Origin of the sequence: Acidimangrovimonas pyrenivorans, from assembly GCF_042643245.1 — a bacterium.
Lineage (GTDB): Bacteria > Pseudomonadota > Alphaproteobacteria > Rhodobacterales > Rhodobacteraceae > Acidimangrovimonas > Acidimangrovimonas pyrenivorans.
Genome location: NZ_JBHRSK010000003.1, coordinates 1 through 110,912 on the forward strand (window position 1 = coordinate 1; position 110,912 = coordinate 110,912).

A 110,912-nucleotide genomic window follows, 5' to 3' on the forward strand; every position below is an offset into this window, starting at 1 on the left:
TCCGGTCACGGCTGGATGAAAGACCCGTGGCAGGTCAGACGCATTCGCATTTCAGCGATATCGGCGGGCCGGTCGACGTGATCGCCTTGCTCGGGATCGCGGCGCTGGGCGCGGTGGCGCGGCAATTCTGGTCTATGCGGCCCAATCCCTGGCGCGCAAGAAGGCCTCGTGACCCTTCGCCGGCTCCGGCATCGTGGACGGAGCCGCATCTGCCCGGGCGCTCGTCGCAACATGTGGCAACGTTCCGGCACGAAAACGGTGATCAATGGCCTGCATTTGGAGCGAAGCCATGAACCGCGGGCCATCCGCGGCACCGGGCCGGATCGGTTTCTGTCGCCCGCGCCGGCTGTCACGCCCCGCGTTCACGATGCGGCCGTCGAAGGCCGGCCGGCAACAGGTGTTGACAAGGCCGCCCTGTGCGTTTTGAAGTTTTCAATGGTGGGCTAACGTATTTACCAAATGGGGCAGAAAGCCGAGCCCCCAGTGAAATTCCGGGCAATGAGACTGACTTCGACCGGCGCCATCTCCGTTGTTGTGACTCTTGGTGCAATCGCGCTTCTGTTGATGGCCATCGCCTTTGGCTATGACGAGAATCCCGGGGCGAAAAGCTCCGGCGAGCAGATTTTCAACCGCGAGGCCAGGAAAGCCGCAATACCGACAGATGTCGCCGCGATCGCATGCGAGCATATCGACGATCTGCCGGAGGATTACCTGGGGGGCTGGGTGATCGGCTATTGGTCCGGCATAATTCTGCACGGCGCCGATGAGGCGCTTCGCAAACAGCGGCCGCATCTGTCGAGAACAACGCCGAGGATGGCGAGCTCGCGCGTCAAGTTCTTCTGCCTGGCATCGCCGAGAGCTTCCATTGGAGAGGCATCGTACGAGGCGCTGATGTCAGAGATTCGGCGACGCTAGGTGCAACCTCGCCGCGATTTCTGGACAAGGCGGCCTGAAACGCAAACGGTCCGGCCTCTCCGGTCGGCCTCTCGGCGCAGCGGAGATGGCCCGGCCCCGTGCGGGCCGGGTTGATTGCCGACCGCGCGATGCGATCGGCAAACCAACTGCTGAATCCCGTCCGGCGAAATGCTCAATCGGCGGGGAAAAACATCGGCAGCTTGGCATCGAGCGTCCGGCAGGATCTTTTCAGAACCGACTGGATTGAAGTCGCCTTGCGATGCCGGTGCCGGTAGCGATACATGAATTGGGCGTACCGGGCGACAAGCGGCGTCAGCACGCCGGCGTCAATGACGATGCGATCCGTCCAGATGGAGCCATTCTCGCACGGACGGACTTCGACCGAGTGGCGCCACGATTTGATCTTCTCGTTGGACTCGCTGCTCTGTAGCCGGCGCCCTTCGCGGTCGATGTTCTGGATCTTGATCTCGTAGCCATCGCACCTGAAAAGGCCCAACACCTTGATATCGGTCTTGTAGGTCCTGCCGGCGACCATCGGCAGCGCGGGCAGCCCCTTGTAAGTGGAAATGCCGCGGGTCATCTCGACCAGATCCGCAAAGCTGCTCGCGCGTTCGAACATCGTGTCGGCGTCATCGGCGTAATGAGCTGTGACCAATAGATCAGCTGTCATGCGTGTCCTCCCATACCTGGCTCGCACTGGGTGCGAAAAAAACGAACGGCCGCGCGATCCGGGGCCGTCGATGCCCGGCCTGTTTCGCGCGCCGCCGAACGGGCTAATGCGTCATGTGGGCAGGAACGTGGCCGTTTATGGCCTTTCGCTGGGCCAGGTGTTCGGCGATGGGCAAACCGGAGCGGACGCCCCGTTGCCGGTCTGGCGGCACCCGGCCCGGGGCCGGCCACGCGCCCTTCGCCCACGCCTCCTTGCCGGGGGCTTTCGGGGCGCACCAAGCCGATCCGGGCGCGCAGGCGCGCATTTCCCGGGCGAAGGGGCCCGGCCGGTCATTTCCCGCCTTCCTCAGTGTAGATGATTGGTGCGCACTGCCCCCCAGTATGGCATACAAGGAAGGGCAGAGCGGCCTGTCGAAATACTCTATCTGGTATCATGCGCCAATTCATCGAGGCGTGAGCAGGTCGGGAATACGCGCTCGGCGCGTCAAGCATGACGTCGAGACTGACAAGGGGCGAATTGGTGGAAGAGCAGGCAATTGCGATAGAGCGCACATTGGAAGAACCCAACCGGCCGAAACTGGTTGCGGCGGAACTGGCGACGGGCGATATCGGGCTGATCGACTTTGCCCGCAAGGCGGGAAAGAACATATTCTCGGTCATTCCCGACGCGACGCGAACCCAGACCTATCTTCGCGGGCCGGCCAATATTCACTATGTCTGCGATCCGGACATGGTCACGGAGCTGCTGGCCGGTGTCGGCCGCCGCTTCCCGAAATCGCAATTCACGCGCAATGTCATCGGCCCTGTCGTCGGCAATGGGATGATTTTGGCGGAAGGTGAAAAGTGGCGTGAACAGCGGCACCGCTATGCGCCGCTCTTTGCCGCCCGTCATCTTCCGATCCTGACGAGCCATTTCGCCGGAACGGGTGACGAGCTGGCGGAATTCTTTGCCAAGGCGAATGGCGAGGTGGATGTCGCGGATGCGGCCCAGGAGGCGACGCTGACGAATATCTCGCGCGTCATGTTCTCGGGCAACGAAGCGGTGGCCAAGCGAGACGTGCGCGAAGGGATGCGCATGTTCGCCGCCTATATCAGCTATATGTCGCTGTTCGACCTGATGGGGCTGCCGAAATGGGTGCCGCGGCTGAAATGGCTGCGCAGCAAGGCGGCGATCAGATATGCGCGGACGCTGACCCGCAGCGTCATCGAGACCCGCCAGGCGCAGCGGCACGAAGAGGCGGAGGATTTTCTCGACCTGCTGATCGAGGCGCTGGAAACCGATCGCGAGGAACTCGACACCACCATCGACAACCTGCTGACCTTCGTCGCCGCCGGCTACGAGACCTCGGCCAACACGATTGCCTGGGGGCTCTACCTGCTCGCGGCGCACCCGGAGGTGCAGGAGGAGATCCGCAGGGAGGTTCTGTCGGTCCGGCCGTCCGGTCCGATCACCTTCGAATCCCTGCCCGAGATGCCCAAGCTGCGCGCCCATGTCCGGGAAACGCTGCGGATGTATCCCGCCGGGGCCCTGTTCGCGCGCGATGCGACGGAAGACACCGAGATCGACGGCGTCACCTTCAAGAAGGGCGATGTCATCATGTTCCCGGTCTACTCGCTGCACCGCAACGAGGTGCTGTGGGACAAGCCGGAGGAATATCGCCTGGAAAGGTTCCTCGAGAACAAGAAATACCCGCGCGGCCAATATATCCCCTTCGGCGACGGCCCGCGCATCTGCATCGGGGCGCAATATGCCGAGACCGAGATCATGGTGCTGCTGGCCTCGGTTCTCAGGCGTGTGCGGTTCGGCATGACCGACCATCCTGTCCTGGCCCCCAACCTGACCTTCACCATGCGTCCCGGCGGCCCGATCATTCTCAGCTCGCAGCCGATCTAGGCCGGGTCGGCAAGAGGGGGCAGGCGGCAGCCGCCGACCATGGCCCGGGCAGGTCTCCGCGATGGCGACCTGCCTGGCAGGCGTTCCGGTTCCGGACGGTGAACGGGCGTTCATGAACGCGTTGGGCCGGCTGTTCGGGGCCGCGCGGAATGGGCGGAAGCCCGCGTCTTCACGCGATGGCTTATTGACCTTCCGAGCCCAATCTGCGACGCGGCCCTCCCGCTTCCATGTGAGGGCATCATGCAGGACAAACAGCTGGACCGGGCCGAGTTCGACCTCCTGGCCGTCATCAGGCAAATCCATGCCACGCAGGGACCCGTCGAGCGGAGTGCGCTTTCGGTCACCGCGCGGGGCCAGGGGGTCGAGGTGGCGCGGCCGCTGGTGCGGCTGAAGCAGCTTGGGCTGGTCGAGGAGTTCGAGCGCCGGCCGTCCTTCTTCAAACGTCTGTTCGGTGCCCGGCCCATGGTGATGCTGCGTCCGACGGTGGCGGCAGAGGCGGTGGAGGGACCCGCCGGCGCACCCCCGGCGGAGGTCGCCGCCGCGCCTGAAGCAGCGCCGGAGCCCGCAGAGGCGCCCGCCACCGAGGCCCCCGTGCCGCCGGCCGCGGTGCCGGAAACCGTGCAAGAAGCCGTCCCGCAAGCGCCGGCGCCTGCGGCCGGGCTGGCAGCGGCCGCCCCGCTGGACGCCGCGCCCGAGAAGGTCACCCCCGCCGCTCCCGCTCCCGCTCCTGTCGCCGACGCCGCCGCACCGGCCGAGGCCCCGGCCGACGACGATGTCGCGCCGCGCGCAGCGCCGCCCCGTCCGGTCGCCGCCCGCCGCCGTCCCGCGCCGCGGCGCGTGTCGAACGCGGATTACACCGAGGATCTCGGCGGCGTGCCGATGGACGACGCCGGCCCGACGCTGAGCGCCGGGGTCGATCCCGAGATCCTCGACGGGCTGCGCGAAATGCTCGGCGTGCTCGGGATGGAGCTGACCCTGGCCGGCGAAGCCCTGATCGGCGACCGCATGGCCAAGGGCGTCGCGGCGGGCGAGGCGCTTTCGCAGGTGGTCCTGTTCGCCTTCGCCCATGCCGTGCGCGCCAGCGCCGCCTCCGACGACGGCGCGGCCGAGATGCCGAAGCTGTCCGAATACGCGGTCGAGGTCATGCGCGAGCTGGAGAAGCTGCGCGATGCCGGCGCGATCGAGGACGCGCGCTTCGAGGCGGACATGCGCCAGCTCTGGGCGATGGTGCAGGACGATCCGGCACAGGCCGAGACGCTGCTGGCCGACCCGGTCGGCGGCGCCGCGCCGCCGGCGCTGCTGCCCGAGGACCAGCGCCCGATCATTGTCGACTGATCCTCGCTCCGGGGCAGCTTGCGGGCTGTGGCGGGCCGGCCCCGAAATCCGCCGTTCCGGCGGGCGAGGCCCCCGGATACCCCTTTAATGTCAGGCGCGATTGCGTTAAGTGGCGGCGTCTTTGCCAACAAGACATAGATAGGAGGTCCTGATGGGCTATAAGGTCGTCGTCGTCGGCGCCACGGGGAACGTGGGCCGCGAAATGCTGAACATCCTGGCCGAGCGCCAGTTCCCGGTCGATGAAATCGCGGCGCTGGCATCGCGCAAGTCGCTGGGCACCGAGGTCAGCTTTGGCGAGACTACCCTGAAGACCAAGGACCTCGACACGTTCGACTTCGCCGGCTGGGACATCGCGCTCTTCGCCATCGGCTCGGGCCCGACCAAGACCTATGCGCCGAAGGCCGCGGCGGCGGGCTGCGTGGTGATCGACAACTCGTCGCTCTACCGCTACGAGCCGGATATCCCGCTGGTCGTGCCGGAAGTGAACCCCGAGGCCGTCGACGGCTATGCCAAGCGCAACATCATCGCCAACCCGAACTGCTCGACCGCGCAGATGGTGGTGGCGCTCAAGCCGCTGCATGACCGGGCCAGGATCAAGCGGGTGGTGGTCAGCACCTACCAGTCGGTCTCGGGCGCCGGCAAGGAGGGCATGGACGAACTCTGGGATCAGACCAAGGGCATGTATGTGCCGGGCCAGGAAAAGGCGCCGGAGAAGTTCACCAAGCAGATCGCCTTCAACGTCATTCCCCATATCGACGTCTTCATGGAAGACGGCTCGACCAAGGAGGAATGGAAGATGGTCGCCGAGACCAAGAAGATCGTCGATCCGAAGATCAAGCTGACCGCGACCTGCGTCCGCGTGCCGGTCTTCGTCGGCCATTCGGAAGCGATCAACATCGAGTTCGAGGAGTTCCTCGACGAGGACGAGGCGCGCGACATCCTGCGCGAGGCGCCGGGCGTGATGGTCGTCGACAAGCGCGAGGATGGCGGCTACGTCACGCCGGTCGAATGCGTCGGCGATTTCGCCACCTTCATCAGCCGGGTGCGGCAGGATTCGACGATCGACAACGGTCTGAACCTGTGGTGCGTCAGCGACAACCTGCGCAAGGGCGCGGCGCTGAACGCGGTGCAGATCGCCGAAACGCTGGGCAAGCGCTGCCTGAATAAGGGCTGAGCTTAACCCCGGTTCAACATTCTGGAGGCCAGGATCCGGCGATGTGCAGGATCCTGGCCTCTTTTTCTGTCGATGACGCGGCCCCGATCGAGCCGGTCGAAGCCCCGTCTCAGACCCGGACGAAATCCCCTTTCGCCGGGTCGTAGCACTCCAGGTCGCCCTCGCCGATGTCGTTCCACAGCCCGTGCAGCGTCATCACCTCGCCCTCGACCGCTTCGCGCACGAAGGGGAAGGTCATCAGGTTTTCCAGGCTGACCAGCACCGCCTGGCGCTCCATCGCCCGCGTGCGTTCGGCCGGATCGGCGATCTCGGCGGTGCGCTCGTAGCCCGGACGCAGCAGGTCCATCCAGCGACCGACATAGCTCGCCTGTTCCTCGAGCTCGGGCGCATGGCCCGAGCACATGTCGTAGCAGCCTTTCACGCCGCCGCAGTTCGAATGCCCCATCACCACGATATGCGCCACCTTGAGCACGTTGACGGCGTATTCCAGCGCCGCCGAGGTGCCGTGCAGGTCGCCATCGGGTTTGTGCGGCGGCACCAGGTTGGCGATGTTGCGGTGGATGAAGAACTCGCCCTGGTCGGCGCCGAAGATCGAGGTGACATGGACCCGGCTGTCGCAGCAGGAAATCACCATGGCGCGGGGGTGCTGGCCCTCTTTGGCCAGGCGGCGGTACCAGGCCTTGTTCTCGTGATAGGCGGTAGCCTTCCAGCCGTGGTAACGCTGCACCAGATAGGTGGGAAGCGGCCTGGCGTGGCGCATGTCACGTCTCCTTACCTGTTCTGGGCGTTCTCTCTAGGGCGCATTCGGCCAATGATCGAGGGCTTTGTTGGTCCGCATCAACCTTTTCTTCACCTGTTGCCGTCACTACTGGCCGGGATCACCCCGAGGGAACAGGACGGATGAGCTGCCAACCCGCCCAATTGCGACCCTGCGCGGGCCCCTGGCTGGACCCCGAGCGACTGCTCGCACTGCGGGAGGAGCTGGGGCCGGAGGCGCTGGAACAGTTGCTGCAGGTCACCCTGCGCGACCTGGCGCGGCTGATGGAGGGCTTGCGGGCGCATTACGCCGGAACCGCGCCGCGCGCCTTCGCCGCCGATCTGGCGGCCCTGCAGCGGCTGGCCGGCCATGTCGGGATGGCCGGTCTCGCCCAGGCCGCCGCCGCGGTGTTGCTCTGCCTCGACCGGCGCGACGCCACCGCGCTCGCCGCAACCTGGGCCCGGCTGCGGCGCATCGGCGAACGGGTCCTGGCCGCCGAATCCGACCTGCGCAGCCTGTCGGTCTGATCCCGCGCCCCCGGTCCCTTCCCATGCCCTGCGCCCCTGCTGCGCTTCGTTCCCGAACGGGCCGGGAAACCGGTTTTCCCGCCCGTCATTGCGTTCTAGGCTGGCCGGCGACGCAATCCCTCACGACGCGAGCCTGCCATGCCCTCGATTCCCGCCTTCGCCGATCCCGACAGCCCCGCCCTGCCGCTCCACCTCGTCGCCCGCGACGGGCTCGCGGCCTGGCTCAAGGACCAGCCGCCGGCGGTGGCGGAGTGGCTCAGGGCCACCGGCTTCGAGGCCAAACCGGGCGAGCTGCGGCTGCTGCCGGGCGAGGGTGGCCTTGCCGGCGCGGTGTTCGGGGCCGCGGATGCGAAAAGCCGGGCGCGCGACCGTTTCCTGATCGCCAAGGCGGCGGCGGGTCTGCCGGCGGGCAATTGGCAGATCGCCGGCGATCTCGATCCGGCGGCGCGGGACGAGGCGGCGCTGGGCTGGCTGCTCGCCGGCTACCGTTTCGACCGCTACAAGGCGGGCGAGCCGCAGGCGGCGCGGCTCAAGGCTCCGGCGGGTGTCGACACCGCCCGGATCGCCGCCATCGCCGCCGGCGAGGCCCTGACCCGCGACCTGATCAACACCCCGGCCTCCGATCTCGGCCCCGAGGAGCTCGAAGCCGCCGCCGTCGTCCTTGCCGCCGAGTTCGGCGCCGACCTCCGCGCGATCCGCGGCGACGAACTGCTGGCCGAGAACCTGCCGATGATCCACGCCGTCGGCCGCGCCTCGGCCCGCGCCCCGCGGCTGATCGAGCTGCGCTGGGGCGGCACCGGCCCGCAGCTGACGCTGGTCGGCAAGGGGGTATGCTTCGATACCGGCGGACTCGACATCAAACCGGCTTCGGGCATGCTGTTGATGAAGAAGGATATGGGCGGCGCGGCCACCGTGCTGGGGCTGGCCCGGATGATCATGGCGCAGGAGCTCAAGCTGCGGCTGCGCGTGCTGGTCCCGGCGGTCGAGAACGCGATCTCGGGCGAGGCGATGCGGCCCAAGGACATCCTGACCAGCCGCAAGGGCCTGACCGTCGAGGTCAACAACACCGATGCCGAGGGACGGCTGGTGCTGGCCGACGCGCTGGCGCTGGCGGATGAGGAAAAGCCCGACCTGGTGGTCTCGATGGCCACCCTGACCGGCGCCGCCCGGGTCGCCGTCGGCCCCGACCTGGCGCCGTTCTACACCGATGACGACGACATCGCCGTCGCGCTGGCCGGGGCGGCGGCAACGGTGCGCGACCCGGTCTGGCGGATGCCGTTCTGGGACCCTTACGAGAGCATAATCGAACCGGGCATCGCCGATCTCGACAACGCGCCCGCGGGCGGTTTCGCCGGCTCGATCACCGCGGCGCTGTTCCTGCGCCGCTTCGTCGAGGCGTCGCGCTACATCCATTTCGACATCTACGGCCACCAGCCGGCCGCCGCCCCGGCCCGGCCCAAGGGCGGCGTGGGCCAGGGCGCCCGGGCGCTGTTCGAGGCGTTGCCGCAGCTGCTGGGGCTGTAGCATGGACCGCCGCCTCACCCCCGCCAACGGCCGCGTCGCCCACGAGTCGCTGCGCGGCCAGGTCGAGGCCGAACGCTACGTCCGCGGCCACTGGCAGCGGGTGACCGTCCCGGTCGCCGACATCCTGTCGCGCCCGCACGGCCCGCGCGACCGCCAGCTGCTGTTCGGCGAGCGGGTGCTGGTGCTGGACGCGGTCGATGGCCATGCTTACCTGCGGGCCGAGCGCGACGGCTATGTCGGCTATGTCGCCACCGGCGCGCTGGGCCCGGACGGCCATGCCAGCCACTGGCTCCACGCCCCCGCCAGCCATCTCTACCCCGCGCCCGACATCAAGCAGCGCGAGCTGGCGCCGCTGTCGCTGGGATCGCGGCTGACCATCGTCGCCGAACACGGCAAGTTCGCCGAGACCGACAGCGGCGGCTTCGTCTATGCCCCCCACATCAGCCCGCTGAGCGCCCGCGCCACCGACCCGGTGCGGGTGGCCGAGAGTTTCCTCGGCACGCCCTATCTCTGGGGCGGAGACACGCGGCAGGGGATCGACTGCTCCGGCCTCGTCCAGGCCGCCTTCCTCGCCTGCGGCATTCCCTGTCCCGCCGACAGCGACCTGCAGGAGGAGGATTTCGGCCGCCCCCTCGATGCCGGCGAAGAGCTGCGCCGGGGCGACCTGCTGTTCTGGAAGGGCCATGTTGCGCTGGTCGCCGGCCCCGACCGCATCCTCCACGCCAACGGCCATGACATGGCGGTGGCCTTCGAGGGGCTGCAGGCCGCCATCGACCGGATCGCGGCCCAGGGCGAAGGCCCGGTGACGGCGCGCAAGCGGGTGTTGGCGGCGGCGCCCTGATCCCGGCGCCGCGCCGGTGGCCGGTACGGGACGCTCCGCGGGGGATATTTTGATGAAGATGAAATGGGAGGGGCCTCTCTGCCCATTTCTTCTTTGCGGAAATACTCCGGGGGTCCGGGGGCTGGCCCCCGGCCTTGCCGCCTCAGTCGATCGGCCGGATCAGCTTGCGCTCAAGCACCCGCAGGACGGTCTTCAGCTCGTGCCCGCGGCGCAGGATTTGGCCGTCCATGCCGACCACCGAATACATGCCCTGGCGGTTGCGCAGCCTGGGACGCTTTTCGATGCGGTAGAGCGGGTGTTCGGCGGTGCGGCGGAAGATCGAGAAGACGGCGGCCTCGCGCAGGCAGGAGATGCCGTAGTCGCGCCATTCGCCCGCTGCGACCATCCGACCGTAGAGCCCGAGGATCAGACCGAGTTCGCGGCGGTCGAAACTGACCTGCTCGACGGGTCGTTGCGCGTTCGGGAAGGGGGTCGGGGGCTGCACCGTCATGGCCCCCAGATTGCGCCCGCCGGGCGCGCAAATCAAGCGCGGGCCGGGTTTCCGGCCCGAATTGCGCCGCAGAATCTCCCCATCGCGCCGCAAAATCACCTTCGAACCGTCGCGGCGGGATCGCGTTGCCGCCCGGATTGGCCGCCATTCTGGCCTCGTAGCGGGAGACGCTATTCCGGTGCCGAGGTGTTACATAGCCCCCAAGCACGCCGCGGCACCGGAGCCTCCCGCGGAACGAGGACGCCCCTGTCGTATCGGCAGGGGCTTTCCTTGTTCCGGGTCCATGGACGGGAACTATTGACCGTCCGGTCGGTTTTGTGCAGCATCGCCGAATCAGTCGGGAGGAGCCGCATGACACCGGAGGAACGGGCGCGCCGCAGCGCCGATGCGATGTGGGCCGATGATGCCGCCTCGAAATGGCTTGGCATGACGCTGGACGAGGTCGGTCCGGGCCGGGCGGTCACCTCGATGGTGGTGGCGAAACATCACCTGAACGGCCACGGCATCTGCCATGGCGGCTTCATCTTCACCCTTGCCGACAGCGCCTTCGCCTTCGCCTGCAACAGCTACAACCAGCTGGTGGTGGCGCAGCACAACTCGATCAGCTACCTGTCGCCGGGTCAGCCCGGCGAAACGCTGGTGGCGACGGCGGTCGAGGTCAGCCGCAGCGGGCGCTCGGGCATCTATGACGTCACGGTCACCGGGGCCGACGGGCGCCAGGTGGCGCTGTTCCGTGGTGCCTCGCGCCAGGTCAAGGGACAGCATTTCGAGGAGGCGGAGAGCGCATGAGACAGGCCTTTCTTTGCGAAGCCCTGCGGACCCCGATCGGCCGCTACGGCGGTGCGCTGGCGGCGGTGCGGCCCGACGACATGCTGGCCCATGTGGTCCGCGAGGTGATGGAGAAGGCTCCGGGCCTGCCGGGCGAGGCGATCGACGATTTCTATGCCGGCTGCGCCAACCAGGCCGGCGAGGACAACCGCAACGTCGCCCGGATGGCGGTGCTGCTGGCCGGGCTGCCCGACACGGTGCCGGCGGCGACGGTCAACCGGCTCTGCGGCTCGGGGCTGGACTCGGTCGGTCTGGCCGCGCGCGCGGTGCGCACGGGCGAGGCCGAGGTGGTGCTGGCCGGCGGGGTCGAGAGCATGAGCCGGGCGCCGCTGGTGATGCCCAAGGCCGACGCCGCCTTCTCGCGCAAGGCCGAGATCTACGACACGACCATCGGCTGGCGCTTCGTCAACAAGCTGATCAAGGCGCAATACGGCATCGACTCGATGCCCGAGACGGCCGAGAACGTGGCCGAGGAGTTCAACGTCGGCCGCGCCGACCAGGACGCCTTCGCCCTGCGCTCGCAAGAGCGCGCGGCGGCGGCCATCGCCTCGGGCCGGATGGCGGAAGAGATCGCGCCGGTGACGATCCCGCAGCGCAAGGGCGACCCGCGCGTCGTCGACACCGACGAGCATCCGCGCCAGACCACGTTGGAGAAACTGGCCGCGCTGCACACCCCGTTCCGCGACAACGGCTGCGTCACGGCGGGCAATGCCAGCGGCGTCAATGACGGCGCGGCGGCGCTGATCGTCGCCTCGGAAGCGGCGGTCGAAAGATACGGCCTGACCCCCAAGGCGCGGATCACCGGCATGGCGACGGCGGGGGTGCCGCCGCGGATCATGGGCATCGGCCCGGCCCCGGCGAGCGAGAAACTTCTTGACCGCATGGGCCTCGGTATCGGTGATATTGATATCGTCGAGCTGAACGAGGCTTTCGCGGCGCAGGGCCTGGCGGTGATGCGCCGGCTCGGTCTGCCGGACGACGCCGAGCATGTGAACCCGAATGGCGGCGCCATCGCGCTGGGCCATCCGCTGGGCATGTCGGGTGCGCGGCTGGCGTTGACGGCGGCGATCGAGATGGGGCATCGCGATGCCGGCCGGGCGCTCTGCACCATGTGCATCGGCGTCGGCCAGGGCATCGCGCTGATGCTCGAGAAGGCCTGAAACCGGTCTGAGGGGAGGAGGGGGCCATGAAGGATCTGACACCGCGGCGCGAGGATCTCGATCCGATCGAGATCGCCTCGCGCGATGAGATCGCGGCGTTGCAGCTGGAGCGGATGAAGTGGTCGCTCCGCCATGCCTATGACAACGTGCCGTTCTACAAGCAGAAGTTCGACGCCGCCGGGGTCCATCCCGACGACCTCAAGCAACTTTCGGACCTCTCCAGATTCCCCTTCACCGTCAAGCAGGACCTGCGCGACCACTACCCCTACGGCATGTTCGCCGTGCCGCGGCAGAAGGTGGCGCGGCTGCACGCCTCCTCGGGCACCACGGGCCAGCCGACGGTGGTCGGCTATACCCTGAAGGACATCGACACCTGGGCGACCATGGTCGCCCGCTCGCTCCGCGCCAGCGGCACCCGGCCGGGCGACGTCGTCCATGTCGCCTATGGCTACGGGCTGTTCACCGGCGGGCTGGGCGCCCATTATGGGGCCGAGAAGCTGGGCGCGACGGTGGTGCCGGTCTCGGGCGGGATGACCCCGCGCCAGGTCCAGCTGATCGAGGATTTCGGGGCCACGACGATCATGGTGACGCCCTCCTACATGCTGTCGATCCTCGACGAATACCGCGCCCAGGGCCGCGACCCGCGCGACAGCGTGCTGCAGGTCGGCGTCTTCGGCGCCGAGCCCTGGACCAACGCGATGCGGTCGGAAATCGAACAGGCGTTCGATATGCATGCGGTCGATATCTACGGCCTGTCTGAGGTGATGGGCCCGGGCGTCGCCAACGAATGCGTCGAGACCAAGGACGGGCTGCATATCTGGGAGGATCATTTCTACCCCGAGATCATCGACCCGGTGACGGGCGAGGTGCTGCCCGACGGCTCGGACGGCGAGCTGGTCTTCACCTCGCTGACCAAGGAGGCGCTGCCGATCATCCGCTACCGCACCCGCGACCTGACCCGGCTGCTGCCGGGCACGGCCCGGTCGATGCGGCGGATGGAGAAGATCACCGGCCGCACCGACGACATGATTATCCTGCGCGGCGTCAACATCTTCCCGACCCAGATCGAGGAACAGCTGATGGCGGTGCCGGAACTGGCGCCGCATTTCCAGCTCGAGCTGACGCGCGAGGGCCGGATGGACGCGATGACGGTCCATGTCGAGGCGGTCGAGGGCTATTCCGACCCCGCCGCCCGCACCCACGCCGCCGCGACGCTGCAGCACCGGGTCAAGCAGCGCGTCGGGGTGACGGTGGCGGTCAAGATCACCGATCCCGGCGGCGTGGCGCGCAGCCAGGGCAAGGCCGTGCGCATCGTCGACAACCGGCCGAAGGCTTAGACATGGCGAGAGGAGTTGCCCGCGACCATGACGAGAAGCGCGCCGCGATCCGCAAGGGGGCGGCGGCCTATTTCGCCGCGCATGGCTTCGACCGCGCCTCGATGTCCGGCGCGGCCAAGGCCTGCGGCGTATCGAAGGCGCTGATCTACCATTACCACGACAGCAAGGAGGCGCTGCTCTTCGACATTCTCGAGGCGCATCTCTCGACCCTGGTCGCCGAGGTCGAGGACGCGGCGGCGGCCCATGTCGGCGACGCGCCCGAGGCGCGGTTGCGGGCGCTGATCCGGGCGATCCTGCTGGCCTATCGCGACGCCGATGCCGAGCACAAGCTGCAGCTCGACGCGCTGGGCACCCTGCCGGCCGAGCGCCAGGCGCCGCTGATCGCGCTGCAGCGCCGGCTGGTGACGGTGATGTCCGGGGCGCTGGCGGCGATGCGCCCGGAACTGGACGGATCGGAGAGGCTGTGGCCCGTCACCATGACGGTGTTCGGCATGGTCAACTGGTTCTACACCTGGCACCGGCCGGGCCGCGGCATCAGCCGCGAGGATTATGCCGACCTGGTCACCGACATGGTGCTGGGCGGGATCGGGGCGGTGACCGTCTGAGCGGCGCGAGTGGCCTGAGGTGAAGGTCCCATGGTCCGCCTGCGTCTTCTGGCAGGTGCATCCCTGATCAAGCGCCCCGCCCGGCGTTCACGCCGGGCACGTGTCCGCCCGCCCCATGGCAGGCGCGTTCCGCGCCATTAGCTCGATGCGCGACCTCAGATACAGGGCTCGAAGCAGGCCAGGCTGTTCATGGCAGTGGTGAAGATGATCTCGCGGTTTCCCTGAACCGGCGATGCTGCGGCGTATCCGCCCGCCTTACCCGCAATTCACCGCCCGGATGATCCGCTGGTTATCGAAGACGAAGTTCAGCCGCTCCGGATCGGGCGCCTCGCGTAGCGGCGAGCCCTGTTGGTAGATCCGCACCATCGGCGGCAGGGTCATCACCTGCAGGTTGGCCTCGTGCTTGCCGATCATGTCCTGGAACTGGCCGGCGCCGCAGCTGGCCGGGCTCGCCGGCACCGCCTCGGCCCCGGTTTCGTTGCGGGCCACGGTGGCGCCGCCACAGCCGGCCAGCGCAACCATCCCGAGGATCAGCAAACGGTGCATTCCGCACTCCCTTTCGGACTTCGGCGCCAGTTTCGGCCCGGTGTCGCGATCATGCAAGCCCCGGTCGGTGTGGAGTTGAAAATACCGGCGGTTTCGCACAGGGTGACCGCGACTTCTTTTGCTTGGAGAGATCGCATGCGCACCCGTGCCGCCGTGGCCGTTGAGGCCGGAAAACCGCTGGAAATCATGGAGGTGAACCTCGACGGCCCGAAACCGGGCGAGGTGATGGTCGAGATCAAGGCCACCGGCATCTGCCATACCGACGAATTCACCCTCTCGGGCGCCGACCCGGAAGGGCTGTTCCCGGCGATCCTCGGCCATGAGGGCGCCGGCGTGGTGGTCGAGGTCGGCGCCGGTGTGACCAGCGTCAAGCCGGGCGACCACGTGATCCCGCTCTACACGCCCGAGTGCCGCGAGTGCCCGAGCTGCCTGAGCCAGAAGACCAACCTCTGCACCGCGATCCGCTCGACCCAGGGCCAGGGCCTGATGCCTGACGGCACCAGCCGCTTCACCACGCTCGATGGCGATCCGATCCTGCATTACATGGGCTGTTCGACCTTCTCGAACTACACCGTGCTGCCCGAGATCGCCGTCGCCAAGGTGCGCGAGGACGCGCCCTTCGACAAGATCTGCTATATCGGCTGCGGCGTCACCACCGGCATCGGCGCCGTCATCAACACGGCGAAAGTCGAGATCGGCGCCAAGGCGGTGGTCTTCGGTCTCGGCGGCATCGGCCTGAACGTGATCCAGGGCCTGCGTCTGGCCGGCGCCGACATGATCATCGGCGTCGACCTCAACAACGGCAAGAAGGCAATGGCCGAGCATTTCGGCATGACCCATTTCGTCAACCCGACCGAGATCGGCGAAGACCTGGTGCCCTACCTTGTCAACCTGACGAAAACCCCGTTCGACCAGATCGGCGGCGCCGATTACAGCTTCGACTGCACCGGCAACGTCAAGGTGATGCGCGATGCGCTGGAATGCACCCATCGCGGCTGGGGCCAGTCGATCATCATCGGCGTCGCACCCTCGGGGGCCGAGATCCAGACGCGGCCGTTCCAGCTGGTGACCGGAAGGGTCTGGAAGGGCACGGCCTTCGGCGGCGCCCGCGGCCGGACCGATGTGCCGCAGATCGTCGACTGGTACATGGACGGCAAGATCGAGATCGACCCGATGATCACCCACACGCTGAAGCTGGACGAGATCAACAAGGGCTTCGACCTGATGCATGCCGGCGAGTCGATCCGCTCGGTCGTCGTCTATTGAGGCGGCTTGCCTTCGTTGCGGCGCTGATCGCCGGTCCAGCCCTCGCTGGGCCGGCCGCCGTTCTGGAAATGCAGGCCGGGGGCGCGCGGATGGCGCTCGCCCCCGCCGAGATGCAGGTGGTGCTGCGCACCGAGGGCCGGGCGCCCGAGGTCTTCATCAAGATGGCCGCGGCGCCGACCAGGGAGTTCGCCGCCTTCACCGCCGCCCATGTCGGCGACGTGGTCCATGTCACGGTCTGCGGCAAGGAGATCACCGCACCGGTGCTGCGCGGCAAGATCCCCGGCGGCACGATCCGGCTGGCCATGCCCGACATGAACTTGGCCAACACCATCGCCGACCAGCTCAAGGGCACAGCGCCCTGCCCGGCGACCAAGTAGGCCGGCCCGCGATCCCGCAGAAGTGATTCAGGACGGGCGCTGCGAGTTGAACCTCCCCGGTTCTTGGCGGAAGATGCCCGGCATGAAGACTTGCCGAGGATCGCGCGCATGATCACCCTCCGCCCCGCCACTCTCACAGAAGACGCCGATACGGTCTGGGCCATGCTCGAACCGGTCTTCCGCGCCGGCGATACCTATTGCATCGACCGGGACATCTCGCGCGAGGCGGCGCTGGGCTACTGGTTCGGGGCGCCGCATTCGGTCTTCGTCGCCGAGGAGGACGGCGAGGCGCTGGGCACCTATTACCTGACGCCGAACCAGAAGGGGGGCGGGGCCCATGTCGCCAATTGCGGCTTCGTCACCGCGCCCGCGGCCCGTGGCCGCGGCGTCGCCCGCAAAATGCTGGAACACGGGTTGAAAACCGCCCGGTCGCGCGGCTTCCGGGCGATGCAGTTCAACTTCGTCGTCGCCACCAATCACCGCGCCGTCTCGATCTGGAAATCCTACGGCTTCGAGGTCGCCGGCCGGCTGCGCGGGGCTTTCCATCATCCCGAGCAGGGTTATGTCGACGCGCTGGTGATGTATAAGACGCTCTAGACAAGCTAAAGGAGCCCCATGGCCGAAGATCGCGCCCCCCGCCTTTGCGTCCTGATCGACGCCGACAACGTCCCGGCCCAATATGCCGAGGCGATCTTCGAGGAGATCGCCAGCCTTGGCGAGGCCTCGGTGCGCCGTATCTACGGCGACTGGTCGGCGACCCGGCTGAACAAATGGGCCGAGAAGGTCGCCGCGCTGGGCCTTGTCGCCGATCAGCAATTCGCCAATACCAAGGGCAAGAACGCCTCCGACATCGGGCTGGTGATCGCGGCGATGGACTTCCTGCATTCGGGGCTGTTCGACGGCTTCGTGCTGGTGTCGTCGGACAGCGATTTCACCCGGCTGGCGGCGCGGATCCGCGAACAGGGCCTGACCGTCTACGGCATCGGCGAGAAGAAGACGCCCGAGGCCTTCCGCATGGCCTGCAAGCGGTTCATCTATGTCGAGAACCTCGGCGGCGAGGAACCGGCGCCGGCCGGGGCGGCGGAAAGCGCCGGCAAGACGCGGGCGGGTGGGGCGCCGAAGAAGGAGCCGATCCGCAACGCGATTCCGCTGATCGTGGCGGCGATGCGGGCGATCGGCGGCGACGAGGAATGGTATTCGCTGGGCGAGATCGGCCAGTTCATCAGCCAGGCCAACCCGGATTTCGACACCCGCAGCTATGGCAGCGCCAAGCTCTCCGACCTGATCCGCAAGACCGAGCGGTTCGAGTTGCGCAAGACCACCGGCAACCACTGGGAAGTGCGCGACGTGACCTGAGACGTCACGCCTTGGTCTGGCCCTTCTTCACCCCGTAGCGCGCCATGAACATCTCGACGGCGCCGCGGACGATACGGTCGAGCGTTTCGCCGCTGCGGCAGCCGGGCAGGCGGAAGACCCGCCGGGTCTGGATGTCGGCCTTGCAGAGCTCGGCGAACTGGTCGGCGGCGAGGTCGATATCGTCGATCTCCAGGTCGCCGCGCGCCACCGCCTCGCGCAGGTAATCGGCCAGCCGCCGGCGCACCAGGCCGGGACCCGAGCGGTAGAATTCCTGGCCGATCTCGGGGAAGCGGTCGCTTTCGGCGACGCAGATGCGGAACACGCCCTGGCCGAAATCCGAGACGACGAAATCGGCGATCCGCCGCCCCGCCGCGAACAGCACCCGGTCGGGCGGGGCCGAGCCGTCGTCGAACTCGACCGCCTCGTCGGCCTGGCGCTGGCATTCGGCCTTGGCGACCTCGAGGAACAACAGCCGCTTGTCGGGGAAGTAGTTGTAGAGCGTCGCCTTCGAGACGCCGGCCTCGCGGGCGATCTCGTCGACATTGGCGCCCTCGTAGCCGTCGCGCAGGAAGACCTGCCGCGCGCCTTCGAGAACCTGGGCGAACTTGCGCCCCCGTTTGACTTTTTCCGCCGTCGCGGCCATTGCGTCCTCCCCTGCTGACCCAGCATAGACTGGACGGTTCAGTTCGGGCAAGCAGAGGACGTCACCTGACGACAATGAGGCGCCGTGGCGCGGCGCGGCGTCTTGCATCTGGCGGAGGGGCTGGTAGTTTGGAACCATTCTAAACAAGGAGCCCCCGCGATGATCCCCGGTGTCAGTAGCCGCCGCCGATTTTCCGACCTCAGCGAGCAGGAGATCCTGGCGCTGGCGATCTCGTCCGAAGAGGACGACGCGCAGATCTACCGCATGTATGCCGAGCGGCTGCGCAAGGATTACGCCGTCTCGGCCAAGGTCTTCGACGGCATGGCCAAGGAAGAGGACGAGCATCGCCGCCGGCTGATCGAGCTGCACCGCGAACGCTTCGGCGAGGTGATCCCGCTGCTGCGGCGCGAGCATGTCGCCGGCTTCTACGCCCGCCGGCCGGTCTGGCTGGTGGAAAACCTCGGGCTCGACACGATCCGCGACGAGGCGGCCGAAATGGAGCGCCAGGCCGAGGCCTTCTACAAGCGCGCCGCCGCCCAGACCCAGGACGCCGCGACGCGCAAGCTGCTCGGCGACCTGGCCGCGGCCGAGGCGGGGCATACCGCCCATGCCGAGGAACTGGGCGAGAGACATCTCGACGAGAACGCGCGCGAGGAGGAAGACCGCGCCGCCCATCGCCAGTTCATCCTGACCTGGGTCCAGCCGGGTCTGGCCGGGCTGATGGACGGCTCGGTCTCGACCCTGGCGCCGATCTTCGCCACCGCCTTCGCCACCCACAACACCTGGACGACCTTCCTCGTCGGCCTCGCCGCCTCGGTCGGCGCCGGCATCTCGATGGGCTTCACCGAGGCGGCGCATGACGACGGCGTCATCTCGGGCCGCGGCTCGCCGATCAAGCGCGGCATCGCCTCGGGCGTGATGACCATGGTCGGCGGCCTCGGCCACGCGCTGCCCTACCTGATCCCCGAATTCTGGACCGCGACCTTCATCGCCATGGCGGTGGTGTTCATCGAGCTCTGGGCCATCGCCTGGATCCAGAACAAGTTCATGGAGACGCCGTTTTTCCGCGCGGCCTTGCAAGTCGTGGTCGGCGGTGCTCTGGTCTTCGCCGCGGGGGCGCTGATCGGCGGCGGTTGATCCCCCGGAAGAGGGAGGATCGATGTATTCGAAGGATGACGTGGAATACCGGCCGCTGTCGCTGCCGGATCGGGTGCAGATGCCGCCCGCGGAGTCGCTGGCGGCGGTGCGGGCCTTCCGCGACTACATGAAGAAGCGCCACTCGGTGCGCCAGTTCAGTGACGCGCCGGTGGCGGAAGAGGTGATCGCCGCCTGTATCGAGGCGGCGGGCACCGCGCCTTCCGGCGCCAATCACCAGCCCTGGCATTTCGTCGCGATCTCGGACCCGGCGATCAAGGCGCGGATCCGGGCCGCCGCCGAGGAGGAGGAGCGCGCCTTCTATTCCGGCGGGGCGGGCGACGAGTGGCTCAAGGCGCTCGAACCGATCGGCACCGGTGCCGACAAGCCGCATCTCGACGTCGCGCCCTGGCTGATCGTCGTCTTCGCCCAACGCTGGGGGGTGACGCAGGAAGGCGAGCGCTACAAGAATTACTACGTGCCCGAAAGCGTCGGCATCGCCACGGGGATGCTGATCGCCGCCATTCACCATGCCGGGCTGGTCTGTCTCGAACACACCCCGAATCCGATGAAATTCCTGCCCGAGCTCTGCGGCCGCCCTGCCGAGGAGAAGGCGGTGATGATCCTTCCGGTGGGCTATCCCGCCGCGGATGCGACGGTGCCGGCGGTGGCCAAGATCAAGAAGCCGCTGGCCGAGATTCTGACGGTGATGAAGGCGCGGGACGCCTGAGTTCTCGGCGTTGCGAAAATATCCGGCCGGCGGGTCTTGCATCTTCCGGCCGGACCTGAACTTTCTTGCCTTCGGCGAGGATACTTCCGTGAAGATGAAAGGGCAGGCGCGCCGACATGATCGACATTCTTCTGCGCACGCTGCCGTTCTTCGCCCTCATCGGCCTGGGCTACTGGGCCGGGCGGACGCGGTTCTTCAGCGAAGAGGCAACGGCCTACCTGACCAAGTTCGTCTTCTACTTCGCGCTGTCGGCGATGCTGTTCCGCTTCGCCTCGAACCTGTCGCTGTCCGAGATCTACAGCACGCCCTTCGCGCTCGCCTACCTGTCGGGCTGTGTCACGGTCTACCTGCTGGCCACCGCGGTCGCGTTCGCGCGCAAGCTGTCGATGGCCGAGGCGGCGGTCGAGGCGCAATGCGCGGTGATCGGCAATACCGGCTTCCTTGGCGTGCCGATGCTGACGGCGCTTCTGGGCAAGGCGGCGGCGGGGCCGGTGCTGATGGTGCTGTCGGTTGACCTGATCGTGTTTTCCAGCCTGATCACCTTGCTGATCACCGCGGCGCGGACCGGGCGGGTGACCTTCGGCATCCTCAAGGTGCTGGGCATCGGGCTGCTGAAGAACCCGATGATCGTGTCGATGGGCGCCGGGCTGATCTGGTCGGCGACGCGGCTGCCGGTGCCGGGGCCGGTGAATGACTTCATGGGGCTCTTGGGCGGCGCGGCGACGCCCGGGGCGCTGTTCGCCATCGGCGCCTCGCTGGCCTCGAAATCGGCCGAGCGGATCGAGGTGGCGGGCTGGCTGTCCTTCTGTAAGCTGGTGATGCATCCCGGCGCGGTGGCCATCGCCGCGCTGCTGATCTTCCCGGTCGAGCCCTTCGCCGCCAGCGTGATGATCGCCGCGGCCTCGCTTCCGGTCGCCGGCAACGTCTATATTCTGGCCCAGCATTACGGCGTGGCGCCGCAGCGCGTCTCGGCCTCGATCCTGATCTCGACGGTGGTCAGCATCCTGACCGTGCCGGCGGTGATCGCCTGGGTGACGGGACAATAGGAGAGCAAGATGAAGACGATTTCGGAAAACCGGGCCTTCGGCGGCGTGCAGGGGGTCTATTCCCACGCCTCGGAGGCCTGCGGCTGCGACATGACCTTCGGGCTGTTCCTGCCCCGGGAGGCCGAGGACGGGCCGGTGCCGCTGCTGTGGTACCTGTCGGGTCTGACCTGCACCCATGAGAACGCGATGACCAAGGCCGGCGCCCAGGCCTGGGCGGCCGAACATGGCATCGCGCTGGTCTTCCCCGACACCTCGCCGCGGGGCGAGGGCGTGGCGGACGATCCCGCCTACGATCTCGGCCAGGGCGCCGGCTTCTACGTCAACGCGACGCAGGCGCCGTGGGCGTCGCATTTCCGGATGTGGGACTATGTCGCCGAGGAGCTGCCGCGAGTGCTGTTCCACGGTTTCGAGCTGGACGAGGAGCGGCAGGCGATCACCGGCCATTCGATGGGCGGCCACGGCGCGCTGACGCTGGCGATGAGCTATCCGGGCCGCTACCGCTCGGTCTCGGCCTTCGCGCCGATCGCCCATCCGACCGCCTCGGACTGGGGCCGCAAGCAGCTCTCGGCCTATCTCGGCGAGGACGAGGCCGCCTGGGCGGCGCATGACGCGACGCTGCTGGTCAAGGAGCGCGGCTTCGACGGGCCGATGCTGATCGACCAGGGCAGCTCGGACCAGTTCATCGACCTGCTGCAGCCCGAGGCGCTGATCTCGGCCATCGCGACCCGGCGCCAGCCGGCGCAGTTACGGATGCAGAAGGGCTATGACCACAGCTATTTCTTCGTCGCGAGCTTCATGGAAGAGCATGTGGCCTTCCATGCCGACGCGCTCTACGGCTGAAGCGCGGCAATGACCACCCTCTACGTCGATGCCGATGCCTGTCCGGTGAAGGCCGAGGCCGAGCGGGTGGCGACGCGGCACAGGCTGGCGCTGAAGATGGTTTCGAATGGCGGGCTGCGGCCCTCGGCCAATCCGCTGGTCGAGATGGTCTTCGTCCCCGACGGCCCGGACGAGGCCGACAAGTGGATCGCCGAACGTGTCGGCAAGGGCGACGTGGTGATCACCGGCGACATCCCGCTGGCGGCGAAATGCATCGAGGCCGGGGCACGGGCGCTGAAGCATAACGGCGAGGTCTTCACCCCGGCCAATATCGGCACGATCCTGGCGACCCGCGACCTGATGGCCGACCTGCGCGCCGCCGACCCGTTCCGGCAGGGGGGCGGGCGGCCGTTTTCCAAGGCCGACCGCAGCCGCTTGCTCGACGCGCTGGAGCGCGAGGTGCGGGCGGCGTTGAAAGAGCAGTAGAAAGGGTTCCCCATGTCCAGACCCGAGGCGGTGATCTTCGACATCGGCAACGTGCTGATCGAATGGCAGCCCGAACGCTATTACGACCGTGTCGTGGGCGAGGACCGCCGCCGGGCGATGTTCGAGACGGTTGACCTGTACGCGATGAACGGCCGGATCGACTGCGGCGCCGATTTCCGCGACACGGTCTACGAGACCGCCATGGCCGTTCCCGAATTCGCCGCCGAGATCCGGATGTGGCACGACAACTGGCTCGAGCTCGCCCAGCCGGTGATCGAGCGTTCGGTGGCGCTGCTGCGGGCGCTGCGGGCGCGCGGCATGCCGGTCTTCGCCCTGACCAATTTCGGCATCGGCACTTTCGACCTCGCCGAGGCGCACCACGATTTCCTGGGCGAGTTCGATCGGCGCTACATCTCGGGTCACATGGGTGTGATCAAGCCGGCGCCGGAAATCTATGTCATGGTCGAGCAAGATTGCGGCATCGCGCCGGATCGGCTCTTGTTCACCGACGACAGGGCCGAGAATATCGAGGCAGCGGCCGCGCGCGGCTGGCGCACACATCTGTTCGAGGGCCCCGAGGGCTGGGCGGCGCGCCTGGTGGACGAGGGCCTGCTCGACGAGAAGGAAGGACCATTGCCATGACCATCGAGATCATCGGGCCGGAAGCCGAGAAGCGGCTGAGCTGGGACGGGCTGACCGAGGCGCTGCTGGCGGGGCACAAGCTGCCGCCGGCGCAGGTCGAGGACACGCTGCTGACCCGGGGGGGCGACAAGCTCTTGTCGCGCGCGGCCTGGATCGACGGCATGGGGCTGGCGGTGAAGTCGGCGACGATCTTTCCCGCCAATGCCGGGCTCGGCCTGCCCTCGGTCAACGGTTCGGTCAGCCTGTTCAGCGACACCTCGGGCGAGCTCGAGGCGCTGGTCGATTTCCACCTCGTGACCAAGTGGAAGACGGCCGGCGACAGCCTGCTGGCGGCCAAGCTGCTGGCCCGGCCCGACAGCCGTTTCTTCCTCATCGTCGGCGCCGGCGCCGTCGCCCGCTCGATGATCGAGGCCTATCGCTCGGCCTTCCCAGCGGCGCAGTTCCTGCTCTGGAACCGGACCTTCTCGAAAGCGGCCGAGATGGCCGCCGAGATCCCCGGCGTCAGCTCGGTGCGCGATCTCGAAGGGGCGGTGCGCTCGGCCGACGTGATCTGCACGGCGACGATGTCGACCGCGCCGATCATCCATGGCTCGTGGATCAAGAAGGGCACCCATCTCGACCTGATCGGCGCCTACACGCCCGAGATGCGCGAGGTCGACGACAAGACGCTGCAGCGCGCCCGCATCTTCGTCGATTCGCGGGCGACGACCATGGGCCATATCGGCGAGCTGAAGATCCCGATCGAGGAAGGCGTGATCGACCGCACCGAGGTGCTGGCCGATTTCTACGACATCGAGCGCGGCAAGTTCGCCCGCCGCGATGCCGACGAGATCACCCTGAGCAAGAACGGCGGCGGCGCCCATCTCGACCTGATGACCGCGCGATATATCCTCGAGGCTGCCCGCAGGAAATGATCTGGACCGCCCTCGGCCTTGCCCTGCTGCTGATCCTCGCCGCGCCCTGGCTGGCCGAACGGCTGCGGCCCGAGATCGACGCGCGCGGGCGGCGGCTGGCCGAGGGCGATTTCGCCGAGCTCAGCGACGGGCTGACCTACTACCGCTGGCACGGCCCGGCGCGCGGCCCCGTCGTCGTCTGCGTCCACGGGCTGACGACGCCGAGCTATGTCTGGCTGCCGATCGCCAGGGCGCTGGCCCATCTCGGCTTCCGGGTGCTGACCTACGATCTTTACGGCCGCGGCCTCTCCGACCGGCCCGGCGGGGTTCAGGACAGCGCCTTCTTCCTGCGCCAGCTGCGCGAGCTGCTGGACGATCAGGAGGTGACGGGCGGCATCACCCTGATGGGCTATTCGATGGGCGGGGCGATCGCCACCGCCTTTGCCGCCGAATATCCCGAGACCGTCGACCGCCTGGTGCTGCTCGCCCCGGCCGGGCTGGGCCACCGCCTCGGCCGGTTCCTGGAGTTCTGCGAACGGGTGCCGGTGCTGGGCGACGGGCTGATCCGGCTTTTCGGCGCCGGGGTCCATCGCCGCGTCGTGGGGCCCGCCGGGCCGGTGAGTTCGGCGGTGCCCGACATCGTCCAGCGCATGCGCGGCGAGATGGGCTATCGCGGCACCCTGCCCGCCGTGCTGTCGAGCCAGCGCCACATGCTGACCGAGGACTTGGAGGCGGTGCACCGGCAACTGGGCCGGACGAAGCTGCCGGTGCTGGCGATCTGGGGCGAGGAAGACCCGATCATCCCGCTGGCGGCGCTGGGCCGGATGGCGCAGCTCAACCGCAGCGCGCGGCAGGTGACGGTGCCGGGGGCGGGCCACGGGTTGCCCTATACCCACCCGCGCGAGGTGATGGCGGCGATCTCGGACGTGTTGCGGGAGGGGTGAGCCTGCGGGCGGAGAGCGCCGGGGGTTTCACACCCCCGGACCCCCGTGGAGTATTTTCGCAAAGAAGAAGATGCAGGAGGCGCAGTTCTCAGGCCGGCACGCGCAGCTCCATCGGGGTTTCACGCACCGGCAGGTGGACCAGCGCGCTGAAGGCGCCGATGCCGACGCCGACCCACCAGACGCCGGTATAGCTGCCGTAGAGGTCGTACATCGCGCCGCCGAGCCAGACGCCGAAGAAGCTGCCGATCTGGTGCGACAGGAAGACGAAGCCGTACAGCGTGCCCATGTAGCGCAGCCCGTAGATATGGGCGACGAGGCCCGAGGTCAGCGGCACCGTCGCCAGCCACAGCGCGCCCATGCTTAGCGAGAACAGGAGTACCGTGGCCGGCGTGATCGGGGTCAGGATGAAGGCGGCCGAGATCAGCGTGCGCAGCAGGTAGATGCCGGCCAGCAGGTACTTGCGCGAGAACCGGGCGCCGAGCCAGCCGGCGGTGACGGTGCCGACGATATTGGCGAGGCCAATGACCGCGATCGAGACGGCGCCGAGGGCCGAGGTCGTCTCGATCCCGAGCGAGGCCAGCATGCCGTTGGGGGCGACGGCGCCACACATCTCGGTCACCAGGGCCGGGAAATGGGCGGTGATGAAGGCGAGCTGGTAGCCGCAGGAGAAGAAGCCGAGGAAGATGAGGGTGTAGGTCGGGTCGCGGAAGGCGCGGGTCAGCACGGTGCCGAGGCTTTCCTCGAGCTCGGCCTTGGTCGCCGTCACCGGCGCCCGCATCATCGGCAGCGCGAACAGGGCGGCGAGGATCACCGCGGCGAAGATCAGGAACACGGTCTGCCAGGGGAAGTAGCCCAGCAGCACCTCGGCCGTCGGCGCGCCGAAGACCTGGCCGGCCGAGCCGGCGGCGGTGGCGATGCCGAGCGCCAGGCTGCGATGCTCGGGCGCGGCGGCGCGGCCGACGATGGCGAGGATGACGCCGAAGCCGGTGCCGGCGATGCCGAAGCCGACCAGCACCTCGAGGATCTGGTGTTCGCCCGGGGTGACGGCGAAGGAGGACAGGATCAGCCCGGCGGCATAGGTGAGCGCGCCGAGCACGATGGCGCGGCGGTCGCCGAACTTCTCGGCGAAGGCGCCGAACAGCGGCTGGCCGATGCCCCAGGCGAGGTTCTGGATCGCGATCGCCATCGAGAATTCCGACCGCGCCCAGCCGTATTCCTGCGCGATCGGGATCTGGAAGACGCCGAAGCTGGCGCGGATGGCGAAGCCGAGCATCAGCACGATGCAGCCGCCGATCAGGACCGGGGTGATCAGCGGGGCGGCTGCGGCGGGGCGGGAAGCGGTCATCGGGGTGTCTCCTGTGCGCCGGAGGAAAGATGCCGTCCCGGGCGCTCACGTCAATCGCGAATCCGTGATCGGCAACCTCAGCAGCCGTGATGGATGGCGCGGGCAGGCGCCCCTTGACCGGCTCTTGCGCGCGAGAAAAGCTGTTTCCCTTGGCTGCCGGGCGGTCTAATCACGGCCCATGCGCCAGAGCCTGACAGACCTTTACGATGCCCGCGTCGCCTCCGGCGCGCTCCGTGCCGATGCCGCGCAGCGCGCGGTGCTGCCGCTGCTCGAGGAGGTGCGGCGCTGGCTCGAGGAGAGCTCGGACCGCAAGCGCGGGCTACGCGGGTTGTTCCAGCGCCCGCCCGAACCGCCGCGGGGGCTCTACCTGTGGGGCGGGGTCGGGCGCGGCAAGTCGATGCTGATGGACCTGTTCATGGAGGCGACCGAGATCCGCCGCAAGCGCCGGGTCCATTTCCACGCCTTCATGCAGGAGGTCCAGGCCGGCCTTGCCGCCGCCCGCAAGCGCGAGTTGCCCGACGCGCTGGAACCGGTGGCGGCGAAGGTGATCGCGGAAACCCGGCTGCTGTGCTTCGACGAGATGCAGATCACCGACATCGCCGACGCGATGATCGTCGGCCGGCTGTTCGACAAGCTGTTCGCCGCCGGCGTCGTCGTCGTCACGACCTCGAACCGGGTCCCCGACGAGCTCTACAAGGACGGGCTCAACCGGGCCATCTTCCTGCCCTTCATCGACATGCTGAAACAGCGGCTGGCGGTGCACGAGCTGGAGAGCGAGACCGATTACCGCCAGCACCGGCTGACCGGGGCGCAGGTCTGGTTCACGCCGGCGGACAGGGCGGCCTCGGCCGCGATCTCGGATATCTGGGCCGACCTCACCGGCGGCGATAGCGGCGCGCCGCTGGTGCTGACGGTCAACGGCCGGGAGGTCGAGCTGCCGCAGACTCATAACGGCGTCGCCCGGATGCGGTTCTGGGAGCTTTGCGGCCAGCCGCTGGGGCCGGCGGATTACCTCGCTATCGCCGATGCTGTCCGGGTGCTGATCATCGAGGACATCCCGCATCTGTCGGCGGCGAACTACAACGAGGCGCGGCGCTTCGTGACCCTGATCGACGCGCTTTACGAAGCCAGGGTGCGGCTGATCTGCTCGGCGGCGGAAGAGCCCGAGCGGCTCTATGTCGAAGGCGAAGGTTCGTTCGAATTCGAGCGCACGGCGAGCCGGCTGCGCGAGATGCAGGCGGCGGACTGGGGCGGGTAGCGGAGCGGCGGGCGGCTGTCTGCCTCCCGCACCCCCGCCCGCACCCCCCGAGAGTATTTTCGCAAGGAAGAAGGGGAGGGCGGTTCAGCCGTTTTCGCGCAGGATGGTGCCGGCGAGGTAGAGCGAGCCGCAGATCAGGACGCGGGCCTGCGGCTCGGTCTTGGCAATGGCGGCCAGCGCGGCGGCGGCGTTCTCGGCCGTGTCGGCGGCGATGCCGACGGCGGCGGCGGCGGCGCGGGTGGCTTCCGCCGGCAGGGTATTCTGCTCGCCGGGGATCGAGACGGCGGTCAGCCGGGCTACATGCGGCGCGAGCGGCCGCATGTAGCCGGTGACGTCCTTGGTGTTGAGCATGCCGCAGATCAGGTAGGTCGGGCGCTTGGGCAGGCCGGCCAGCGTCGCGGCGACGGCTTCGCCGCCGGCCGGGTTGTGACCGCCGTCGAGCCAGATCTCGGCCCCGGGCGCGGCCTCGACCAGCGGGCCGTGGCGCAGGCGCTGCATCCGGGCGGGCCAGTAGGCCTGGGTCACGGCGGCCTCGCAGGCGGCCGCGTCGCAACCCAGGTAACGCAGGGCGGCGAGCGCGGCGCCGGCGTTCTGGACCTGGTGCGGGCCGGGCAGGTTGGGCAGCGGCAGGTCGAGCAGGCCGGTCTCGTCCTGGAAGATCAGCCGGCCGTTTTCGGTGGTCACGTGCCAGTGCTGGCCGTGGACCAGCAGCGGCGCGCCGAGCCGGGTGGCGCGGGCCTCGATCACCTCGAGCGCCGCGTCTTCCTGCGGGCCGACGACACAGGGCACGCCGCGCTTGAGGATGCCGGCCTTCTCGCCCGCGATCTCTTGCAGGGTCTCGCCGAGGAACTGCTGGTGGTCGATCGAGACCGGGGTGATGATCGTCAGCGCCGGGCGGTCGACGACATTGGTCGCGTCGAGCCGGCCGCCGAGGCCGGTTTCCAGCAGGGTGTAATCGGCCGGGGTGCGGGCGAAGGCGAGCAGGGCGGCAACCGTCGTGATCTCGAAATAGGTGATCGGGGCGCCGTCATTGGCCCGCTCGCATTCGTCGAGCAGGCGGGCGAGGTCGGGCTCGGAAATCAGCTCTCCGGCCAGCCGGATGCGTTCGTGGAAGCGGGCGAGGTGGGGCGAGGTATAGGCGTGGACTTTCTTGCCCGCCGCCTCGAGCCCGGCGCGGATCATCGCCTGGGTCGAGCCCTTGCCATTGGTGCCGGCGAGGTGGATCACCGGCGGCAGCCGGGTCTCGGGATTGTCCAGTGCCCCGAGCAGCCGCCAGACACGGTCGAGCGTCAGGTCGATGATCTTCGGGTGCAGCGCCATCATCCGGTCGAGGATGACGTCCGATGCGAGGGTGTCGCTCACGCCTTGGACTTTCCGGCAGGTTTCTTGTCGGCCGCCTTGGCGGGCTTTTCCCTGGCCTCCGGCGCCGCTTCCGGCGCGGGGGCTTCGGCCTCCGGGGCCGGCGGCGGCAGGTCGCCTTTCACCGCCGGGCTCTGCCGCATCAACAGCCGGGTGATCGTGGTCAGCTCGTCCTTGAGTGCCTTGCGATGCGTCACCCGGTCGAGCATGCCGTGGTCGAGCAGGTATTCGGCGCGCTGGAAGCCCTCGGGCAGTTTCTCGCGGATCGTCTGCTCGATCACCCGCGGCCCGGCGAAGCAGATCAGCGCGTTGGGCTCGGCGATCTGGACGTCGCCCAGCATGGCGTAGGAGGCCGTCACCCCGCCGGTGGTCGGATGGGTGAGGACGACAATGTAGGGCAGGCCGGCCTCTTTCAGCATCTGCACTGCGACGGTGGTGCGCGGCATCTGCATCAGGCTGAGGATGCCTTCCTGCATCCGCGCCCCGCCGGCGGCCGAGAACAGGATCAGCGGCCGCTTCAGCGTCACCGCGCGCTCGGCCGCGGCGATGATGGCGTTGCCCACCTGCATCCCCATCGAGCCGCCCATGAACGAGAAGTCCTGCGCCGCCGCGACGATCGGGGTGCGGTTCATCTCGCCCTCGGCGACCAGCATCGCGCCCTTCTCGCCGGTCGATTTCTGCGCCGTCTTGAGCCGGTCGGGATAGCGTTTCTGGTCGCGGAAATGCAGCGGATCGGGCAGCGGTTCGGCCACTTCGACCTCGGTGAAGATGCCGCCGTCGAACAACGCCTTGAATCGCTCGCGCGGGGTGATCGCCATGTGGTGATCGCAGCTGGTGCAGACGTTGAGGTTCTCCGCCAGTTCGCGGTGGAACAGCATCGTCCCGCATTCGGGGCACTTGGTCCACAGGTTCTCGGGCACCTCGCGGCGCGAGAACAGCGAGTTGATCTTGGGGCGGACGTAGTTGGAGATCCAGTTCATTCGGCGGACCTTTTGCGCGCGTTCTTTGGGCAGGGAGATAAGCCCCGGGGCCGGGAAATGCAATCGGCGAGGGCCGGGGCGGGGTATCTTGATCGGCTGCGGAGCCGGCCGGGCGCGCCGCGGCGGGACGGCCGGGAACGAAAGCACAAGCCGGCAGGCCCTGCGGCGCAATGAATGCAAAGCCGAAACCGCCTTGCCCCTTCGGTTCGCGAAGATTATGCCGGGACGAGCCGTTTTCGGAGGAGCCGCCATGACCAATCGCCGTTTCGACAAATCGAAACTCCCCAGCCGCCACGTGACCGAGGGCCCCGAGCGGGCGCCGCACCGGTCCTATTTCTACGCGATGGGGATTTCCGAGGAAGAAATCCACCAGCCCTGGGTCGGCGTCGCGACCTGCTGGAACGAGGCGGCGCCGTGCAACATCGCCCTGAACCGGCAGGCGCAGGCGGTGAAGATGGGGGTCGAGAAGGGGGGCGGCACCCCGCGCGAATTCACCACCATCACCGTCACCGACGGCATCGCCATGGGCCACGAGGGCATGCGCAGCTCGCTGGCCTCGCGCGACGCCATCGCCGACACGGTCGAGCTGACCATGCGCGGCCATTGCTATGACGCGCTTGTCGGCCTCGCCGGCTGCGACAAGTCGCTGCCCGGGATGATGATGGCGATGGTGCGGCTCAACGTGCCGTCGGTCTTCATCTATGGCGGCTCGATCCTGCCGGGCCGGCTGCACGGCAAGGACGTGGTGGTCCAGGACGTGTTCGAGGCGGTCGGCCAGCATTCGGCCGGCAACATGAGCGACAAGGAGCTCGAGATCCTCGAGCGCGTCGCCTGCCCCTCGGCCGGGGCCTGCGGCGGGCAATACACCGCCAACACCATGGCCTGCGTCTCGGAAGCCATCGGCCTGGCGCTGCCGAACTCCTCGGGTGCCCCGGCGCCCTACGAGAGCCGCGACCAGTATGGCGAGGCCTCGGGCGTCGCGGTGATGACCCTGATCGAGAAGAACATCCGCGCCCGCGACATCGTCACCCGCAAGGCGCTGGAAAACGCCGCCCGCGTGGTCGCCTGCACCGGCGGCTCGACCAATGGCGGCTTGCACCTGCCGGCGATCGCCCACGAGGCCGGGATCGATTTCGACCTGTTCGATGTCTGCGACATCTTCCGCGACACGCCCTATTTCGTGAACCTGCGCCCGGGCGGCGAATATGTCGCCAAGGACCTCTACGAGGCCGGCGGCGTGCCGGTGGTGATGCGCGAGCTGCGCAAGGCGGGCCTGATCCACGAGGACTGCATCACCGCCACCGGCCGCACCATCGGCGAGGAGCTCGACCTGGTCGACCGCGCCGTTGACGGCAAGGTGATCCATTCGGTCGAGACCCCGATCTCGAAGACCGGCGGCGTCGTCGGGCTCAAGGGCAACCTGGCGCCCGACGGGGCGATCGTGAAGGTCGCCGGGATGAGCGAGGCCGAGCAGGTCTTCACCGGTCCGGCCCGGGTCTTCGAATGCGAGGAGGACGCCTTCGACGCCGTCACCCACCGCAAATACGCCGAGGGCGACGTGATCGTGATCCGCAACGAGGGTCCGGCCGGCGGCCCCGGCATGCGCGAGATGCTGGCGACGACGGCGGCGCTGTCGGGCCAGGGCATGGGCAAGAAGGTGGCGCTGATCACCGACGGCCGCTTCTCGGGCGCGACCCGCGGCTTCTGCGTCGGCCATGTCGGCCCCGAGGCGGCCCATGGCGGCCCGATCGCGCTGCTCAAGGACGGCGACAGCATCACCCTCAATGCCGTGACCGGCGAGATCTCGGTCGATCTGACCGACGAGGAACTGGCGGCGCGCAAGGCCGAGTGGAAGGGCCCGCGCGAGACGCAATATGCCTCGGGTGCGCTGTGGAAGTATTCCCAGCTCGTCGGCTCGACCCGCAAGGGCGCGGTGACCCATCCGGGGGCCAAGGCGGAGCGGCATGTCTACATGGATCAGTAACACGATCCGTTTCGCGACGATCAGGGGGGCGGCGGGCCTGGCGCTCGCCGCCCTTCTGAGCGCCTGCGCCGGGATCGGCGGCTTCGTCCCGCACCGGATGGCGGTGGCCGAGGGCAGCGTCATCATCGCCGGCCCGCCGGGCTATTGCGTCGACGAGAAGGGCAGCCGCGACGCCAGGCGCGGCGCCTTCGTGCTGCTGGGCAGCTGTGCCTCGCTGTCCGGCTCGCCCTATGCCCCCCGGCCCAAGGTGATGGCGGTGCTGACCGCCGCCGTCTCGGGCGGCCGCGGCGGCGCCTCGATCGCCGGCTCGGAAGACCGGCTGGCGGCCTATTTCACCTCGTCCGACGGCCGTGCCGCGCTCAGCCGCTCGGGCAGGGCGGCGACGGTGAAGGTTCTCGACCACCACGCCGGCGACGGCGCCTTCTTCCTGCACCTGCGCGACAGCAGCGCCTTTCCCGGCCGGCCGGACAAGCCCGAAAGCTGGCGCGTGCTGTTCGACCTCAACGGCCGGATCGTGACGCTGACGGTCGTCGGCCTGCCCGACAAGCCGATCATCCCGGCCCAGGCCGAGGCGCTGCTGCGCGATTTCATGGCCCGGGTACGCCACGCCTCGCCGAAGCGGCCGCCGCCGCCCGAGGTGACGGAAGGCTAGGCGCGGGCGCCGCCGCGGGCCGGGGCAGTCCGGGCTGGAACTGCCCCCCAATTCCGGCGATAACGGGGGGGCGAGCGGAGCCGGGGCAGGCGATGAGCGGCAAGATCGACAATTGGATGGACGCGATGGTCCAGCGCCGGGCGCTGGCCCGGTGGCGCGCCGCCGCCGAGACGGCCGAGACGCTCGACCCGGCCCGGCTGCGCGCCCTGCGCGGCGAGGCGCGGCAGTTGCAGCGCGCGCTGGGGCAGTTCACCCATGTCGCCGATGGCCGGCTGGCCCTGCCGATGATCGGCTCGAGCGCGATGCGCAAGCCCGCCAGCGCCGACTGGGCCTGGCGGCCCGGGATCTGGCGCGGCCCGCTGGCGCGCCCGGGCCTGGCCGCCGTGGCCTCGGAAACCGGTTTCGGCGATGGCGCCACGCTGTTTCACGACTGCACCACCAACGAGCTGTCGCTGCGCCAGATCCGCAACAGGCGCGAGGCCGACCTCGCCCCCTACGGCCTGCGCCTCGACGTGTTCCGCTTCGACGGCAGCTTCCTGTCGCTGGTGCTGGAACTGCCGGCCGAGGCGGCGCAGGGGCTGACCCGGCGCCACGTCATCCGCATGGACGCCACCGTCGAGAAGGAGCGGCCGCTGGAGATCTTCGCCCGGCTCAACGTCAAGCACGGGCCGAATGTCGAGCAGATCGTGCGCGAGCTGCCGCGGGACGCGACCGAAGTGATGATCGAGTTCGACCTCGCCTATACCAAGATGAACGAGAAGCGGGTCGATAAGCTCTGGGTCGACCTGATCTTCGAAGGTCCGGAGATGAACCAGGTGACCTGGCGCGACGTGACCTTCTGCCGCCGGCCGCGGGCCGATCTGTGAGGGGATGAGATGGCCGATCTGACGCTGACCAAATTGCGGATCGCCGGCGGGACCTGGACCGGGCGGCTGACCGCCTCGGCGCCGGTCGGGGAGCGGCCGGAGCTGGAGGCGAGCCATCTCGACCAGCCGGTGCCCGGGGTCTCGGTGGTGGCCGAGCCGGGCGCGGGCCAGGCCTGGACGGTGACGGTGCCGGTGCCGCTGGCGGCGCTGGCCGAGGGCGTGCAGACGGTGCTGATCCGCGAGGCCGGCGCCGCCGAGCCGCTGGCCAGCTTCACCATCGTCACCGGCGCGCCGCTGGAAGACGACATCCGCGCCGAACTCGACCTGTTGCGGGCCGAGCTCGACCTGCTCAAGACCGCCTTTCGCCGCCACTGCGCCGAGAGCGCCGGCTGATCCGGAGGCGCGCCCCGCGGGCGCAAGCCGTTTTCCGAGGCGCTGCGCGCGTGGGGGCGCTGCCCCCGTCGCCGGAGGCGACTCCCCCGGGATATTTGTGTTCAGGTGAAATGAGAGGCGCGCGTGCTTGCGATGCCCGGGGTGGCGGCGGTGCAGAAGGCGGGACGGAACGACGCTGGCCCGCAGGGGGTTCGGGCTTGACCTTCCCCCCGCGCCTCCCCGATTTTAGGGCCAACAAGAAGGCAGGGGCATGGCGCGGGCAAAGACCGGCAGCAAGACCGCCCGCAAGGGCAAGGCGAAGACGCGCGCGCCGCAGGGGCGGCGGCGCTGGATCTGGCGTGGCGTGCTGGCCGTGGTGCTGCCGGTGGTCGCCCTGGTCGCGCTGGTCTCGGTGGTCAATCCGCCGACCACCTTCTACATCGCCTCCGAGGCGCGCCGGCTGGGCAAGGTCGAGCGGCAATGGACCGACATGAACCGGATTTCGCCGGTGATGGCGCGCTCGGTGGTGGCGGCGGAGGATGCCAATTTCTGCCTCCACTGGGGCTTCGACATGGCCGCGATCCGCAAGGCCATCGACAGCGGCGCCCGGCGCGGCGCCTCGACCATCACCCAGCAGGTGGTCAAGAACGTCTTCCTGTGGCAGGGCCGGAGCTGGCCGCGCAAGGCGCTTGAAGCCTTGCTGACGCCGGTGGTCGAGCTGACCTGGTCCAAGCGCCGCATCCTTGAGGTCTATCTCAACGTCGCCGAGTTCGGCGAGGGCACTTTCGGCGTCGCGGCCGGGGCGGCGAAATCCTTCCAGGAGGAACCGAACGCGATCACCCCCGAGCAGGCGGCGCTGCTGGCTTCGGTGCTGCCCGATCCCAAGTATCGCGACGCCGCCCACCCGGATGCCTGGCTGCGCCGCCGCGCCGCCGATATCCGCGACGGTGCCGCCACCATCGAGGCCGACGGCCGCGCCCGCTGTTTCGAGCGCCGCTGAGCGTGCCGCATCGGCGGCAAGGCGCCGGCGGCGCGGCATTCCGAGGTTGAAATGCCGTTCCCGGCGCGGCAAGACAGATGGAAAGCCACAGGTGATCCGCCGCCATGAACCGCCTCTTCCACTTTCCGCTTTCGCCTTTCTGCCGCAAGGTTCGCCTGGTGCTGGCCGAGAAGAAGATCGAGGTCGAGCTGATCGAGGAACGCTACTGGGAGCAGAGCCAGGAATTCCTGCGCCGCAACCCCGGCGGCAAGGTTCCGGTGATGCGGCTCGACGGAAGGGTGATGAGCGAGAGCCAGGCGATCTGCGAATATCTCGACGAGAAATACCCCGAGCCGCCGCTGCTGCCGCGCACGCCCGAGGGCCGCTACGAGGTGCGTCGCCTCTGCGCCTGGTTCGACGACAAGTTCCATCACGAGGTGACCTCGAAGCTGCTCTACGAACGGGTCAACAAGAAGGTGATGGGGCTGGGCTATCCGGATTCGAAGAACGTCAAGTTCGGAGCGCAGAAGATCAAGTACCACCTCGACTACATGGGCTGGCTCTTGGACCAGCGGCGCTGGCTGGCGGGCGACGCGATGACGCTGGCCGATTTCGCCGCCGCGGCGCATCTGTCGGCGCTGGACTATATCAGCGATGTCGACTGGAACCGGAACGCCAACGTCAAGGACTGGTACGCCAAGATCAAGTCGCGCCCGGCCTTCCGGCCGTTGCTGGCCGACCAGGTGCCGGGCTTCCCGCCGCCGGCGCATTACGCGGACCTGGATTTCTAGGCGGCGAGGCCGGGGGGCTGTCTGCCCCCCGGACCCCCCGAGGATATTTGCGAACAGAAAGAAAGGGGCAGCGTGGAGCCTTCCGAGCTGAAAGCACGGGTGGAAGAGCGGGCGCGGGCCGAGGGCTTTGCGAAGATGGGCGTCTGTGCGCCCGACGCGATTCCGCAGGCGCCGGGGCGGCTCGGGGCCTTCGTCGGCGCCGGGCGGCACGGCCAGATGGGCTGGATGGAAGAGCGCATGGGCTGGCGCGGCGATCCGGCGGCGCTGTGGCCCGAGGCGCGCTCGGTGATCATGCTGGCCGAGCTCTACACCCCCGATTACGCGCCGCTGGCGGTGCTGGAGCGGCGCGACCGGGCGGCGGTGAGCTGCTATGCCCAGGGGCGCGATTACCATGACGTGGTCAAGAAGCGGCTCAAGCGGCTGGGGCGCTGGCTGATCGAGGAAGCGGGGGCGGGGACCGAGATCAAGGTCTTCGTCGACACCGCGCCGGTGATGGAGAAGCCGCTGGGCCAGGCCGCAGGGCTGGGCTGGCAGGGCAAGCACACCAACCTGCTGTCGCGCGAGCTGGGCAACTGGTTCTTCCTCGGCGCGATCTTCACCACGCTGGAACTGCCGCCCGACGCGCCGGAGGTCGAGCATTGCGGCTCCTGCACCGCCTGCCTCGACATCTGCCCGACGCGGGCCTTCCCGGCGCCGTTCCAGCTCGACGCGCGGCGCTGCATTTCCTACCTGACCATCGAGCACAAGGGGCCGATCGACCCCGATTTGCGGCCGCTGCTGGGCAACCGGATCTATGGCTGCGACGATTGCCTGGCCGCCTGCCCGTGGAACAAGTTCGCGGCGGCGGCGCAGGAGATCCGCTACGCGGCGAAGGTCGGGGCGCCGCCGCTGGCCGAGCTGGCGGCGCTGGACGATGCCGGATTCCGGGCGCGGTTCTCGGGCAGCCCGATCAAGCGCATCGGCCGCGACCGCTTCCTGCGCAACGTTCTCTATGCCATCGGCAATTCCGGCGACCCGGCGCTGTGCGGGGCGGCGCAGGCGCTGGCCGGCGATCCCGATCCGACGGTGGCAGAGGCCGCGCGCTGGGCGCTGGAGCGGCTTTCATGACGTCGATCAAGGGAATCGGCGCTGCCTGTGCTAAGGTCGGGCGCACTCTAATTCACAGGAGGGAATTATGAGCCGCAATCCGATTGATCACCAACATGCCGACAATGGCGGGCGGATGAAGCATTTCGCCGATGTCGAGCGCGACTCGGGCGAGGAGGGCACGCATCCGGCCTCGAAGACCCTGCAGCAGCGCGCGCAGCAGCGTGGCGACAAGAACAAGCGGGCCGAGGAATTCACCCGGATCGAGCGCGGCCGCGACGTCTGAGCGCGCCCGGAAAGTCGGGCGGGGCCGGCAGGGCCCCGCCGCATTGCGCCTAGCTGCGCACCAGCTTCTCGTAATCGGTCGCGATTTCCTTTGTCATCGCGCCGACTTCGAAGTTGTAGTCGCCGATCTGGCCCACCGGGGTGACCTCGGCCGCGGTGCCGGTCAGCCAGCACTGCTCGAACCCTTCCATCTCGCCGGGCTCGATATGGCGCTCGTGCACCTTGATCTGGCGATCCTTGAGCATGCCGATCACGGTCTGCCGGGTCAGGCCGTCGAGGAAGCAGTCGGGCTTGGGCGTATGCACCTCGCCATCCTTGACGAAGAAGATGTTGGCCCCGGTCGCCTCGGCGACATAGCCGCGATAGTCCATGAACAGCGCGTCCGAGCAGCCCTTGGCCTCGGCCGCGTGCTTGGACATGGTGCAGATCATGTAGAGCCCCGCCGCCTTGGCCGCGACCGGGATCGTCTCGGGCGAGGGGCGCTTCCACTTGGCGATGTCGAGCTTGGCGCCCTTGAACTTGGCGTCGCCGTAGTAGTTGCCCCATTCCCAGGTCGCGATGGCGACGCGCACCGGGTTGCGCGCGGCGGCGACACCCATGTCCTCGCCCGTGCCGCGCCAGGCGAAGGCGCGGACATAGGCGTCTTTCAGGCCGTTGGCCTGCAGCACCGCTTCCTTGGCGGCGTCGATCTCCTCGGCCGAATACGGGACCTCGAAATCGAGCAGGCTGGCCGATTTGCGCAGCCGCACCGAGTGGTCGTGCCCGCGGAAGATCTTGCCGTTGTAGCAACGCTCGCCCTCGAATACCGACGAGGCGTAGTGCAGCGCATGGGTCAGGACATGCACTTTCGCGTCGCGCCAGTCGACAAGCGTGCCATCCATCCAGATCTTTCCGTCGCGGTCGTCATATGCCGCCATCTGTTCCTCCATTCGCCCGACCGCCAAGTCGGGTTTGCGAAAGTTACGTCGATAAGTCCGCTTCGGACACAAAATTGCGCCAAAACTGGATTTCGCTAACAATTGATTCTTGGAAAGTCAACAAGGCTGACATAAAATCGGCTCAACGCACAAAAAAAGTGATTTGCGAGGACGTGATGGCTGAGGGAGGACCGGGACCCGCCGGCGGCGAGAGCCTTCTTTTTCTGACCGACGAGCAGCTGCGCAAGGGGATCGAGGCGATGTTCTTCGCCTATCGCGGCTTCACCGCCGACCCGGACCGGATTCTGGAAAACTACGCCTATGGCCGGGCGCATCACCGGGCGCTGCACTTCATCCATCGCAGCCCGGGGACGACGGTCAACAACCTGCTGGCCATCCTCGGGGTGACGAAACAGTCGCTGAACCGGGTGCTGCGGACGCTGATCGAGGACGGGCTGGTGGAGAGCCGGGTCGGCCGGCGCGACAAGCGCGAGCGGCATCTCTACCTGACCGAGCAGGGCGCGGCGCTGGAGCGCGAGCTGTCCGAGGCGCAGCGGGCGCGGATGCGGGCGGCCTATCGCGCCGCCGGGCCCGCCGCCGTCGCCGGTTTCCGCCAGGTGCTCGAGGCGATGATGGAGCCCGAGATGCGGCGGCAATACATGGCGCTGCGGGACGGTGGCTCATGACGGAGACAAACGATGTCCACCTGCTGATCGTCGATGACGATGAACGCATCCGCGGGCTGTTGCAGAAATTCCTGATTCGCAACGGTTTCTTTGTCACCGCGGCGCGCAGCGCGGCGCAGGCGCGGCGGCTGCTCGAGGGGCTCGATTTCGACCTGATCGTGCTCGACGTGATGATGCCGGGCGAGGACGGGATCACCTTCACCCGCTGGCTGCGGCGCTCGGTGGCGACGCCGGTGCTGCTGCTGACGGCGAAGGGCGAGACCGGCAACCGGATCGAGGGGCTGGAGGCCGGGGCCGACGATTACCTGGCCAAGCCGTTCGAGCCCAAGGAACTGCTGCTGCGCATCAACGCCATCCTGCGCCGGGTGCCGCAGGCCAGGGTCACCGAGGCCGGGCCGAAGCTGCTGCAGCTCGGTCCTCTGCGCTACGACGCCGAGCGTGGCGAGCTGTGGTCGGGCAGCGAGCTGATCCGGCTGACGGCGACCGAGGCGGCGCTGATGCGCATCTTCGCCGCCCAGCCCGGGGAACCGGTCAGCCGCGAGACGCTGGTCGCCGATCTGGGCCGCGATGGCGGCCAGGCCAGCGCCCGCGCGGTCGATGTCCAGATCACCCGGCTGCGGCGCAAGATCGAGGCCGATCCGAAACAGCCGCGCTACCTTCAAACGGTGCGCGGGGCGGGCTATATGCTGGCGCCGGACTGAGGCGCTGGGCTGAGGCGGCGAGGCCGGGGGGCCACCCCCCCGGACCCCCGGAGGATAGTTCTACCCAGAAGAAGAAGGAAAACGCGCATGGTGACTGCGGTTTATTCGCATCCGGATTGCCTGTTGCACGTGACGCCGCCGGGCCATGCCGAGCAGGTGGCGCGGATCGAGGCGGTGGAGACGGCGCTGGCGGCGCCGGACTTCGCGGCGCTGGACCGGCGTGCGGCGCCGCTGGGCGACGTGGCCGACATCCTGCGCTGCCATCCCCAGCGTTATGTCGACCGGATCCGGGCCGCGGTGCCCGAGGAGGGCTCGGTCCAGCTCGATCCCGACACCCATGTCTCGCCCGGCTCGTGGAACGCGGCGCTGCGCGGGGTCGGCGGGATCTGCGCGGCGGTGGATGCGGTGCTGGCGGGCGAGGTCTCGAACGCCTTCGTCGCCTGCCGGCCGCCGGGGCACCATGCCGAGGTCGAAAGCCCGATGGGCTTCTGCCTGTTCGGCAATGTCGCCATCGCCGCCAGGCGGGCGCTGGACCATCACGGGCTGAGCCGCGTCGCCATCGTCGATTTCGACGTCCATCACGGCAACGGCACCCAGGACCTGCTGTGGAACGAGTCCCGGACGCTGTTCTGTTCCAGCCACCAGATGCCGCTCTATCCCGGCACCGGCGCGGCCAAGGAGCGCGGCGTCTGCGGCAACGTGCTGAACCTGCCGCTGGCGCCCGAAACCGGCGGCGCCGAGATGCGCGAGGCCTACGAGCGGGTGATCCTGCCGGCGGTCGACGCCTTCCAGCCCGAGCTCTTGCTGATCTCGGCCGGTTTCGACGCCCATCTCGCCGATCCGCTGGCCCAGCTGGAATGGCAGGTCGCGGATTTCGAATGGCTGACGGGCAAGCTCTGCGACCTTGCCGACCGCCATTGCGACGGGCGGGTGGTCTCGACACTCGAGGGGGGATATGATTTGCAGGCCCTCGCGGCAAGCGCCGCGGCGCATGTTCAGGGTCTGATGGAGCGGGGCGGATGACGGACGAGGCGATGGGCAAGCCGGTAGAGAAGATGAGTTTCGAAGAGGCGATGGCCGAACTCGAGCAGGTCGTCGGCCAGCTCGAACGGGGCGATGTGCCGCTGGAAGAGTCGATCAAGCTCTACGAGCGCGGCGCCGAGCTGAAGGCGCATTGCGAGACCAAGCTGAAATCCGCCGAGGAAAAGGTCGAGCAGATCCGCGTCGCCGAGGGGCGGGCCGCGGGCGCGACGCCGGCCGAAGGGCTCTGAGATGTTCGTCACCGCGCTGGCCGAGGCGGCGGGCCGGATCCAGGCCTGCCTCGAGGATGCGCTCGCCGACCGGGCCGATCAGAAGGTGGTCCACGCGATGCGCTATGCCGTCGAAGGCGGCAAGCGGCTGCGCGGCTTCCTGGTGATGGAGGGGGCGCGGCTGCACGGCGTCGGGCCCGAGACCTCGGTCCATGCCGCGGCGGCGGTCGAGGCGCTGCATGCCTACAGCCTGGTCCATGACGACCTGCCCTGCATGGATGACGACGCGTTGCGCCGGGGCCGGCCGACGGTCCATGTCAAATGGGATCAGGCGACGGCGGTGCTGGCCGGCGACGCGCTGCAAAGCCTCGCCTTCGAGCTGCTGACCCGCGAGGCGCTGGGCCCGGCCGGGCGCCGGCTGGCGCTGGTCTCCGGGCTGGCCCGGGCGGCGGGGGCCGAGGGCATGGTGCTGGGCCAGGCGCTCGACATCGCGGCCGAGACGGCGGCCGAGCCGCTGACGCTGGACGAGATCACCGCGCTGCAGGCCGGCAAGACCGGGGCGCTGATCCGCTGGTCGGCCGAGGCCGGGGCGCTGCTCGCCGGCGCCGATCCGGCGCCGCTGGGCCGCTATGCCGCGGCGCTGGGCCTTGCCTTCCAGATCGCCGACGACATCTTGGATGTCGAGGGCGATGCCGGCAAGGCGGGCAAGCGCCTGAACAAGGATGCCGCGGCCGGCAAGGCGACCTTCGTCTCGTTGCTGGGGCTGGAAGGCGCGCGGGCGCGGGCCAAGGCGCTGGTGGAAGAGGCCGAGGCGGCGCTGCAACCCTATGGCGCAGAGGCCGACATCTTGCAGCACTGCGCCCGGTTCGTTATTGCGCGCGACATGTGATTGCCCTGAGGAGGGGCGAGGATGAGCAGCGACAGACCGCAGACCCCCGTGCTGGACCGGGTGCGCGTGCCCGCCGACATGAAGGCGCTGTCGGATGGCGAGCTGAACCAGCTGGCCGACGAGCTGCGGGCCGAGACCATTTCCGCCGTTTCCGAAACCGGTGGCCATCTGGGCGCGGGGCTGGGCGTGGTCGAGCTGACCGTGGCGCTGCACGCCGTCTTCGACACCCCGCGCGACAAGCTGATCTGGGATGTCGGCCACCAGTGCTATCCGCACAAGATCCTCACCGGCCGGCGCGACCGCATTCGCACCCTGCGCCAGAAGGACGGGCTGTCGGGTTTCACCAAGCGGTCCGAGAGCCCTTATGACCCGTTCGGCGCCGCCCATAGCTCGACCTCGATCTCGGCCGCGCTGGGCTTCGCCACGGCGCGCGACCTCGGCGCCGGCGACGTCGGCGACGCCATCGCGGTGATCGGCGACGGGGCGATGAGCGCCGGCATGGCCTTCGAGGCGATGAACAATGCCGGCCACCTGAAGAAGCGGCTGTTCGTCATCCTCAACGACAACGAGATGAGCATCGCGCCGCCGGTCGGGGCGCTGTCCTCCTACCTGTCGCGGCTCTATGCCGGGGCGCCGTTCCAGGAACTGAAGGCGGCGGCCAAGGGCGCCGTCAGCCTGTTGCCCGAGCCGTTCCAGCAGGGTGCACGCCGGGCCAAGGAGATGCTCAAGGGCATGACCGTGGGCGGCACCCTGTTCGAGGAGCTGGGCTTTTCCTATGTCGGGCCGATCGACGGCCACGACCTCGACCAGCTTCTGCCCGTGCTGCGCACCGTGCGGGCGCGGGCGACCGGGCCGATGCTGATCCATGTCATCACCAGGAAGGGCAAGGGCTATGCCCCGGCCGAGGGCGCGGCCGACAAGGGCCACGCGACCGCCCGTTTCGACGTGGTGACCGGCAAGCAGCAGAAGGCGCCCTCGAACGCCCCGAGCTACACCAAGGTCTTCGCCCAGAGCCTGGTCAGGGAAGCCGAGGAGGACGACAAGATCGTCGCGGTGACGGCGGCGATGCCGGACGGCACCGGGCTCAACCTCTTCGCCGAACGCTTCCCCAAGCGTTGCTTCGACGTCGGCATCGCCGAGCAGCACGCGGTGACCTTCTCGGCCGGGCTGGCGGCGGGCGGGATGAAGCCGTTCTGCGCCATCTACTCGACCTTCCTGCAGCGCGGCTACGACCAGGTCGTGCATGACGTGGCGATCCAGCGCCTGCCGGTGCGCTTCGCCATCGACCGCGCCGGGCTGGTCGGCGCCGACGGCGCGACCCATGCCGGCGCCTTCGATGTCGCCTTCCTGGCCAACCTGCCGCGCATGGTGGTGATGGCCGCGGCCGACGAGGCCGAGCTGGTCCACATGGTGGCGACGGCGGCGGCGATCGACGATTGCCCCTCGGCCTTCCGCTATCCGCGCGGCGAGGGGGTCGGCGTCGAGATGCCGGAGCGCGGCGTGCCGCTCGAGATCGGCAAGGGCCGGATCCTCCGCGAGGGCAGCCGCGTCGCGCTGCTGTCCTTCGGCACCCGTCTGGCCGAGGTCCAGAAGGCGGCCGAGGCGCTGGCCGCCCGGGGCATCTCGCCCACCATCGCCGATGCCCGCTTCGCCAAGCCGCTGGACGAGGAGCTGATCCGCCGGCTGGTGGCCGAGCACGAGGCGCTGATCACCATCGAGGAGGGCGCCGTTGGCGGCTTCGGCAGCCATGTCGCCCAGTTCCTGGCCGAATCGGGCGTGTTCGACCATGGCCTGAAATTCCGCAGCATGGTGCTGCCCGACATCTTCATCGACCAGGCCAGCCCGGCCGAGATGTATGCCGTCGCCGGCATGAGCGCCGCCCAGATCGAGGCCAAGGTGCTCGAGGTGCTGGGCGTCACCGCCATCGCCAGCCGCCGGGCCTGAACCGGACGGCACGGGGTGGCCCGCGGGCCGGTCCTGTGCGGCGTTTCCGCGACAGTCGGCCTTGCCACGACGAGGGCGGGCAGCGGTTGGCCATTCCCAGTCGACGCAAGGCGTATTATCCTTTCGGGAAAGGTTGGCTTGCAGGATACGGTTTTCAACAATGCCATTTGAATCGCTCCGGGCATTTCGCCGGGGGGTTCGGCTCGCCAAGGCTACCGCGCGTGGCCGGCTGCGCGCCCATACCCGGAACCCGCCCTCGCTGGTCGGCGCCTTCCCCGATTACGCCAGCGCCATGACCGCCGTGCCGAAGAACCGCATACGCGGCTGCGACAACGAAGAGGTCGCCGAGGTGCCGTTCGAGCTGATGTGCCAGGTGACGCTGTGGGACTATCCGGTCATCCATTGGCTGAACCTGTCGCGCCGCAAGGGCCTGCGCCTGGTCGATGCCGGCGGCCACCTGGGAACCAAGTACATCGCCTTCGAGCCCTTGCTGCCGGTCACCGAGTTCGACTGGACGGTCTATGACCTGCCCGCCATCGTCGAGGCCGGGCGCAACCGGCAGAAGGCCGGGGCGCTGCCCGCCGGGATCGGGTTCGAAAGCGATCTCGGCCGGGTCGGGCCGGTCGACCTGCTGCTCGGTTCCGGGTTGCTGCAATATCTCGACATCCCGTTTGCCGAGCTGGTGGCGCGGCTGCCCAACCGGCCCGAGCGGATCGTCCTCAACAAGGTGGCGACCCGCGAGGGGCCGACGGTGGTGGCGCTGGAGCGGGTCGGCAACGCCCGGATGCCGTACCAGATCCGCAACCGCGCCGCGTTCGAGGCCGGCTTCGCGCAGATGGGCTATGCGCTGCGCGACCAGTGGGAGATCCCGCCGCTCAGCCGGGTGATCGGCACCCACCCGGCGCTGGGGCAGAGCGTCAGCAGGGGCTATGTCCTCGACCGCATCGACTGACGGCGTCGGCGAGGGGGGCGCTGCCCCCGCCGCCGCTGGCGGCTCCCCGGGGATATTTGCAAGCAGAAAGGGGGACGCCGGTGGCGCAGGGAATCAGTCCTTGCGCCGCGACATCTCGATCTGGCTCAGGCGGATATGGCGCAGGGCCTCGATCAGCGTCGCCGTCAGCAGGCCGAAATTGAGCAGCCCGTTGGCCGCCGCCATGCCAGCCAGCAGGCGCCAGTTCGGCGGGAGCAGGATGTCGCCGAAGCCCAGCGTCGTATAGGCGACGAGCGAGAAATAGACCGAGGATTCGAGGTGGATGAAGATCCCCAGCGCCCAGAGCGTCAGGGCCCAGAGCCAGACACCGAGGGTCACCACCGCCATCGCCCAGACCGAGGCGACGCAGAGCACGATCACCATTTTCGGCCGGTGCGGCTCGCGATGCAGCCAGGGGGTGGCGCGCTGCATCACCGATTCCATCAGCCACAGGCTGGCGCCGCCGATCACGATGGTGATCAGCATCAGGACCGTGCCGAGTGCGATCTGGATGAACACGTCTGCTTCCTCTCTCCCCAGACTGCCTATCTAAGCCGGGAGCGGGCGGCTGGAAAGACGCTCCGGCCCGGCGCGCGCGTTTGCCGTGACTGGACAGCGCAGCGTGCCTCGCCTATCTCGGGGCGGTCATGGCCCAGAAATCCGACCCCAATTCCAAGCTGATCGCCGAGAACCGGCGGGCGCGCTTCGACTATGCCATCCAGGACGACCTGGAGGCCGGCATCGTGCTGACCGGGTCCGAGGTCAAGTCGCTGCGCCAGGGCGGGGCGAATATCGCCGAGAGCTACGCCTCGGTCGAGGATGGCGAGCTGTGGCTGATCAACGGCTATATCGCGCCCTACCTGCAGGCCAAGACCTGGGGCCACGAGGAGCGCCGCAAGCGCAAGCTGCTGGTGTCGAAGAAGGAGCTGGCCCGGCTGTGGTCGGCGACGGCGCGCGAGGGCATGACCATTGTGCCGCTGAAGCTCTATTTCAACGACCGCGGCATCGTGAAGCTGAAGATCGGCATCGCCAAGGGCAAGAAGGTGGCCGACAAGCGCGCGACCGAGGCCAAGCGCGACTGGAACCGCCAGAAGCAGCGGCTGCTCAAGCAGAACTACTGAGCCGGCAGGGCCATGGCCGAGAGGGGGGCGCCCTTTCGGCGTGACGGCGAGGGTCGGGCGAGGGCATTGCCCGGATGGGCGGCAAGCCGGCGCGGGATCTTCCCGAAAACGGCGTCATGGGGGCGGCACAGGGCCCCGAACCCGTGCTGCGGGCTTGCTTGCCGGGCCGTGCCGAATTAAGCCGGGCTGACCCACCGGAGGATACCGATGCCGCAGGATGATCCGAAGACGCTGGTTTCGACCGACTGGCTTGCCGCCCACCTGAAGGACCCCGATCTGCGGGTGCTCGACGCCTCGTGGTACCTGCCCGACATGGGCCGCGACGCCAAGGCGGAATACGAGGCCGGCCATATTCCCGGCGCCCGCTTCTTCGATATCGACGACGTTTCGGACCAGCGCTCGGAACTGCCGCATATGGCGCCGCCGGTCGAGAAGTTCATGAGCCGGCTGCGCGCCATGGGTGTCGGCGACGGTCACCAGGTCGTGGTCTATGACGGTGCCGGCGTGTTCTCGGCGCCGCGGGTCTGGTGGCTGTTCCGGCTGATGGGCAAGACGGATGTCGCCGTGCTCGACGGGGGCTTGCCGAAATGGCGCGCCGAGGGGCGCGAGCTCGAGGACATGCCGCCGATCATCAAGGACCGGCACATGACCGTGCAGCGCCAGGCGTCGCTGGTCAAGGACGTCACCCAGGTCGCCTCGGCCTCGAAACTGGGCGATCACGAGATCCTCGACGCCCGCTCGCCCGGCCGCTTCAAGGGCGAGGAGCCCGAGCCGCGGCCCGGCCTGCGTTCGGGCCATATCCCGAATTCGAAATGCGTCCATTACGCGACGCTGCTCAATGCCGACGGGACGATGAAACCCGAGGACGCGCTGCGCAAGGTTTTCGACGCGGCCGGTGTCGACATGGCCAAGCCGGCGATCACCACCTGCGGCTCGGGCGTATCGGCGGCGATCATCAACCTGGCGCTGGAACGGCTGGGCCACCGCAATCACGCACTCTATGACGGCTCCTGGGCCGAATGGGGCATGTTCGGCGACCTGAAAGTCGCGAAAGGATGAAGGGATGTTTGGAAATCTGAAGCCGCTGCCGCAGGACAAGATCCTGCAACTGATGTCGATGTATCGCGAGGATCCGCGCGAACAGAAGATCGACCTGGGCGTGGGCGTCTACAAGAATGCCGAGGGCGTCACGCCGGTGATGCGCGCGGTCAAGGCCGCCGAGCAGCGGCTGTGGCAGGACGAGACCACGAAAAGCTACACCGCGCTGGCCGGCGAGCCCGCCTATCGCGACGCGATGGCGGCCCTGATCCTGGGCGAGGGCCATGATGCCTCGCGCGTCGCCGGCGCGGCGACGCCGGGCGGGACCGGGGCGATCCACATGGCGCTCGAACTGATCCAGATGGCGGCGCCCGACGCCACTGTCTGGCTGTCGAACCCGACCTGGCCGAACCACCCCTCGATCCTCAATCACCTCGGCATGAAATCGGCCGAGTACCGCTATTTCGACCCCGAGACCCGGGGCGTCGATTTTGAGGGCATGATCGCCGATCTCGGCCGGGTGGCGCCGGGCGACGTGCTGCTGCTGCATGGCTGCTGCCACAACCCGACGGGCGCCAACCTGAACCTGACCCAGTGGGAAGAGGTCGCGGCCGAGCTCAAGAAGGTCGGCGCGGTGCCGCTGATCGACCTCGCCTACCAGGGCTTCGGCGACGGGCTGGAAGCGGATGCGGCGGCCACACGGCTGGTCGCGTCGCGCCTGCCCGAGGTGATGATCGCGGCCTCCTGCTCGAAAAATTTCGGCATCTATCGCGAGCGCACCGGCATCCTGCTGGCGCTGACCGAGGATGGCGCGGCCCGCGACGTGACCCAGGGCACGCTGGCGCACCTGAACCGCCAGAACTTCTCGTTCCCGCCCGATCACGGCGCCCGGCTGGTGACGATGATCCTGACCGATCCCGAGCTGCGCGCCGACTGGCAGGCCGAGCTGGAAGAGATGCGGACCGGCATGCTGGCCCTGCGCGAGCAGCTGGCCGACGAGCTGCGGACGCTGACCGGGTCGGACCGCTTCGGCTTCCTCGCCCAGCACCGCGGCATGTTCTCGCGCCTCGGCGCGACGCCCGAGCAGGTGGTCGAGCTGCGCGAAAAGCACGGCATCTACATGGTCGGCGACTCGCGGCTGAACATCGCCGGGCTGAACAAGGATAGCGTCAGCGTGCTGGCCAAGGCGATCGCCGAGGTCGGGGTCTGACAGCCGGTTAAGAAATGGTTAGCGCCGCCGGGCAGGGAGCTGCACCGGCGGCGTTTTCTATTTGGAATCCGTGTCGGTCGCTTCGAGCCCATGAAGGAGCTTCGAGGGGCGCGCGTCAGGCCCGGCATCAAGGCGCATCGCGCCGCCGGGCCGCGCCCTCCCTCTCCGTCACGACGCAGGCGTGCTTCCAGCACGGCGGGAGGGCGCCTTGGCGATGTCGCTCACTGCTCGGAAGGCGTTCAGGGCTTTCGGGATAAACCGCAGACCGCAGGCAAAGCGGGCGCCCACCCGAGGGAGGGCGCGGCCCTGTGTTGCGCTGCGTTCAGGTTTCGCTATGTCCCGCGTCCGGAGACCGGCACCTACCCCCAGGTCGGGTGGAACTTGCCGGCCGGCGACAGGGTGAAGATATCGACGCCGTCCGCCGTCACCCCGACCGAATGCTCGAACTGGGCCGAGAGCGACTTGTCGCGGGTCACGGCGGTCCAGTCGTCGGCCAGGATCTTGGTCTCGGGTCGGCCCAGGTTCACCATCGGCTCGATGGTGAAGAACATGCCTTCCTCGAGTACCGGGCCCTTGCCGGGCCGGCCATAGTGCAGCACGTTCGGCGGCGCGTGGAACACCCGCCCCAGCCCGTGGCCGCAGAAGTCGCGCACCACCGACATCCGGTGCGCCTCGACATAGGACTGGATCGCGTAGCCGATGTCGCCGAAGGTGTTGCCCGGCTTGACCGCCTCGATCCCCTTCATCAGCGAGTCGTGGGTGACCTGGATCAGGCGCTCGGCCTTGCGGCTGAGCGATCCGGCGACATACATCCGGCTGGTGTCGCCATACCAGCCGTCGAGGATCACGGTGACGTCGACATTCAGGATGTCGCCGTCCTTCAGCACCTTGCCGCCGGGGATGCCGTGGCAGACGACGTGGTTGACCGAGATGCAGGAGGCATGCTGGTAGCCGCGATAGCCGATCGTGGCCGAAACCGCGCCGGAGTTTTCCACCCGTTCGGTGATGTAGCGGTCGATCTCGCCCGTCGTGGCGCCGGGCACCACCAGCGGCGCGATCTCGTCGAGGATTTCCGCCGCCAGCCTGCCGGCGGCGTGCATGCCGGCGAAATCCGCCGGCTCGTGAATGGTGATGCCGTCTTTGGTCACGCGGCCGGGGGTCTCGTCCACTGGGCCTCTCCGTCTGTCTGCCGGTGAAAATGCACCGGGTTTGGGGCCTAAATAGTCAAGATGACCGGGAATGACCAGAGGCAGCGCCCGATTGCAGTCCCGGGTCCACCTGAGCGGGCCCCGCCGCCGTCACGCCCGCGGGGCCGATCCGGGTGCCGAGCGCCAGCATTTCCACCCCGGCGGCGCGGGCGGCATCGAAGGCGCTTGCATAGGCCGGGTCGATGTCGCCGGCCACCCGGACGCGGGCGACGTCGCTGCGCGAGACCAGGAACAGCATGACGGCGCGACGGCCCGCCTGTGCCGCCTCGGCCAGTTCCGCCAGGTGCTTGGCGCCGCGCTTGGTGACGCTGTCGGGGAACTCGGCCCAGCCGTTCCGGGCCAGGGTCACGCTCTTCACCTCGACCAGCGCCTCGCCCGCCGCGCCGGAGAGCAGGAAGTCGATCCGGCTCGCCTTGCCATAGGGCACCTCGGCCCGGACGCTGTCATAGCCGGTCAGGTCCGGCACCTTGCCGGCGCGCAGGGCCTCGCCGACGACCCGGTTGGCGATCGCGGTATCGACGACGGCGAAATCGCCCGCGCCCTGCGCCACCAGCTTCCACGAGAATTTCAGCTTCTTCTTCGGATCGTCGTTGGGTTCCAGCCAGCATTCCGCCCCCGGCTCGGCCATCCCCAGCATCGAGCCGGGATTGGGGCAATGGGCCGTCACTTCGCGGCCGTCTTCCAGCTCCATGTCGGACAGGAAGCGTTTGTAGCGCCGGATCAGACGGGCGCGGATCAAGGGGGTTTGAAAGCGCATGACCCCCGGCCTATACCGCTTGGGTACCCCGGGCAAGGAGGCTGCCATGTCGTCGAATCCCACCGCAAACCCGACTGCCGCGATGCTTGTCATCGGCGACGAAATCCTCTCCGGCCGCACCCGCGACGCCAACATGTATCACCTGGCCCAGGCCCTGACCGGGCGCGGCATCGTGCTGAAAGAGGCGCGGGTGGTCAGCGACGAACACGGTGCCATCGTCGAGGCGGTCAACACCCTGCGCGCGGCCTATGACCACGTCTTCACCTCGGGCGGGATCGGGCCGACCCATGACGACATCACCGCCGATGCCGTCGCCGACGCCTTCGGCGTTCCTATCGACGTGCGCGACGACGCCCGCGCCATCCTCGCCCATCGCTACGCTGTCGCCGGCACCGAGCTGACCGAGGTGCGGCTGCGCATGGCCCGCATCCCCGATGGCGCGGTGCTGATCGAGAACCCGGTTTCCGGCGCGCCGGGGTTCAGCCTGGAAAACGTCCATGTCATGGCCGGGGTTCCGAACATCTTCGAGTCGATGCTCGCCTCGCTGCTGCCGACGCTGACCGGCGGCGCGCCGCTGCTGTCGCAGAGCCTGCGGGTGATGCGCGGCGAGGGCGAGATCGCCGGGCTGCTGCGCGAGCTGGCGGGGGAGTTCGACGATCTCAGCTTCGGCTCCTACCCGTTCCAGCGCGACGGCGCCTTCGGCACCAACCTGGTGATCCGCGGCACCGATGCCGGCCGGCTCGACGCCGCGATGGTGAAGCTGGCCGCGGCGGTGGGCGAGGGCGCCGCATGAGCCAGCCCGACCTTGATACGCTCTACGCCACGGTCGATGCCACCTGGCCGCCGGCCGCCTTCCACCGCGCCGGGCCATGGATCCTGCGCGAGGGCCGGGGCGGCGGCAAGCGGGTCTCGGCGGCGACATCGGACGGGCCGCTGGGGCCCGAGGACATCGCCACCGCCGAGGCCGCGCAGGAACGGCTGGGCCAGAGGCCGCTGTTCATGATCCGCGCCGGCGACGCGGCGCTGGACGCGGCGCTCGAGGCGCGCGGCTACGAGGTGGTCGATCCGGTGGTGATCTACCTCGCCCCGGTCGCCGACATGATCGGCGAGATCCCCGCTGTCGCCGCCTTCACCGTCTGGCCGCCGCTGGCGATCCAGCGCCACCTCTGGGCGCAGGGCGGGATCGGCCCCGGGCGGCTGGCGGTGATGGACCGGGCCGAGGGGCCGAAAACCGCGCTGCTGGCCCGGCGCAGCGACCATCCCGCGGGCTGCGGTTTCGTCGCCCTGAACGGCGACATCGCCATGCTGCACGCGCTGGAGGTCCCGCCCGAGATGCGTCGGCAGAAATCCGCCGTCTATATGATGCGAAGAGCCGCGATCTGGGCGCAAGATCATGGTGCGAAATGGTTTTCCCTTGTCGTGACGGAAGCCAACGAGGGCGCCCGCGCCCTCTATGCTTCCTTCGGCATGACGATTGTGGGAAAATATCACTATCGGATGAAATGAGCCCGGAGAGGCCCGAGCAGTTGACGAAAGACACCACCCCGCCGACGGCGCTTGATCTTCCCATGGTCGACCCGCTTCCCGAAGCGACGGCCAAATACTTCAACATCTGCGAGGAGAAGCTGGGCCTCGTTCCCAACGTGCTCAAGGCCTATGCCTTCGACATCGCCAAGCTCAACAGCTTCACGGCGATGTATAACGACCTGATGCTGGGCGAGAGCGGCTTGAGCAAGCTCGAACGCGAGATGATCGCGGTCGTCGTTTCCTCGATCAATCGCTGCTGGTACTGCCAGGTCGCCCATGGCGCGGCGGTGCGCCAGCTGTCGGGCGATCCCAAGCTGGGCGAGGCGATGGTGATGAACTACCGCGTCGCGCCGCTCGATGCCCGCCAGCGCGCGATGCTCGACTTCGCCGCCAAGCTGACCGAGACGCCGGACCGGATCCTCGAGGAGGACCGCGCCGCCTTGCGCGAGGTCGGCTTCTCGGACCGCGATATCTGGGATATCGCTTCGGTTACCGGCTTCTTCAACATGTCCAACCGCGTCGCCGCGGCTTCCGAGATGCAGCCGAACGAAGCCTATCACGGTCAGGCAAGATGAAAGCCGCCCCGATCATCGCGATCGGGGTTGCCCTGGCCTGGAACGCGGCCGGGGCGCAAGAGGTGCGCCTGGACTTCCCCGCCAAGACGGTCGAGACCGCGCGCAAGGATGCCGCGCTGGGCAGCTACGACCTGCCGGTGGGGCCGTGGAAGAACGGCGAGATGCACACGCTTGCGGTCGAGGGTCCGCGCCATCAGGTCGCCTGGCGGGTGGCCGAGCGCGGTGTCTCGACCATGGCGCTGCTGGACGACCTGCGCGGCCAGTTGGTCAAGGCCGGCTTCCGGCTGCTTTATCAATGCGGCACCCGGGCCTGCGGCGGCTTCGATTTCCGCTATGGCACCGACATCCTGCCCGAGCCGCAGATGCATGTCGATCTGGGCGATTTCCGTTATCTCGCCGCCGAACGGCCGACCGCTGCCGGGCCGGAATATGTCAGCCTGATGGTCTCGCGCAGCATGGATGCCGGTTTCGTCCAGATGCTGCAGATCGGAGGGCCGCGGGACCAGGCGCTGACCGCCACGCCCTCGACCAAGAACCCCACGCCGAAGACGGTGCAGGAGCCCGACGGCAGCGCGCTGCCGGCGCAGGGCGTCGCCGCCGCGCTCGAGACCGGCGGCGCGGTGGCGCTGGACGACCTCAATTTCGACAGCGGCGCGGCACGGCTGGCCAAGGGCGACTTCGCCTCGCTGGCCGAACTGGCCGCCTATCTGAAGGAAAACCCCGACCGCAAGGTCGCCCTGGTCGGCCATACCGACGCGCAGGGCGGGCTGCAGGCGAATCTGGCCTTGTCGAAGCAGCGCGCCCTCTCGGTGCGGGCGCGGCTGGTCAATGAATACGGCGTCGATCCCGGCCGGATCAGCGCCGACGGCGTCGGCTATCTGGCGCCGCGGGCCAGCAACCTGACCGAATCGGGGCGCGAGAAAAACAGAAGGGTCGAGGTCATCTTGACCTCGACCCAGTAGGCACCTTGCGCGTATCGCGCGGCGCGGACGACGGACTTACCAGCTTTCGGGGCCCTTGTCGGAGAAGTTCCGGGCCAGGAAATCGATGAAGGCGCGCACCTTGGGCTGGGTGAATCGGCCCGGCGGATAGACCGCGTAGATGCCCAGCGTCTCGACCGGCAGATCGGGAATCGCCTCTTCCACCAGCCCCTGGCGCATGGCGTCGGCGTAGAGGAAGCTGGGCAGGTAGGCGATGCCGAGCCCGGCGATCGCGGCATGCAGCAGCGACTGGCCATCATTCACGGTCAGCGAGCCCGAGGTCCGGACCTGGCGCTTCTCGCCCGAGGGCGCGGTCAGCTTCCAGACGCTGCCATTCGACTGGTTCGAATAGTGCAGCAGCTTGTGTTCGTTCAGGTCGTCGATCTTCTGCGGCCGGCCGTAGCGTTGGAAATAGCTCGGCGCCGCGATCATCCGCTTGGTCGTCTCGGTCAGCTTGCGCGCCATCAGCGTGCTGTCCTCGAGTTCGCCGATCCGGATCGCCATGTCGAATCCTTCCGAGATCAGTTCGACATAGCGGTTGTTCAGCACCATGTTCACCGTGATCTCGGGATATTCCTGCAGGAAATCCCCCAGGATCGGCGATAGCAGGCTGACGCCGAAATCGGTCGCGACCGAAATGCGCAGCAGCCCCGAGGGCGCCGACTGCATCGAGGTCACCAGCGCATCGGCCTCGCCGGCATCGTTCAACACCCGGCGCGCGCGATCGTAATAGGCCAGGCCGATCTCGGTCGGCGAAACCCGGCGGGTGGTCCGGTTGAGCAGGCGCGCACCCAGCCGCGCTTCCAGCGCCGAAACGTGTTTGGAAACGGCGGACTTGGAAATGCCCATCTTCTTGGCGGCATCGGTAAAGCCGCCCTGGTCCACCACGGTGGCGAACGCTTCCATTTCTGTCAGTCGGTCCATTGTGCACCCATTGCATGTGCTGCAGGTCTTTTCCCGGTTATTGGTGCCAATTCGGGCAAGATTGGGGTGCGCGGCAGACAATACTTGGGTTTTGTCTTGGATCGTTAATGGCACAGAAACAGCCCCGGCGGCCTTTCGCCGAGACGGGTTTTTCGGCGGAAAAGGCGCCTCCGGGCCGGTTCGGGTCAGCGGGAAAAGGGCAAGCGGCGGCGCGTCGGCGGGAAATTGTTCCGTCCGATGCCCCGTTTCGGCACCGGATCGCACGCGAACCGGCACCCATGCGGTTGCCTGTGGAACAGGCTCCCGAGTCGCGGCATGCAGGGGGCGAAGGCAGACCCGCCTTCACCGAAACCTCACAAGGGAGAGAAGAATGACCCCGATCCGAGTGACGCTCGCCGCGATGCTGACCCTGACCGGCGCCCAGGCCTTCGCCACCACCGCGCCGGCGGTGACCGATTCCGACGGCAACGGCAGCTATTCGCTCGCCGAGATCCAGGCGGCCTTTCCGGAGGTGACCGACCAGACCTATGCCAAGATCGACGCCGACGGCAACGGCACGGTCAGCCCGGACGAGCTGGCGGCGGCGATCAATGACGGCGTGCTGAAGGCCCAGGGCTAAGCACGGCACTTGCGGGGGGCCGATGTGGCCCTCCGCCCCCGGCGTGCCCGCGCCGGGACCCATGCCTGCAGCTTCCCCATACCCTGCCCCGGCTGCGGGCCGGGCAGCGCCCTTGCCCGGGGTGCTGCCCGATCTGCCTTACAGGCTGGCCGCCAGCCGCGCGCCCTGGTCGATGGCGCGCTTGGCGTCCAGCTCGGCCGCCACGTCGGCACCGCCGATGACATGGGCCGAGATGCCCGCCGCCGCCAGGTCGTCGGCCAGCGCCTGGTCGGACACCTGACCGGCGCAGAGCACGACCGTATCGGCCTCGATCAGTTCGGGCGTGCCGTCGCGGGTGATCCACAGCCCCTCGGGCGTGATCCTGTCATAGCTCACCCCGCCCAGCATCTTCACCCCCTTGGCCTGCAGGGTGGCGCGGTGGATCCAGCCGGTGGTCTTGCCCAGCCGCTTGCCCGGCCGTTCGGCCTTGCGCTGCAGCAGCACCACCTGCCGCGCCGGCGGCTCGGGCTGCGGCCCCTCGGGGGCCAGCCCGCCGCGCGCCTCGGACGGATCGGCCACGCCCCATTCGCGGCGCCACAGCTCCGGATCCTCGGCCGGGCTGACGCCCTGGTGCACCAGATATTCGGCGACGTCGAAGCCGATGCCGCCGGCGCCGACGATCGCCACCCGCTTGCCCACCGGCGCCCGGCCGCGCAGCACGTCGACATAGCCCAGCACGTTCGGCCCGTCCTCACCGTCGATCTGCGGATCGCGCGGCAGAACGCCGGTGGCGACGATGACCTCGTCGAAGCCGGCCAGGGTCTCGGCCGTGGCCCCGGTGTTCAGCTTCAGCGCGATGCCGGCCTCGGCGACCATGGTTTCGTACCAGGCCACCAGCCCGTCGAACTCTTCCTTGCCAGGGATTCGCCGCGCCATGTTGAGCTGACCGCCGATCTCGCCGGCCTTGTCGAACAGGGTCACGCCATGGCCGCGCCCGGCCGCGACCAGCGCCGCCGACAGCCCCGCCGGCCCGGCGCCGACCACGGCAATGCTTTTCGGCGTCTCCGCCTTCTCGAACGTCAATTCGGTTTCGTTGCAGGCCCGCGGGTTGACCAGGCAAGAGGTCAGCTTGCCGCTGAAGGTGTGGTCGAGGCAGGCCTGGTTGCAGGCGATGCAGGGGGCGATGGTCTGGGCCCGGCCCGCCGCCGCCTTGGCGACGAAATCGGGATCGGCGAGGAACGGCCGCGCCATCGACACCATGTCGGCGCAGCCCTCGGCCAGCACGCCCTCGGCGATCTCGGGCGTGTTGATCCGGTTCGAGGTGACGACCGGGATGTTCACGTGGCCCATCAGCTTCTTCGTCACCCAGGCGAAACCGGCGCGCGGGACCGAGGTGGCGATGGTCGGGATCCGCGCCTCGTGCCAGCCGATGCCGGTGTTGAGGATGCTGGCCCCCGCCGCCTCGATCTTCTTCGCCAGCCCGAGCACCTCGTCGAAGGTCTGGCCGTCCGGCACCAGGTCGATCAGCGAGATCCGGTAGATGAGGATGAAATCGGGCCCCGCCGCCTCGCGCACCCGGCGCACCACCTCGACGGGCAGGCGCTGGCGGTTCTCGACGCTGCCGCCCCAGCGGTCGGTCCGCTTGTTGACATGGGCGGTGAGGAACTGGTTGAGGAAATAGCCCTCGGAGCCCATCACCTCGACCCCGTCATAGCCGGCCTCGCGCGCGCGGACGGCCGCGGTGACGATATCGGCGATCTGCTTCTCGATCCCGGCCTCGTCGAGCTCGTTCGGCACGAAGGGCGAGATCGGCGATTTGACCGCGCTGGCCGAGACGCATTCCGGCCCGTAGGCATAGCGCCCGGCATGGAGGATCTGCATCGCGATCTTGCCGCCGGCGTCATGGACCCGGTCGGTGACGATGCGGTGATTGGCGATGTCCTGATCGCTGAACAGCCCCGCCGCGCCGGGAAACACGCCGCCCTCGCGGTTCGGCGCCATGCCGCCGGTGACCATCAGCCCGACATCGCCGCGGGCGCGGGTGGCGTAGAACTCGGCCACCCGGTTCCAGTCGCCGCGCTCTTCCAGCCCGGTATGCATCGAGCCCATCAGGGCGCGGTTCTTCAGCGTGGTGAAGCCGAGGTCGAGCGGGGCGAGCAGATGGGGGTATGCGGTCATGGCAGGTCCTCCTTGGCGCGCAAGATGGGGGCGGACAGGGCGCTTGTCACTGCCGACGCCGCGTCACGGCGGGGGAGGGGGAGCCAGCAAGCGAAACGCGAGACGTGCGGCGCCCGCCCGTGGGCAGGCGCTGCGCGGCGGCTGCGCCTTGAGTCCGCGCCATCAGCGCATCGCACCCCGGGGCCGAATGGGGGCCGGAGAGAATCACATATCCGCCATGGCCTCCCGCCTGCAGGCCTCGCAGTCCCGCAAACCCCTTCTTCGGCATCGCCCCTTGTTGCCTCACCCCCCTCCGCCTAGGCTCGGGTCACGTTTCGGGGGGAGGGACCGATGGCGGATTGGGATTACATCATCGTTGGCGCCGGCTCGGCCGGTTGCGTGCTGGCCAACCGGCTGAGCGAGGATCCGAAGGCACGGGTGCTGCTGCTCGAGGCCGGCGGGCGCGACAATTACCACTGGATCCACATTCCGATCGGCTATCTCTACTGCATCGGCAATCCGCGCACCGACTGGGGCTTCAAGACCGTGGCCGAGCCCAACCTGGGCGGCCGCAGCCTGCTCTACCCGCGCGGCCGGGTGCTGGGCGGCTGCTCCTCGATCAACGGCATGCTCTACCTGCGCGGCCAGGCGGCCGATTACGACGGCTGGCGCCAGAAGGGCAATGCCGGCTGGGGCTGGGACGACGTGCTGCCCTATTTCCGCAAGTCCGAGGACTATTACGACGGCGCCAGCGAGCTGCACGGGCAGGGCGGCGAATGGCGGGTCGAGAACCAGCGCCTGCACTGGGACATCCTCGACGACTGGGCCCGGGCGGCCGAGGCGGCGGGGATCCCGGCGACGGCGGATTTCAACAGCGGCGACAACGAGGGCGTCGGCTATTTCAAGGTCAACCAGCGCAACGGCTGGCGCTGGAACACCGCCCGCGGCTTCCTGCGCCCGGCCAAGAACCGGTCCAACCTGCATGTCGTCACCGACGCCCAGGCCGAGGGCCTGATCCTCGACGGCCGCCGCGCCGTCGGCGTGCGCTACCGCCAGGGCGACACGCTGCAGGAGGCGCGGACGGCGGGCGAGGTGATCCTGTCGGCCGGCGCCATCGGCTCGCCGCAGCTGCTGCAGCTCTCCGGCATCGGCCCGGCCGAGCATCTGCAGGGTCTCGGCATCGCCCCGGTGCTGGACGCACCGGGCGTCGGTGCCAACCTGCAGGACCACCTCCAGATCCGCTGCGCCTACAAGGTTCACGGCGCCAAGACGCTCAACACCATGGCGGCGACGCTGTTCGGCAAGGCCAGGATCGGTCTCGAATACGCCCTGAAACGCAGCGGCCCGATGTCGATGGCGCCAAGCCAGTTGGGCGCCTTCACCCGGTCGAGCCCGGACATGGCGACGCCGGACCTCGAATACCACGTCCAGCCGCTCAGCCTCGAGGCCTTCGGCGAGGACCTGCACCCCTTCCCGGCAATCACCGCCAGCGTCTGCAACCTGCGGCCCGAGAGCCGGGGCCATGTGAGGATCGCCTCGCCCGACCCGCGGGCCCATCCCGAGATCGCGCCGAACTACCTCTCGACCCCGGCCGACCGGCTGACCGCCGCGCGCTCGATCCGGATCACCCGCAACATCATGGCGCAGGAGCCGATGGCGAAATACCGGCCCGAGGAGTTCAAGCCCGGCCCGGATTATGCCAGCGACGAACAGCTGGCCGAGGCGGCGGGCAAGGTCGGGACGACCATCTTCCACCCGGTCGGGACGACCCGGATGGGCACCGATGCCGGCGCCGTGGTCGATCCGCAGCTGCGGGTCAACGGCATCGCCGGGCTGCGCGTCGTCGATGCCGGGGTGATGCCGACGATCACCAGCGGCAACACCAATTCGCCGACGATCATGATCGCCGAGAAGGCGGCGGCGATGATCCGCGGCATCGATTGAGCCGGACGCCGCGCGGCCGGGGCATGCGCCTGCGAAGAAATGATCCGGCTGGGCATCCCGGCCCCCTGTTGCCTTGCCGCCGCCGGGCGGAGTTAGATGCGCCATGCAAGTCAGCGAACACCGCGTCCACCAGGTCTTCCGCGTCAGCGTCCTCCTCAAGGGGCTGCACGCGCTGATCGAGATCGCCGGCGGGCTCGTGTTCTATTTCGCCTCCGCCCCGACGGTGCTGCACTGGGTCAACCTGCTGACCCAGGACGAGCTGACCGAGGACCCGAGGGATTTCATCGCCACCCATCTGCTCAGTGCGGCGCAGCAGTTGACCGGGGCGACCGAATCCTTCTATTCCTTTTACCTGGTCAGCCACGGCCTGATCAAAGTCGTGCTGGTGGCCGGGCTACTGCGCGAGAAGCTGATCGCCTATCCGCTTTCGCTGGCGGCGCTGGGCGCCTTCATCGTCTACCAGCTCTACCGCTATTCCTACACCCACTCCTTCGGGCTGATCCTGCTGACGGTCTTCGACCTGATCGTCATCGTTCTGGTCTGGCACGAATGGCGGCTGTTGCGGCGCAACCTGCCCGTCGACTGACGGCCGCGCCAGGCCGTCTCCGGCCTGAGCCCGCGCTTGCCAATCGCGCGACCGCTGTGCCAGCATTCCCGCATTGGTGAGCGAGGAGATTTCGATGCGTGGCTTTCTCACGGCGCTGCTGGTTGCGCTGACCGTCCTGACGCTTCCGGCCCATGCCGACGACTCGCCGATCCCGCAACGCCGGCTGGTGCTGTCGAACGACATCGACTTTCCCGGCGGCGATATCGGCAAGATCTTCGACACCACCATCGACGCGTGCGAGCGCGCCTGCCTCGCCAATCCCGACTGCCACGCCTTCACCTTCAACCTGCGGGCCGGCGCCTGCTTTCCCAAGACGGGGGTCGAGCAGACGATCCCCTTCGCCGGCGCGCTGTCGGGCCGGGTGATCGATACCCCGAAGGCGGTGCTGGCCCGCGCCGTCACCCGCAGGGCAGAGCTGTCCTTCCTGCGCGGCCGCGATCTCGACGTCGCGCTGAAACAGGCGCGCGGGCTGGCCGACCGCCTGGTGACTGGCGAATGGACGGCGCGGCAATTGCTCGACAGTGCCCGCGCGGCCGAGAAGGCGGGCAACCCGGACGCCGCCGCGCGCTATACCGGGGCGGCGCTGAACCTGACCGACGCCGCCGACCAATGGGTCGACTACGGCCGGCTGCTGCTGGCGGCGCAATACAACTCGAAGCGGCTGTCGCGCAGCGAATATCGCAGCCGGGCGCTGTCGGCCGCGATCAACGGCTACCTGCGGGCCGATGGCAAGCCGGTCCGGGCCTCGGCGCTGGCGGTGATGGCGCAGGCGCTGGAGCAGTTGGGACGCGGCCGCGACATGATCGCGCCGCTGCGGCTGGCACAGAGCCTGCAGCCGCGCGACGACATCGCGGCGCTGCTGGAGACGGCGATCGGCAAATACGGCTTCCGCATCACCGGCCACGAGGTCCAGAGCGACAGCGCCAGCCCGCGCATCTGCGCCGATTTCTCTGAGGCGCTGGTGTCGGCGGGCGTCGATTACGCGCCCTTCGTGCAACTGCCCGACACCGGCCTGTCGGTCGAGGCCGAGGGCCGCCAGCTCTGCGTTTCGGGCGTCGAGCATGGCAGGCGCTACCAGCTGACCTTCCGCAAGGGCCTGCCGGCGAAGAGCGGCGAGAGCCTGGTCAAGCCGGTGACCCTCACCCTCTATGTCCGCGACCGCAGCCCCTCGGTCCGCTTCCCGGGCCGCGCCTATGTCCTGCCGCGCGCGGGCACGGCGGCGCTGCCGGTCAAGACGGTGAATGTCGAGCACCTGGAACTGTCGCTGGCGCGGGTCAGTGACCGCAACCTGATCCGGGCGATCCAGGATGACTATCTCGGCAAGCCGATGAGCCGCTACCAACTGCGGAATTTCGGCTCTGACATGGCCGAAAACGTCTGGAAGGGCACGGCCGACGTGGCGATGGAGGTCAACAGGGACATGACCACCCGGCTGCCGATGGAAGACGCGCTCAAGGGCTTGCCGGCGGGTGTCTATGCCCTGACCGCGACCATTCCCGGCGCCGACCCCTATGATACCCCGGCGGCGACGCAGTGGTTCGTGATCTCGGATCTCGGCCTGACGACGATGAGCGGGGTCGATGGCCTGCATGTCTTCGTCCGCAGCCTCGGCACCGCCAAGGCGGATGCCGGGGTGGAAGTCCAACTGATCTCGCGCTCGAACCGGGTGCTGGGGACCGCGACCACCGACGCCACCGGCTATGCCAGCTTCCCCGCCGGACTGACCCGCGGCACCGGCGGCGCGGCGCCGGCGCTGATCGAGGCGAAAGCGGCGGATGACATCGCCTTCCTGTCGCTCACCGATCCCGAGTTCGACCTGTCGGACCGCGGTGTCGCCGGGCACGAGCCGGCGCCGCCGATCGACGTCTTCCTGACCACCGACCGCGGCGCCTATCGCGCCGGTGAGACGGTGCATGCGACGGCCCTGACTCGCGATGCCGAGGCCGGGGCGATCACCGGCCTGCCGCTGACCGCACGGCTGTCGCGCCCCGATGGCGTCGAGTATTCCCGCACGCTGGCGCAGGATGCCGGCGCCGGCGGCCATGTCTTCACCCTGCCGATTGCCGGCACCGCGCCGCGCGGGGTCTGGCGGCTGGACATCCTGGCCGACCCGGACGCGCCGCCGCTGGCCAGCCAGACGGTCCTGGTCGAGGATTTCCTGCCCGAGCGGATCGATTTCTCGCTCAAGCTGCCCGAGGCGCCGATCCGCCTCGGCGACCGGCCCAGCCTGACGATTGCCGCCAAATACCTGTTCGGCGCGCCCGGCGCCGATCTCTCGGTCGAGGGCGAGGCGCAGATCGCCGCGGCCGACGGCCTTGCCGCCTTTCCGGGCTACAGGTTCGGCCGTTACGACGCGCCGTTCTCGGCCGTCGCCACATCGCTGCCCTCGGGCAACACCACCGACGCGGCGGGCAACCTGGCCCTGCCGGTGAACCTGCCCGAGGTGCAGGACCCGGCCCGGCCGCTGAAGCTGACCGTCACCGCGCGGGTGGCCGAGGGCTCTGGCCGGCCGGTCGAGCGCCGGGTCACCAGGGCGCTGACGCCCTCGACCCCGATGATCGGCATCAAGCCGCTGTTCGACGACGTGGTGGCCGAGAACGGCACCGCCCGCTTCGATGTCATTGCCGTCGGCCCGCAGGAGACCACGGTGCCGATGACCGTGAAATGGACCGTCAACCGCGTCGTCACCCGCTACCAGTGGTACCGCTCCTACGGCGACTGGCATTGGGAGCCGATGACGACCCGTACCCGGATTGCCACCGGCACGGCCGAGCTGAGGGCGGACACCCCGCTGCAGGTCTCGGCGCCGGTCACCTGGGGCCAGTACGAGATCAGGGTCGCGCGCGAGGGCATGCCCTATGCCGCCAGCTCGGTCGATTTCTATGCCGGCTGGTATGCGCCCGCGACCGGCAAGGACACGCCGGACCAGCTGAAAGTGTCTCTGTACCAGCCGGATTTCAAACCCGGCGACACCGCGCGGCTGCGGATCGTGCCGCGCGCGGCGGGGACGGCGCTGGTCACGGTGCTGTCGAACAGGCTGATCTGGCGCCAGGCGGTCGAGGTGCCGGCCGGGGCGAGCGAGATCCCGATCCCGGTGACCAAGGACTGGGGCGCCGGCGCCTATGTCACGGCGTCGCTGATCCGGCCGATGGACGCCGCGGCCGGCCACAACCCGGCCCGGGCGCTGGGCCTGACCTATGCCAGGGTGAACCCCGGCCCGCGCCAGCTGACCGCCAGCATCGAGGCCCCCGAAGAGGCCGCGCCGCGCGGCCCACTTGACGTCGCGGTGAAGGTGGATGGCGTGCAGCCGGGCGAAACCGCCTATGTCACGCTGGCGGCGGTGGATGTCGGTATCCTCAACCTCACCGCCTTCAAGGCGCCCGATCCCTCGGACCACTATTTCGGCCAGCGCAAGCTGGGGGTCGGTATCCGCGACCTTTATGGCCGCCTCATCGACGGCATGAACGGCGCGATGGGCCAGGTGCGCTCGGGCGGCGACGCGGCGGCGCAGGCGAAACTGATGTCGCCGCCGCCGACCGAGAAGCTGGTCGCGTTCTTCGTCGGGCCGGTGACGGTGGGGGCGGACGGGCTCGCCCATGCCACCTTCGACCTGCCGTCGTTCAACGGCACCGTGCGGCTGATGGCGGTGGCGTGGTCGAAGACCGGCGTCGGCCAGGCCAGCCGCGACGTGCTGGTGCGCGACCCGGTGGTGGTGACGGCCAGCCTGCCGCGCTTCCTGGCGCCGGGCGACGGCAGCCGGCTGCTGCTCGAGGTCCACCACGCCAAGGGGCCGGCGGGGCGTGTCGGGCTCGACGTCACCTCGACGGGGGTGCAGATCGGCACCGTACCTTCGGGCTTCGATCTTGCCGAACATGGCCAAAAAAACCTCTCGATCCCGATCACGGCCGAGGAGGTGGGCAACCAGACCATCGACGTGACCCTGACCACGCCGGGCGGCCAGCGCCTGACCAAGACGCTCAACCTGCCGGTCGAGGTCAACGATCCTTCGGTGACGCGGGTCAGCCGTTTCAGCCTCGCCGCGGGCAAGGATTTCAGCCTGACCCGGGATGTCTTCACCGGGCTGCGGCCGGGCACCGGGCAGGTGACGATGGCGGTCGGTCCGATCGCCCGTTTCGATGCGCCCGGCCTGCTGGAGACGCTCAACCGCTATCCCTATGGCTGCACCGAGCAGCTTACCTCGAAGGCGCTGCCGCTGCTCTATTTCGAGGATGTCGCCAAGGTCATGGGCCTCGGCACCCGCGCCGACCTGCGCAAGAGGATCGAGACCGCGGTGACCGCGGTGCTGACCAATCAATCCTCGAACGGGGCTTTCGGGCTGTGGCGGCCGGGCTCGGGCGACCTGTGGCTTGACGCCTATGTCACCGATTTCCTCAGCCGGGCCCGGGCGCAGGGCTTCAAGGTGCCCGATGTCGCCTTCCGCGCGGCGCTGGACAACCTGCGCAACCAGATCAACTACGCCCCCGATTTCGACAAGAACGGCGGCCCCTACGCCTATGCCCTGATGGTGCTGGCACGCGAGGGCGCGGCGGCGGTGGGCGATCTGCGCTACTATGCCGACGTCAAGGCCGGGGCCTTCGACACCCCGATCGCGGCGGCCCAGCTGGGCGCGGCGCTGGCGGCCTATGGCGACCAGACCCGCGCCGACGCCATGTTCCGCCGCGCGGCCAGGATGGTGGAGCAGGAGCCGGCCACCGGCGGGCTGTTCCAGACCTGGCGCGCCGATTACGGCACGGCGCGGCGCGATGCCGCCGCGGTGCTGGCGCTGGCCGGGGAAGCGGGCAGCAAGGTGGTCGACGACAGCGCGCTGATCGAGAAGATCGCCGCGCGACCCGGCGCTCTGAACGTCTCGACGCAGGAGGCGACCTGGGCGCTGCTGGCCACCCATGCGCTGATCGACCGGGCCGGAGCCGAGGGCTTCACCGTGGATGGCGCGCCGGTGGACGGGCCGCTGATCCGGGTGGCCGAGGACCGGACCCTGCAGCCGGTGACGGTGCATAACGGGTCGCAATCCAAGGCGGTGCTGACCCTGACCACCTTCGGCGTGCCGCAGCAGCCGGGCAAGCCGGGCGGCAACGGTTACGCGATCAAGCGGTCCTATTACACGCTCGACGGCAAGCCCGCCGACATCGCCACCGTCAAGGCCGGCACGCGGCTGGTGACGGTGCTCGAGGTCACGCCCTTCGGCAAGGGCGAGGCGCGGCTGATGGTCGACGATCCGCTGCCGGCCGGGTTCGAGATCGACAACCCGCACCTGATCCGCGGCGGCGATGTCGGCGCGCTCGACTGGCTCAAGACCGAAGACGATGTCAGCCATAGCGAGTTCCGCCGCGACCGCTTCCTCGCCCAGGTCGACCGCCGCGGGCCGGCGTCGTTCCGCCTTGCCTATATCGTCCGCGCGGTCTCGCCCGGGACCTTCCACCACCCGGCGGCCAGCGTCGAGGACATGTATCGCCCGGCCTTCCGCGCCCATGGCGCGACCGGCACGGTGACAGTGCAGTGAAACGCCGCCTGCCGGCCACGCTTTTCGCCCTCGCGGCGGCGCTGTGGCTGGCGGCGCTGGGCCGTGACCGGTTCGACGCCTGGGTCGATGCGACGGTCCTGCCGTCCCTGAGCCCGGCAACCTCGGCCGAGGTGCTGGCCCGCGACGGCACCCTGCTGCGCGCCTTCACCGTCGGCAACGGGATCTGGCGGCTGGCGGTCGATCCGGCCAAGGTCGATCCGCTCTACCTCAAGATGCTGGTGGGCTACGAGGACCGGCGTTTCTACCGCCATCACGGCGTCGATCCCCGGGCGCTTGTCCGGGCGGCGGGGCAGGCGGCGCTGTCGGGCCATGTTGTCTCGGGCGGCTCGACCCTGACGATGCAGGTGGCGCGGCTGCTGGAGGATAGCGGCACCGGTCACTGGGCCGGCAAGCTGCGCCAGATCCGGCTGGCGCTGGCGCTGGAGCGGCACCTGTCGAAACGGCAGATTCTGTCTCTATACCTACAGATCGCGCCCTTTGGCGGCAATCTGGAAGGGGTGCGGGCGGCGACGCTGGCCTATTTCGGCAAGGAGCCGCACCGGCTGACCCCGGCCCAGGCGGCGCTGCTGGTCGCCCTGCCGCAATCGCCCGAGACGCGGCGCCCCGACCGCGATCCGGCCGCCGCCGGGGCCGCCCGCGCCCGGGTGCTGGCGCGGTCGCTGGGCGAGGGCATATTGACCGCCGAGCAGGTGGGCGCGGCCCTTCGCGAACCGATCCCGGAGGTTCGCCGCCCCTTCCCGGCCCTCGCCCCCCATGTCGCCGAGCGGCTGTGTGCCGAACACCCGAACACCAGCCCGTTGCGCCTGACCCTCGATGCCGGTCTGCAGAAACGGCTGGAGCAGCTTGCCGCCGAGGCGGTCGCGGCCCATGGCAAGCGGCTGCAGGTGGCGATGGTGGTCGCCGATCACCGCTCGGGCGCGATCCTGGCCTCGGTCGGCTCGGCCGGCTACCGCCCCGGCCGGCGCCAGGGTTTCATCGACATGACCCGGGCGCTGCGTTCGCCCGGCTCGACCCTGAAGCCGCTGGTCTACGGCCTTGCCTTCGACCAGGGCCTCGCCCACCCGGAAACCCTGATCGACGACCGCCCGGTCGCCTTCGGCAGCTACGAGCCGCAGAATTTTGACCACCGCTTCCGCGGCGAGATCCGGCTGCGCGAGGCACTGCAGCTGTCGCTAAACATCCCCGCCGTGCTGCTGACCGACGCGATCGGGCCGGCCCGGCTGATGGCCGGGCTGCGCCGCGCCAGGGTCCATGCGGTGGTGCCGGGCGGCAAGCCGGGGCTGGCGGTGGCGCTGGGCGGCGTCGGCGTCGATCTGCAGGACCTGACCCAGCTCTACGCCGCCATCGCCCGCGGCGGCGTCGCCCTGCCGCTGCATGTTCGGGCCGGGGCGGCGCCGAACCCCGGCGCGCGGGTGATGTCGACCGTCGCGGCCTGGGAGGTCGCCGACATCCTTTCGGGCCTGCCGCCGCCGCCGGGCGCGCCGCGCAACCGCCTCGCCTACAAGACCGGCACCAGCTACGGCCATCGCGACGCCTGGGCGGTGGGCTTCGACGGACGCCATGTCGTCGGCGTCTGGATGGGCCGGCCCGACGGCACTCCGGTGCCGGGCGCCTTCGGCGGCGAACTGGCCGCGCCGGTGCTGTTCCAGGCCTTCGCGCGGTTGAAGCCGACGCTCGATCCGCTGCCGCCGCCGCCCGCCGCGACGCTGATGGTGTCCAATGCCGAGCTGCCGCCGCCCCTGCGCCATTTCCGCAGCCGCAGAGCCGCTTTTGCTTCGCCGCCGGACGCCCCCGACCTGGCTTTTCCGCCCGACGGGGCGCAGGTCGAACTCACCGATGGCGAGCTGCTGGTCCGGGTCCGCAACGGTGTGCCGCCCTTCACCTGGCTGGCCGACGGCAAGCCGGTGGTGATCGGTTCGCGCGATCGTCAGGACGTGGTCAAGCTGGCGGCACCGGGCTTCGTCACCCTGTCGGTGATCGACGCCAAGGGGCGCGCCGCCCGGGCCACGGTGCAGCTGCGCTAACGGCCCGGCCCCTGCGCAAACGGAGGGTTCGGGACGCTCCGCGGGGAGTATTTGTCGCAAAGAAGAAATGCAGGGCTCCCATTTCTTCTTTGTCCAAGTACTCCCGCCGGAGGCGTCCCGCCCTCTCCGCCTGTGTCTAGCCTCGGGCCTTCTCTCCCAGCGCCCGCATCTCGCTGACGGTCATCGAGGTCGACAGCATCTCGGCGTCGAGCTTCAACTCGATCACGGCGGGTTTGCCCGCGTCCCGCGCCCGCTCGAAGGCGGCGGCGAAATCGGCGCCGTCCGCGACCGTCTCGCCATGGCCGCCATAGGCCCGGGCGAGGGCGGCGAAATCGGGATTGGCGAGGTTGGTGCCCGAGATCCGGCCGGGATAGTGACGTTCCTGGTGCATCCGGATGGTGCCGTAGCGGCCGTTATTGGCGACGACGACGATCACCGCCGCGCCATGTTGCACCGCGGTCGAGAATTCGTTCAGCGTCATCTGGAAATCGCCGTCGCCGGCCAGGCAGACCACCGTCCGCATCGGGTGCTGAAGCTTGGCCGCGATCGCGGCGGGGAAGCCGTAGCCCATGCTGCCCGAGGTCGGCGCCAGCTGGGTGCCGTGGCGCTTGAAGCGGTAGTAGCGGTGCAGGAAGGCGGCGTAGTTGCCGGCGCCGTTGGTCAGGATGGCGTCCTCGGGCAGGCTGTCCGAGAGCCAGCTCACCACCTGCTCCATCTTTACCGCGCCGGGGGTCTCGACCGGGTCGCCCCAGGCCTCGTACTCGGCGCGGGCGGCCTCGGTCCAATCGGCCCAGCTGTCCTTGCCCGGGCCGTTGCGGCGGGCGAGTTCGGAGATCATCTGCCCGGCATCGGCGGCGATGGCAAGCTCGGGGCGGAAGACGCGGCCAAGCTCGTCCGGGTCGGGGTGGACATGGAGGATCTTCGGCCCCGGCCTGGTCGGGTCGAGCAGCTCGTAGCCGCCGGTCGCGATATCGCCGAAGCGCGAGCCCAGCACCAGCAGGCAGTCGGCCTGTTGCAGCCGCTTGCCCAGCTTCGGGTTCATGCCGACGCCGAGATCGCCGACATAGTTGGCGTGGCGGTTGTCCATGTGGTCCTGGCGCCGGAAGGTGACGGCGACCGGCAGGCCCCAGGCGCCGGCGAACCGCTCGAGATCCAGCGCGGTCTCCTGCGACCACAGCGTGCCGCCGGCGACCACCAGCGGCCGCTCGGCCTCGGCCAGCGCCGCCGCCACGGCGGTGACCTGCGCGTCGCTCACCCCTTCGGGCGCCGGGGCCGGGGCGGCGATGTCGGTGACATCCGACGCCGTGCTCAGCATGTCCTCGGGCAGGGCAAGGACAACCGGTCCGGGCCGGCCCGAACAGGCGACGTGGAAAGCGCGCGAGACATATTCCGGGATGCGCTCGGTCTGGTCGATCTCGGCCACCCATTTCGCCAGCGTGCCGAAGACGGCGCGGTAGTCGACCTCCTGGAACGCCTCGCGGTCGCGGTGGTTGCGGGCGATCTGGCCGACGAAGACGACCATCGGCGTCGAATCCTGCTTGGCGACATGGATGCCCGAGGAGGCATTGGTCGCCCCCGGCCCGCGGGTGACGAAGAGCACGCCGGGCTTGCCGGTCAGCTTGCCATGCGCCTCGGCCATCATCGCCGCGCCGCCCTCCTGGCGGCAGACGACATTCTGAATCCCGCTGTCATAGAGACCGTCCAGCGCCGCCAGGAAGCTTTCGCCGGGTACCGAGAATACCCGCTCCACACCCTGGATCGCCAGTTGATCCGCCAAGATTTTGCCGCCGTGCCGCATCGCTTGCCTCCGTTCCGATCGTCGCCACCCTGCGTCAGCCGGAGGCCGGGGGCAAGCGGGTTGCACCTGCCGCCGGACGCCGTAAGACAGGGGCGTGAACAGGGGAAATTGCGATGACACTGAAACTCTTCGGCATCCCCGGCGCCCTGCGCGCCGGATCGACCAACCGTCTGCTGCTGGCCGAGGCCCGGCGGGCCTTTGGCGCGGCGGCCTATGACGAGGCCGACCTGCGCCTGCCGCTCTTCGATGCCGACGAGGAGGAGGCGACGGGCATCCCCGACAAGGTCCAGCGCCTGGCCGACGGGATCGGGGCCGCGGACGCGGTGATCATCGCCACGCCGGAATACAACAAGGCGCCGCCCGGGGTGCTGAAGAACGCGCTCGACTGGGTCAGCCGGACCGAGGGCCAGCCGTTCCGCGACAAGCCGGTGGCGATCATGTCGGCGACGGGCGGCCGGGCCGGCGGCGAGCGCACGCAATACGCGCTGCGGCTGTTCCTGATGCCGTTCCGGGCCCATGTCCTGCCGGGGCCGGATGTTCTGATCCCCGACAGCAGCAAGGCCTTCGATGCCGACGGGCACCTGATCGACGCGCGTCAGCGCAAGGCGCTGGACGAGTTGATGGCGGATTTGCGGGCGGCGGCGGAGCGGCACCGCGCGGGCTGAATCGTCTCTAACATGGCCGGAAACGGCCCGTTCAGGGCTGTTCCCGGTTTTCGCTGGCCGGGCCGGGTTTGCCATTCCCAAGCGCCGGTTTCGGCTCTACCCTTGCGCCATGCACCCTTCCGTCGGCACCAGCCTCACCACCACAGACCCGCTCGACCCGGCCCGGGCGCAGGCCTTTTGCGCCACGCTGGGCTTGCCCTACGATCCGGCCGCGCCGCTGCCGCCTTTCGCCCACCAGGTTTATTTCTGGACCGCCCTGCCCGAGGCGGAGCTGGGCCGTGACGGTCACCCGAAGACCGGCGGTTTCATCCCCGATCTCGGCCTGCCGCGGCGGATGTGGGCCGGCGGGCGGCTGGCCTTCCACGCCCCGCTCTTCGCCGGGCGGCCGGCGCTGCGGGTGACCACGATCGAGGCGGTGACCGAGAAGTCGGGGCGCACCGGGCCGCTCGCCTTCGTCACCCTGCGGCACGAGATCAGCCAGGACGGCCAGACCTGCCTGACCGAGTGGCAGGACCTTGTCTATCGCGAGGATCCGGCCCCCGGCGCACCGCAGCCGGTGCCGCCGGAAGCGCCGGTCGAGGCGGAACAGAGCCTAAAACGGGCCTTCTCGACGACGACGCTGTTCCGCTATTCGGCGCTGACCTTCAACGGCCACCGCATCCATTACGACCTCGACTATTGCCGCGAGGTCGAGGGCTATCCGGGGCTGATCGTCCACGGCCCGCTGCTGGCGCAGGTCCTGATGCTGATGGCGGAGGAACATCTCGGGTCGCTCAGCGGCTTCCGCTTCCGCGCCACCGCGCCGCTGTTCCATTTCGAACAGGCGCGTTTCGCGCGCCGGGGCAACCGGCTCTGGGTCGCCGGGCCGGACGGCCGGCAATGCATGGCGGCCGAGGCGGAATAGGCCGGGTCAGAGCCTGTTTCAGGCCGCCGCGGCGTCGGTTTCGCTGCGCAGGAAGACCCAGCGGTCGCCTTCGCTCAGATCGGGCTCGAAACGGTAGCCGCCGGTGTCGAAGCCCTTCAGGGCCTCGGGATCGGTCAGCCGGTTCTCCATCATGTAACGCGCCATCGCCCCGCGTGCCCGCTTGGCCCAGAAGCTGACCACCTTGCGCTCGGTGCCGCGTTCCTCGAGGAAGACCGGGGTGATCACCCGCAGCGTCAGCGCGGCCGGGTCGACGGCGCTGAAATACTCGGTCGAGGCGCAGTTGACGAGCAGGTCGGTCCCGGCCCGCGCTGCCGCCGCGTTCAGCGCCAGCGACAGCCGGTCGCCCCAGTAGTCGTACAGTGATTTGCCGCGCGCCGTCTTCAGCCGGCTGCCCATTTCAAGGCGATAGGCTTGAATCTGGTCGAGGGGCCGCAGCAGCCCGTACAGGCCGGACAGGATCCGCAGGTGATCCTGGGCCCAGCGCAACGCATCCTCGTCCAGCGTCTTGGCCTCGAGCCCGACATAGGTGTCGCCGGCAAAGGCGAAGGCGGCGGGGCGCAGGGCCACGGGGTCCGGCGTCTCCGAGAAGGCGGCGAAACGGTCGGCATTCAGCTTGGCGAGGTTCTCGCTGATCGACATCAGCTTGCGCAGCTCGTCCACCGACAACCCGCGCGCGACCGCGGCCAGTTCCGCCGCCTCGTCGGGGAATTGCGGCTCGGTGACCGGCAGCGGGGCCTTGGCGTTCCAGTTGAGCTTCTTGGCGGGCGAGATCACGGCCAGCATGCGTCACTCCTCTTGCAGAATATCCATGAAGGCGGCGCCGAACCGGTCGGCGCGCCGGTCGCCCAACAGCCGGGCCAGCGTGTCCGGGTCGCGCGGGCGCAGCTCGGCGATCTTGGCGATCAGGGCGGAGGAGCAACTGAGCGGTTTCTCGGTCCCGTCCATGCCGCGCGCCAGGTCTATCTGGGCGGCGTTGAGCCGGTCGTAGAGATCGCCGCCCGCGCGCCCGGCCAGCTTGCGCCGGGCCGGATGCTGCGCCTCCGGCAGCGCGCCGGTGATGACCTCGAGGAAGGTGGCGCCGTAGCGTTCCAGCTTCTTGGCCCCGACCCCGGTGATCCGCGCCATCTCGTCCAGCGATTGCGGCCGGGTCTCGGCCATCTCGATCAGGGTGCGGTCGGGGAAGATGACGTAGGCTGGCACCCGCGCCGCTTCGGCCAGCGCCCGGCGCTTGGCCTTCAGCGCCGACAGCAGCGGCGCGTCCTCTTCGCTGACCAGCGTCTTGATCACGTTCGCGCGGCTCGCCGCCTTCTGGATCGTGTCGCGGCGCAGCGTCACCGTCTCCTCTCCGCGCAGCACCGGGCGGGCGGGCTCGGTCATCCGCAGGGCGCCGTGGCGTTCGGGGTCGGGGCGGACGAGGTCGCGGCCCATCATCTGGCGGAAGACGGCATTCCACTGGCCCTTCGACAGGTCGCGGCCGACGCCGAAGGTGGGCAGGTCGTCGTGATGCCGCTGGCGGACCTTGTCGGTGGCGTTGCCGGTCAGGATGTCGATCAGGTGGCCGGCGCCGAAACTCTCGCCGGTGCGCAGGATCGCCGACAGCGCCTTGCGCACGGCCTCGGTGCCGTCGAAGATCTCGGGCGGGCTGTCGCAGAGGTCGCAATTGCCGCAGGGGTCGGCCTCTTCGCCGAAATAGCGCAGCAGCACCTGGCGGCGGCAGGCCTGGGCCTCGGCGAGGCCGAGCAGGGCGTTGAGCCTCGCATGGTCGGCCGCCTTGCGCTCGGGCGGGGCGAGGCCCTCGTCGATCTGGGAACGGCGCAGGCGGATGTCGTCCGGGCCGTAGAGCGTCAGCGTCTCGGCCGGCGCCCCGTCGCGGCCGGCGCGGCCGATCTCCTGGTAATAGGCCTCGATCGACTTCGGCAGGTCGGCATGGGCGACCCAGCGGATGTCGGGCTTGTCGATGCCCATGCCGAAGGCGACGGTGGCGACGACGATGAGGCCGTCCTCCTGCTGGAAGCGGAACTCGGTATGGCGGCGGTCGTCGGCCTCCATCCCGCCATGATAGTGCACCGCGGCATGGCCGGCCTCACGCAGGGCGGCGGCGAGGCTCTCGGTCTTCGATCGCGTGCCGCAATAGACGATGCCGGACTGGCCCTTGCGGCTGGCGGCGAAGGTCAGGATCTGCTTGCGCGGGCTGTCCTTGACGGCGAAGGCGAGGTGGATGTTGGGCCGGTCGAAACCGCGCAGGAAGGTCTGCGGCTCGACTGCGTCGAACAGGCGGTTGACGATCTCGGCCCGCGTTTCGGCATCGGCGGTGGCGGTGAAGGCGGCCAGCGGCACGTCGAGGGCGCGCCGCAGCTCGCCGATGCGCAGGTAGTCGGGGCGGAAGTCATGGCCCCACTGGCTGACGCAATGGGCCTCGTCGACCGCGATCAGGTTGCAGTTGATCCGCCGCAGCAGCGTTGCCGTGCCGCCCGAGGCGAGCCGTTCCGGCGCCATGTAGAGCAGTTTCAGCCGGCCTTCGTCGAGGGCGCGGAAGACCTCTTCGGTCTCCTCCTCGGTGTTGCCCGAGGTCAGCGCCCCGGCCTCGACCCCGGCCTCGCGCAGCGCCCGGACCTGGTCGCGCATCAGGGCGATCAGCGGCGAGATGACGACGGTCACGCCCTCGCGGCACAGGGCGGGCAGCTGGTAGCACAGCGACTTGCCGCCGCCGGTCGGCATGATGGCAAGGGTGTTGCGGCCCTCGACCACCGCGGCGACGATTTCCTCCTGCCCCGGGCGGAAGCCGGGAAAGCCGAAAACGGAGTGGAGAAGATCGTCGGCAGCGGGCATCGGGAGAACGGCCTGAATTGGGACAGGTCAGACCCGTTAGTAAACGGGTCCGAAGTTCCGCGCGATCGCTGTGCGGATGATGATGATGGCGATCAGCACGACGAGGGGCGCCAGATCGAGCGTTCCGGTATCCGGCATGAAGCGGCGCACGCGCGAATAGATCGGGTCGAGCAACCGGTTGAGGCCGTCCCAGAGCTGATAGACCAGCGGCTGACGCAGGTTGAGCACCTGGAAGTTGATCAGCCAGCTCATGATGATGTGGGCGATCACGACGAAATAGACGACGTTCAGAATCAGCTGTGCGGCGAAGACGAGTGTGCCCATGATGGATCGGTTCCTTGCGTGTCCGGACTGGCCCAGAGGTATAGGCGCGCCCGGCAAAGGGCAAGGCGGTGCGGGCGAAGGCCGCGGCCTGGGAAGCGGCGGGGCGGGGATTGCCCGGGAAGATGGCCGCGCCGCCGCGTTTTCCTGTTTGCGCCGCGCCGGGGGCGCGTCGCGATGGGCGAGGGGCTGTCTGCCCCTCGCGCTCCCCGAGGATATTTTCGAGCAGAAAGGAGGGGTGCGCGCGCCGTTTCCCGGTCGCAGCCCTTGGACCGCCATGAGTTCCCCCGCGTTTCGCTTGACCTTTTCGCTGCAACGCGGCACGGGGCGGTCAACAAGGAGCGCATCATGTATCCCGTCTTTCGCCTGGCCAAGGAACTGCTGGTCTTCCGCAAGGCCCCGTCGCTGGCGGTGCTGGACACCCATGTCTCGCATCACGTCTGCTGGCCCTGGGACATCGATCCGTGGCTGGAGCTGAACAACGGCCGCACCCTGACGCTCTACGATCTCGGCCGGCTGCCCTTTGCCCGGCGGGCGGGGATCGGCCGGGTGATGAAAGCGAAACGCTGGGGCATGGCGGTGGCCGGCGCCTCGGTGCGCTATCGCCGCCGGGTGCGGGCCTTCGACCGGGTCGAGATGCACACCCGGGCGCTGGGCTGGGACTGCCGCTTCATCTACATGGAGCAGAGCATGTGGCGCGGCGGCGACTGCACCAGCCAGGCGCTGCTGCGGCTGGCGATCACCGATGCGGGCGGCATCGTCGCGCCGGTCAAGCTGGTCGAGGCGCTGGGCGCGGCGCAGGAAAGCCCGGAACTGCCGCGCTGGGTCCGGGCCTGGATCGAGGCCGAGGCCGAGCGGCCCTGGCCGCCGCCGGCGGCGCCGGAGAAGGGGCAGGAGGCCGGGCGCGACCGGGCGGCCTGAGCCGGTGCAACCGCCGGCCGAAGCGGCGAAGCGGCTTGCACGCCCGTCCCATTCCCTGTCTTATCGGCGTAATGGTTAACACCCGGAGGCAGAGCGCCGGGGGCAGGGAGACAGGGATGGCCGAGATTTCCGCCAGGCGCCGCATCTGGGGCTGGTTCTTCTTCGACTGGGCCAGCCAGCCCTACAACACCCTGCTGCTGACCTTCATCTTCGCTCCCTATATCAAGGACCTGATAGGCAGCGGCTCGGCCGCGCAGCAGGTCTGGGGCTTCGGCATCGGCGCCGCCGGCATCCTGATCGCGGTGCTGGCGCCGCTGCTGGGCGCGGTGGCCGACAAGGCGGGCCACCGGCTGCCCTTCGTCTGGCTGTTCTCGGCGATGTATGTCGTCGGCGCCTGGGGGCTGTGGTACGCCGCGCCCGACCACTTCAACGTCTGGACGACGATGATGTTCTTCGGCGTCGGGCTGATCGGGATGGAATTCGCCACCATCTTCACCAACTCGATGCTGCCCGACCTCGGCACCCATGACGAGATCGGCCGGATCTCGGGCTCGGGCTGGGCCTTCGGCTATGTCGGCGGGGTGATCGCGCTGATCCTGATGCTGACGCTGTTCGCCGAGGGCGCGACCGGCAAGACCCTGATCGGCATCTCGCCGATCCTCGGCCTCGACCCGGCGCTGCGCGAGGGCACGCGCTCGGTCGGGCCGTTCACCGCGCTGTGGTACGCCGTCTTCATGATCCCGTTCTTCCTGTGGGTGCGCGAGCCGCGCAAGCCCGACGCGATCAGCATGGCCGCGGCGGTGCGCGGCGCCTGGCCCGAGCTGAAGGGGACGCTGCGCAACCTGCCCAACACGCCCAGCCTGTTCGCCTATCTCGGCGCCTCGATGTTCTACCGCGACGCGCTGAACGGCATCTATGTCTTCGGCGGCATCTACGCCTCGGGCGTGCTGGGCTGGTCGGTGGTCAATGTCGGCATCTTCGGCATCCTGGCGGCGATCACCGGGGCGGTCTTCACCTGGGTCGGCGGCCATGCCGATGCGCGTTTCGGCCCCAAGCCGGTCATCATCTTCTGCGCGCTGGTGCTGACCTCGGTTGCGCTGGCGATCATCTTCGTCACCCGGACCTCGGTCTTCGGCATCCCGGTCGGCCCCGCGAGCCACCTGCCCGACATCGCCTTCTATGTTCTCGGCGGCATCATCGGCGCCGTCGGCGGCACGATCCAGTCGGCCAGCCGCACCATGCTCGTCCGCCAGGCCGACCCCGAGAAGATCACCGAGAGCTTCGGCCTCTACGCGCTGGCCGGCAAGGCGACCTCGTTCATCGCACCGCTGTCGATCGGCATCGCCACCAGCCTGACCGGAAGCCAGCAGCTGGGCATTTCCCCGCTCATCTTCCTTTTTATTCTGGGCCTCGTGCTGCTAGTCTGGGTCAAACCCGACGGTGATCGAGCAGCAGAATGGACCGCATCCCCCTCCGCCTCATCCGGCGCCTGACGACGGGCCTTGCCCTGGCACTTGCCCTGGCCGGCGCCGCGCCGGCCGATCCGCTGGCCACCCGCCTGTTCGGGGCCGAGGCGACGCCCAGCGACCAGAAGCCGATGCCGATCGGATCTTACGCTCGCGGCTGTGCCGCCGGGCTGGTGCAGCTGCCCGAAACGGGGCCGACCTGGCAGGCGATGCGGCTGGGCCGCGACCGCAACTGGGGCCAGCCGGTGACCGTCGCCTTTCTCGAGGACCTGAGCCGGGTCGCGGCACAACAGAAGGGTTGGAACGGGCTCTATATCGGCGATATCGGCCAGCCGCGCGGCGGGCCGATGGCCTCGGGCCACCAGAGCCACCAGATCGGCCTCGACGCCGATATCTGGATGCGGCCGGGCACCGACATGCACTTGAGCCGCGCCGCGCGCGAGAAGATCGGCTCGATCCCCGTCCGCACCGCCGACCAGACCCGGGTCAACGGCAAATGGACCCGGGCGCAGTACAACATCATGAAGGCCGCGGCTTCCGACCCGCGGGTCGACCGGATCTTCGTCGCCGCCGCCGTCAAGGTCGAGATGTGCAAGACGGCCAAGCCCTCGGACACAAGCTGGCTGCAGAAGATCCGGCCGTGGTACGGCCATGCCAGCCATTTCCACATCCGCCTCAAGTGCCCGCCCGGCGCGACGCTGTGCCAGACCCAGCGCCCGACCGTGGCGCAGCTGTCCCATGGCGGCAACGGCTGCGACAAGAGCCTGCGCTGGTGGGTGACCGACTACCTGGAAGCACTCAAGCATCCGCCGAAACCCAAGAAGAACGCCAAGAAGCGGCCGCATCGCAAGGGGCCGCGCGAATTCACCATGGCCGACCTGCCCGCCCAATGCGCCAACGTCCTGGCCTCGCGCTGATCGCCGCGCTCCTGCTGCTGCAGGCGCCGATGGGCCGGGCCGCGCTGGCGTCGCCGGCGCAGCTTGTCGGCACCTATGTCTGGCGCCTGAACGAACGCTGGTTCGGCGGTTTCTCGGGGCTCGAGCTGTCGGAGGACGGGACGCGCTTCGTCGTGCTTTCCGACCGAGGCAACTATGCCAGCGGCCGCTTCACCCGCAATGCCGCCGGGGCGATCACCGGCGCGACGCTGGGGCCGCGCCATCCGGTGGTGGACCGCAGGGGCCGGGTCTTGCCGCGCTGGAAGGCCGACAGCGAGGGGCTGGCGATCGCGCCGGACGGGCGGATGTATATCTCCTTCGAAGGGGTGCAGCGGGTCCTGGAATACGACCGCCGGGGCGGGGCGGCGAAAATCCTGCCGCGCCATCCCGATTTCAAGAACATGCCGCTGAACGGTTCGCTCGAACCGCTGGCCATCGACCGGCAGGGCGCCCTCTACACCCTGCCCGAGCGCGACCCGAAGGACGGACCGCTCAAGCTCTACCGCTTCAGCCACGGCAAGTGGAGCCAATCCTTCACGCTGCCGCGCGAGGGTGAATTCCTGCCGGTCGGCGCCGATTTCGGCCCCGACGGCAAGTTCTACCTGCTCGAGCGCCGTTTCGCCGGCGTCGTCGGCTTCGCCAGCCGGGTGCGGCGCTTCAGCCTCGGGCCGCAGGGCCCGGGGCCGGGCGAAACCCTGTTCCAGAGCCGGCTGGGCGCCCATGACAACCTCGAGGGCCTCGCCGTCTGGCGCGACACGGCCGGGCATATCCGGCTGACCATGGTCTCGGACGACAATTTCAGCCTCTTCCAGCGCACCGAACTGGTCGACTACGTCGTTACCGAGTGACTTGACCGGACGGGGCCGGGGCGCTAGGACACCGTGTCCCCTCGGGCAGAGCCGGCGGGACCAAGTCTCCGCGACCTTGCCAAAACGGAATACATCATGATCCGCACCTACCTACCTGGCGTCCTCGCCATGGCCATCGTTGTGGTGGCCTCGAACATCCTCGTGCAGTTCCTCTGCGGCCAATGGCTGACCTGGGGCGCCTTCACCTATCCCTTCGCCTTCCTCGTCACCGACCTGACCAACCGCACCTTCGGCGTGCGCGTGGCCAAGAAGGTGGTGCTGGCCGGTTTCGTCGTCGGCGTCGTCTGTTCGCTGATCGGCACCCAGATCGTCGGCGAATACGGTCCGATCGTCACCCTGCGCGTCGCCGTCGCCTCGGGCACCGCCTTCCTGGTCGGCCAGCTGATGGATGTTGTCGTCTTCAACGCGCTGCGCCGCCGGGTCTGGTGGCACGCGCCCTTCGTCTCGTCGCTGATCGGCTCGGCGCTCGACACGATCATCTTCTTCTCGCTCGCCTTCGCCGGCGCGCTGACCTTCCTCGAGCCGGGCAACGACGTTGCCTGGGCCAACGAGATGCTGCCGCTCTTGGGCCATGGCCCGACGGTGCCGCTCTGGGTCAGCCTGGGGGCTGCCGACTGGATGGTGAAGATGTCGCTCGCCCTTGTTGCACTTGTGCCATACCGCGTCGTCGTCCGGCGAGTCGTCGCACCGGTTGCGTAAAAACTTTTGACAGACACAAGATCTGTGGCACACTTCGAATTAGCGCAACGCAGTGAAAGGAGGTGGTCCAGTGTCGAGAGGGATATTGGAGAGAGGTGTCGGGACAGTCAGGAGGAAGGTGGCCTGAGGGCAGCCCCACAGGCGCACGCCAACTGATTGGGCCTTGATCCTAACTGGCCCATCTCCAGGAACTCGGAGGGCCGCGCGGCTAGCGCGGCCCTTTCCGTTTGGCGCAGCCGGGATGGCAGTGGCTCCCGGGCAGGGCGCCATGCGGCTACGATATGATCGCCCGCTCGGTCGCGTACCAAAGTTGGGATCGGGACAGGTCGACGAACCGTGCCTCGTCTTCCATAAGATCCCGAAGCGCGCGAGCGCCGTCCGGGGTCTCGCGGGCGGCTCGGTGGGCGTCGAAGTTGTCCCACCAGAGTTCAGCGCCGCCGTCGAAATCCACCGGCACCGTCCCCCGTCCGGACTGGATCGCAGCCTGCGCGGCGGGATTGTCCAATGGGACGGTCTGGACATAGCGTCGGATCCCCAGAACCGCGCTGTGGCGCCGTACCAGTGGCCCGTGAATTTCCTTCCAATGGGTATCGAACTCGGCACGGCTGAGATGCGGCAACCGTTTGACCCACATGACAAGCTTCAACATTACAGTGTCCTTGTTGTCTTCCGGGGCGGGACGCTACAGTCTGACAGCACTGTCAGGGTCAATAGGGCATCATGCAGATCGGAGAGCTTTCCCGCGCCAGCGGCGTCAGCGTCAGAATGCTGCGCTATTACGAAGCGCAGGGTTTGCTGAGTCCGGGCCGTAGCGCAGCGGGATACCGCATCTATTCCCGCAACGCGCTCGAAACGGTCCGGCGCATCACCACGCTGAACCGGGCCGGCTTGCCTCTCGACCGGATTCGCGGGCTTCTGGAGTGCCCGTTTCCCGACGCAGCCGGGGCGGAACTTTGCGAGACGATGAAGGAGCAGATCCGCCAGCAACTGTCCGTGCTGGACGACCGGATGGCGGAACTGGAGCAAAGCCGCCGCCTGCTCGCGGCCTATCTGGGCAGCGGTCCGGCGGTTGAAACAACACCCGATGCTGCGGCGTGAACGTTCCGTTCATATCCCTGTTCCGCTCGGCCTTGCCATCGGCTAGCGTGCGGCCATGCTGCGCATCACCGACACCCTGACTCTGGAAGACTGGGAGATGACCGAGAGCTTTTCGCGCTCCTCCGGTCCCGGCGGGCAGAACGTCAACAAGGTGGAAACTGCGGTCGAGCTGCGCTTCGAGGCGGCGCGCAGCCCGCATCTGCCGCAGCCGGTGAAGACGCGCCTCAAGCGGCTCGCCGGTCGCCGATGGACGCTGGATGGTGCCATCGTCATCCGGGTCGAGGACACCCGCAGCCAGGCCCGCAACCGCGAGATCGCGCGCGAGCGGCTGGCCGAACTGGTCCGCTCGGCCCTCACCGCGCCGAAGCGGCGCATCGCCACCCGGCCGACACTTGGCAGCAAGCGCCGGCGGGTCGACAGCAAAGTCAAGCGCGGCCAGGTCAAGGCCCTGCGCGGCAAGCCGGGAGTCGAGGAATGAATGATATCGCGGGTCTGATGGAACGGCGCCGGCGCCTGCTCGGCCCCAACGTGCCGACCTTCTACGAGACCCCGGTCGAGATCGTCCGCGGCGAGGGCGTCTGGCTCTGGGATGCCGACGGCCACCGCTACCTCGACTGCTACAACAACGTGCCCCATGTCGGCCATTGCCACCCGCATGTGGTCGAGGCGATCGCGAAACAGGCGGCGACGCTGAACACCCATACCCGCTACCTGCACCAGGGCATTCTCGATTACGGCGAGCGGCTGACCGCGCTGTTCGGCCATGACCTCGACACGCTGGCGATGGTCTGCACCGGGTCAGAGGCCAATGACGTTGCCCTGCGCATGGGCCAGGCGGTGACCGGCAAGACCGGCATGATCGCGACCGACAACACCTATCACGGCAACACCGCGCTGGTCAGCCAGCTGAGCACGCGGCGGCCGCCGATCGGGGGCTACCCGCCCAATGTCCGCCGGGTGCCGGCGCCCGACAGCCTGCGCCCGGTCGGCGGCGGCCAGGAGGTGCAGGCCCAGGCCTTCGCGCAGAACGTTGCCCGCGCCATCGACGAGCTCGAGGCCGAGGGCCACGGCTTCGCCTCGCTCACCATCTGCCCGTTCTTCGCCAACGAGGGCTTCCCGGTGCTGGAACCGGGTTTCCTCGACCCGACGGTCGAGGTGGTGCGCCGGGCCGGCGGGATCGTCATCGCCGACGAGGTCCAGCCCGGCTTCGGCCGCATCGGCAGCCATTTCTGGGGCCATGAGCGGCTGGGCTTCGCCCCCGACGTGGTGACGCTGGGCAAGCCGATGGGCAACGGCCACCCGGTTGGCGCCGTGGTTGCGCGGCCCGAAGTGATGGCGGCCTTCCGCCAGGCCTTCGGCTATTTCAACACCTTCGGCGGCAACCCGGTCAGCTGCGCCGCCGCCAACGCGGTGCTGGACGTGATCGAAACCGAACGTCTGGTCGAAAACGCCCATGACACCGGCCAGTACGCACTGGCGCGGCTGGGCGAGCTGTCGCATCCGATGATCGCCGAGGTCCGCGGCGCCGGGCTGTTCTTCGGCGTCGAGTTCGTGACCGATGCCCAGCTGACGCCGGCGACCGAATTCGTCGAAACCGTGGTCGAGGCGATGAAGGCGCGGGGCATCCTGCTCAACAAGATCGGCCGCGCCGGCAACACGCTGAAGATCCGCCCGCCGATGCCGTTCTCGCGCGAACATGCCGACCTGCTGGTCGATACCCTGGCGGAGGTTCTGGAGACCCTGCCGGCATGAGCCTGGCCGAGGCACAGCAGGCGCTGGCCGCCTGGGGCGGGGCCGAGGTGCCGCCGCGGCTGATCAAGGATCGCGAGAACGCGGTCTACGAGGTGGTGCTGGCGGGCGGGCGCCGGGCGGCGCTGCGGCTGCATCGCGCCGGCTACCAGACGGCGGCGGCGATCCGGTCGGAACTGGACTGGACGCGGGCATTGGCGGCGGCCGGCCTGTCGGTGCCGGAGCCGGTCCCGACCCTGTCCGGCGTCCTCGTCCACGAACCGGAGCAGGGCCGCGCCGCCTCGGTCGTCGGCTGGGTGGAGGGGACGCCGCTGGGCGAGGCCTTCACGCCGCTATCAGGCTCTGTTCCGGCCCAAATCGCCCGCTTCCGGGCCATCGGCCGCTTGCTGGCCGAGATGCACAACGCGACCGACGCGGTGCAGCTACCGGCCGGTTTCACCCGGCCGCGCTGGGACATCGAGGGGTTGCTGGGCGATCGCCCGTTCTGGGGCCGGTTCTGGCAGAACCCGGCGCTGACCGGCGACGAGCGGGCGCTGCTGCAGCAAGCGCGCGCGGCGGCGCGGCAGGTGCTGGAGGACTTCCGGGCGCGGGGCGGCGATTACGGCCTGATCCATGGCGACCTGATGCGCGAGAACCTGCTGCTGGACGGCGACCGGATCAGCCTGATCGATTTCGATGATTCCGGCTTCGGCTTCCGGCTCTACGATCTCGGCACGCTGATGATCCAGAACCTCGACGAACCCGCTTTCCCCGAGCTGCAGGCCGCGGCGCTGGCGGGCTATCGCGCCGCCCGGCCGCTCGACGCGCAGGACGCCGCATTGCTGCCGATGTTCACCATGCTGCGCTGCCTGGCCTCCTGCGGCTGGGCGGTGCCGCGAATGGCGCCGGACGATCCGCGCCTGCGCGACTACGCCGCGCGGGCCGCCGGGCAGGCGCGGGCGTTCCTGGCCGCGTCGTGAGCTGCGCCGCGAAAACGAACGCCAATTCGTTAACCGTGACTTAACCTCGCCCGAGGCCGAGCAGCCCCGGCAAATCCGCCATCCGGTGAAACACCCGCGCCCCTTCCGCCGCCAGCCTTTCGCCGTCGTCATGCGCGGCGAAGCCGCAGCAGGGGATGCCGGCGCGGCGGGCGGCGATGCAGCCGGTCGGGCTGTCCTCGACGACGACGCAATTCGCCGCCGCGACGCCGAGCGCCTGCGCCGCGTGGAGATAAAGCCCGGGCTCGGGCTTGGGGGCGCCGAGTTCCTGGCCCGAGAACAGCCGGCCTTCGAACCGCGCCATGACGGCGGGATGCTGGCCCAGCGTCACCTGCATTTTCTGCGGCGAGCCGTTCGAGCCCACCGCATAGGGAATCCCGGCCCCGTCGAGCGCGTCCAGCACGGCCTCGATCCCGGCGATCAGCGGCGTGCCCTCGCCCAGCCTCGCATAGAGCCGGACGTAGAACTTCTCGACCCAGTCGTCGGGCAGGCTGGCGCCGGCAGCGCGGGCGCGATGCCAGACCATGCGCATCGTGCCGCCGACATAGTCGCGGGCGACATCTTCGGGCGACAGCGGCAGGCCGTGGCGGGTGAATTCCTCGGCCATCATCTCGAAGGCCGGCGCCTCGCTGTCGACCAGCACGCCGTCGCAGTCGAAAATCACGGCCCGCGGCGTCATTCCGGCGCCCGCAGGATCGTGACCAGGGTGTCGCCGTAGCGGCGCTGGTCGAGCTGCTCGAACCCCTCCGGCACAACCGGCGCGGTGCTTTCCTCCCAGACCACCAGCGCGCCGGGGGCGAGCCAGCCGCCGACGGACGCCGCGGCGAGGGCAATCTCGCCCAGCCCCTGGCCATAGGGCGGATCGAGGAAGATCAGGTCATAGGGCGCGCCGCGATTCTCGCCCAGCCGGGTGGCATCCCGGCGGTAGAGGTCGGTGACGCCCATCGCCCGGGTCTTCTCGATATTCTGCCGGATCAGCGCCCGCGCCTTGACCCCGTCATCGACGAAGGTCACCCGCGCCGCGCCGCGCGACAGCGCCTCGAGCCCCAGCGCCCCGGTGCCGGCGAAGAGGTCGAGCACGCGGGCGCCGGTGACCGGGTCACCGTAACCGCCGTTGATCAGCAGGTTGAAGATCGATTCGCGTACCCGGTCGGTGGTCGGCCGCAGATGCGCACCCGCATCACCCTTGCCGACGCTGGCCAGCGCCAGACCGCGAAATTTGCCGCCGATGATCCTCACGCTTTCAGCAGCGCCTTGATCTCGGTCGCCGGATCGGCCAGCGCCGCCGGGTCGGGCGAGCGCCCGGCCTCGATCAGCCGTTTGCCGACCATGTAGGCGCGCGGGTCGTTCATCGCGTCGACCGCCAGCAGCGTGTCGCCGGCGAAATACCAGAACGAGCAGCCGTCGCCGTCCTGCCGCGAGATCACCCGGTCGTAGCCGGTGTTGAGCCCGGCGATCTGCAATTTGACGTCATACTGGTCCGACCAGAACCACGGCTTGGCAACGTAATCCTTGCCGGCGCCCAGCATGTTCGCCGCCACCGCCTCGGCCTGGTCGATGGCGTTGCCGACGCTCTCGAGCCGGATGCGGCCGCCCTTGTAGGGGAAGGAGGCGCAGTCGCCCGCCGCCCAGATCGACGGGTCCGAGCTCCGGCCCCGGGCGTCGGTGCGGATGCCGTTCTCCAGCGCCAGCCCGGCGGCCTCGGCCAGCTGGGTGGCGGGGGCGATGCCGACGCCGACGATGACGAAATCGACCTCGAGCACCCGGCCGTCGCCCAGTTCGGCCCCGCTGACCCGCGATTCGCCCTTGAGGCGCTTGAGCCCGGTGCCTTCGAGGATCGTCACCCCGTGATCGGCATGGAGCTTGCGGAAGTAGTCCGAGGTCTCGGCCGCCGCGACCCGCTGCAGGATGCGCGGCGCCATCTCGACCAGCGTGACCTCGAGCCCGAGCTTGGCAGCCACCGCCGCGGCCTCGAGCCCGATATAGCCGCCGCCGACCACCAGCAGCCGGGCGCCCTTGCGGAACTCGTGCCCCATCGCGTCGACATCGGCCAGGGTCCGCACGGTATAGACGCCGTCGAGCGTGCCGCCGATATCGGCCGGCAGGCTGCGCGGCTCGGCCCCGGTGGTCAGGGCGAGCTGGTCGTAGCCGATGACCTCACCACCGACGGTCACGGTCTTGTCCTTGGGGTCGATGGCGGTGACCGGCCGGCCGAGGCGCAGCGCGATATCGTTCTCGTCGTAAAATTCGGCCGAGCGCAGGTAGAGCCGTTCCAGCGCCATCTCGCCCAGCAGGTACTGCTTCGACAGCGGCGGACGCTGGTAGGGCGGCTGCGGCTCTTCGCCGACCAGGGTCAGGGCGCCGTCATAGCCGAGCGCGCGCAGTTTCGCCACCAGCGAGGCGCCGGCCTGCCCCGCCCCGATCACGACGATTCCAGACATTTGCCCTGCCCTCCGAAATGCTCTGGTCCGATGCCGTGCCGACCCTATATGGCCGGGCGTGTGAAACGCAACGCGCGAGGAGTGCAAATGACGATTTCGGTTGGGGATGTTCTTCCCGGGGCGACGTTGGTCAGGATGGGGGCCGAGGGCCCCGAGGCGGTGGATGTCGACGTGCTGACCAGGGGCCGCAAGGTGGTGATCTTTGCCGTGCCGGGGGCCTTTACCGGCACCTGCACCACGGCCCATGTGCCCAGCTTCATCCGCACCAAGCCCGCTTTCGATGCCAAGGGCGTGGACGAGGTGATCTGCGTCTCGGTCAACGACCCGTTCGTGATGGGCGCCTGGGGCGAGCAGACCGGGGCCAACGATGCCGGCATCACCATGCTGGGCGATCCGCAAAGCGCCTTCACCGGCGCCGTCGGCATGGCTTTCGACGCGCCGCCGGCGGGGCTGATCGGCCGCTCGAAACGCTACGCGATGCTGGTCGAGGACGGCGTCGTCAAGGTGCTGCATGTCGAGGCGAATCCCGGTGTCTGCGAGATGTCGGCCGGCGAGGCGCTGCTCGAGGCGATCTGAGCGGCGGACGGACAAGAGGCGGGCGCGGGGGAACCTGCGCCCGTTTTTTCTTGTCCCCTTATCAAAAGAGGGGTGCTTCACACCGGCGACGAAGCATGCCCAGCTTCCGCCGCGCTTGCAAAATGGGCTCGCGGCCGATCAGCCCGCACAGTTGCCGATCACTCGCCCCTCAGCCCGCGCGCTCTTCCGTTTCCGCCGGCACGGTCACCATCGTCCGGGTCGGGAACGGGATGTCGATGCCGTGGGCGTCGAAGGCTTCCTTCACCTTGCGGGTCATGTCGGCCTTGTAGGCGAAGAAATCGCCGCTGCTGACCCAGTTGCGCACCAGGAAATCGACCGAGCTGTCGCCCAGGTTCGCCACCTGCACGAACGGCTCCGGCTCGGACAGGCTGCGCGGGTCTGCCGCCAGCGTCTCGCGGATCACCTTCTCGGCCAGGGCGAGGTCGCTGGCATAGCTGACCCCGAAGCTCCATTCGGCGCGCCGGGTCGGGTTGACCGAGTAATTGGTGATCGTGTTGCCCCAGACGCTGGCGTTGGGGACGATGATCTGCAGGTTGTCCGCCGTCGCCAGCTCGATGAAGTTCAGGGTGATCCCCTTGACGGTGCCCATCGTGCCGCCGACATCGACGAAATCGCCCAGCTTGAACGGCCGGAACAGGATGATCATCACCCCGGCGGCGACGTTCGACAGCGTGCCCTGCAGGGCCAGGCCGATGGCCAGGCCGGCGGCGCCGAGCACGGCGAGGATCGAGGTCGTCTGGATGCCGAAGGTGTTGAGCACGAACAGGACCGTGAAGGTCAGGATCGTGTAGCGGCTGATATTGCCGAGGAAGCTGAACAGGGTGGCGTCGAGCCGCTCGTGCATCTCTCCTAGCCGGCTGATGCGGCGATCGGCCCAGCGGCCCAGCAGGAAGCCGATCAGCAGGATCGCGATCGCGGCCAGCACGCTGCCGGCGACCGAGGCGAGGAAGGGGATCGTCACCGCATCGGCCAGCGACTTGCCCTGCACCAGCGGGGTATTCAGGATCGTGTTCAGCATCCGGCAAGCTGCTCCATCTTGGTTGCCAGTTTCACGTCGAGATCGGTCAGCCCGCCCGCGTCATGGGTGGTCAGCACGACCTCGACCGTCTTGTAGACATTGCGCCATTCGGGATGGTGGTTCCACTTCTCCGCCCAGATGGCAACCCGTGTCATCCAGCCGAAGGCGTCGATGAAGTTGGCGAAGCGATAGGTCTTGCCGATGGCGTCGCGATCGTCTGCCGGCCGCCAGCCGAGTTCGGCCAGCTCGGCCAGGGCTTCGCTGCGGGCGGGCTCTGCCAGAAGGTCTGCCATGCGCTGTCCTTTCCGTTGCGGTCGACCCGGGACCCGGGGCCGGCGGGCATGGGTGCAGGATCTAGCATGGTCGTGGCCGGGTGCCAGCGGACCATCGTGCCAACTCTTCCCTCCGCCCGGTGCGCGCGGGAACCGCGCAGGGCAAGCGCCTGCCCGTCCCGGCGGACTGGCGCTTTGGCGCCCGCGTGCAGCGCCCATATTGCAGAGGGACGTGGCTGCCATAAAGCTCGGCGTTCGGCTGTAGCGAGCGCCACCCCACGGGCAGGCGCTCGCCCTGCTTGCGTTGTGCCGGGCAGCAAAACGGCGATCAGGCTGGGGCAGGTGTCGGAAAGGCGTGCCGTTCCCGCTCGGCGCAATGGTCTCAGCGGCGCAGCAGGGTGCCGAAGATCCGGTCCTTGTGCTCGCCCATGTAGAGCCGCAGCCAGGGGGTGAACCGCTCGGGGTGCCGGGCGACCTCGGCGGCAAGATCGTAGAGGCCGACCCAGCGCACGTCGATCACTTCTTCGGGATTGGGCGTGATCACCATGCCGGGCGTGGCATAGGCGATGTAGATGTCGACGACCTCGTGCTCGACCATGCCGTTGCCGACATCGGCGCGGTATTCGACCCGGTCGCGATGGTTGGGGTAGAGCCCGGTGATCCCCAGTTCCTCGCGCAGCCGGCGGATCGCGCAATCGACCGGATCTTCGTCCCACATCGGATGGGTGCAGCAGGTATTCGCCCACAGTCCCGGCGTGTGGTACTTGTTCAGCGCGCGGCGCTGGATCAGCACGTTCTCTCCGTCCAGCACGAAGGTCGACACGGCCTTGTGTCGATAGCCGGCAAGATGGACCTCCATCTTGTTGGCCGGGGTCAGCGTGCCGTTCACCCAGGCGGGGATAAGCTCGTCCATGGTCGGACCCGTTTCGCGTTGGCTCTGCTCCAGCCATAGCGCAGGCGGCGGCGGCTGACACCCCGGCATGGTGACACAGGCAGCAGAGCGGGTAAGACACTGACGGGCAACGCGGTTGACCCAAGCGCCGGCCCGGGTATGGTCGGGTTTCGAAAAAAGGCTAATGCCTTCGCGCCCCGGTTGTCGGGCGACGGAGCCTTGGGGGACAGGATGCCGGAATTCAAACGTCGCCAAGTGATGATGCTGGGGGCCGGTCTGGCCGTGTCCGCCTGCAGCCTGCCGCGCGGGGCGGCGCGCGAATCCGAGATCGTCAAGAACGCCCGCACGGATCAGCTTGAAGGCTTTGCCGTCTACCATGTCACGCGCGGCCTGGTGCCGGTGGTGGCGAAATGGCCGATGACCGGCAGCGGGCCGCGCGGCGGCTGGCTGAGCCATGGCGGCGCCCAGCGCGCGCCGGTGATCGCCATCGGCGACAGGCTGCATGTGGTGATCTGGGACAGCGAATCCAATTCGCTGCTGATGTCGCCCGAGCAGAAGGCGGTGACGCTGAGCGACCTTGTGGTCGATGAGCGCGGCGGCGTCTTCGTGCCCTACATCAAGCACATCACCGTTGCCGGGAAGACCGTGGAAGAGGCGCGCAAGCTGATCCAGGAGAAGATGATCGCCATCACGCCCTCGGCCCAGGTCCAGCTGACGGTCGAGCCGGGGCGGCACAACTCGGTCGAGCTGGTCGGTGGCGTCGGCAAGCCCGGCAGCTATCCGCTGTTCGAACGCGGCGTGACCCTGCTGTCGCTGATCTCGCAGGCCGGCGGCGTCCAGTCCGGGCTGCGCAACCCGATCGTCCGGCTGAGCCGCGGCGGCCGGATCTACGTCACCACGGTGTCCAAGCTCTACGCCAACCCGTCCTTCGACACGGTGCTGCGCGGCGGCGACAAGGTGATCGTCGAGCCCGATCCGCGCAACTTCATCGCCATCGGCGCGGCGCGGCGCGAGCAGCTGGTGCAGTTCCCCAAGGATGACGTCAGCGCGCTGGACGCGGTGGCCGAGATCGGCGGCATCAACGATTTCCGCGCCGATCCCAAGGGGATCCTGGTCCTGCGCCAATACGACCAGAAGGCGGTGTCGAAGACGGACAGCGGCCCGAGCCAGGCCCAGGCGATCTTCATCATCGACCTGACCAGCGCCGACGGGCTGTTCGCGGCGCACCGGTTCCAGATCCATCCCGACGACGTCGTCTATGTCTCGGAAAGCCCGCTGACCACGATCGACACGATCTCGGGCATCCTCGGCACGATCCTCGGCCTCGGCCGCCGGTCGCAGGTGCTGTCCAACAACTGAGCGCCGTGGCGCGCTCGCGCCGCGCCTCAGCCTCAGGCGGGCGGCGCGATCTGCTTGGCCCGGGGCAGCAGGCTGTTGATCTTCTCGATATGGACCTTCAGCGTCGCGGTCAGGAAATCGTATTTCTCGACCACGTCGGCCCGCGCCTGCACCCCGAGATGGGCGAAATCGTCGGGCCGGGCCAGCACCTCGGAGACCTGTTTCGCCAGCGCCTCGGGCTGGAAGAAATCGACCAGCAGGCCGTTCTCGCCATGGCGGATCACTTCGCGCACCGGGGCCACGTCGGAGGCCACGATGGTCGCCTGCATCGACATCGACTCGAGCAGCGACCAGGACAGCACGAAGGGCACCGTCAGGTAGATGTGGCAGCGGCTGAGCTGGATCACCTGCTGGTAGCCTTCAAAGGGCACGCGACCGAAGAAATGCACCCGGTCCCAGTCGACCCGGTCGCCGACCTCGCGCTCCATCTCGGCGCGATAACCGCCCTCGGCGTCGCTGCCCTTGCCATAGGAGACCTCGTTGCCGCCGATGACCAGGGCGCGGGCGTTGGGCCGGGCCTCGAGGATATGGGGCAGGGCGCGCATGAAGGTGTGGAAGCCGCGGGTCGGCTCCATGTTGCGCGCCATGTAGGTGAAGATCTCGTCATCCCGCGTCACCGGCCGTTCGACCCGGCCCAGCTTCACGCTGGCCCCGGGATTGGGCAGCAGCCGATCGGTGCGGACGCCGTCATGGCAGACATAGCTCTTGGCGCCGAATTCGGGCGGGTAGGTATTCATTTGCCATTGCGTCGGGCTCTGGCCGAGATCGACGGTCGAGAGGTTGAGGTAGTTGATCGCGTTGCGGGAATGCATGATGTAGGGCGAGTCGGGCGAGGCCGGGTATTCCGGATCGAACCCGACCGAGCCGCCCTCGGCGAGGAAGTAGTATTCCCAGTAGCCAAGCACCGGCGCCTGCGGCCAGACCTGCTTGACGAAGGTCAGCTCGCCCCAGCCGACATGGCCGAGGATGACATCGGGGGTAAAGCCCTGCTCCTTGAGCTTCCGGCAGGCCACCGCCGCGCCATAGCCGGCGCCGACGCAGTCCTCGTAGTAGCGTGACAGGGCGTAGCTTTCCTTGTCCGCCTTGTGATGCGTGGCGTAGCGGACGATGGTCAGCCCCTGCATCTGCGGCGTGTCGCGGCGCTGGGTCAGGAAGACGATGCGGTGCTGGTTCTGGGCGACCAGCCATTCGACGATCTGCCGGTATTGGCCGGGAAAGTTCTGATGGACAAAGAGAATGTTCATGACGGCAATTAATGTTCCCAAGGCTGTGTCCCCAATCGTTAGGCAAACTCGTCAGGTCCGGCAAGCCATAGTGCACGGCGGCTGGAAACGGCTGGACTTGGCCGCGAGCGGCACGATACTCGGCTGGCAAGCGGCGGGGAACACACGGGCATGACGGGCCGGGCGGCAGCGGAAATCAGGGTGCTGGTCACCGGCGGCAGCGGCCGGCTGGGCCGGATGCTGCGCGCCGCCTGGAGCCGGCAGCCGCCGCCGGGGCTGCGGCCGCTGTGGCAGGGGCGCGGGACGGAGGCCGGGCTTCGCTGGGACATCCTGGACGCACCCTGGCCGGAGGCCGCCCCGGCGCCGCGCGTGGTGCTGCATCTCGCCGGGGTGGTGCCAGGGCCGGGCGCGCGGCTCGCCGACAATACCGCGCTGGCGCTGGCGGTCTGCCGGATGGCGGCGAAACAGGGCGCAGCGCATGTCTTTCTCAGTTCCAGTGGCGCGGTCTACGGGCCGACGCCGAAGGGTGCCGCCAGCGAAGAGGACCCGGTGGCGCCGGCGAACGACTACGGCCGGGCCAAGTTCGAGATGGAGCAGGCGGCGCTGGACTGGCGCCGCGCGGCCGGGCCGGGCGCACCGGGGTTGACGATGCTGCGGATCGGCAACGTCGCCGGGGCCGATGCGCTGCTGGCCCCGGCGCGCGACGCGCTGGTGCTCGACGATTTCCCCGGCCGGCCGGGCGGCCCGCTGCGCTCTTACATCGGCCCCGAGACACTGGCCCGGCTACTGGCGGGGCTGGCCCGGCAGGCAGCGGCCGGGGCGACGCTGCCCGAACGGCTCAACATCGCCGCGCCGCACCCGGTGGCGCTGGCCGATCTGGCTCGGGCCGCCGGCTTGGGCGTCACCCTGCGCCCGGCGCCCGCGGGCGCGGTGCCGCGGGTCGTGCTCGACACCGCCCGGCTGCAGGCGCTGCTGCCGGTGGCCGAGGGGGACAGCGACCCGGAAGAGATGGTGGCCCAGTGGCGCCGCATCGGCGGGAGGAATGCGTGACCTTTTCCAAACGACTGTTCGATATCCTCGCGGCGCTGTTCCTGTCCGCCCTTCTGGCCCTGCCCTTCGCGCTGCTGCTGCTCGTGTTGCTGGTCGTCGAGGGGCGACCGATCTTCTATGTCGCCGAGCGGATGAAAACGCCCGGCCGCGGCTTCAAGCTGTGGAAGCTGCGCACCATGACCACGGCCGCGGGCGAGCGTGGCGTGTCGGGCGGCGACAAGGCGGCGCGGGTGACGCGGGTCGGCCGGCTGCTGCGGCGCTATCGCCTCGACGAGATCCCGCAGCTGTGGAACGTGCTCAAGGGCGACATGAGCTTCGTCGGTCCGCGTCCGCCGCTGCGCGAATATGTCGAGCGTTTCCCCGACATCTATGCCGAGGTGCTGCAGAACCGCCCCGGCATCACCGGCACCGCCAGCCTGATTTTTCACGGCCATGAGGAGCGCCTGCTCGCCGCCTGCCGCTCGCCAGCCGAGACCGATGCGGTCTATTGCCGGCGTTGCATCCCGCGCAAGGCCCGGCTCGACCTGATCTACGCCCGCAATCAAAACCTGTGTTTCGATATCGCATTGATGGGCCGGACCGCCGGCCGGATGCTGCGCCGGCGCTGAACCGTATCGGCACCGCCCCGTCGTGCGGCGGCGTGCGAAAACCCGCTCAAGAGTTGTGCGATTGCCTCAAATGCTTGCTGCAGGGCAACGAATAAGCTACCGCTTCAATATTATTTGCTGTTCGTAGTGAAAGTATATGCGATTCGTCCGTTTGTCATCGGCAGCGGAGGGAAGTGACGAACAGTTTGAGATATGGATTTCAGGTTGCCGAATCTGACGCAAATACACGACGCATTATTCGAGTTCGTGACCAGGACGAGCCGATCGCACAAACGCCTGATCCTGCTCGGGGTCGACCTGCTCACCGCGCCGCTGGCCCTGATGGTGACCTTCGGACTTCTCTACAACACGCTGCTGCCCACTGTCGTCATCGAGCAGACGCTGACCCTGCTGCCGGCGATCGGCGGCGCGGCGGTGCTGACCTCGGTCGCGCTGGGGTTGCACCGGATCAAGCTCAAGGCCTATGAATCCCGCGCCATCCTGAAGACGGCGCTGTTCTCGGCCGTCGTCGCCGGGTTCTACGGTGTGCTGGCGACGCTGTCGGACAGTACCCTGCCGGGCGCGGCCACCGTCCTGTTCGGCATCATCCTGTTCCTGATGTCGGTCGCCACCCGTTTCCTGATGCTGCATTTCGTGCTCTGGATCTATCGCCGCGGCCGGCCGCGGGTCCGGGTTCTGATCTACGGCGCCGGCACCACCGGCATGCAGCTGGCCACCGCCCTGCGGACCCACGAGACGATCGACCCGGTCGCCTTCGTCGACGACAATCCCGGCCTGCACCAGATGACCATCGCCGGGCTGCCGGTCTATCCCGCCGGCCAGATCGGCGAGGTGGTGCATACCCGCGCGATCAACCGGGTGCTGCTGGCGATGCCCTCGGCCTCGACGCCCAAGCAGGCGCAGATCGCCCGTCGCCTGCAAAGCATGGGGCTCGACGTGCTCACCCTGCCGTCCTTCGCCCAGCTGGTCGGGGTCGAGGAACTGGTCGACCAGCTGGCGCCGGTGCGCCCGGGGCGTTTCCTCGGTCGCCAGAAGCTGGATGCCGAGCTGCCGGCGGGGGCCGGCGCCTATACCGGGCGCAACATCCTGGTCACCGGGGCCGGCGGCTCGATCGGGTCCGAGCTGTGCCGCCAGCTGCTGACCTACCAGCCGGCGCGGCTGGTGCTGTTCGATGTCAGCGAACTGGCGCTCTACAATATCGATCGCGATCTGCGCACCGCCGCCGATCTGACCGACACCGAGATCGTGCCGGTCCTGGGCTCGGTCACCGACGCGCGGGTGACGCGGATGGTGATGACCGAGCAGGAGATCGACGTCGTCCTCCATGCCGCGGCCTACAAGCATGTGCCGCTGGTCGAGGCCAACCCGCTGGCGGGATTGGCCAACAACGTGCTGGGCACCCGCACCCTGGCCGATGTCGCCGGAGAGGCGGGGGTGAAGAGCTTCATCCTGATCTCGACCGACAAGGCGGTGCGGCCGGCGAATGTCATGGGCGCCTCGAAGCGGCTGGCCGAGATGGTGGTGCAGGATCTCGCCAAGCGTTCGAAGGACACGGTGTTCTCGATGGTCCGTTTCGGCAACGTGCTGGGCTCGTCCGGCTCGGTCGTGCCGCTGTTCCACGAGCAGATCGCCAAGGGCGGCCCGGTAACGCTGACGCACGAGGACGTCTCGCGCTATTTCATGACCATCGGCGAAGCCGCGCGGCTGGTGCTGCTGGCCGGGTCCTTCGCCCGCGGCAACGACGAAAGCCGCGGCGGCGACGTCTTCGTGCTCGACATGGGAGAGCCGGTGAAGATCCGCGAACTGGCGCGGCAGATGATCGAGGATCAGGGCTATACCGTGCGCGACGCGGACAATCCCGACGGCGATATCGAGATCGTCACCACCGGGTTGCGGCCGGGCGAGAAGCTGACCGAGGAGCTGCTGATCGGCGAGGGGCTGCTGACCACGCCGCATCCCAAGATCCTGCGCGCCGAGGAAAGCAGCCTGTCCGAGCTCGAGGTCGCCGGCGCGTTGCGGGCGCTGCGGGCGGCGCTGGCCAGCGGCGACAGCGAGGCCGGGCTCGCGATGCTGCGGCGCTGGGTCGACGGCTACCAGCCCGGCGGCGTGCCGGATTTGCAGAAAAGCCTCTAGCCGCGACTTCGCCGCGACGCAGGATTGCCCGCGAGTCGGCGACTAACTAGGATACCCGAAATCAGGGAGTTTTCCGCGTGACCCCAAGGCTTTCCGCTGCCCGCCGGATATGGCGAACGGCTTCTTTTCTGACGCTTGTCGCCGCGGCCGCGCCGGTGCATTCGGAGGCGCTGGACGGCGCCCCCAGCCTGAATCTCTATGGCGCGAGCGGCTTGATCGACATGCCTTCGGCCGAGCAGCAGCCCGACGGCACGCTCGGCATGACGGTCTCGCATTTCGCCGGCATCACCCGGACCACGATGAGCTTTCAGATCGCACCGCGGCTGTCGGGCAGCTTCCGCTATACCTCGATCGCGAACTGGAACCCGGGCGGCGGCCTCCCGACCTATTACGACCGATCGTTCGATTTGCGTTACCTGCTGCTCAGGGAGGGCCGCTACCGGCCGGCGGTGACGGTGGGGGTGCAGGACTTCATCGGCACCAGCATCAGCGCCGGCGAATATCTCGTCGCGAGCAAGCGGATGCAGCCGCGGCTGACGCTGTCCGGGGGCCTGGGCTGGGGCCGCTACGGCAGCCATGGCAGTCTCGGCACGCCTTTCGGCGCGCGACCGGCGGTGAAGGTCGGCAAGGGCGGCAAGTTCAATTTCAACGATCTGTTCCGCGGTCCCGTCGCCCCTTTCGCCGGCGTCGAGTGGCGCCCGACGGACCAGCTCGGCTTCAAGCTGGAATATTCCTCGGACAACTACGACCGCGAGGCCGGCAGCCATGACAGCTTCAAGCGCCGCAGCCCGTGGAATCTGGGGATGGAGTATCGGCTGAACAATAGCTACCGGCTCGGCGCCTATTACCTCTACGGCTCCGAGATCGGGGCCCGCCTGAGCATCGTCCTCAATCCCAGGGACCGTCCGACCAAGGGCGTTCTTGGCCCGGCCCCGGCGCCGGTGGCGCTGCGGCCGTCGCGGACGGCGACCCCCGGCGCCTGGAGCACGAGCTGGACCACCACGCCCGGCACGGGCGCGGCGCTGGGCGACGCGCTCGACAGCCGGCTGCGTGCCGAGGGCATGCAGATCGAGGCGCTGTCGGTCACCGCCACGCGGGCGCAGTTGCGCCTGGTCAACAGGCGCTACGAATCCGCGCCCCAGGCAATCGGCCGCGCCGCCCGGGTGCTGAGCCGGGTCATGCCAGCCTCGGTCGAGACCTTCGAGATCGTGCCGGTGGTCAACGGCATACCGATGTCGAAGGTGACATTGCGGCGCAGCGATCTCGAGCGGCTGGAATTCGCGCCGAACGCGGCCGCCGGATTGCGCCGCCGGGTCAGCCTGGGCGATGCCGGCGGCAGCGTGCCCGATGGCGCGATCCGCGAAACCGCGCTGGCGCCGGCCTTCACCTGGTGGCTCGGGCCCTATGGCCGGTTCAGCTATTTCGATCCCGACAACCCGTTGCGCGCCGATTTCGGGGGCCGGCTGCGGGCGCGTTACGCGATCCGGCCGAACCTGTTCCTGTCGGGCTCGCTCACCAAGAAGGTGGTCGGCAATCTCGATCAGTCGACCCGCAAGTCGAACTCGGTGCTGCCGCATGTCCGTTCGGACAGCTACCTCTACGACAAGCACGCCGACCCGGATCTCGAGCGGCTGACATTGGCCTGGTACGGCCGGCCGGGCCGCGATCTCTACAGCCGGGTCACCATGGGCTATCTCGAGCGGATGTATGGCGGGGTTTCGGGCGAGATCCTGTGGAAGCCCGTCAACAGCCGCTTCGCGCTGGGGACCGAACTCAACTACGTCAGGCAGCGCGATTACGGCGGCGGCCTGGGTTTCCTGAGCTACAAGGTCGCGACCGGCCATGTCTCGGCCTATTACCAGTTCGGCAACGGCTATTTCGGCCAGGTCGATGCCGGCCGCTACCTGGCCGGCGACTGGGGCGCGACCGTCACCCTCGACCGCATCTTCGCCAATGGCTGGCGCGTCGGCGCCTTCGCCACGCTGACCAACGTCTCGGCCGCCGATTTCGGCGAGGGCTCGTTCGACAAGGGCATCCGCATCCGGATTCCGATCGCCTGGGGCATCGGCCATCCGACCCGGGTCGGCAGGATGGGCGTGATCCGCCCGCTCACCCGCGACGGCGGCGCCCGGCTCGAGATCGACGGCCGGCTGTATGAATCGCTGCGCGAATACCATGGCTATGCGCTCGACAAGGATTGGGGACGGGTATGGCGATGACCGCGAAAGCGATGCGGGCGGCGCTGGCGCTGCTGGCGGCGGCGAGCCTTGCCGGTTGCGGCTCGGATCTCGGCGGGCAACAGCAGGCCGGCGCGCTCAAGGCCGTGATCGGCGCGCGCGCCAAGGTCGGGCCGACCCATCTCAGCCGGGCGCAGATCCGCGCCGCCGGCGAGCCGCTGCTGCTGGCGGAATCGAGGGCGAAACATCTGCGCGCCTATCTGACCAGGCTGGGCACCAACGGCGCGGTCGTGACCTGGGTCTCGCGCGACGACCGCACGGTCAGCCTCGGCGACGGGTTGCTGGTCCAGACCCGGGGGCTGGGCGAGGACCTGATGTCGGCCGCGCCGCCGTCCTTGGCGGCGTTGCGCCGCGGCCGCGGCACGGTTGCGGCAACCTACTATTTCCTCGACGGCAACGACCAGAGCTACGCGGTGCCGGTGACCTGCCGGCTGACCGACAACGGCCATGAAACGCTGACGATTGCCGAGCGGCCCTATCGGCTGCACCATGTCAGCGCGCGCTGCCGCGGCGGCTCGGTCGGGTTCACCAACGACTACTGGTTCGACACGCGCGGAAGGCTCCGGACGTCGCGGCAGTGGATCAGTCCCAGCCTGGGCGTTTTCGCGTTCACGGACCTCGCACCGTGAGCCTGCAGCGGGTGCGCCCCAGGGTGCGCCTCGGGAGGCTCCCCCGGGCTGCGGGTCAAGCGCATGAAGGGCGCGATACCGGGGCGGTTGGAGACCGGGGGCCGATGACGGAGGACGGCGGATGCTGCAGACAGTGATCGGCGTGGTGCGGATCGTCGGCGACAGCAAGCTGGGGCTGATCGCCGCCGGCGTGGCCTTCTTCGCCATGCTGGCGATCTTCCCCGGCGTCGCCGCCGTCATCGCGCTCTGGGGCTATGTCTACGACCCGTCGGTGATCCTGGGCCAGACCGCGCTGCTGGCCGATTTCCTGCCGCCGAGCGCCTTCGCCATCCTCAAGGGCCAGGTCGAGACGCTGGTCGCGGCCAATAACAGCGCGCTGGGCTGGGCCTCGATCTTCTCGACCCTGTTCGCGCTGTGGTCGGCGCGCTCGGGCGTGGCGGCGCTGATGCAGGGGCTGAACACGATCCACGGCACCCGCGACCGCGGCGGCTTCTGGCACATCGTGGCGGCGCTGGTGCTGACGCTGGTGCTGATCGGCGTGGCGCTGACTGCGCTGGCGCTGGTGATCGTGCTGCCCATCGTCCTTGCCTTCTTTCCGCTGGGCGGCTGGGCCGCGCAGGCGCTGGTGGCCGGGCAATGGATCATGGCGCTGGCGGTGGTGCTGCTGGGGATCGCGCTGGTCTACCGCTACGGCCCCAACCGCGAAGGCGTCCGCACGCCCTGGCTGTCGCCGGGCCTGGCGCTGGCGGTGGTGCTCTGGGCCGTCGCCTCGCTGGGCTTTTCCTACTACATCGCGAATTTCGGCAGCTACAACCGGATCTACGGCTCGATCGGCGCCGTGATCGCGCTGTTGATGTGGTTCTATATCAGCGCCTACGTCATCCTTCTTGGGGCCGCGCTGAACGAGGAGATCGAGGCCGAGCGGCCCCACGCGCGCTATCAGTAGTCGCGCTCGTAGAACACGCCGACCCCGGTATTGCCGTCCGATCCCGCCTTGCCGCGCAGCGTCACCGACTTGCTGACGTCGAGGTTGAGATGGATCTCCGAGGTGCCGTCCTGGCCGACGGTGACGTCGGTATAGAGGTTCTTCGACAGGTATTTCCCGACCTTGACCGAGGTGTTGCCGGTGGCGTCGGTGACGATGTCGAGATCGTCGAGGCCGAAGCCCTTGCGCAGCTTGGTCACGATCCCCTCGCCGCCCTTGCCGGCCAGTGTGGCGACCGCCGAGGCCAGCTGCGCCGCCTGGAAGGCCGAGATCTTCGACAGGTCGCGGCCGAAGAGCAGCTGGGCCAGCACTTCCTCCTGCGGCAGTTCCGGGGTCGAGGAGAAGGTGATCTGCGGGTCGGTGGCGTCGCCGTCGATGGTGACGATCGCGGTGACGCCGTTGCTGGTATTGGCCGCTTCGAGGTGGACGTAGGGCACGAAGCGCCCCTCGAGCCGCAGCTGGCCCTGGGTCAGGTCGAGCCGCTTGCCGAGGATTTCCAGCCGGCCGCGGCGCAGGTCGAAACCGCCGATCGGGACGATGTCGGCGGTGGTGTCGGTCAGCGACAGCTGGCCGCCCAGTTCGGCATCCAGGCCGCGGCCGCGGACGAAGACCTGCGACGGCGCCGAGACGGTGATGTTGAGGCCGAAGGGCCGGCGCGGCGTCTTGTCGGGGCGGCTGGCGGCCGTGCCGACGCCGGCGCGGGCGAGCGTGGCGCGCACGGCGGCGCTCGCGCCCTTCTGCACCAGCCCCTCGGGCATCGCGGCCGACCCGCCGATCCCGGTCGAGGGCACCCGGATCTCGGTCGGTCCCAGCCCCAGCCGTCCGGCGATCTGCGCCCCGCCGGCCAGCGGCCCGGAGATCTTCATGCTGCCCGAGACCGTGGTCGCGAACAGCTCCGGGTCCTTCAGCCCGACGCGGGCGAGGCTGACGGCAAGGTTGCTGGCATAGGGCGGGCTCAGGTCGATCGGGCCGGACAGGGTGACGGTGCCGCCACCGATGGTCAGCTTGCCCGAGACGCTCGCCGATCCGCCCGACAGCGTCACCGCGACATCCATCGGATCGGCGGTCAGGCCGAGCAGCGGCGCGACGAAGCGGGCGCCGTTCAGCGTGACCCGGCCCGAGAGCGAGGATAGTTTCGGCGGCCCGTCCAGCGTCAGGTCGAAGCGCAGCGGCCCGCTGACCGCGCGCGGTTCGATGAAGCTGTTGGCGACCTCGGCCCGGCCGCTGCCGCTGACGCTCAGCTTGGCGCTGGCGAAATCGGCGGCGACGCGGCCCTTGACCGTGGCGTCGATCCCGCCCGGCCCCTTGGCATTGAGGTCGACGGCATAGCCCTTGCCGTCATCGGTGATCGTGCCCTCGGTCGTCACCGGCCCGGGCAGGCCGGGGGCAATGAGGGCGAGGTCGTTCAGCTTGGCGCTCAGGTCGACGCGCCGGCTGGCATCGCCGGCCACGGCCTTGGCCTGCGCCGAAAGCTGCGGGTTGAAGAGGTCGATATGATCGACATGGATCACGCCCTTTGTCCGCCGCGCCTTCAGAGACAGCTTGGTCTCGCCTTTCAGCAGCCGGTCGGCGGTGGCCTGTCCCAGCGCCAGATCGGTACCGGTGCCGTCCAGCGTCAGGCTGCCGGTGCCGTCCGCCTCGACATATTGCGCCTGCGCCTTGAGGCTGCCGCCGTAACCCTTGCCGAGTTGGCCGAGATCGCTGAAGGCGAGGCTGGCGCGCAGGTCGTTGGCGCCGGTCTTGAGCACGCCCTCGGCATCGGCCGACAGGCTGGCGGCGCGGATCGTCAGCTGGCGCAGGGTGGTGCCGGTCGTGTCGCGCTTGGCCGACAGCGCGATATGGCTGGGGCCTTGCAGCAGGGCGTCGAGCTCGGGCTGGCCCGCCTGCAGGCCGGTGCCGTCGATCCGGGCGGTGGCATCGAAACTGCCGGCCAGCAGCGCCGACTTGCCGTCGATCTGCGCCGTCGCCTTGCCGGCGAGCGGCCGCCCGGCGAGAGCGGCGAAGCGCGACAGGTCGTCGGCGCGGGCGCTGGCCTTGCCCTCGACGAACAGCGCGGCACCGATGCCGCTGACGTCAGCGGAGGCGGTCAGCCCGTAATCGGCGCCGGTAAGCCGGAGGTCGGAGAGCTGCAGCGGCTTGCCCTGTTGCCAGCGAAAGCCGGTCGCCGCCTGCAGCGCCGAACCCAGCGCCTTGCCCAGCGCCTGATCTTCCGGCGCGAGGCCGGAGACGGCCACCCGCAGGCTGCCATCCACCGCGCCGGGCGTCGTGCCCTGGTGGGCGATGGTGCCGCTGCCGGTCAGCGTCGCCTGCGCCAGTTTCAGCCCGGGACGCTCCAGCCCCGACAGCGCCAGCCGCCCGCTCCAGCCGTCGCCCTGGCCGGCATCGTATTTCAGCAGCAGGTCGGCGCGGCCGACCCGGGTGCGCTGGCCCGGGATCGGCAGCAGCACCGGCGCGCCGTCCGCCGCCGCCATCTGGCCGGAGATGTCGAGGAATTGCGGCAGCCCGTCGGGCGCCAGCGTCACCTTGCCGGCCAGCGTGATCTGCCTGGCCGTCAGCTGCATCTGGCTGAGCTCGGTCACGCCCGAGGGCAGTTGCGCGCCGGTGACGGCCAACTGGATGTCCGGGCCGAAGAAGGCGCGGTAATCGGGGGCGAAAAGCGGCGCGATATCGCCGCCGATTTCGGCCGAGAAGTGCCGCGTCGTGCCCGCGTCGTCGGTGGAACTGGCCAGCTTGACAGTGCCGGTCAGGCGCTCCTGGCCGTCGGTCGCCAGCCGGATATCGGCGCTGTAATCCTCCAGCGGCCCGGTGCCCTTGGCGGTCAGCTCCAGCGCCGGCGCGCCGGGCAGGCCGATCAGGTTGGTCATGATGCCGTCGGCGCCCTCGCTGACGTTGAGGTCGAGCGCGAGCTGGCGCGAGGCGTTGGCATAGCTGGCCTTGAGCGCGATCACGCCCTCTTTGCCGTCGATCCGCTTGAGCGAGATATCCGTCGCCCCCTCGCCGCCGGCGAGGCTCAGGCTGCCCTGCACCGCGACCGTCGCCGCCTGGCCCAGCACCGGCGCGCCCAGCACCACCTTCTTCGCCTCGATCTTGCCGATCGAGATCGAGACCGGCAGTTCCGGCAGGCTGAAGCCGCTGGCCTCGGCCGAGGGTGGGGCGGTGCTGGCCGGGGCCGAGGATTGCGGCAGCCGCGGCAGGTCGATCTCCGCCGCGCTGAGCTCGTTGACCTCGACCCGGCCGCCCAGCAGGGCGCTGCGCGACCAGTCCAGCGTCACGCCTTTCAGCGTCAGCCAGATGCCCTTGTCGTCGGCGATCGTCAGCTGCTTCATCGTCGCCTTCGACGACAGCGCGCCCACGAAACCCTCGATCTTCACCTGCCGGCCGGCACCCGACAGGTTGTCCTCGAGCAGCGAGGTCAGGTAGCCGCCGCCGTCCTGGCCCCAGGCGAGGCTCGGCAGGAAGAGGAGAAGAAGAACCAGAATACGCATCAGAAGGCCTGCCCGATCCCGACATAGATTTGCACGCCCTTGCCGGTGCCGCCCGAGACCGGCGCGGCGACGTCGAGCCGGATCGGCCCGATCCCGGTGAAGTAGCGCAGCCCCAGCCCGGCCCCGGCCTGCCAGCTGCCGCTGCCATCGGGCAGGCTGGTGGCGCCGACATAGCCCGCGTCGTAGAAGGCGACGGCGCCGAAGGAGGCGGTCAGCTTGGCCCGGACCTCGCCCGACAGGCCGACGAAGCTGCGCCCGCCGCTGCGCTGGGTCGGGCTGATCGCGTAGACGCCGAGCGACTGGTAGGGCTGGCCGCGCACCGTGCCGCCGCCGCCGGAATAGAACAGGTAGTCGCGCGGCGTGTCGGCGATGGGCGAGCGCAGCACGCTGCCCAACTGCAGCCGCCCCGCCAGCACCAGCCGCTTGCCGAGCGGTCGGTAGCCGCGGGCGTCGAGCTTGAGCTGCGCCCCGGTGCCGGTGCCGCCGAAGCCGACGAAGGGCATCACGGCGGCGTCGAGATAGGTGCCGCGCCGCGCGTCCAGCTTGTCGTCGCGGCTGTCATAGGTGGCGCCCAGCGGGAAGGTGACATCGCGATAGCGGGTCAGGCCGGTGGAATCGGTGACCCGCGAGGCCTGGTAGCCGATCCCGGCCGACAGGGTCAGCCGGTCGCTGACGAGCCGGGTCAGGCCGACCTCGGTCGCCGCCCGGGTCTCGGTATAGTCGGTCTCGTCCAGCCGCTCGGCCAGGGCGAGGGCGTAGAGCGTGCTGTCGGCATTGACCACCGCCGGCCGGTCGAGCCGGACCGAGAAGCTGTAATCGGGATTGCCGGCCGCGCCGATGCCGCTGATCTTGCCGTCGAAGCGCAGCCGCTGGGCGTCGTTGAACAGGTTGCGGTGCAGCCAGTAGCCCGACAGGGTCAGCCCGTCGAGGCTGGCGATCTCGGCGCCCACGCCGATGCGGTGCTTCTTGGCGTCGACCAGCGCGGCGGTGACGTCCATGTTGTCGCCCGGCCCCAGTGTGCCCGCCTCGGTCAGCGCGACCGAGCGGAAGGCGCCGGCGCGGCGCAGGCGGGTGGCGACCTTCTCTTCCTTCCTGGGATCGAAGGTCTCGCCGGTCGGGAAGCCGGCGATCTGGCGGATGCGCTTTTCCCGCACCGTCGAGCGGCCGGTGATGATCAGATTGCCGAAGGTGACGCGCGGACCGGGGGCGATGGCGACATCGGCGTTCAGCTTCGCCGCCGGGTGGTCGGCGACGATCCGGCGCTGGCCCGGCGCGGCCTTGGCATGGCCCGCATCGCGCCAACTGCTCACCGCGCTCGACACCGCTGCCTGCAGCACGTCGCTGCGCGCCGGCTGGCCCGGGGCGAATTCGCCGGGCAGCGAGGTTCCGGGCGCCAGCGGCGCGATCCGCGCCTGGCCGAAGGTGAAGGCCGGGCCGGGGGCGACCGAGACGCTGATCTTGCGGATCGCGCGCGGCGCGTCCAGCGGCGCGATCGCCGCCGCCTCGCGCCCGTCGATGCGGATATGGATGACGCCGGAATAGTAGCCGGCCGCGTAAAGCGCCCCCAGCAGCCGGGCGTAATCGGCCCGGGCGGCGGCGAACAGGTCCTGCGGGTCGGTCTTGCCCTCGGCCTCGGAGGTGACCAGCAGCGAGGCGGCGCGCAGGCTTTTCGTCAGGCCGGCATCGGCGCCGGGGGCGGCGAAATCGAGGCTGTCGAGCGCCGCCGCGGGCTGGGCGAGTCCGGCCGCCAGCAGCAGTGCCGCCGCACCGCGCCGTCCCGGGAAACCGAATCTGCCGCTCAATGCCCTGGTCACTGAAATGCCCACCGAAATAGTCCCGCCCAATTCCCGTGAATGTCGCATGGCCGCCCGGGGACGGCAATGTCGCCGGGCAACGGGATGAGAGAAAATTCGCCGCCCGCGCTCATATCCGCGTGTGACGTCCTTAGGGAAGCCAGGCGCCAACGGCGGGGTATTTGGGCTCGGAAGAAAGCCCCGATATCTCTCCCGCCTCTTTCATCTTCATCCAAGTATCCCGGGGGTGTGGGGGCGGCGCCCCCACGCTTTGGGCTTTCCGCAGCGCCGGCGCCATGGTTGAGTGGGCGCGGGAGGAGATCATGAAACGGGCATTGCTGATGGCCGCCCTTCTGGGCGTGGCGACTCCGGCGGGACTTGCGGCGGCCGACAAGGCGCTGCCGTCGCCGATCACCGATTCCGAATACGCGCCGGTGAACATGGACGAGGCCAGGCTCGGCCGGCTGCTGTTCTACGACCCGATCCTGTCGGGCAACCGCAACATCGCCTGTTCGACCTGCCACAACCCGCGCTTCGCCACCGGCGACGGGGTGTCGCTGGGGCTGGGCGAGGGGGGCATCGGGCTCGGCCTCGACCGCCGCCCCGATCCCGAGGACATGCCCGAGCAGCGCATCCCGCGCAACGCGCCGCCACTTTTCAACCTCGGCGCCCATGCCTTCACCCGGCTGTTCGACGACGGCCGGATCGAAGCCGATCCGTCGCGGCCCTCGGGCCTGCGCACGCCGCTCGAGGACGAGATGGTGACCGGTTTTGCCAACGTGCTGTCGGCCCAGACCATGTTCCCGGTGCTGGCCCAGGACGAGATGGCCGGCCATTACCAGGAAAGCGACGTTTCGAAGATGGCGCGCGAGGGCCGGATCACCGGGGCGGGCGGCGCCTGGGACGTGATCTCGAAACGGGTGGCGGCGATCCCGGCCTATCGCGCGATGTTCGACAAGGCCTATCCGCAGATCGCCGCCGGCCGGCCGATCGCCTTCACCGACATCTCGAACGCCATCGCCGCCTTCATCGCCTTCGAATGGCGCTCGGACGAGAGCCCATTCGATGCCTACCTGCGCGGCAAGGGGACGCTGTCGGCGGAGGCGGAGACCGGTATGGGGCTGTTCTACGGCCGGGCGCGCTGTTCCACCTGCCATTCCGGGCCGTTCCAGACCGATAACAAGTTCCACGCCATGGGCGAGCCGCAGCTGGGCCCGGGCAAGGTGGCGCGGTTCGAGCAGGGCCAGCGCGATATCGGCCGGATGCGGGTCTCGAACCGGCCTCAGGACGCCTATGCCTTCCGCACCCCCAGCCTGCGCAACGTCACCCATACCGGGCCCTGGGGCCATGCCGGCGCCCATACCGACCTGGCCGAATTCGTCCGCTACCATGCCGATCCGGTGGCCGGGATGGCGCATTACCAGCGCACCGCGATCCTGCCGAAGTTCAAACCGGCCAAGCCCGACTGGGCGATCATGGACGACCCGGCCGAGCGGCAGGCGATCCTCGCCGCGGTCAAGGCGCCACCGGTGAAGCTGTCGGACGGCGACGTGACCGCGATCCTTGCTTTCCTCGACAGCCTGAGCGATCCGGTGGCGTTGAAGGGCCGGCTCGGCGTGCCGGACAGCGTGCCCAGCGGGTTGCCGGTGGATCAGTAGAGCTTTGCGAGAAGGGCGCCGCCCGGCCGGGGCCGGGCGAAAGGGGAGTTCTGCCTACTCCAGCGGCGCCAGAGCCAGCCCGGAGCCATCCGGCCGCACCGTCAGCTTGGCGTTCACCGGCACCTCGGTCCAGTCGGATGTGCTGCCGTCGGGCCAGACCACCCGCAGCTCGGCCGTCTTCGCCGCGCCCAGCCCGAAATGGATCGGTGTCGCGTGGCCCGAGGCATGGCCGCCGCCGACGGTCACCTCCTGCTGCTGCTCCTGCCCGCCGGCGCGCAATTCGAGCCAGGCGCCGATGGCGAAGCGGTTGGCGCCATTTTCGTGCGGCATGAACTCGACCCAGTTGCCGGTATTCGGCGTCGCGTTCTGCCACAGCTCCATCGGCGCCCGGCGGTTCATCACCACCAGGTCGAGCCGGCCGTCGCCATTGAGATCGACCAAAGCCGCCCCGCGCGACCGCGCCGTGCTGGCGACGCCGGCGACATCCGCCTTTTCGGTGAAATGGCCGTCGGCTTGCTGGATCAGCAGGTTGTTCGGATCCTTCATCGCGTTCGAGGGCATCTGGTCGACATTGCCCTTGGCGATGAACAGGTCGACCCTGCCATCGTTGTTCACGTCGGCGAATTCGGCGTGCCAGCCGGTCGACGGCCGCCCGTCATCGCCCAGGAACGGGCGCTGGGCATAGGTGCCCAGCGAATAGGGCGCGTTGACCAGTACGCCGTGATCGTTGAACTGCAGCAGCTGGTCGCCCATCGAGGTCATCATCACGTCGGGCAAGCCGTCGCCGTTGACGTCGCGGCTGGCGATGCCCATGCCCCAGAGCGAGACATGCTTCCAGCCGTCCTTGGGCCCGTATTCGCGCAAGGGCTTCAGGTGCCACATCTGCTCGTAGCCGCCGCGGACATAGTAGTGGCGGTCGTTCGAGACCCGCAGATCGCGCGTGCCCGTCCGCTTCCAGTCGGTGATCAGCATCGACAGGGCGCAGAAGCCGGGCTTGAGTGTGATCGGCGGGCCGAAGCGGTCGCCTTCGGGGCGGATCAGCTGGTTGGTATCGCAGGCCTCGAAGGGGCCGTTCGGGTCCTTGCGGTCGACATAGTTGCCGACGGCCAGCGTCGGCCAGTGCTCGCCTTTTTCCCAGGTCGCCGAGAAGGCGGTGGTCCAGGCGTCGCCGGGCGGCAGGTGCCAGGCCTTGCTGGCGTCGGTGAACGAGCAGTCCGGCCCACCCTTCAGCACCACGTTCGCCCCGACCCGCATGACGAAGAGGTCGAGCAGGCCGTCGCCGTCGATGTCGAGCGGATAGGCGCCGGTGACATGGGTCAGCTTCGGCAGAGTGCCGAGGCGGAAGCTGATCGGCGCCCCCGGCTTGGCGGTGGTGTTGACGAACAGCCGCGTCGGATTGGCGCCGCCGGCGGCGACGAGGTCGGGATAGCCGTCGGCATTACAGTCGAGCGCGGCGACGCCGCCGCCGACGAAATGCTCCCAGCCGCCGCCATAGACCTGTTGCACCGGCAGGCCCGCGGCACGGTCGATGAAGGCGGGATTGGCGGGGGCGGCGCCGGGCTGCAGCGCCAGCGCCGGCAGCGGCGCGGCGGGGGCGAGCAGCGCAAGGAGGGCGAGCCGTCTCATTGCGCGGCGACCTCCCGCGCCGGGACCAGCAGCGCCTCGGTCACCTCCGACAGCGCCAGCGCCGCGGCGCCGTGGGCCCAGAGCAGATCGCCCCAGGCGTGGATCTCGATCTTGGGCGCGGGGCGTCCGGTGTTCAGCATCAGCGCCTCCATTTCCGCCAGCGTGTCGGCAGCGTAGAGGTAATCATAGCGCATCCGCTCGCCCGAGAGGATGATCAGTTCGGGATCGAACAGGTTGACGACATTGGCCAGCCCGACCGCCAGGTAACGCCCGGCGCGGCGGAAGATCGAGCGCGCGGCACCGTTGCCGGCCTTGGCGTGGTCGTAGAGGCTTTCCAGCAGCACCGTCATCGCCTGGCTGTCCTTGTGGGTCCAGTTCAGCGCCGTCGTCGCCTCGCGCGCCAGGGCGTAGTCGGCGACATAGGCCTCGAGGCAGCCGCGCTGGCCGCAGCGGCACAGCGCGCCGTCGAGCTGCACCTTGGTATGGCCCAGCTCCATCCCCAGCCCGCGCGAGCCGCGGAAGATGCGGTGGTTGATGACGAAGCCCATGCCGACGCCGTGCTCGATGGTGACGACGGCGAAATCAGGCAATTGCCGGCCGACGCCGAACCACAGCTCGGCCAGGGTGACGAGATTGGCGTCGTTGTCGATATGCACCGGCAGGCCGAGCCGGGCCGAGGCGGCGCCGGCCAGCGCCACGTTGCGCTTGTTGAGCACCGAGGACCACAGCACCTCGCCGGCGCTGCTGTCGACGAAACCCGGCAGGCCGAGGCCGAGGGCGCTGAGATCGGCGCGTTTCAGCCCGGCCTCGGCGCAGACCCGGTTCAGCAGGGATTCGGTGACGTCGAGCAGGGTGTCGAGATCCATCGCGCCCGGGCGGCGGCTCAGGCTGGTGCCGGCGATCAGGGTGCCGGCGAAATCGACGATCGCGGCGGTGTGCTCGCGGTCCGACAGCTTGATGCCGACGACGTAGCGCGCCGTGGCCCGTACCTGCAGCGCCACCGCGGGCCGGCCGCGGGGGCTGTCGCCCTCGCGCGGGCCGCTGACTTCCTCGATCAGGCCGGCCTCGATCAGTTCCGAGGTCAGGGTCGTGACCGAGGCGGGGCTGACGCCGAGCTCCTTGGACAGCTGCACCCGCGCGATCTGGCCGGCGGCGCGGATGCGTTCGAAGATCTGCTGGCGCAGCGGCCGCTGGCTGTCCGACAGCGACGGAATCAGCGGCCCGCAGCCAAGGCGAGGGCCGGTTTTCCGGTTCGGGGAGTCCCCTGTCGCTGTCATTTATTCGATCTCCAAACTAAAGATGGCGCTACATGTAGTGGTATCTGGCGAAAATTCTGCGATGCCGCAGAAATTCCGCCTCCTCTAGCGGCGGTTTCAGAATTGACCAGCATTTTTATTTTGACAACTAAAATTATTCTGGCCATCCTGATAACGCGCCGGTGATCCGGACGCACCGGTCTGTGAGGACCGCATTCATTGGGAGGATACAATGCGTAAATCTATTCTGGCTGCCGCCACGGTCGCGGTCGGCCTGACGATTCCGGTGATCGCCAACGCGCTTACCGTCGGCGTGAGCTGGTCGAATTTCCAGGAAGAGCGTTGGAAGACCGACGAGTCGGCGATCAAGGCCGCGCTCGACAAGGCCGGCGCCGACTACATTTCCACCGACGCGCAGTCGTCTTCGGCCAAGCAGCTTTCCGACGTCGAAAGCCTGATCGCCCAGGGCGCCGATGTCCTTATCGTTCTCGCCCAGGACACCAAGGCGATCGAGCCGGCGGTGCAGGCCGCGGCCGACGAGGGCATCCCGGTCATCGCCTATGACCGCCTGATCGAGGACCCGCGCGCCTACTACCTGACCTTCGACAATGTCGAGGTCGGCCGGATGGAGGCCCGCGCGGTCTACGCCCAGGCGCCGAAGGGCAACTACGTCATGATCAAGGGCTCGCCGACCGATCCGAACTCGGACTTCCTGCGCGGCGGCCAGCAGGAGATCCTGCAAAAGGCGATCGACGCGGGCGACATCAAGATCGTCGGCGAGGCCTATACCGACGGCTGGCTGCCGGCCAACGCCCAGCGCAACATGGAACAGATCCTGACCGCGCAGGACAACAAGGTCGATGCCGTCGTGGCCTCGAATGACGGCACCGCCGGCGGCGTCGTCGCGGCGCTGACCGCGCAGGGCATGCAGGGCATCCCGGTCTCGGGCCAGGACGGCGACCATGCGGCGCTGAACCGGGTGGCGCTGGGCACCCAGACCGTCAGCGTCTGGAAGGACGCCCGCGACCTGGGCCGCAATGCCGGCGAGATCGCGGTCGAGCTGGCCAAGGGCACCAAGATGACCGACATCCCGGGCACGGTGAAGTTCAAGACGCCCGGCGGCGCCGAAGTGAACGCCAAGTTCCTCAAGCCGGTGCCGATCACCAAGGACAACCTGTCGGTCGTGGTCGATGCCGGCTGGATCACCAAGGACGAACTTTGCCAGGGCGTGACCAACGGTCCCGCGCCCTGCAACTGAGTCTCGCGCTGCGGGGGGCCCGCGCGGCCCCCTGAACCTTGTCGCGCCGCCCTGTTCGCCGGACCTTCCCGGCCGAACGCTTGCCCGCAAGTCCGCGGCGCGACCCCATTCTCAGGGACATCATCATGTCAGCTACGGTCCAGGCCGCCGGCAACGGCCAGAAGAAGAACCTGCTCGAGTCGCTCGAACTCGACACCCGCCTGCTGGGGATGATCGGGGCCTTCATCGTCCTGTGCATCACCTTCCATCTGGTCACCGACGGGCGCTTTCTGACCCCGCGCAACATCTTCAACCTGACGATCCAGACCGTCAGCGTCGCGATCATGGCGACCGGCATGGTCTTCGTCATCGTCAACCGCCATATCGACCTGTCGGTCGGCTCGCTGCTGGCGACCTGCTCGGCGGTGATGGCGGTCACCCAGACCGATATCCTGCCGCACGTGCCCGGCTTCGATTTCGGCAGCCCGCTGATCGCGCCGATCGCCATCGTCGCCGGGCTGGTCACCGGCGTGGTCATCGGTGCTTTCCAGGGCTGGCTGATCGGCTACCTGACCGTGCCTGCCTTCATCGTCACCCTGGGCGGGCTTCTGGTCTGGCGCAACGTCGCCTGGTACATGACCAGCGGCCAGACCATCGGCCCGCTGGACGAGAATTTCAAACTGTTCGGCGGCATCAACGGCACGCTGGGCGTGCACTGGTCCTGGGTCGTCGGCGTCCTGGCCGTGCTGGCCTCGTTCTACGGCATGTGGAACGCGCGCCGCCGCAAGCTGACCCATGACTTCCCGGTCAAGCCGCTCTGGGCCGAGTATTCCATGGCCGCGATCGTCACCGCGGTGATCTTCGGCTTCGTCGCCGTCCTGAACGCCTACGAGATCCCGGCCGCCCGGCTGCGCCGCATGTTCGCGGCGCGCGGCGAGGTGATGCCGGACGGCTTCACCGCCGGCTACGGCATCCCGGTCTCGGTGCTGCTGCTGGCGGCGCTGGCGGTGTTGATGACCATCGTTGCCAGCCGCACCCGGCTGGGCCGCTATATCTTCGCCGCCGGCGGCAACCCCGAGGCGGCCGAGCTGTCGGGCATCAACACGCGGCTGCTGACGGTGAAGATCTTCGCCCTGATGGGCGGGCTCTGCGGCCTGTCGGCGGTCGTCGCCTCGGCCCGGCTGGGCTTTCACTCGAACGACATCGGCACTCTGGACGAGCTGCGGGTGATCGCGGCGGCGGTGATCGGCGGCACGGCCCTGTCGGGCGGCGTCGGCACCATCTACGGCGCCATCCTCGGCGCGCTGATCATGCAGTCGCTGCAATCGGGCATGGCGATGGTCGGCGTCGACGCGCCGCTTCAGAACATCGTCGTCGGCGTCGTCCTCGTTGTCGCCGTCTATATCGACATCGTCTATCGCCAGCGGCTGGGAGCACTGAAGAAATGATTACGGCAGACGAACAACGCGCCAAGGGCATCCCGCCGCTGGTCGAGATGCGCGACATGCAGAAATCCTTCGGCGGCATCAAGGCCGTCGACCACGTCTCCGTCGATCTCTACCCGGGAGAGGTGGTGGGCATCCTGGGCCATAACGGCGCCGGCAAGTCGGTGCTGATGAAGATGCTCTCGGGCGCGATCCAGCGCGATGGCGGCCAGATCTTCATCAACGGCAAGGAAGCGGTGATCAACAACCCGCGCGACGCCCGCGCCTACAATATCGAGACGATCTACCAGACGCTGGCGCTGGCCGACAATCTCGATGCCGCCTCGAACATGTTTCTCGGGCGCGAGCTGGTGACGCGGACCGGGCTGGTGGACGACGCCCATATGGAGGCCGAGACCCGCAAGATCATGGGCCGGCTGAACCCCAACTTCCGGCGCTACACGACGCCGGTTGCGGCCCTGTCGGGCGGTCAGCGCCAGTCGGTCGCCATCGCCCGCGCGGTCTATTTCGACGCCAAGATCCTGATCATGGACGAGCCGACCGCGGCGCTCGGCGTGGCCGAGACCAACATGGTGGCCGAGCTGATCGGCGAGCTGAAGCGCCAGGGCATCGGCATCTTCCTGATCGACCACGACATCCACCAGGTCAAGCTGCTCTGCGACCGGGCCAGCGTGATGAAGAACGGCCAGCTGGTCGGCACGGTGAATGTCGGCGAGGTGACCGAGGACGACCTGCTGGGAATGATCATCCTGGGCAAGAAGCCGGAGAAGGCGGCGTGACCTTTCTCGGGCTCGATCTGGGAACCTCCGGCCTCAAGGCGATCCTGATCGACGCCGATCAGGCGGTGCTGGCCGAGGCGTCGGCGCCGCTGACCGTCAGCCGGCCGGCCGATGGCTGGTCGGAGCAGTCGCCCGCCGACTGGATCGCCGCCGCCGAAACGGCGTTCGAGGCGCTGGCTGCCGAGCGGTCGCTGGCCGATGTCAGGGCGATCGGCCTGTCGGGCCAGATGCACGGCGCGACCCTGCTCGATGCCTCGGACGAGGTGCTGCGGCCCTGTATCCTGTGGAACGACACCCGCAGTTTCGCGGAGGCGGCCGAGCTCGACGCCGATCCGAGGTTTCGCCAGATCACCGGCAACATCGTCTTCCCCGGCTTCACCGCGCCCAAGCTGGTCTGGGTGCAGCGCCACGAGCCGGCGATCTTCGACAAGGTC

General features: G+C 68.9%; 106 protein-coding genes (1 of these 106 running past the window's edge). 76 read left to right on the top strand and 30 right to left on the bottom strand.

Annotated elements, in window-relative coordinates:
- Both ACFOES_RS02240 and ACFOES_RS02245 read left to right on the top strand, forming a co-directional pair.
- A partial coding sequence (locus ACFOES_RS02240; RefSeq protein WP_377831532.1) for a DUF5368 family protein occupies positions 1–293 on the top strand: 293 nt, incomplete at its 5' end.
- Between the two features lie 205 nt (positions 294–498).
- The gene (locus ACFOES_RS02245) at positions 499–915 is read left to right on the top strand and encodes a hypothetical protein (protein WP_377831533.1); all 417 of its coding nucleotides are present in this window, start codon (positions 499–501) and stop codon (positions 913–915) included.
- Positions 916–1,087: 172 nt separating this feature from the next.
- Here the strand turns inward: ACFOES_RS02245 and ACFOES_RS02250 are convergent, their stop codons facing one another.
- The gene (locus ACFOES_RS02250) at positions 1,088–1,585 is read right to left on the bottom strand and encodes a hypothetical protein (RefSeq protein ID WP_377831534.1); all 498 of its coding nucleotides are present in this window, start codon (positions 1,583–1,585) and stop codon (positions 1,088–1,090) included.
- Positions 1,586–2,137: 552 nt separating this feature from the next.
- Between ACFOES_RS02250 and ACFOES_RS02255 the strand changes: the two genes are divergently transcribed.
- The 3 genes from ACFOES_RS02255 (at position 2,138) to ACFOES_RS02265 (ending at position 5,987) form a co-directional block, all read left to right on the top strand.
- Positions 2,138–3,478, top strand: coding sequence for a cytochrome P450 (locus ACFOES_RS02255; protein ID WP_377831535.1), 1,341 nt, complete (start codon positions 2,138–2,140; stop codon positions 3,476–3,478).
- Between the two features lie 240 nt (positions 3,479–3,718).
- On the top strand, positions 3,719–4,813 hold the full coding sequence (locus tag ACFOES_RS02260) for a hypothetical protein (RefSeq protein WP_377831536.1): 1,095 nt from the start codon (positions 3,719–3,721) through the stop codon (positions 4,811–4,813).
- A gap of 151 nt (positions 4,814–4,964) precedes the next feature.
- Positions 4,965–5,987 (top strand): aspartate-semialdehyde dehydrogenase, encoded by a 1,023-nt coding sequence (locus ACFOES_RS02265; RefSeq protein ID WP_377831537.1) that lies wholly within the window; start codon positions 4,965–4,967, stop codon positions 5,985–5,987.
- A 109-nt stretch (positions 5,988–6,096) separates the two neighbouring features.
- Here ACFOES_RS02265 and ACFOES_RS02270 read toward each other — a convergent pair whose 3' ends face one another.
- Positions 6,097–6,747 carry a carbonic anhydrase gene (locus tag ACFOES_RS02270; RefSeq protein WP_377831538.1) on the bottom strand — a complete coding sequence of 217 codons (651 nt, stop codon included), beginning with the start codon at positions 6,745–6,747 and terminating at the stop codon, positions 6,097–6,099.
- 140 nt (positions 6,748–6,887) lie between these two features.
- On the opposite strand from ACFOES_RS02270, the gene ACFOES_RS02275 reads away from it, so the two are divergent.
- From ACFOES_RS02275 to ACFOES_RS02285, 3 genes are all read left to right on the top strand, one after another.
- Complete coding sequence (locus ACFOES_RS02275) at positions 6,888–7,271, top strand: hypothetical protein (protein ID WP_377831539.1); 384 nt, start codon at positions 6,888–6,890, stop codon at positions 7,269–7,271.
- 138 nt (positions 7,272–7,409) lie between these two features.
- The gene (locus tag ACFOES_RS02280) at positions 7,410–8,795 is read left to right on the top strand and encodes a leucyl aminopeptidase family protein (protein ID WP_377831540.1); all 1,386 of its coding nucleotides are present in this window, start codon (positions 7,410–7,412) and stop codon (positions 8,793–8,795) included.
- 1 nt (position 8,796) lies between these two features.
- On the top strand, positions 8,797–9,636 hold the full coding sequence (locus ACFOES_RS02285) for a C40 family peptidase (RefSeq protein WP_377831541.1): 840 nt from the start codon (positions 8,797–8,799) through the stop codon (positions 9,634–9,636).
- Positions 9,637–9,778: 142 nt separating this feature from the next.
- Here ACFOES_RS02285 and ACFOES_RS02290 read toward each other — a convergent pair whose 3' ends face one another.
- Positions 9,779–10,126 carry a DUF2794 domain-containing protein gene (locus ACFOES_RS02290; RefSeq protein WP_377831542.1) on the bottom strand — a complete coding sequence of 116 codons (348 nt, stop codon included), beginning with the start codon at positions 10,124–10,126 and terminating at the stop codon, positions 9,779–9,781.
- A gap of 351 nt (positions 10,127–10,477) precedes the next feature.
- Here ACFOES_RS02290 and paaI point away from each other — a divergent pair, with 351 nt between their 5' ends.
- The 4 genes from paaI to ACFOES_RS02310 are packed head-to-tail and all read left to right on the top strand — an operon-like array spanning position 10,478 to position 14,056.
- Positions 10,478–10,915, top strand: coding sequence for a hydroxyphenylacetyl-CoA thioesterase PaaI (gene paaI, locus ACFOES_RS02295; RefSeq protein WP_377831543.1), 438 nt, complete (start codon positions 10,478–10,480; stop codon positions 10,913–10,915).
- Complete coding sequence (gene pcaF, locus ACFOES_RS02300) at positions 10,912–12,114, top strand: 3-oxoadipyl-CoA thiolase (RefSeq protein WP_377831544.1); 1,203 nt, start codon at positions 10,912–10,914, stop codon at positions 12,112–12,114. The genes paaI and pcaF overlap by 4 nt, the downstream gene beginning before the upstream one ends.
- A gap of 26 nt (positions 12,115–12,140) precedes the next feature.
- Positions 12,141–13,451 (top strand): phenylacetate--CoA ligase PaaK, encoded by a 1,311-nt coding sequence (gene paaK / locus ACFOES_RS02305; RefSeq protein ID WP_377831545.1) that lies wholly within the window; start codon positions 12,141–12,143, stop codon positions 13,449–13,451.
- 2 nt (positions 13,452–13,453) lie between these two features.
- Positions 13,454–14,056, top strand: coding sequence for a TetR/AcrR family transcriptional regulator (locus ACFOES_RS02310; RefSeq protein WP_377831546.1), 603 nt, complete (start codon positions 13,454–13,456; stop codon positions 14,054–14,056).
- 255 nt (positions 14,057–14,311) lie between these two features.
- Here ACFOES_RS02310 and ACFOES_RS02315 read toward each other — a convergent pair whose 3' ends face one another.
- Entirely contained in the window at positions 14,312–14,602 is a 291-nt protein-coding gene (locus tag ACFOES_RS02315; RefSeq protein ID WP_377831547.1) for a hypothetical protein, read from the bottom strand.
- A gap of 135 nt (positions 14,603–14,737) precedes the next feature.
- Between ACFOES_RS02315 and ACFOES_RS02320 the strand changes: the two genes are divergently transcribed.
- From ACFOES_RS02320 to ACFOES_RS02335, 4 genes are all read left to right on the top strand, one after another.
- A complete protein-coding gene (locus ACFOES_RS02320; protein ID WP_377831548.1) occupies positions 14,738–15,868 on the top strand; it encodes an S-(hydroxymethyl)glutathione dehydrogenase/class III alcohol dehydrogenase in 1,131 nt (376 codons plus the stop codon).
- 89 nt (positions 15,869–15,957) lie between these two features.
- On the top strand, positions 15,958–16,245 hold the full coding sequence (locus ACFOES_RS02325; RefSeq protein ID WP_377831549.1) for a hypothetical protein: 288 nt from the start codon (positions 15,958–15,960) through the stop codon (positions 16,243–16,245).
- A 108-nt stretch (positions 16,246–16,353) separates the two neighbouring features.
- Positions 16,354–16,842: a GNAT family N-acetyltransferase gene (locus ACFOES_RS02330; RefSeq protein ID WP_377831550.1), complete on the top strand. Its 489-nt coding sequence runs from the start codon at positions 16,354–16,356 to the stop codon at positions 16,840–16,842.
- Positions 16,843–16,860: 18 nt separating this feature from the next.
- Positions 16,861–17,601, top strand: coding sequence for an NYN domain-containing protein (locus tag ACFOES_RS02335; RefSeq protein ID WP_377831551.1), 741 nt, complete (start codon positions 16,861–16,863; stop codon positions 17,599–17,601).
- A 4-nt stretch (positions 17,602–17,605) separates the two neighbouring features.
- Here the strand turns inward: ACFOES_RS02335 and ACFOES_RS02340 are convergent, their stop codons facing one another.
- Positions 17,606–18,244: a TetR/AcrR family transcriptional regulator gene (locus tag ACFOES_RS02340; protein WP_377831552.1), complete on the bottom strand. Its 639-nt coding sequence runs from the start codon at positions 18,242–18,244 to the stop codon at positions 17,606–17,608.
- 159 nt (positions 18,245–18,403) lie between these two features.
- Between ACFOES_RS02340 and mbfA the strand changes: the two genes are divergently transcribed.
- The 8 genes from mbfA to ACFOES_RS02380 all read left to right on the top strand — a co-directional run bounded on the left by mbfA (position 18,404) and on the right by ACFOES_RS02380 (position 24,938).
- Positions 18,404–19,381 (top strand): iron exporter MbfA, encoded by a 978-nt coding sequence (mbfA, locus tag ACFOES_RS02345; RefSeq protein WP_377831553.1) that lies wholly within the window; start codon positions 18,404–18,406, stop codon positions 19,379–19,381.
- 22 nt (positions 19,382–19,403) lie between these two features.
- Positions 19,404–20,108, top strand: coding sequence for a nitroreductase family protein (locus ACFOES_RS02350; RefSeq protein ID WP_377831554.1), 705 nt, complete (start codon positions 19,404–19,406; stop codon positions 20,106–20,108).
- Between the two features lie 116 nt (positions 20,109–20,224).
- Positions 20,225–21,154: an AEC family transporter gene (locus ACFOES_RS02355; protein ID WP_377831555.1), complete on the top strand. Its 930-nt coding sequence runs from the start codon at positions 20,225–20,227 to the stop codon at positions 21,152–21,154.
- 9 nt (positions 21,155–21,163) lie between these two features.
- Positions 21,164–21,994, top strand: a complete 831-nt coding sequence (gene fghA / locus ACFOES_RS02360; RefSeq protein WP_377831556.1) for an S-formylglutathione hydrolase — start codon at positions 21,164–21,166, stop codon at positions 21,992–21,994.
- A gap of 9 nt (positions 21,995–22,003) precedes the next feature.
- On the top strand, positions 22,004–22,459 hold the full coding sequence (locus tag ACFOES_RS02365) for a YaiI/YqxD family protein (RefSeq protein ID WP_377831557.1): 456 nt from the start codon (positions 22,004–22,006) through the stop codon (positions 22,457–22,459).
- Between the two features lie 12 nt (positions 22,460–22,471).
- Positions 22,472–23,101 (top strand): HAD family hydrolase, encoded by a 630-nt coding sequence (locus ACFOES_RS02370; protein WP_377831558.1) that lies wholly within the window; start codon positions 22,472–22,474, stop codon positions 23,099–23,101.
- Positions 23,098–24,015, top strand: a complete 918-nt coding sequence (locus ACFOES_RS02375) for an ornithine cyclodeaminase family protein (protein WP_377831559.1) — start codon at positions 23,098–23,100, stop codon at positions 24,013–24,015. The genes ACFOES_RS02370 and ACFOES_RS02375 overlap by 4 nt, the downstream gene beginning before the upstream one ends.
- Entirely contained in the window at positions 24,012–24,938 is a 927-nt protein-coding gene (locus ACFOES_RS02380) for an alpha/beta fold hydrolase (RefSeq protein ID WP_377831560.1), read from the top strand. The genes ACFOES_RS02375 and ACFOES_RS02380 overlap by 4 nt, the downstream gene beginning before the upstream one ends.
- Positions 24,939–25,026: 88 nt before the next feature.
- Here the strand turns inward: ACFOES_RS02380 and ACFOES_RS02385 are convergent, their stop codons facing one another.
- On the bottom strand, positions 25,027–26,283 hold the full coding sequence (locus tag ACFOES_RS02385) for an MFS transporter (protein WP_377831561.1): 1,257 nt from the start codon (positions 26,281–26,283) through the stop codon (positions 25,027–25,029).
- A 178-nt stretch (positions 26,284–26,461) separates the two neighbouring features.
- On the opposite strand from ACFOES_RS02385, the gene zapE reads away from it, so the two are divergent.
- Complete coding sequence (gene zapE, locus ACFOES_RS02390; protein WP_377831562.1) at positions 26,462–27,541, top strand: cell division protein ZapE; 1,080 nt, start codon at positions 26,462–26,464, stop codon at positions 27,539–27,541.
- An 84-nt stretch (positions 27,542–27,625) separates the two neighbouring features.
- On the opposite strand, the gene ACFOES_RS02395 is transcribed toward zapE, so the two are convergent.
- Positions 27,626–28,864: a bifunctional folylpolyglutamate synthase/dihydrofolate synthase gene (locus ACFOES_RS02395; RefSeq protein ID WP_377831690.1), complete on the bottom strand. Its 1,239-nt coding sequence runs from the start codon at positions 28,862–28,864 to the stop codon at positions 27,626–27,628.
- A gap of 35 nt (positions 28,865–28,899) precedes the next feature.
- Positions 28,900–29,880 (bottom strand): acetyl-CoA carboxylase, carboxyltransferase subunit beta, encoded by a 981-nt coding sequence (gene accD / locus ACFOES_RS02400; RefSeq protein WP_377831563.1) that lies wholly within the window; start codon positions 29,878–29,880, stop codon positions 28,900–28,902.
- A gap of 250 nt (positions 29,881–30,130) precedes the next feature.
- On the opposite strand from accD, the gene ilvD reads away from it, so the two are divergent.
- From ilvD to ACFOES_RS02440, 8 genes are all read left to right on the top strand, one after another.
- Positions 30,131–31,864 carry a dihydroxy-acid dehydratase gene (gene ilvD / locus ACFOES_RS02405; RefSeq protein ID WP_377831564.1) on the top strand — a complete coding sequence of 578 codons (1,734 nt, stop codon included), beginning with the start codon at positions 30,131–30,133 and terminating at the stop codon, positions 31,862–31,864.
- A complete protein-coding gene (locus tag ACFOES_RS02410; RefSeq protein WP_377831565.1) occupies positions 31,845–32,516 on the top strand; it encodes a hypothetical protein in 672 nt (223 codons plus the stop codon). The genes ilvD and ACFOES_RS02410 overlap by 20 nt, the downstream gene beginning before the upstream one ends.
- A 92-nt stretch (positions 32,517–32,608) precedes the next feature.
- Positions 32,609–33,382, top strand: coding sequence for a DUF6478 family protein (locus ACFOES_RS02415; protein WP_377831566.1), 774 nt, complete (start codon positions 32,609–32,611; stop codon positions 33,380–33,382).
- 9 nt (positions 33,383–33,391) lie between these two features.
- Positions 33,392–33,775: a hypothetical protein gene (locus tag ACFOES_RS02420; RefSeq protein ID WP_377831567.1), complete on the top strand. Its 384-nt coding sequence runs from the start codon at positions 33,392–33,394 to the stop codon at positions 33,773–33,775.
- Positions 33,776–34,025: 250 nt separating this feature from the next.
- Complete coding sequence (gene mtgA, locus ACFOES_RS02425) at positions 34,026–34,754, top strand: monofunctional biosynthetic peptidoglycan transglycosylase (RefSeq protein WP_377831568.1); 729 nt, start codon at positions 34,026–34,028, stop codon at positions 34,752–34,754.
- Between the two features lie 104 nt (positions 34,755–34,858).
- Entirely contained in the window at positions 34,859–35,524 is a 666-nt protein-coding gene (gene fzlA / locus ACFOES_RS02430; protein ID WP_377831569.1) for an FtsZ-binding protein FzlA, read from the top strand.
- A 72-nt stretch (positions 35,525–35,596) separates the two neighbouring features.
- Positions 35,597–36,631, top strand: coding sequence for a tRNA epoxyqueuosine(34) reductase QueG (gene queG / locus ACFOES_RS02435; protein WP_377831570.1), 1,035 nt, complete (start codon positions 35,597–35,599; stop codon positions 36,629–36,631).
- Positions 36,632–36,698: 67 nt separating this feature from the next.
- The gene (locus ACFOES_RS02440; protein ID WP_377831571.1) at positions 36,699–36,896 is read left to right on the top strand and encodes a hypothetical protein; all 198 of its coding nucleotides are present in this window, start codon (positions 36,699–36,701) and stop codon (positions 36,894–36,896) included.
- 49 nt (positions 36,897–36,945) lie between these two features.
- On the opposite strand, the gene ACFOES_RS02445 is transcribed toward ACFOES_RS02440, so the two are convergent.
- On the bottom strand, positions 36,946–37,812 hold the full coding sequence (locus ACFOES_RS02445; RefSeq protein ID WP_377831691.1) for a branched-chain amino acid aminotransferase: 867 nt from the start codon (positions 37,810–37,812) through the stop codon (positions 36,946–36,948).
- 176 nt (positions 37,813–37,988) lie between these two features.
- Here ACFOES_RS02445 and ACFOES_RS02450 point away from each other — a divergent pair, with 176 nt between their 5' ends.
- From ACFOES_RS02450 to ACFOES_RS02480, 7 genes are all read left to right on the top strand, one after another.
- Positions 37,989–38,498 (top strand): MarR family winged helix-turn-helix transcriptional regulator, encoded by a 510-nt coding sequence (locus ACFOES_RS02450; protein WP_377831572.1) that lies wholly within the window; start codon positions 37,989–37,991, stop codon positions 38,496–38,498.
- Positions 38,495–39,199, top strand: coding sequence for a response regulator (locus ACFOES_RS02455; RefSeq protein ID WP_377831573.1), 705 nt, complete (start codon positions 38,495–38,497; stop codon positions 39,197–39,199). The genes ACFOES_RS02450 and ACFOES_RS02455 overlap by 4 nt, the downstream gene beginning before the upstream one ends.
- Positions 39,200–39,286: 87 nt before the next feature.
- The gene (locus tag ACFOES_RS02460; RefSeq protein ID WP_377831574.1) at positions 39,287–40,222 is read left to right on the top strand and encodes a histone deacetylase family protein; all 936 of its coding nucleotides are present in this window, start codon (positions 39,287–39,289) and stop codon (positions 40,220–40,222) included.
- Positions 40,219–40,470, top strand: coding sequence for an exodeoxyribonuclease VII small subunit (locus ACFOES_RS02465; RefSeq protein WP_377831575.1), 252 nt, complete (start codon positions 40,219–40,221; stop codon positions 40,468–40,470). The genes ACFOES_RS02460 and ACFOES_RS02465 overlap by 4 nt, the downstream gene beginning before the upstream one ends.
- Before the next feature lies 1 nt (position 40,471).
- The gene (locus tag ACFOES_RS02470; protein ID WP_377831576.1) at positions 40,472–41,338 is read left to right on the top strand and encodes a polyprenyl synthetase family protein; all 867 of its coding nucleotides are present in this window, start codon (positions 40,472–40,474) and stop codon (positions 41,336–41,338) included.
- Positions 41,339–41,359: 21 nt separating this feature from the next.
- Positions 41,360–43,282, top strand: a complete 1,923-nt coding sequence (dxs, locus tag ACFOES_RS02475; RefSeq protein ID WP_377831577.1) for a 1-deoxy-D-xylulose-5-phosphate synthase — start codon at positions 41,360–41,362, stop codon at positions 43,280–43,282.
- Between the two features lie 160 nt (positions 43,283–43,442).
- Positions 43,443–44,234, top strand: coding sequence for a methyltransferase, TIGR04325 family (locus tag ACFOES_RS02480; protein WP_377831578.1), 792 nt, complete (start codon positions 43,443–43,445; stop codon positions 44,232–44,234).
- Positions 44,235–44,327: 93 nt separating this feature from the next.
- Here ACFOES_RS02480 and ACFOES_RS02485 read toward each other — a convergent pair whose 3' ends face one another.
- The gene (locus tag ACFOES_RS02485) at positions 44,328–44,771 is read right to left on the bottom strand and encodes an ion channel (protein WP_377831579.1); all 444 of its coding nucleotides are present in this window, start codon (positions 44,769–44,771) and stop codon (positions 44,328–44,330) included.
- Positions 44,772–44,899: 128 nt separating this feature from the next.
- Here ACFOES_RS02485 and smpB point away from each other — a divergent pair, with 128 nt between their 5' ends.
- From smpB to ACFOES_RS02500, 3 genes are all read left to right on the top strand, one after another.
- Positions 44,900–45,373: an SsrA-binding protein SmpB gene (gene smpB, locus ACFOES_RS02490; protein ID WP_377831580.1), complete on the top strand. Its 474-nt coding sequence runs from the start codon at positions 44,900–44,902 to the stop codon at positions 45,371–45,373.
- A gap of 207 nt (positions 45,374–45,580) precedes the next feature.
- Positions 45,581–46,432 carry a 3-mercaptopyruvate sulfurtransferase gene (gene sseA, locus ACFOES_RS02495; RefSeq protein ID WP_377831581.1) on the top strand — a complete coding sequence of 284 codons (852 nt, stop codon included), beginning with the start codon at positions 45,581–45,583 and terminating at the stop codon, positions 46,430–46,432.
- Between the two features lie 4 nt (positions 46,433–46,436).
- Complete coding sequence (locus ACFOES_RS02500; RefSeq protein WP_377831582.1) at positions 46,437–47,621, top strand: amino acid aminotransferase; 1,185 nt, start codon at positions 46,437–46,439, stop codon at positions 47,619–47,621.
- Positions 47,622–47,980: 359 nt separating this feature from the next.
- On the opposite strand, the gene map is transcribed toward ACFOES_RS02500, so the two are convergent.
- Complete coding sequence (gene map, locus ACFOES_RS02505; protein ID WP_377831583.1) at positions 47,981–48,790, bottom strand: type I methionyl aminopeptidase; 810 nt, start codon at positions 48,788–48,790, stop codon at positions 47,981–47,983.
- Positions 48,791–48,845: 55 nt separating this feature from the next.
- The gene (gene sfsA / locus ACFOES_RS02510) at positions 48,846–49,586 is read right to left on the bottom strand and encodes a DNA/RNA nuclease SfsA (RefSeq protein WP_377831584.1); all 741 of its coding nucleotides are present in this window, start codon (positions 49,584–49,586) and stop codon (positions 48,846–48,848) included.
- A 46-nt stretch (positions 49,587–49,632) separates the two neighbouring features.
- On the opposite strand from sfsA, the gene ACFOES_RS02515 reads away from it, so the two are divergent.
- Genes ACFOES_RS02515 through ACFOES_RS02530 form a run of 4 tightly spaced genes read left to right on the top strand, consistent with a single transcriptional unit; the run spans position 49,633 to position 52,650 of the window.
- The gene (locus ACFOES_RS02515; RefSeq protein ID WP_377831585.1) at positions 49,633–50,379 is read left to right on the top strand and encodes a competence/damage-inducible protein A; all 747 of its coding nucleotides are present in this window, start codon (positions 49,633–49,635) and stop codon (positions 50,377–50,379) included.
- Positions 50,376–51,092: a GNAT family N-acetyltransferase gene (locus ACFOES_RS02520; protein ID WP_377831586.1), complete on the top strand. Its 717-nt coding sequence runs from the start codon at positions 50,376–50,378 to the stop codon at positions 51,090–51,092. The genes ACFOES_RS02515 and ACFOES_RS02520 overlap by 4 nt, the downstream gene beginning before the upstream one ends.
- On the top strand, positions 51,089–51,688 hold the full coding sequence (locus ACFOES_RS02525; RefSeq protein WP_377831587.1) for a peroxidase-related enzyme: 600 nt from the start codon (positions 51,089–51,091) through the stop codon (positions 51,686–51,688). The genes ACFOES_RS02520 and ACFOES_RS02525 overlap by 4 nt, the downstream gene beginning before the upstream one ends.
- Positions 51,685–52,650: an OmpA family protein gene (locus ACFOES_RS02530; protein WP_377831588.1), complete on the top strand. Its 966-nt coding sequence runs from the start codon at positions 51,685–51,687 to the stop codon at positions 52,648–52,650. The genes ACFOES_RS02525 and ACFOES_RS02530 overlap by 4 nt, the downstream gene beginning before the upstream one ends.
- 36 nt (positions 52,651–52,686) lie before the next feature.
- On the opposite strand, the gene ACFOES_RS02535 is transcribed toward ACFOES_RS02530, so the two are convergent.
- Positions 52,687–53,592, bottom strand: coding sequence for a LysR family transcriptional regulator (locus ACFOES_RS02535; RefSeq protein ID WP_377831589.1), 906 nt, complete (start codon positions 53,590–53,592; stop codon positions 52,687–52,689).
- Positions 53,593–53,962: 370 nt separating this feature from the next.
- Here ACFOES_RS02535 and ACFOES_RS02540 point away from each other — a divergent pair, with 370 nt between their 5' ends.
- Positions 53,963–54,211 (top strand): EF-hand domain-containing protein, encoded by a 249-nt coding sequence (locus tag ACFOES_RS02540; RefSeq protein WP_377831590.1) that lies wholly within the window; start codon positions 53,963–53,965, stop codon positions 54,209–54,211.
- 138 nt (positions 54,212–54,349) lie between these two features.
- Here ACFOES_RS02540 and ACFOES_RS02545 read toward each other — a convergent pair whose 3' ends face one another.
- Entirely contained in the window at positions 54,350–56,368 is a 2,019-nt protein-coding gene (locus ACFOES_RS02545; RefSeq protein WP_377831591.1) for an oxidoreductase, read from the bottom strand.
- A gap of 330 nt (positions 56,369–56,698) precedes the next feature.
- Here ACFOES_RS02545 and ACFOES_RS02550 point away from each other — a divergent pair, with 330 nt between their 5' ends.
- From ACFOES_RS02550 to pbpC, 4 genes are all read left to right on the top strand, one after another.
- Positions 56,699–58,291, top strand: coding sequence for a GMC family oxidoreductase (locus ACFOES_RS02550; protein WP_377831592.1), 1,593 nt, complete (start codon positions 56,699–56,701; stop codon positions 58,289–58,291).
- Positions 58,292–58,394: 103 nt separating this feature from the next.
- A complete protein-coding gene (locus tag ACFOES_RS02555) occupies positions 58,395–58,877 on the top strand; it encodes a DUF2127 domain-containing protein (protein ID WP_377831593.1) in 483 nt (160 codons plus the stop codon).
- Positions 58,878–58,971: 94 nt separating this feature from the next.
- Positions 58,972–64,419: an alpha-2-macroglobulin family protein gene (locus tag ACFOES_RS02560; protein ID WP_377831594.1), complete on the top strand. Its 5,448-nt coding sequence runs from the start codon at positions 58,972–58,974 to the stop codon at positions 64,417–64,419.
- Positions 64,416–66,464 (top strand): penicillin-binding protein 1C, encoded by a 2,049-nt coding sequence (gene pbpC, locus ACFOES_RS02565; protein ID WP_377831595.1) that lies wholly within the window; start codon positions 64,416–64,418, stop codon positions 66,462–66,464. The genes ACFOES_RS02560 and pbpC overlap by 4 nt, the downstream gene beginning before the upstream one ends.
- 136 nt (positions 66,465–66,600) lie before the next feature.
- Here pbpC and ACFOES_RS02570 read toward each other — a convergent pair whose 3' ends face one another.
- The gene (locus ACFOES_RS02570) at positions 66,601–68,262 is read right to left on the bottom strand and encodes a thiamine pyrophosphate-binding protein (protein WP_377831596.1); all 1,662 of its coding nucleotides are present in this window, start codon (positions 68,260–68,262) and stop codon (positions 66,601–66,603) included.
- A gap of 113 nt (positions 68,263–68,375) precedes the next feature.
- On the opposite strand from ACFOES_RS02570, the gene ACFOES_RS02575 reads away from it, so the two are divergent.
- Both ACFOES_RS02575 and ACFOES_RS02580 read left to right on the top strand, forming a co-directional pair.
- A complete protein-coding gene (locus ACFOES_RS02575) occupies positions 68,376–68,927 on the top strand; it encodes an NADPH-dependent FMN reductase (RefSeq protein WP_377831597.1) in 552 nt (183 codons plus the stop codon).
- 109 nt (positions 68,928–69,036) lie between these two features.
- The gene (locus ACFOES_RS02580; RefSeq protein ID WP_377831598.1) at positions 69,037–69,831 is read left to right on the top strand and encodes an FAS1-like dehydratase domain-containing protein; all 795 of its coding nucleotides are present in this window, start codon (positions 69,037–69,039) and stop codon (positions 69,829–69,831) included.
- 18 nt (positions 69,832–69,849) lie between these two features.
- Here the strand turns inward: ACFOES_RS02580 and yaaA are convergent, their stop codons facing one another.
- Genes yaaA through ACFOES_RS02595 form a run of 3 tightly spaced genes read right to left on the bottom strand, consistent with a single transcriptional unit; the run spans position 69,850 to position 73,005 of the window.
- On the bottom strand, positions 69,850–70,635 hold the full coding sequence (yaaA, locus tag ACFOES_RS02585; protein WP_377831599.1) for a peroxide stress protein YaaA: 786 nt from the start codon (positions 70,633–70,635) through the stop codon (positions 69,850–69,852).
- A 3-nt stretch (positions 70,636–70,638) separates the two neighbouring features.
- A complete protein-coding gene (gene recQ / locus ACFOES_RS02590; protein WP_377831600.1) occupies positions 70,639–72,681 on the bottom strand; it encodes a DNA helicase RecQ in 2,043 nt (680 codons plus the stop codon).
- 36 nt (positions 72,682–72,717) lie between these two features.
- Entirely contained in the window at positions 72,718–73,005 is a 288-nt protein-coding gene (locus ACFOES_RS02595) for a YggT family protein (RefSeq protein ID WP_377831601.1), read from the bottom strand.
- Between the two features lie 345 nt (positions 73,006–73,350).
- On the opposite strand from ACFOES_RS02595, the gene ACFOES_RS02600 reads away from it, so the two are divergent.
- The 5 genes from ACFOES_RS02600 (at position 73,351) to ACFOES_RS02620 (ending at position 77,892) form a co-directional block, all read left to right on the top strand.
- Complete coding sequence (locus ACFOES_RS02600) at positions 73,351–73,923, top strand: acyl-CoA thioesterase (RefSeq protein WP_377831602.1); 573 nt, start codon at positions 73,351–73,353, stop codon at positions 73,921–73,923.
- A 116-nt stretch (positions 73,924–74,039) separates the two neighbouring features.
- On the top strand, positions 74,040–75,416 hold the full coding sequence (locus tag ACFOES_RS02605; RefSeq protein ID WP_377831603.1) for an MFS transporter: 1,377 nt from the start codon (positions 74,040–74,042) through the stop codon (positions 75,414–75,416).
- Positions 75,380–76,306 carry a penicillin-insensitive murein endopeptidase gene (gene mepA, locus ACFOES_RS02610; RefSeq protein WP_377831604.1) on the top strand — a complete coding sequence of 309 codons (927 nt, stop codon included), beginning with the start codon at positions 75,380–75,382 and terminating at the stop codon, positions 76,304–76,306. Before ACFOES_RS02605 ends, mepA begins: the two co-directional genes overlap by 37 nt.
- Positions 76,279–77,172: an esterase-like activity of phytase family protein gene (locus ACFOES_RS02615; RefSeq protein ID WP_377831605.1), complete on the top strand. Its 894-nt coding sequence runs from the start codon at positions 76,279–76,281 to the stop codon at positions 77,170–77,172. The genes mepA and ACFOES_RS02615 overlap by 28 nt, the downstream gene beginning before the upstream one ends.
- Positions 77,173–77,268: 96 nt before the next feature.
- Positions 77,269–77,892, top strand: coding sequence for a queuosine precursor transporter (locus ACFOES_RS02620; protein ID WP_377831606.1), 624 nt, complete (start codon positions 77,269–77,271; stop codon positions 77,890–77,892).
- 274 nt (positions 77,893–78,166) lie between these two features.
- On the opposite strand, the gene ACFOES_RS02625 is transcribed toward ACFOES_RS02620, so the two are convergent.
- Positions 78,167–78,541 (bottom strand): EthD domain-containing protein, encoded by a 375-nt coding sequence (locus ACFOES_RS02625; protein ID WP_377831607.1) that lies wholly within the window; start codon positions 78,539–78,541, stop codon positions 78,167–78,169.
- A gap of 71 nt (positions 78,542–78,612) precedes the next feature.
- Between ACFOES_RS02625 and ACFOES_RS02630 the strand changes: the two genes are divergently transcribed.
- From ACFOES_RS02630 to ACFOES_RS02645, 4 genes are read left to right on the top strand one after another with little or no spacing between them, the layout of a single operon-like run.
- On the top strand, positions 78,613–78,990 hold the full coding sequence (locus tag ACFOES_RS02630) for a MerR family transcriptional regulator (protein ID WP_377831608.1): 378 nt from the start codon (positions 78,613–78,615) through the stop codon (positions 78,988–78,990).
- A gap of 55 nt (positions 78,991–79,045) precedes the next feature.
- Complete coding sequence (gene arfB, locus ACFOES_RS02635) at positions 79,046–79,468, top strand: alternative ribosome rescue aminoacyl-tRNA hydrolase ArfB (RefSeq protein WP_377831609.1); 423 nt, start codon at positions 79,046–79,048, stop codon at positions 79,466–79,468.
- Positions 79,465–80,742, top strand: coding sequence for an aspartate aminotransferase family protein (locus ACFOES_RS02640; protein ID WP_377831610.1), 1,278 nt, complete (start codon positions 79,465–79,467; stop codon positions 80,740–80,742). The genes arfB and ACFOES_RS02640 overlap by 4 nt, the downstream gene beginning before the upstream one ends.
- Complete coding sequence (locus ACFOES_RS02645) at positions 80,739–81,698, top strand: phosphotransferase enzyme family protein (protein WP_377831611.1); 960 nt, start codon at positions 80,739–80,741, stop codon at positions 81,696–81,698. Before ACFOES_RS02640 ends, ACFOES_RS02645 begins: the two co-directional genes overlap by 4 nt.
- Positions 81,699–81,738: 40 nt before the next feature.
- Here the strand turns inward: ACFOES_RS02645 and ACFOES_RS02650 are convergent, their stop codons facing one another.
- Genes ACFOES_RS02650 through ACFOES_RS02660 form a run of 3 tightly spaced genes read right to left on the bottom strand, consistent with a single transcriptional unit; the run spans position 81,739 to position 84,157 of the window.
- On the bottom strand, positions 81,739–82,395 hold the full coding sequence (locus ACFOES_RS02650) for an HAD family hydrolase (RefSeq protein WP_377831612.1): 657 nt from the start codon (positions 82,393–82,395) through the stop codon (positions 81,739–81,741).
- The gene (gene rsmD / locus ACFOES_RS02655; protein WP_377831613.1) at positions 82,392–82,955 is read right to left on the bottom strand and encodes a 16S rRNA (guanine(966)-N(2))-methyltransferase RsmD; all 564 of its coding nucleotides are present in this window, start codon (positions 82,953–82,955) and stop codon (positions 82,392–82,394) included. The genes ACFOES_RS02650 and rsmD overlap by 4 nt, the downstream gene beginning before the upstream one ends.
- Entirely contained in the window at positions 82,952–84,157 is a 1,206-nt protein-coding gene (locus ACFOES_RS02660) for an NAD(P)/FAD-dependent oxidoreductase (protein ID WP_377831614.1), read from the bottom strand. The genes rsmD and ACFOES_RS02660 overlap by 4 nt, the downstream gene beginning before the upstream one ends.
- An 87-nt stretch (positions 84,158–84,244) precedes the next feature.
- Between ACFOES_RS02660 and ACFOES_RS02665 the strand changes: the two genes are divergently transcribed.
- Positions 84,245–84,733 (top strand): peroxiredoxin, encoded by a 489-nt coding sequence (locus ACFOES_RS02665; RefSeq protein ID WP_377831615.1) that lies wholly within the window; start codon positions 84,245–84,247, stop codon positions 84,731–84,733.
- Positions 84,734–84,902: 169 nt separating this feature from the next.
- Here ACFOES_RS02665 and ACFOES_RS02670 read toward each other — a convergent pair whose 3' ends face one another.
- From ACFOES_RS02670 to idi, 3 genes are all read right to left on the bottom strand, one after another.
- The gene (locus tag ACFOES_RS02670) at positions 84,903–85,772 is read right to left on the bottom strand and encodes a mechanosensitive ion channel family protein (RefSeq protein WP_377831616.1); all 870 of its coding nucleotides are present in this window, start codon (positions 85,770–85,772) and stop codon (positions 84,903–84,905) included.
- Positions 85,766–86,065, bottom strand: coding sequence for a 4a-hydroxytetrahydrobiopterin dehydratase (locus tag ACFOES_RS02675; RefSeq protein ID WP_377831617.1), 300 nt, complete (start codon positions 86,063–86,065; stop codon positions 85,766–85,768). Before ACFOES_RS02675 ends, ACFOES_RS02670 begins: the two co-directional genes overlap by 7 nt.
- Before the next feature lie 361 nt (positions 86,066–86,426).
- A complete protein-coding gene (idi, locus tag ACFOES_RS02680; protein WP_377831618.1) occupies positions 86,427–86,957 on the bottom strand; it encodes an isopentenyl-diphosphate Delta-isomerase in 531 nt (176 codons plus the stop codon).
- A gap of 210 nt (positions 86,958–87,167) precedes the next feature.
- Here idi and ACFOES_RS02685 point away from each other — a divergent pair, with 210 nt between their 5' ends.
- Positions 87,168–88,295: a polysaccharide biosynthesis/export family protein gene (locus ACFOES_RS02685; RefSeq protein WP_377831619.1), complete on the top strand. Its 1,128-nt coding sequence runs from the start codon at positions 87,168–87,170 to the stop codon at positions 88,293–88,295.
- A 32-nt stretch (positions 88,296–88,327) separates the two neighbouring features.
- Here the strand turns inward: ACFOES_RS02685 and ACFOES_RS02690 are convergent, their stop codons facing one another.
- On the bottom strand, positions 88,328–89,578 hold the full coding sequence (locus ACFOES_RS02690) for a glycosyltransferase (protein WP_377831620.1): 1,251 nt from the start codon (positions 89,576–89,578) through the stop codon (positions 88,328–88,330).
- A gap of 150 nt (positions 89,579–89,728) precedes the next feature.
- Here ACFOES_RS02690 and ACFOES_RS02695 point away from each other — a divergent pair, with 150 nt between their 5' ends.
- The 6 genes from ACFOES_RS02695 (at position 89,729) to ACFOES_RS02720 (ending at position 97,160) form a co-directional block, all read left to right on the top strand.
- Positions 89,729–90,607 (top strand): NAD-dependent epimerase/dehydratase family protein, encoded by an 879-nt coding sequence (locus ACFOES_RS02695; protein ID WP_377831621.1) that lies wholly within the window; start codon positions 89,729–89,731, stop codon positions 90,605–90,607.
- A complete protein-coding gene (locus ACFOES_RS02700) occupies positions 90,604–91,215 on the top strand; it encodes a sugar transferase (protein WP_377831622.1) in 612 nt (203 codons plus the stop codon). Before ACFOES_RS02695 ends, ACFOES_RS02700 begins: the two co-directional genes overlap by 4 nt.
- A 222-nt stretch (positions 91,216–91,437) precedes the next feature.
- A complete protein-coding gene (locus ACFOES_RS02705) occupies positions 91,438–93,348 on the top strand; it encodes a polysaccharide biosynthesis protein (RefSeq protein WP_377831692.1) in 1,911 nt (636 codons plus the stop codon).
- A 155-nt stretch (positions 93,349–93,503) separates the two neighbouring features.
- Entirely contained in the window at positions 93,504–95,567 is a 2,064-nt protein-coding gene (locus ACFOES_RS02710) for a YjbH domain-containing protein (RefSeq protein WP_377831623.1), read from the top strand.
- Complete coding sequence (locus ACFOES_RS02715; RefSeq protein WP_377831624.1) at positions 95,564–96,214, top strand: YjbF family lipoprotein; 651 nt, start codon at positions 95,564–95,566, stop codon at positions 96,212–96,214. The genes ACFOES_RS02710 and ACFOES_RS02715 overlap by 4 nt, the downstream gene beginning before the upstream one ends.
- Before the next feature lie 121 nt (positions 96,215–96,335).
- The gene (locus ACFOES_RS02720; RefSeq protein WP_377831625.1) at positions 96,336–97,160 is read left to right on the top strand and encodes a YihY/virulence factor BrkB family protein; all 825 of its coding nucleotides are present in this window, start codon (positions 96,336–96,338) and stop codon (positions 97,158–97,160) included.
- Here the strand turns inward: ACFOES_RS02720 and ACFOES_RS02725 are convergent.
- Positions 97,154–100,684, bottom strand: coding sequence for a translocation/assembly module TamB domain-containing protein (locus ACFOES_RS02725; RefSeq protein ID WP_377831626.1), 3,531 nt, complete (start codon positions 100,682–100,684; stop codon positions 97,154–97,156). The genes ACFOES_RS02720 and ACFOES_RS02725 overlap by 7 nt on opposite strands.
- Positions 100,684–102,486: an autotransporter assembly complex protein TamA gene (locus ACFOES_RS02730; protein ID WP_377831627.1), complete on the bottom strand. Its 1,803-nt coding sequence runs from the start codon at positions 102,484–102,486 to the stop codon at positions 100,684–100,686. Before ACFOES_RS02730 ends, ACFOES_RS02725 begins: the two co-directional genes overlap by 1 nt.
- Positions 102,487–102,800: 314 nt before the next feature.
- Here ACFOES_RS02730 and ACFOES_RS02735 point away from each other — a divergent pair, with 314 nt between their 5' ends.
- Positions 102,801–104,135: a cytochrome-c peroxidase gene (locus ACFOES_RS02735; protein WP_377831628.1), complete on the top strand. Its 1,335-nt coding sequence runs from the start codon at positions 102,801–102,803 to the stop codon at positions 104,133–104,135.
- Positions 104,136–104,189: 54 nt separating this feature from the next.
- Here the strand turns inward: ACFOES_RS02735 and ACFOES_RS02740 are convergent, their stop codons facing one another.
- Positions 104,190–105,761, bottom strand: coding sequence for a CRTAC1 family protein (locus ACFOES_RS02740; RefSeq protein ID WP_377831629.1), 1,572 nt, complete (start codon positions 105,759–105,761; stop codon positions 104,190–104,192).
- Positions 105,758–107,038, bottom strand: a complete 1,281-nt coding sequence (locus ACFOES_RS02745; protein ID WP_377831630.1) for an ROK family transcriptional regulator — start codon at positions 107,036–107,038, stop codon at positions 105,758–105,760. The genes ACFOES_RS02740 and ACFOES_RS02745 overlap by 4 nt, the downstream gene beginning before the upstream one ends.
- A 211-nt stretch (positions 107,039–107,249) precedes the next feature.
- Between ACFOES_RS02745 and xylF the strand changes: the two genes are divergently transcribed.
- From xylF to xylB, 4 genes are all read left to right on the top strand, one after another.
- Complete coding sequence (gene xylF / locus ACFOES_RS02750; protein WP_377831631.1) at positions 107,250–108,275, top strand: D-xylose ABC transporter substrate-binding protein; 1,026 nt, start codon at positions 107,250–107,252, stop codon at positions 108,273–108,275.
- A 125-nt stretch (positions 108,276–108,400) separates the two neighbouring features.
- Entirely contained in the window at positions 108,401–109,702 is a 1,302-nt protein-coding gene (locus tag ACFOES_RS02755) for a sugar ABC transporter permease (protein ID WP_377831632.1), read from the top strand.
- Positions 109,699–110,478, top strand: coding sequence for an ATP-binding cassette domain-containing protein (locus ACFOES_RS02760; protein WP_377831633.1), 780 nt, complete (start codon positions 109,699–109,701; stop codon positions 110,476–110,478). Before ACFOES_RS02755 ends, ACFOES_RS02760 begins: the two co-directional genes overlap by 4 nt.
- A protein-coding gene (gene xylB / locus ACFOES_RS02765) for a xylulokinase (RefSeq protein WP_377831634.1) crosses the window boundary here: on the top strand, positions 110,475–110,912 show its 5' portion. Its footprint extends 1,005 nt past the window's final position; the window shows 438 of its 1,443 coding nt (coding positions 1–438); its start codon is at positions 110,475–110,477; the stop codon falls past the right edge of the window. Before ACFOES_RS02760 ends, xylB begins: the two co-directional genes overlap by 4 nt.

What these genes read in the sequence shown, in the direction of transcription:
- ACFOES_RS02245 (WP_377831533.1), top strand. Translation starts at nt 499, where the DNA reads ATGAGACTGACTTCGACCGGCGCCATCTCCGTTGTTGTGACTCTTGGT.
- ACFOES_RS02250 (WP_377831534.1), bottom strand. Translation starts at nt 1,585, where the DNA reads ATGACAGCTGATCTATTGGTCACAGCTCATTACGCCGATGACGCCGAC.
- ACFOES_RS02260 (WP_377831536.1), top strand. Translation starts at nt 3,719, where the DNA reads ATGCAGGACAAACAGCTGGACCGGGCCGAGTTCGACCTCCTGGCCGTC.
- ACFOES_RS02265 (WP_377831537.1), top strand. Translation starts at nt 4,965, where the DNA reads ATGGGCTATAAGGTCGTCGTCGTCGGCGCCACGGGGAACGTGGGCCGC.
- ACFOES_RS02270 (WP_377831538.1), bottom strand. Translation starts at nt 6,747, where the DNA reads ATGCGCCACGCCAGGCCGCTTCCCACCTATCTGGTGCAGCGTTACCAC.
- ACFOES_RS02275 (WP_377831539.1), top strand. Translation starts at nt 6,888, where the DNA reads ATGAGCTGCCAACCCGCCCAATTGCGACCCTGCGCGGGCCCCTGGCTG.
- ACFOES_RS02280 (WP_377831540.1), top strand. Translation starts at nt 7,410, where the DNA reads ATGCCCTCGATTCCCGCCTTCGCCGATCCCGACAGCCCCGCCCTGCCG.
- ACFOES_RS02285 (WP_377831541.1), top strand. Translation starts at nt 8,797, where the DNA reads ATGGACCGCCGCCTCACCCCCGCCAACGGCCGCGTCGCCCACGAGTCG.
- ACFOES_RS02290 (WP_377831542.1), bottom strand. Translation starts at nt 10,126, where the DNA reads ATGACGGTGCAGCCCCCGACCCCCTTCCCGAACGCGCAACGACCCGTC.
- paaI (WP_377831543.1), top strand. Translation starts at nt 10,478, where the DNA reads ATGACACCGGAGGAACGGGCGCGCCGCAGCGCCGATGCGATGTGGGCC.
- pcaF (WP_377831544.1), top strand. Translation starts at nt 10,912, where the DNA reads ATGAGACAGGCCTTTCTTTGCGAAGCCCTGCGGACCCCGATCGGCCGC.
- paaK (WP_377831545.1), top strand. Translation starts at nt 12,141, where the DNA reads ATGAAGGATCTGACACCGCGGCGCGAGGATCTCGATCCGATCGAGATC.
- ACFOES_RS02310 (WP_377831546.1), top strand. Translation starts at nt 13,454, where the DNA reads ATGGCGAGAGGAGTTGCCCGCGACCATGACGAGAAGCGCGCCGCGATC.
- ACFOES_RS02315 (WP_377831547.1), bottom strand. Translation starts at nt 14,602, where the DNA reads ATGCACCGTTTGCTGATCCTCGGGATGGTTGCGCTGGCCGGCTGTGGC.
- ACFOES_RS02320 (WP_377831548.1), top strand. Translation starts at nt 14,738, where the DNA reads ATGCGCACCCGTGCCGCCGTGGCCGTTGAGGCCGGAAAACCGCTGGAA.
- ACFOES_RS02325 (WP_377831549.1), top strand. Translation starts at nt 15,958, where the DNA reads ATGGCGCTCGCCCCCGCCGAGATGCAGGTGGTGCTGCGCACCGAGGGC.
- ACFOES_RS02330 (WP_377831550.1), top strand. Translation starts at nt 16,354, where the DNA reads ATGATCACCCTCCGCCCCGCCACTCTCACAGAAGACGCCGATACGGTC.
- ACFOES_RS02335 (WP_377831551.1), top strand. Translation starts at nt 16,861, where the DNA reads ATGGCCGAAGATCGCGCCCCCCGCCTTTGCGTCCTGATCGACGCCGAC.
- ACFOES_RS02340 (WP_377831552.1), bottom strand. Translation starts at nt 18,244, where the DNA reads ATGGCCGCGACGGCGGAAAAAGTCAAACGGGGGCGCAAGTTCGCCCAG.
- mbfA (WP_377831553.1), top strand. Translation starts at nt 18,404, where the DNA reads ATGATCCCCGGTGTCAGTAGCCGCCGCCGATTTTCCGACCTCAGCGAG.
- ACFOES_RS02350 (WP_377831554.1), top strand. Translation starts at nt 19,404, where the DNA reads ATGTATTCGAAGGATGACGTGGAATACCGGCCGCTGTCGCTGCCGGAT.
- ACFOES_RS02355 (WP_377831555.1), top strand. Translation starts at nt 20,225, where the DNA reads ATGATCGACATTCTTCTGCGCACGCTGCCGTTCTTCGCCCTCATCGGC.
- fghA (WP_377831556.1), top strand. Translation starts at nt 21,164, where the DNA reads ATGAAGACGATTTCGGAAAACCGGGCCTTCGGCGGCGTGCAGGGGGTC.
- ACFOES_RS02365 (WP_377831557.1), top strand. Translation starts at nt 22,004, where the DNA reads ATGACCACCCTCTACGTCGATGCCGATGCCTGTCCGGTGAAGGCCGAG.
- ACFOES_RS02370 (WP_377831558.1), top strand. Translation starts at nt 22,472, where the DNA reads ATGTCCAGACCCGAGGCGGTGATCTTCGACATCGGCAACGTGCTGATC.
- ACFOES_RS02375 (WP_377831559.1), top strand. Translation starts at nt 23,098, where the DNA reads ATGACCATCGAGATCATCGGGCCGGAAGCCGAGAAGCGGCTGAGCTGG.
- ACFOES_RS02380 (WP_377831560.1), top strand. Translation starts at nt 24,012, where the DNA reads ATGATCTGGACCGCCCTCGGCCTTGCCCTGCTGCTGATCCTCGCCGCG.
- ACFOES_RS02385 (WP_377831561.1), bottom strand. Translation starts at nt 26,283, where the DNA reads ATGACCGCTTCCCGCCCCGCCGCAGCCGCCCCGCTGATCACCCCGGTC.
- zapE (WP_377831562.1), top strand. Translation starts at nt 26,462, where the DNA reads ATGCGCCAGAGCCTGACAGACCTTTACGATGCCCGCGTCGCCTCCGGC.
- ACFOES_RS02395 (WP_377831690.1), bottom strand. Translation starts at nt 28,864, where the DNA reads ATGATGGCGCTGCACCCGAAGATCATCGACCTGACGCTCGACCGTGTC.
- accD (WP_377831563.1), bottom strand. Translation starts at nt 29,880, where the DNA reads ATGAACTGGATCTCCAACTACGTCCGCCCCAAGATCAACTCGCTGTTC.
- ilvD (WP_377831564.1), top strand. Translation starts at nt 30,131, where the DNA reads ATGACCAATCGCCGTTTCGACAAATCGAAACTCCCCAGCCGCCACGTG.
- ACFOES_RS02410 (WP_377831565.1), top strand. Translation starts at nt 31,845, where the DNA reads ATGTCTACATGGATCAGTAACACGATCCGTTTCGCGACGATCAGGGGG.
- ACFOES_RS02415 (WP_377831566.1), top strand. Translation starts at nt 32,609, where the DNA reads ATGAGCGGCAAGATCGACAATTGGATGGACGCGATGGTCCAGCGCCGG.
- ACFOES_RS02420 (WP_377831567.1), top strand. Translation starts at nt 33,392, where the DNA reads ATGGCCGATCTGACGCTGACCAAATTGCGGATCGCCGGCGGGACCTGG.
- mtgA (WP_377831568.1), top strand. Translation starts at nt 34,026, where the DNA reads ATGGCGCGGGCAAAGACCGGCAGCAAGACCGCCCGCAAGGGCAAGGCG.
- fzlA (WP_377831569.1), top strand. Translation starts at nt 34,859, where the DNA reads ATGAACCGCCTCTTCCACTTTCCGCTTTCGCCTTTCTGCCGCAAGGTT.
- ACFOES_RS02440 (WP_377831571.1), top strand. Translation starts at nt 36,699, where the DNA reads ATGAGCCGCAATCCGATTGATCACCAACATGCCGACAATGGCGGGCGG.
- ACFOES_RS02445 (WP_377831691.1), bottom strand. Translation starts at nt 37,812, where the DNA reads ATGGCGGCATATGACGACCGCGACGGAAAGATCTGGATGGATGGCACG.
- ACFOES_RS02450 (WP_377831572.1), top strand. Translation starts at nt 37,989, where the DNA reads ATGGCTGAGGGAGGACCGGGACCCGCCGGCGGCGAGAGCCTTCTTTTT.
- ACFOES_RS02455 (WP_377831573.1), top strand. Translation starts at nt 38,495, where the DNA reads ATGACGGAGACAAACGATGTCCACCTGCTGATCGTCGATGACGATGAA.
- ACFOES_RS02460 (WP_377831574.1), top strand. Translation starts at nt 39,287, where the DNA reads ATGGTGACTGCGGTTTATTCGCATCCGGATTGCCTGTTGCACGTGACG.
- ACFOES_RS02465 (WP_377831575.1), top strand. Translation starts at nt 40,219, where the DNA reads ATGACGGACGAGGCGATGGGCAAGCCGGTAGAGAAGATGAGTTTCGAA.
- ACFOES_RS02470 (WP_377831576.1), top strand. Translation starts at nt 40,472, where the DNA reads ATGTTCGTCACCGCGCTGGCCGAGGCGGCGGGCCGGATCCAGGCCTGC.
- dxs (WP_377831577.1), top strand. Translation starts at nt 41,360, where the DNA reads ATGAGCAGCGACAGACCGCAGACCCCCGTGCTGGACCGGGTGCGCGTG.
- ACFOES_RS02480 (WP_377831578.1), top strand. Translation starts at nt 43,443, where the DNA reads ATGCCATTTGAATCGCTCCGGGCATTTCGCCGGGGGGTTCGGCTCGCC.
- smpB (WP_377831580.1), top strand. Translation starts at nt 44,900, where the DNA reads ATGGCCCAGAAATCCGACCCCAATTCCAAGCTGATCGCCGAGAACCGG.
- sseA (WP_377831581.1), top strand. Translation starts at nt 45,581, where the DNA reads ATGCCGCAGGATGATCCGAAGACGCTGGTTTCGACCGACTGGCTTGCC.
- ACFOES_RS02500 (WP_377831582.1), top strand. Translation starts at nt 46,437, where the DNA reads ATGTTTGGAAATCTGAAGCCGCTGCCGCAGGACAAGATCCTGCAACTG.
- sfsA (WP_377831584.1), bottom strand. Translation starts at nt 49,586, where the DNA reads ATGCGCTTTCAAACCCCCTTGATCCGCGCCCGTCTGATCCGGCGCTAC.
- ACFOES_RS02515 (WP_377831585.1), top strand. Translation starts at nt 49,633, where the DNA reads ATGTCGTCGAATCCCACCGCAAACCCGACTGCCGCGATGCTTGTCATC.
- ACFOES_RS02520 (WP_377831586.1), top strand. Translation starts at nt 50,376, where the DNA reads ATGAGCCAGCCCGACCTTGATACGCTCTACGCCACGGTCGATGCCACC.
- ACFOES_RS02525 (WP_377831587.1), top strand. Translation starts at nt 51,089, where the DNA reads ATGAGCCCGGAGAGGCCCGAGCAGTTGACGAAAGACACCACCCCGCCG.
- ACFOES_RS02530 (WP_377831588.1), top strand. Translation starts at nt 51,685, where the DNA reads ATGAAAGCCGCCCCGATCATCGCGATCGGGGTTGCCCTGGCCTGGAAC.
- ACFOES_RS02535 (WP_377831589.1), bottom strand. Translation starts at nt 53,592, where the DNA reads ATGGACCGACTGACAGAAATGGAAGCGTTCGCCACCGTGGTGGACCAG.
- ACFOES_RS02540 (WP_377831590.1), top strand. Translation starts at nt 53,963, where the DNA reads ATGACCCCGATCCGAGTGACGCTCGCCGCGATGCTGACCCTGACCGGC.
- ACFOES_RS02545 (WP_377831591.1), bottom strand. Translation starts at nt 56,368, where the DNA reads ATGACCGCATACCCCCATCTGCTCGCCCCGCTCGACCTCGGCTTCACC.
- ACFOES_RS02550 (WP_377831592.1), top strand. Translation starts at nt 56,699, where the DNA reads ATGGCGGATTGGGATTACATCATCGTTGGCGCCGGCTCGGCCGGTTGC.
- ACFOES_RS02555 (WP_377831593.1), top strand. Translation starts at nt 58,395, where the DNA reads ATGCAAGTCAGCGAACACCGCGTCCACCAGGTCTTCCGCGTCAGCGTC.
- ACFOES_RS02560 (WP_377831594.1), top strand. Translation starts at nt 58,972, where the DNA reads ATGCGTGGCTTTCTCACGGCGCTGCTGGTTGCGCTGACCGTCCTGACG.
- ACFOES_RS02570 (WP_377831596.1), bottom strand. Translation starts at nt 68,262, where the DNA reads ATGCGGCACGGCGGCAAAATCTTGGCGGATCAACTGGCGATCCAGGGT.
- ACFOES_RS02575 (WP_377831597.1), top strand. Translation starts at nt 68,376, where the DNA reads ATGACACTGAAACTCTTCGGCATCCCCGGCGCCCTGCGCGCCGGATCG.
- ACFOES_RS02580 (WP_377831598.1), top strand. Translation starts at nt 69,037, where the DNA reads ATGCACCCTTCCGTCGGCACCAGCCTCACCACCACAGACCCGCTCGAC.
- yaaA (WP_377831599.1), bottom strand. Translation starts at nt 70,635, where the DNA reads ATGCTGGCCGTGATCTCGCCCGCCAAGAAGCTCAACTGGAACGCCAAG.
- recQ (WP_377831600.1), bottom strand. Translation starts at nt 72,681, where the DNA reads ATGCCCGCTGCCGACGATCTTCTCCACTCCGTTTTCGGCTTTCCCGGC.
- ACFOES_RS02595 (WP_377831601.1), bottom strand. Translation starts at nt 73,005, where the DNA reads ATGGGCACACTCGTCTTCGCCGCACAGCTGATTCTGAACGTCGTCTAT.
- ACFOES_RS02600 (WP_377831602.1), top strand. Translation starts at nt 73,351, where the DNA reads ATGTATCCCGTCTTTCGCCTGGCCAAGGAACTGCTGGTCTTCCGCAAG.
- ACFOES_RS02605 (WP_377831603.1), top strand. Translation starts at nt 74,040, where the DNA reads ATGGCCGAGATTTCCGCCAGGCGCCGCATCTGGGGCTGGTTCTTCTTC.
- mepA (WP_377831604.1), top strand. Translation starts at nt 75,380, where the DNA reads ATGGACCGCATCCCCCTCCGCCTCATCCGGCGCCTGACGACGGGCCTT.
- ACFOES_RS02615 (WP_377831605.1), top strand. Translation starts at nt 76,279, where the DNA reads ATGCGCCAACGTCCTGGCCTCGCGCTGATCGCCGCGCTCCTGCTGCTG.
- ACFOES_RS02620 (WP_377831606.1), top strand. Translation starts at nt 77,269, where the DNA reads ATGATCCGCACCTACCTACCTGGCGTCCTCGCCATGGCCATCGTTGTG.
- ACFOES_RS02625 (WP_377831607.1), bottom strand. Translation starts at nt 78,541, where the DNA reads ATGTTGAAGCTTGTCATGTGGGTCAAACGGTTGCCGCATCTCAGCCGT.
- ACFOES_RS02630 (WP_377831608.1), top strand. Translation starts at nt 78,613, where the DNA reads ATGCAGATCGGAGAGCTTTCCCGCGCCAGCGGCGTCAGCGTCAGAATG.
- arfB (WP_377831609.1), top strand. Translation starts at nt 79,046, where the DNA reads ATGCTGCGCATCACCGACACCCTGACTCTGGAAGACTGGGAGATGACC.
- ACFOES_RS02640 (WP_377831610.1), top strand. Translation starts at nt 79,465, where the DNA reads ATGAATGATATCGCGGGTCTGATGGAACGGCGCCGGCGCCTGCTCGGC.
- ACFOES_RS02645 (WP_377831611.1), top strand. Translation starts at nt 80,739, where the DNA reads ATGAGCCTGGCCGAGGCACAGCAGGCGCTGGCCGCCTGGGGCGGGGCC.
- ACFOES_RS02650 (WP_377831612.1), bottom strand. Translation starts at nt 82,395, where the DNA reads ATGACGCCGCGGGCCGTGATTTTCGACTGCGACGGCGTGCTGGTCGAC.
- ACFOES_RS02660 (WP_377831614.1), bottom strand. Translation starts at nt 84,157, where the DNA reads ATGTCTGGAATCGTCGTGATCGGGGCGGGGCAGGCCGGCGCCTCGCTG.
- ACFOES_RS02665 (WP_377831615.1), top strand. Translation starts at nt 84,245, where the DNA reads ATGACGATTTCGGTTGGGGATGTTCTTCCCGGGGCGACGTTGGTCAGG.
- ACFOES_RS02670 (WP_377831616.1), bottom strand. Translation starts at nt 85,772, where the DNA reads ATGCTGAACACGATCCTGAATACCCCGCTGGTGCAGGGCAAGTCGCTG.
- ACFOES_RS02675 (WP_377831617.1), bottom strand. Translation starts at nt 86,065, where the DNA reads ATGGCAGACCTTCTGGCAGAGCCCGCCCGCAGCGAAGCCCTGGCCGAG.
- idi (WP_377831618.1), bottom strand. Translation starts at nt 86,957, where the DNA reads ATGGACGAGCTTATCCCCGCCTGGGTGAACGGCACGCTGACCCCGGCC.
- ACFOES_RS02685 (WP_377831619.1), top strand. Translation starts at nt 87,168, where the DNA reads ATGCCGGAATTCAAACGTCGCCAAGTGATGATGCTGGGGGCCGGTCTG.
- ACFOES_RS02690 (WP_377831620.1), bottom strand. Translation starts at nt 89,578, where the DNA reads ATGAACATTCTCTTTGTCCATCAGAACTTTCCCGGCCAATACCGGCAG.
- ACFOES_RS02695 (WP_377831621.1), top strand. Translation starts at nt 89,729, where the DNA reads ATGACGGGCCGGGCGGCAGCGGAAATCAGGGTGCTGGTCACCGGCGGC.
- ACFOES_RS02715 (WP_377831624.1), top strand. Translation starts at nt 95,564, where the DNA reads ATGACCGCGAAAGCGATGCGGGCGGCGCTGGCGCTGCTGGCGGCGGCG.
- ACFOES_RS02720 (WP_377831625.1), top strand. Translation starts at nt 96,336, where the DNA reads ATGCTGCAGACAGTGATCGGCGTGGTGCGGATCGTCGGCGACAGCAAG.
- ACFOES_RS02725 (WP_377831626.1), bottom strand. Translation starts at nt 100,684, where the DNA reads ATGCGTATTCTGGTTCTTCTTCTCCTCTTCCTGCCGAGCCTCGCCTGG.
- ACFOES_RS02735 (WP_377831628.1), top strand. Translation starts at nt 102,801, where the DNA reads ATGAAACGGGCATTGCTGATGGCCGCCCTTCTGGGCGTGGCGACTCCG.
- ACFOES_RS02740 (WP_377831629.1), bottom strand. Translation starts at nt 105,761, where the DNA reads ATGAGACGGCTCGCCCTCCTTGCGCTGCTCGCCCCCGCCGCGCCGCTG.
- ACFOES_RS02745 (WP_377831630.1), bottom strand. Translation starts at nt 107,038, where the DNA reads ATGACAGCGACAGGGGACTCCCCGAACCGGAAAACCGGCCCTCGCCTT.
- xylF (WP_377831631.1), top strand. Translation starts at nt 107,250, where the DNA reads ATGCGTAAATCTATTCTGGCTGCCGCCACGGTCGCGGTCGGCCTGACG.
- ACFOES_RS02755 (WP_377831632.1), top strand. Translation starts at nt 108,401, where the DNA reads ATGTCAGCTACGGTCCAGGCCGCCGGCAACGGCCAGAAGAAGAACCTG.
- ACFOES_RS02760 (WP_377831633.1), top strand. Translation starts at nt 109,699, where the DNA reads ATGATTACGGCAGACGAACAACGCGCCAAGGGCATCCCGCCGCTGGTC.